Below are 113,693 nucleotides of genomic sequence, written 5' to 3' on the forward strand. Positions count from 1 at the left end.
GGCGGGGGGCCGGGTGTGGCTCGCCGTCCCCCCCGCCCCCGCCTCTCGGATGGCCGGGACCGCGGTGGGCGCGACGGGGCCGGGGCTCCTTCCCTCAGGTAGTAGAAGGAGGTTCCGGTCCCTTCACCACCGCACTGGCTCGCACACCGCCGCGGTCCTCGCCGCGCCCGCGCCGCCGGCCGGTCACCCCTCATCCGGGCCGTCCGACGGTCGCGGGCCGTCCGTGATTGTCCTGATATGCGTGGGTTTCCGGTCCGCGGCGGCGCCTGGGCGCGACAGGACTGATGTCGGCGCCGCCGCGGACCGGAAGTCGGGGGGTCAGGCCTGGGCGCCGGAGAGGCGCTCCACGCCCCGCAGCAGGGCCGAGTGGTCCAGGCCGCCGTCGCCCTGGGCCCGCAGGCTCGCGACGAGTTGGGCGACCACGGCACCGACCGGGAGCGCGGCGCCGACCGAGCGGGCCGCATCCGTGACGATGCCCATGTCCTTGTGGTGCAGGTCGATCCGGAAGCCCGGCCTGAAGTCGCGGCCGAGGAAGTTGTCCTTCTTCCGCGCCAGCACGGTCGACCCGGCGAGGCCGCCGCCGAGGACGTCCAGCGCGGCCCGCAGGTCCACGCCGGACTTCTCCAGGAAGACCACGGCCTCGGCGCACGCCTGGATGTTGACGGCGACGATCAGCTGGTTGGCGGCCTTCACCGTCTGGCCCGAGCCGTGCGGACCGCACAGCACGATGGTCTTCCCCAGTGCCTCGAAGACCGGCTTCGCCTCGTCGAAGTCCGCCTGTTCGCCGCCGACCATGATGGACAGCACGGCCTCCACGGCGCCGGCCTCACCGCCGGAGACGGGCGCGTCCAGCACGCGGACGCCCTTGTCCCGGGCGGCCTTCGCGAGGCCGACGGAGGTCTGCGGGGTGATCGAGGACATGTCGATCAGCAGGGCGCCGGGGCGGGCGTTGTCCAGGATGCCGTCGGGGCCGTACGAGACGGCCTCGACCTGCGGTGACGCGGGGACCATCGTGATGATCACGTCGGCCTCGCGGACGGCCTCGGCGACGGAGTGGGCCGCGGTGCCGCCGGCCGCGGTCAGGCGGTCCAGCTTGTCCCGCTCCAGGGTGAAGCCGGTGACGTCGTAACCCGCCTTGATCAGGTTCTCGGACATCGGGGAGCCCATGATGCCGAGGCCTATCCAGGCGATCTTGGGGAGGTTGCTCATGCGGTGCCTCTCAGTACAGGGGGGCGGCGACAGGGGTCAGCGGGGCAGCCAGTCGAAGGCCTCGGCGCTCGGACGGTCACCCGGCTTGTACTCGAGGCCCACCCAGCCGTCGTAGCCGGCCTTCTTCAGCCGGCCGAGGAGGTCCTCCAGCGGCAGCGAACCCGTTCCGGGCGCACCGCGGCCGGGGTTGTCGGCGATCTGGACGTGGCCGGTCCGCGCGGCGAACTCCTCGATCACGGCCGGCAGATCCTCGCCGTTCATGGACAGGTGGTAGAGGTCCATCAGGAAGCGCGCGTTGTCCAGGCCCGTCGCCCGGTTCACCTTGTCGACGATCCCGACCGCGGCCGGGGCCGACACCAGCGGATACCGCGGCGACTCGGGCTTGTTGAGCGCCTCGATCAGCAGGATCGCGCCGATCCGGTCGGCCGCCCGGGCCGCGAGGACCAGGTTCTCGAGCGCCAGCGCGTCCTGCTCGGCGGCGTCGACGCCGTCGACGCGGTTGCCGTAGAGGGCGTTGAGCGCCGTCGCGCCGAGTGAGTGGGCGAAGTCGGCGGCCACGTCGATGTTGGCGCGGAACCGCTCCGACTCCTCGCCGGGGACCGACAGGGCGCCGCGGTCGGGGCCGGGCAGTCGGCCGGCGTAGAGGTTCAGACCGGTGAGCCGGACGCCGGCGTCCTCGATCGCCTTCCGCAGAGCGTCCAGCTCGGACCGCTGGGGCGTGGGGGTCTCGACCCAGGGCCACCACAGCTCCACGGCGGTGAAGCCGGCTGCGGCGGCGGCCGCGGGGCGCTGAAGCAGCGGGAGTTCCGTGAAGAGGATCGACAGGTTGACGTTGAAGCGCTGGTCTGCGAATCCCATGCGGGTCGGCGCCCCTTCCGTGTCGCGATGGTTCTGTGTTCCGTAGGGGTTGTATTCCGTATTGCGGAAGTTGAATTCTGCTTAATGGAAGACTGCATGTGCCGGTGCAGGGCTGTCAAGTACTCTGAGGTGGTGGCCCGGTCCAACGACGAGGTCGCCGCGCTGCTCCAGGAGTACGCCGACCTCATCTCGATCACCGGCGGAGACGCGTTCAGGGCACGCGTCTACGAGAAGGCGGCGCGCGCGGTCGGCGGCCACCACGCCGACGTCTCCACCCTTGACCTCAAGGGCCTGCAGGAGATCCCGAACGTCGGGAAGTCGATCGCCCGGAAGGTCCTCGAGTACTTCGACACCCGCAGCGTCTCGGCGGTGGAGGAGCTGCGGGCGAAGATCCCCGCCGGGGTACGGCGGCTGACGGCCATCCCCACGTTCGGCCCCAAGAAGGCCCTGACGGTCTACGAGGAACTCGGCATCTCCTCGGTCGAGGAACTCGCCGAGGCGATCCAGCAGGAGCGGCTGCGCGACCTCAAGGGCTTCGGACCGAAGACCGAGGAGAACATCCTGCACGGCATCGAGCTGCTGCGGTCCTCCGGCGGGCGCGTCCAGCTCGACGTCGCCATGGGCCTGGCCGAGGACGTCGTCGGCGCGCTCACCGAGGTGCCGGGCTGCCGGCGGTGCGCCTACGCCGGCTCGCTGCGGCGGGTGCGCGAGACCATCGGCGACATCGACATCCTCGCCGCCTCCACGAAGCCGGCGCCGCTCATGCAGGCGTTCACCCGGCTGCCGTACGTCACCGAGGTGATCGGTACGGGCGAGAAGAAGACGTCCGTGCGCACCACCAAGGGCCTGAACGTCGATCTGCGTGTGGTCCCGCCCGACTCCTGGGGGGCGGCGCTGCAGTACTTCACCGGCTCCAAGGCGCACAACATCCGCACCCGTGAGCGCGCCGTCCACCACAAGCTGAAGCTCTCCGAGTACGGCCTCTTCGACGTCGAGACCGGCGAGAAGATCGTCTCCGAGACCGAGGAGGAGGTGTACGCCCGCCTCGGACTGCCCTGGATCCCGCCGACCCTGCGCGAGGACCGCGGCGAGATCGAGGCGGGGCTGCGCGAAGAACTGCCCGCCCTGGTCGCCGAGTCCGACCTCCGCGGCGACCTGCACACCCACACCGACCTCACGGACGGACTCGCCCCGCTGGAGGAGATGGCCGAGGCGGCCGCCGCGCGGGGCTACGCCTACTACGCGATCACCGACCACGCGCCCGACATGGCGATGCAGCGGATGACCGACGAGCGGATGCTGGCCCAGCGGGCCCGGGTGCGCGAACTCGACGGCACCTACCCGACCCGGGGCCGGCGGGGCGGACTGCGTCTGCTGCACGGCACCGAGCTGAACATCGGCCCCGACGGCGAGGTGGACTGGCCGGACGACTTCCTGGCCGGGTTCGACCTGTGCGTGGCGTCCGTGCACTCGCACTTCAACCAGGCCCGCGACGCCCTGACCCGCCGTCTCGTCCGGGCCTGCGAGAACCCGTACGTGAACATCATCGGCCACCCCACCACCCGCATCCTCGGCAAGCGCCCCGGCATCGACGCCGACCTCGACGCGGTCTTCGCCGCCTGCGCCCGCACCGGCACCGCCCTGGAGATCAACGCCCACCCGGACCGTCTCGACCTGCGCGACGAGGACATCCTGCGGGCCTGCCGCCACGGGGTGAAGTTCGCCGTGAACAGCGACGCCCACGCCGTCCCCCACCTGGCCAACATGCGCTACGGCATCGGCACGGCCCAGCGCGGCTGGCTCACCCCGGCCGACGTGATCAACACCTGGCCCGAACGCCGCCTGCGAACGTTTCTGCGCAAGGGGCGAAGCTGACGCTCTTCATCGCCGCGGGCGTGTTCGTCGGCTCGCGGGTGTTCCGGGTGGGCGCTCGCTGCCGCGTGAGGAGGGCGGTCGGGGCGGTGCGACCGGCAGCTGACTGGAGTGCCGGCCGGAGACCCTGCGGCGCAGGGGGCGGGCTGCTTGTCTCCGTCGGTGGGCGTGTTCGTGGTGGCGCGGGTGTTCCGCGTTGGCGCTCGCCGGCGTGAGGGGGCTGGAGGAGGTGCGTGCCGGTCGGCCTGTGGGGGCCGGCAGGTTCGCGCTGAGCGCTCCGCTGGAAGTGCCGCGCTGTGCCGTCGGTCGTCCGCGGCGCCGTCGTGGCCGTTCGCGCCCGCGCGGCGGAGCCGCACATCGACCGCAGCCCCGCGCCCCTTCCGGGGCGCTACCGAACCGCTGCGGACTTCACCATGTCCGCTTGGCGGTGTGATCGGTGGTCGGTAGCGGTGTCGGCCTCGGGGTCTGCTGGCTACGGGCAGGTCGTGGGCGGGAGGGGTGCCCGCAGGCACGTACCGGGCGTTAGGTTGAGCGCGTGCGATTGAGAGTGGAGTTCACGACCGAGCCCTTCGATCTCGACGAGGCGCCCGCGCACGCGCTGGTCGCCCGTGAGGTCATCGAGGGAGCCGAGCTGGACGCAGTGGACGTCGGCCCCTTCGGCAACACGGCGGAGGGCGGTGCCGACGCCGTCCTGACGGCCCTGGACGCCCTGCTGCGCAAGACCCTGGAGGCCGGCGCCACCCGGATCACGCTGCAGGTCAACGTCATCGGGGAGGGCGGCGCGTGACCGGCACCGGGGACGAGCCGTTCATCACGGCCGTGAAACCGCTGGTCGACGCCATGGGCGGGGAGATGCTCCCGCCGGACGAGGCCGGCCCCGACGACGTCGTACTCGCCTGGGAGGGCGCCGACGTCGTCGCCGTACGCCTGCCGCAGCTCGCGGACTCCCTCGACCACATCCTGGCCGCCATGGAGCGCAAACAGGGCAAGCCCCTGGCCGAGCTGGACCGCAAGGCCAAGCAGGAGGTCGTACGGATACTCGAGGCGCGCGGCGCCTTCTCCGTACGCCACGGCGTGGAGACCGTCGCCGGCGCGCTCGGCGTCAGCCGGTTCACGGTCTACAACTACCTCAACCGTGAGAAGGAGAGCTGAGCGGGGCTGCGTGCGCCTGGTTTCGTCACCCAGAATTTTCAACAAAGTGTTGACGTGGCGTCGCGTGGGGGCGTTAGCTAACGGCACCCGCTGAAGCACGACGGCCGTTCGCGGCCACGGAGGCTCCCGTGACGTCGACATCCACGCCCCCGGGTCTGGCCCGGTTCAACGCCCTGGAGGAGCGGGCGGCGCACGCCGCGCTCCACGAGGCGTGCGCCTCCACGGCATGGGTACGGCGGCTGCTCACCACCCGCCCCTACGCCACCGCCGAGGACCTCTACGCCGCCAGCGACGCCGCCATGACCGAGCTGAGCACGGCGGACCTTCAGGAAGCGATGGCCGGGCACCCGCCGATCGGCCGCCCCAAGGAGGGCGATCCGGCCTCGGCCCGGGAGCAGCGCGGCATGGCCGGCGCCTCCGAGCAGCTCAAGGCGGAGATGCTCGAACTGAACCTGGCCTACCAGGACCGGTTCGGCCATGTCTTCCTCATCTGCGCCACCGGCCGAAGCGCCGAGGAGATGCGCGACGCGCTCAAGGACCGGATCGGGAACGCGCCGGAACAGGAACGCGAGATCGTCCGCACCGAGCTGGGGAAGATCAACCGCATCCGCCTCGCCCGGCTCGTCGAAGAGGAAGCCTGAACCATGAGCACCAGCACCACCGCCTCCGTGTCCACGCACATCCTGGACACCAGCGTCGGCCGTCCCGCCCGGGGTGTCGCCGTCCATGTCTCGGTCCGTAGGGGCCGGGGCGCGGACTGGCAGGCACTCGGCGGTTCCGCGACCGACGCCGACGGCCGGTGCAAGGACCTTCCGGACCTGCCGGAGGGGACGACCCACGTACGGCTCGACTTCGCGGTCGAGGCGTATTTCGAGAACAAGCAAGCCGATGCGCAGCAGGACGCCCCCGCGAATCGGGACAGCGGTACCGGTGCGTTCTTCCCGGAGGTGGCGATCACGTTCGCCGTCGTGCCGGGCGAGCACTACCACGTACCGCTGCTGCTCAACCCGTTCGGCTACTCCGTATACCGAGGGAGCTAGCTACAGATGCCCACCATTCTGGGACAGAACCAGTACGGCAAGGCCGAGAACCGAGTCGTCAAGATCACGCGGGACGGCGCCACCCACCACATCAAGGACCTCAACGTCTCGGTGTCGCTCTCCGGCGCCATGGACGAGGTCCACCACTCCGGCTCCAACGCCAACGTCCTGCCGACCGACACCACCAAGAACACGGTGTACGCGTTCGCCAAGGAGCACGGCATCGAGTCCGCCGAGCAGTTCGGCATCCACCTCGCCCGGCACTTCGTCACCTCGCAGGAGCCGATCCACCGGGCCCGCGTCCGCATCGAGGAGTACGCCTGGGAGCGGATCGAGGTGCCGGGGGAGGCCAAGCACTCCTTCGTGCGCAAGGGCCAGGAGACCCGGCTCGCGCAGGTCACCTACGACGGCTCGTCGTGGGAGGTCGTCTCCGGCCTCAAGGACCTCACCGTCCTGAACTCCACCGACTCCGAGTTCTGGGGCTACGTCAAGGACAAGTACACCACCCTGCCGGAGGCGTACGACCGCATCCTGGCCACCGAGGTCTCCGGCCGCTGGCGGTTCAACTGGACCGACGACGCCCGGCCGGCGCCCGACTGGGACGAGTCCTACGAGCAGGCCAGGAAACACATGCTGCGGGCCTTCGCCGAGACGTACTCCCTCTCGCTCCAGCAGACCCTGTACGCCATGGGCACGCGGATCATCGACCACCGCGACGAGATCGACGAGGTGCGTTTCTCGCTCCCGAACAAGCACCACTTCCTGGTGGACCTGGAGCCGTTCGGGCTGAAGAACGACAACGAGGTCTACTTCGCCGCCGACCGGCCCTACGGCCTGATAGAGGCCACCGTCCTGCGGGAAGGCAGCGAGGCGAAGATCCCGCCGGACCTCACCAATCTCTGAAGGACGAACCATGGCAGCAGCCCAGCGCACCGTCATCGAGAACTGTTCGATCGCGACGGTCGACGCCGACGACACCGAGTACGCCTCCGGCCACCTCGTCATCGCCGGCAACCGCATCGAGTCGCTCGGCGCGGGCCGGGCGCCCGAGGGCCTGGAGAACGTCGTACGCCGTATCGACGCCTCCGGTCATCTGGTGACGCCCGGACTGGTCAACACCCACCACCACTTCTACCAGTGGATCACCCGGGGCCTGGCCACCGACCACAACCTCTTCAACTGGCTGGTCGCCCTCTACCCGACCTGGGCGCGCATCGACGAGCCGATGGTGTACGCGGCCGCCCAGGGATCCCTGGCGATGATGGCCCGCGGCGGTGTCACCACCGCCATGGACCACCACTACGTCTACCCGCACGGCTCCGGCGACCTCTCCGGCGCCATCGTCCGCGCGGCCCGCGAGACGGGCGTCCGCTTCACCCTCGCCCGTGGCTCCATGGACCGCAGCGAGAAGGACGGCGGCCTGCCTCCGGACTTCGCGGTCGAGACGCTCGAGGGCGCTCTCGCCGCGACCGAGCAGACCGTCAAGGAGCATCACGACTCCTCCTTCGACGCCATGACCCAGGTGGCCGTGGCACCGTGTTCCCCCTTCTCCGTCTCCACGGAACTCCTGCGGGAGGGTGCCGGGTTGGCGCGCAGGCTGGGCGTGCGGTTGCACACCCACGGGTCGGAGACGGTCGAGGAGGAGAAGTTCTGCCACGAGTTGTTCGGCATGGGCCCGACCGACTACTTCGAGTCCACCGGCTGGCTCGGTCGGGACGTGTGGATGGCGCACTGCGTCCACATGAACGACTCCGACATCGCCGCCTTCGCCCGGACGGGGACCGGCGTCGCCCACTGCCCCTCGTCGAACGCCCGTCTCGCCGCCGGGATCGCCCGCGTCCCCGACATGCTCGCGGCCGGCGTCCCGGTCGGCCTCGGCGTCGACGGCACCGCCTCCAACGAGTCCGGCGAACTGCACACCGAACTGCGCAACGCCCTGCTCGTCAACCGTCTCGGCGCACACCGGGAGACGGCGCTGAACGCCCGCCAGGCACTGCGCCTGGGCACCTACGGTGGCGCCCAAGTGCTGGGCCGCGCAAGGGAGATCGGCTCACTGGAGCCGGGCAAGCTGGCCGACCTGGTGCTGTGGAGGCTGGACACCCTCGCCCACGCCTCCATCGCCGATCCGGTCACCGCACTGGTCTTCGGCGCGGCGGCGCCGATCACCGCGTCCTTCGTGAACGGCCGTCAGATCGTCGAGGAGGGGCGTCTGTTGCACGTCGACGAGGACGCGATCGCCCGCTCCACCCGGGCCGAGGCGCAGCGGCTGGCGCGGATCACCGCGCAGGGCTGACCGGTTCGAGGTCTCCGGTTCGAAATTATCCGCTTCGGGACCTCCGCTTCGGGACCTCCGCTACGAGACCTACAGCTCGAGATCTCCGGTCGAGGGGGACGGCCCTCGACCGGTGGCCGTGGACCCCGACCGGGCCCATGGCGGCCGTCTCCGGGGCGCGCATGGACGTGCGCGCCCCGGAACGGTTTCCCTCGCGCATGCAGGGCGGCGGCCGCGACACGCAGGAGGTGGTCCCCCCGATGGTGCACGCTGTCTCCCATGAATGAGTCCGGCCGTGTGGAGGCCTTCAGCGACGGTGTGTTCGCCATCGCCATCACCCTGCTCGTCCTGGAGATCAAGGTCCCCGAGATCGGCGAACACGGAGGCCTGTGGCAGGCGTTGGGCGCGCAGTGGCCCTCGTACGCCGCCTATGTGGTGAGCTTCCTGGTCATCGGCATCATGTGGATCAACCACCATCAGCTGTTCAGCTACGTCGCCCATGTCGACCGCACGCTGATGTTCCTGAACCTGCTGGTGCTGATGGTGGTGGCCGCGGTGCCCTGGCCGACCGCGGTCCTCGCGGAGTATCTGCGAGAGGACGCGGCCTCGCACGTCGCCGCGGCCGTCTACAGCCTGGTCATGGTGGCGATGGCGCTCACCTTCCAGGCCCTGTGGTGGCATCTCACCCGCACCGGGCACCTCTTCGACTCCCGCGTCGACGTCCCGGCCGCCCGGGCGACCCGCGCCCGCTTCGCCCTCGGCACCCTCGCCTACCCCGTCACGGTGGGCCTGGCCTTCGTCTCGGCCCCCCTGACCCTGGCCGCCCACGGCCTGATCGCCCTGTACTACGGCTTCAACCAGGTCCCGGTCCCGACCCGGGAGGACTGATTCAGGTCCGGCGGATCGCCTGACAGGGGGTGGCCCGGGGGAGATGGCCGGTGAAGAACGAGCGGGGCGGGACGCCCATGAGGGTGCGGAAGTCGGACGTCATGTGGGACTGGTCGTAGTAGCCGGTGACGGCGGCGAGTTCGGCCCAGGACAGCTCGGCGGCGTGGGCCAGCACGGCACGGACGCGGTCGATGCGGGCGTAGTGCTTGGGGGAGAGCCCGACACCCTCGGCGAACAGGTTCCTCAACTGCCGCTCGCTGACGGCGAGTTCGCGCGCCACTTCCCGCACGGGACCGGGCAGGTGCCCCGTGCGGACCGACATCGCGTCGACCCCCGCCCGCACCAGCCGGGTCCGGGAGCCGTCCGCGGCCCCGGCCAGCCGCTCGGGAAGCACAGCCGTGAGCCGGTCCACCGCCTCCTCGGGCTCCAGCCACCGCAGCTCGCGCGCCAGCCGGCGCGCCGTCTCACCGGGCAGCACGTCCAGGGACATGGCCCGGCCGACCAGGTCGACCGCCGGAACGCCCAGGAGGGGACGGGCGGTTCCCGGTGCGAGCCTCACCTCCATGCAGGCGGTGAGCGGCTTGCCGCGGTGGTAGGTGGCCCGCACGCGCGGTCCGACGACCAGGGCGCTGTGCCGGCCGCTCTCCTCCAGCCGGAGAACCACCTTGGTGTCGGCGTCCGGGAGATGGACGAACGGCTCCTCGGCGACCGAGCCGACGGCCAGCGAGTCGATGCGGGCGATCCAGGGCCGCAGCACGTCGGGCAGCGGCAGGGCGTGCCGGGACACGGGGTTCGTCACCCCTCCACGGTAAGCGCGGCGGACGGGCGCCAGGGCCCGTGGACCGTGCCGGAATTTCCTAGAGCGCGGGCCGCCGCCGGCCCACCGTTGAGGTCATGATTCTTGTGACGGGTGCCACCGGCACCATCGGCCGTGAGGTCGTACGACAACTCGTGGCGGGCGGCGAGAAGGTGCGCGCCCTCACCCGGGACCCGGAGGGGGCGCGACTGCCCTCGGGTGTGGAGGCGGTGCGGGGCCATCATCGCGACCGGTCCTCGGTGGAGGCGGCGATGGCGGGTGCCGATGCCGCCTTCCTGGTCGGCGTGTTCGGCCCCGACGACGCCGAACACGACCGCGGCCTCGTCGAGGCGGCAGGGGCGGCGGGTGTGGGCCGGATCGTGAAGCTCTCCGGGATCGGCACCGGCGACCCCGCCGTCGGTCCGGTGGGCTCCTGGCACATGGCCGGTGAGCAGGCGCTGCGGGACAGCGGGGTGGAGTGGACGATCCTGCGGCCCTCGGCGTTCGCCTCGAACACCCTGGGCTGGGCGGAGGCCGTCCGCGCGGGCACGCCGGTGCCGAACACGAGCGGCACGGGTGGTCAAGGCGTGGTCGATCCGTGCGACGTCTCCACGGCCGCCGTGACGGCGCTGGTGGAGGCAGGGCACGCGGGGCGGACGTACACCCTGACCGGCCCCGAGGTGCTCAGTGTGCCGGACCAGGCCGCCGTACTCGCCAAGTTGCTGGGCCACCCCGTCGAGGTCCGCGACCTGTCCACCGCCGAGGCCCGCGCGTACCTCCTGGGGCTGGGCTTCACCGACACCTTCATCGACGCCTCGGAGATCAGCAGGGAGTACGTCCGCAACGGCGGCAACGAGATCGTCACCGACGATGTACGGCAGGTGCTGGGCCGGCCGGCGCGCACCTATCGGGAGTGGGCGCAGGAGCACAAGTCGGCGTTCTTGCAGCGGGGTTGAGGCCGGGTAGCACTCGCCGGAGTCGGCCGACGCACAGGCCCCCGGCGGTGAGCGGGAGCGGGGCGGCCAGTGGGGGAGTACGCATCGGCATAGGGTCGGGGCATGCAGGAGATCGCGAGCCGGCTGACCGTGTCCGCCACGTCCTCGGCCCCCGCCCTGGTGCTGCGCCCCTGGCAGATGGCCGACGTACCGGCGTTGGTCGACCTGATCGGTGACGAGGCGCTGCGGCGCTGGACGCGCTGGGACGTCGAGGACGAGGCCGGTGCCGGCCGCTGGGTCCGGGCGCAGCGGCGGGGTTGGGAGGCCGGTGACCGCTTCGCCTTCGCCGTCGTGGAAGCGGCCGAAAGCGAAACGGCCGAAAGCGAAACGGGCGGATGTGAAGCAGACGTATGCGAAGCCGTCGGGGGCTGCGCCGCCGCCGTCGGGCACGTGGTGCTCAAGCGGCCCGTCCCCGGTGGCGCCTCCGCCGAGGTCGGTTACTGGACCGCCGCTCGTGCCCGTGGTCGCGGGGTGGCGCCGCGGGCGGTGCGGGTGCTGACCGACTGGGCGTTCGCGTCGTTCGCCGGGGACGGGCTGCTCCGTCTCGAACTCCGGCATCAGGTCGACAACGCCGCCTCCTGTCGGGTCGCCGAGAAGTGCCGGTACGGACTGGGCGCGGTGCTGCCCGCCGCACCGCCCGCCTTCCCGCTCGACGGACATGTGCATGTGCGGACGCGGGAGGCCTGAGCCGGGTCAGAAGCCGAACGGGCTGGGGTCCGTCGCCAACTCCTCGAAGAGCTTCCGCGGCTCGGGGACCAGCCGGCGCTGTTCGAGGTCCATCATTCCGCCGACCGCCGTGATCTCGGCCGCCACCGTGCCGTCCGCCTTGCGGATGGTCTGCTCGATGCGGAACGTCTTGCCCTCGGACCAGGCGAACGCGCATGTCACCTGGACCTCGTCGCCGGCGATCAGCTCCCGTCGGTAGCGGATGGTCGTCTCCAGGGCCACCGGGCCGACGCCTCTGCCGATCAGCTCCGCCTGGCTGATCCCGGCCGCCCGCAGTAACGACCAGCGGGCGTGTTCCGCGTAGTTGAGATAGACGGCCTGGTTGAGGTGGCCCTGCACGTCGGTCTCGTACCCGCGCACGGTCACCGGGACGGAAAACGGTTCGCTCACTGCTTCCTCTCCTCGTACGGCTCGCACAGTTGGACGATGTGACCGACCGATCTTGGCATGCCTTCCTACGCGCGGCGAGGCGACGCCAGCAGATAACGGGCGCCCGCGTGTGGGTCGTTGTGCTCGCTCACCTGCCAGCCGGCCCGCTCCAGCGTCCCCGCGCAGGCCCGCAGCGACCCGGGGTCCGGCTCGTGCACGGCCACCGCCTCCGGCTGCGGGGTCGCCCGCACCCGGTATCCCGGTGCGTCCCCCGTCGCGGGCCGGTGACCCGCCGCCTCCAGGGCGAGCGCCGCGGCCTGCACCAGATGCGACCGCTCCCAGCCGCACGGCCGGTGCGTCGCCCCGTCCCGGTTGGTCATCCGGCGCAGCTCCAGCAGCCCCTGCCAGGCGCTGTGCACCTCCCGCGTGCGGCCGGGCCCGTCCGCCGCCGATTCCTCGCCGCCGACCCGCGCCGCGAACACCCCGGTGGCGGGCGCCTCGGCCTCGACAGGCGCCCGGGGTTCCTCGGACTCCCGTATCCGATGCCCGGCCGGGGTCAGGAAGTGGTCGTGCGGCGGCCGCGGGTGCCGGAAGGCGAGCCCGCGCTTCACCAGGGCCGCGAGCTGCGTCTGCGTCCCCCTCAGCCGCCCGGTGACGGGATCGGCGGCGTCGATGACACGCCGCTGCGCGGCGGTGGGCGGTCGTGTCACGGCGTGCTCCCTCCCGGCGCGGAACGTCCTCGGCGGCCGCGCACCCGGCCCCACCTGGTGCGATCGGCCCATTCGAAGAGTACGACGGCGGTCTGACAACGGCGTGCCCCCCGGGTCCCGCTACTGCGCCGGCCGGATGTTCCACCCGGCGATCACCGGCCGCCCGTGCTCCGTCCCCAGCCGGCACAGTGTCCCGGTCGCCAGCTGGAACAGCGCCCCGCCCGACGGCGGCAGACCGAGCCGCCGGGCGGTCAGGACCCGCAGGAAGTGCCCGTGCGCCACGAGCACCACGGCGCCCTCGGTGTCCGCGAGGGCCGCGTCCACCTTGGCCAGCACCCGGTCCGCGCGCGCCCCGACCTGCTCGGGGGTCTCCCCGGGGTGCTCCGGCGGCCCGGGCGCGACCCCGTCCGTGAACAGGAACCACCCGGGCCGCTCGCGCTGGATGTCGGGGGTCGTGACGCCCTCGTAGGCGCCGTAGTCCCACTCCCGCAGATCCGGGTCCACCCGCGCGTCCCGCAGCCCGATCAGCTCGGCCGTGTCGCGGGCCCGCCGCAGAGGGCTGACGAACGCGGCCCCGATGCGGTGCGAGCGGATCAGCGGCACCAGTCGCCGCGCCTCCTCCCGCCCCCGCTCGGTCAGCGGAACGTCGCTCGACCCGGTGTGCCGCCCGGACCGCGACCACTCGGTCTCACCGTGCCGGACGAGGAAGACGTCACCCATGCGACCAGGCTAGGAGCCCGGCGCCGCGGGCGCCCGGTGAGCCACGGCCGGTACCGTCGGTGTCCGCCCGGTGGGCTACTGCCGGTACCCGCTCAGGAACCGTCCGATCCGCCCGATGGCCGCCTCCAGATCCTCCGCGTGGGGGAGAGTGAGGATACGGAAGTGGTCGGGGGCCGGCCAGTTGAAGCCCGTGCCCTGGACCACCTGGATCTTCTCCCGCAGCAGCAGGTCCAGGACGAACTTCTCGTCGTCGTGGATCTTGTGCACCTTCGGATCGATGCGCGGGAACGCGTACAGGGCCCCCTTGGGCTTCACGCAGGACACGCCGGGGATCTCGTTGAGCTTCTCCCAGGCGACGTTGCGCTGTTCGTACAGCCGCCCGCCCGCGGTGGTCAGCTCGCGGATGGACTGGCGGCCGCCGAGCGCGGCCTGGATGGCGTACTGGGCGGGCGCGTTGGCGCACAGCCGCATGGAGGCCAGCATGGTCAGGCCCTCCAGGTAGTCGCGGGCGTGCTGCTTCGGGCCGGTGACCACCAGCCAGCCCGAGCGGAAGCCGGCCACCCGGTAGGTCTTCGACAGCCCGCAGAAGGTGAGCACGACCAGGTCGGGGGCAAGGGCCGCGGCGGAGTGGTGCACGGCGTCGTCGTAGAGGATCTGGTCGTAGATCTCGTCGGCGAAGACCATCAGACCGTGGCGGCGGGCCAGGTCGAGGATGCCCTCGATGATCTCCTTCGGATAGACCGCGCCGGTGGGGTTGTTGGGGTTGATGATCACGACGGCCTTGGTGCGGCCCGTGATCTTCGACTCCATGTCCGCCAGGTCCGGGTACCAGTCGGCCTGTTCGTCGCAGAGGTAGTGAACGGCCTTGCCCCCGGCGAGCGTTGTCACCGCCGTCCACAGCGGGAAGTCCGGGGCGGGGATCAGGATCTCGTCGCCGTCCTCGACCAGCGCCTGTACGGCCATGGAGACCAGCTCGGAGACGCCGTTGCCGAGGAAGACGTCGTCGACGCCGACCTCCAGGCCGAGGGTCTGGTAGCGCTGGGCGACCGCGCGGCGGGCGGAGAGGATCCCGCGGGAGTCGGTGTAGCCATGGGCCTGGGGGAGCATCCGGATCATGTCCTGGAGGATCTCCTCCGGCGCCTCGAAGCCGAAGAGCGCGGGGTTGCCGGTGTTCAGGCGCAGCACGCTGTGGCCCGCCTCCTCCAGCGCGTTGGCGTGCTCGATCACCGGTCCGCGGATCTCGTAGCAGACCTCGCTGAGCTTGTTCGACTGCCGGAACTCCATGCTCGCTCGCCCCTCCGCTTTCGTGTGTTGCTTGGTTTTACCAAGTTTGAGCTTGGAAAGTCCAACAACGTGTCTAGACTGCGTCGCATGTCACCTCGCCGAAGCTACGACCAGTACTGTTCCGCAGCCCGTGCCCTGGACCTGGTGGGCGACCGCTGGACCCTGCTGATCGTCCGGGAGCTGCTGGCCGGACCCCGCCGCTACACGGACCTGCACGCGGATCTGCCGGGCGTGAGCACGGACGTCCTCGCCTCCCGGCTGAAGGACATGGAGCGGGACGGACTGACGAGCAGGCGCCGGCTGCCCCCGCCCGGAGCGGCGTACGTCTACGAACTCACCGAACGGGGAAGGGAGTTGCTGCCCGTACTGCAGGCCCTGAGCCTGTGGGGGCAGGAGGAGCTCGGCGACCGGCGGCCCACCGACGCCCTGCGCGCCCACTGGTTCGCGCTGCCCCTGCTGCGTGCCCTGGAGGGGGAGGGGCTGGTCGAAGTACGGCTGGAGGAAGGCGACTTCCATCTGTACGTCGGCGCCGAGGACGGCCCGGTGTACGGCGACGGGCCCGCTCCCGGCGATCCGGACGCGCGGCTCGTGCTCGACGCGGAGACCTGCGCGGCCCTGGCGCGCGGGGAGGTGAGCCTCACCGACGCGGTACGGGACGGGCGGGTCACCGTGACCGGCGACGGCACCCTCGCGAAGGCCCTGAGGGAGGCATGACGAAGGGGTCCACCGTGGCGGCACGGTGGGCCCCTTGACGTACCGTCAGGCTTCCGGCGGCACCCTCGAGGGCCGGCCCGAGCCCCGCGTCAGCGTGTACCCGCCGATCCCCGCGAGGGCGGCCAGGATCGCGCCCACCCCGGTCCACACCCACCGGTCGGACCACCAGCCGGACGACCAGCCGTCCTCGGGCTCGATGCCGGACAGCACCGCCGGCTTCGACGAACCGCCGTCGTCCGCCTCGGACGTGGACGACGCCGCGATCCCCGGCACCAGAGGCTTCGCCAGCGAGCCGTCGACCGCCGCCGAGCCGCCGATGTCCTTCGAGTCGACCTGGAGGGAGGCCTCGATCGGCTGGCCTAGGTCGGCCGTGGTCAGGTTCACCACCGTCAGCCGGACGTAGTACGTGCCGGGCAGCGGGTCGTTAGCCCACGGCTCCGACCAGGCGCGGACCGTGCGCAGCACGCAGGCCAGGTCGACCGACGTGGCGCCCTGCGCCGCCGTGCGCGTCTGCGCGCCGTACTGGCAGGCCTGGCGACGGCGCAGTCCGTCGTACACGTCGATCTGCCAGGTCTGGGCCGCGTGCGTCTCGGGCAGTTTCACCGTCGCCTTGACGGTGGGCCGCTGACCGGCGTCCGCGGGGAAGGACCAGTACAGGTAGTCGCCGGTGGAGGCGCTCGCGGTGGCCCGCTGTCCCTGGTCGATCTCGGCCGCCGTACGGAACGACGTGCCCGCCGTGGTCGGCGCGTCGCCGTCCGAGGAGGAGGACGGCGAGGGCGACGGCGAGGAGTCGGCCGCCGCGGGGCCCGCAGCGAGACCCAGGGCCAGCAGGGTGGCGCTCAACACTCGTGCGATCCGCATCAGTTGGTCCTCCAGACCGCTACCCGCCAGCGCGACAGCCAGCCCCAGATCAGACCGGCCAGGAACCCGACCAGCACCAGCACCCCGAGCAGCCACCAGCCGCGGCCCAGCCCGAAGGAGGCCACGTCGCTCGCGTGCGAGGGGCCGTCGACGACGTCGACGGTCAGCTCCAGCGGCAGACCGGGAGTGGTCTTCACACCCGAGGCGGCCGAGAAGGAGTTCGTGACCTGCAGGCACACCGTCTCGGCGGCCGGTTTGTCGCTGTCGTCGTCCCGTTCGGGCTTGGGATAGCGCAGCCCGGTGGAGATGACGTCCGTGCGCCCGTCGCCCGCGGCCTCGCCGCGCACGATCTCGCGGCCGTGCACCGTGACGGCCCGCAGCAGCGCCCCGTAGGCGGGATTGACGGCGCGGTCGGCCGCCACGCTCACCGAGGCGCGCAGCTCCTGACCCGCCTGCACGTCCACCCGGTACCAGCGCTCCTGCCCGAACTCCTCGCGGTCCGTGTAGAGACCGGACTTCAGGGTCGGCGCGTCCGTGCACCGCCCGGTGCCCTCGGTGGCCACCGGCGTCACCACCGGGTCGGCCGCGCGGTCCACCAACTGGTTGACCTTGTCGGTGAGTTCGTCGGTGTGCTCGACCGAGGTGTACGTGCCGCCGGTCGCCTCCGCGATACAACTGAGCTGCTTGTTCAGCTTGGTGCTGGGAACCAGGCCGAGCGTGTCGATGGTCGTGCCGATGCCCTTGGCGGCGATCTCGCGCGCCACCTCGCACGGGTCCAGCGGGGCGCAGGTGTCCTCGCCGTCGGTGATCAGCACGATCCGCTTGGAGCCCGCACCGCTGCCGAGGTCGTCGGCCGCCTTCAGCAGAGCCGGACCGATCGGCGTCCAGCCGGTCGGCGAGAGGGTCGCCACGGCCGTCTTGGCCTCGGTGCGGTCGAGCGTGCTGACCGGGTAGAGCTGCGCGGTGTCCTTGCAGCCCGTCTGCCGGTCGTTGCCCGGGTAGTTGGCGCCGAGCGTACCGATGCCGAGCTGGACCTCCTCGGGCGTGGCGTCGAGCACCTCGTTGAACGCCTGCTTCGCCGCCGCCATCCGGGTCCCGCCGTCGATGTCCCGGGTCCGCATGGAGCCACTGACGTCGAGCACGAGGTCGACCTTGGGCGGGGCCTCGCCCGTGGGTTCGCCGGCACGGGCAGCGGCCGGGAAGACGAGCCCGGCCGCCAGGGTGGCGAGCAGAGCGCACACTCCTGCCGCCAGCCGTTGTGTTCTGATCATCGGCGGATCCTATTGATCAGTCGGGCCGTGATCCAAAACGAGCGGGATGGTATGTGACATAGCACCGAGAAAGCGCTGAGAATCACAGTGCTATGTCACATATCACCGCTCAGCGCAGCGGATTGGGCAGCCCGGTCCACTGATCACCCGCCACCCCCGGCGACATCCGCATCAGCGTCAGCGCCTTCGTGGGCAGTGGTTCCGCGACCAGCGCGGCCAGTTCGGGCGTGCGCGGCAGGTCCCGTACGGCCGTCTCCAGCGCGGCCCCCAGCGCCGGCGCCGAACCCGCCGTACCGGCGAGGGCGCCCGCCACCAGCGAGCCGAACAGCTTGCGGCGCAGTGCCGTCACGTCGTCCGTGACGATCCGTCCCGTCAACTCCGGGACGGGGATGCCGTTCCGGGTCAGCCGGGCCGGGCTGACCCGGATGTCGGCGAGGTCGCGGTAGACCAGCCGCAGCGGGGCACCCGTGCGGGACAGGACCACCAGGAGGTTCTGGCCGTGCGCCTCGAGCGCCACACCCAGCTCCAGCAGGCGCAGGCCGACGGTGAGGGTGAGACGCGTGAAGTCGGCGAGCCAGGAGGGGGATTCGGGCAGCGTGGTGGTGGCCAGTGCCCCCACCGGCACCACCCGTTCGCCGCTGTCCGTCGCCGCGTACGTCTGCGGCGACTCCCGCAGCACGGCGGCGAGGTCCGGCGAGTCGGCCGTGGCCGCGCCCAGCGTGCGGGTGACGTGCAGCAGACCGTCGGAGCGCGCGGCCAGCGACTGGGCGAACGACGACAGCGTGGCCGAAAGCCCCACCGAGTGGACCGAGATGTCCCGCACCGAGGACGTCAGCCGGGCGCTCAGCGCGGTCTTGACGTGCGGCCCGCCCGGCAGGGCGAGCGTGCGCAGCGACATCAGCGGGTGCGCGGCGCGCCACCCTTCGCAGCTCCGCTTCAGCACATGCGCCGCCTGCCACGGGTGCAACGGCAGCAACAGCCGCCCTCCGTCCCGCAGTTCGTCCGGCCATTCCCCGCTCACCAGGCACTCGCGCGCCGCCACCGGAACCGTCCCAAGCTCCACGACGGGCCGGTGCTCGGGCCCGTACGCGAGCTGCTCGGCCACCGAGAAGCCGGGCCGGGAACGGCAGTTGGGATGGTACGGATGCCCGTCGACCACTCGCTGCTCCCACTCCCAGTCGGCGACGGGCCACTCGTCGACGCGCGCTCCTTGTCCGGCCCGTGACAGCGCCAACGAGGCCACGCTGTGCCCCAGTTCGGCCGCGAAGTCGGCACCGTGCGGCACCGCGAGGCCGGTCATCAGCCGCGCCGGATGGTCGTACGTCACACCGTCGAGCCGTACGGAGTTCACGTACGCGGCGGTCGCGTACGGGTCCGCGGCCGGGCCGTGCAGCCGGCGACCGTCGGCCAGGCGCAGGGTGAGCCCGTCCGGGCTCCGCTCCCGGCCCGTGATCCACGGCAGCGGCTCATGGGCGAGGGCCCGCCACAGCCGGGTCAGCACGGCCGCCCGGGCGCCCGACAGCTCGGCGTCGTACCGTGGCAGCAGACCGGGGCGCACGCCGGCCAGCTCGTCGGCGACCTCGGACTCCGCGGGGTGGGGACGGTGCACGGGCGGGCTCCTCGGGGCGAGTACGGCGTCACGGGCAGGGGGCGACGGCATCCATACTGATCATCTTCGACCGAACGGACCCCAGGGAACGAATGGATCGCGTGGACCTCATGCCCCCGCCCGCCGGTGACGACGCCGACCGCGCCGACGCGTACGCCGCCGCACCGCTCCTCAACTGTCTGCTGCGCGAGGTCGCCGAGCCACTGGGACGGACGGCCGCCCACCGCACGTACCGGCTGCCCGGCACAGGCCGCCGGCTGCGTGTCCGGGGCGAGCGGCGGCCCGCGGAACCCGAGGTCCACGCGGGCGGGGAGTGGCACCGCATCGGCCACACCGAGCTGGTCAAGCTGGTCTCCGAGGAGCTGCGCCACCACACCGGCCTGTCCAACCACGAACTCCCCGCCGAGATGATCGACAGCCGGGACGCGGTGGCCGCGCTGCTCGCCGCCCGCTCGCGGGCCGCGGTGCCCGAGGACCCCTACCGGCGCTCCGAGCAGTCGCTGATCACCGGCCACCCCTACCACCCGGCGCCCAAGGCGCGCGGCGGCGGTCCGGTGGCGGCCTGGCTGCCGTACGCCCCCGAGGCGCACGCGCAGTTCCCGCTCGCGCTGCTCGGCGTCCGCGAGGACACGGTCGTCGAGGAGGGCGACACCGCCGCCCTGGACGCGCTGGGTGAGGCACCGCCCGGCTACCGGCTGCTGCCCGCGCACCCCTGGCAGCTGGAGCTGGTGACTCTCGCGGACGCCTTCGCGGACGGGCGGCTGATCCGGCTGGGCACGACCGCCTTCGACACCTGGCCGACGGCCGCGATCAGGACGCTGTACGCCCCCGGCGAGGACCTGTTCCTGAAGTTCAGCCTGGACGTGCGCATCACCAACGACATCCGTCGGCTCTGGCGTCACGACCTGCGAAAACTCCGCCGCACGGACGAGGCGGCCGGCCGCGCCCTCGCCGGGACGGCGGGGGCCTGGCTGAGCGACCGGGGCTACCGCACGGCCGGCTTCGCCTTCGAGGAACTCGCGGTGCTGATCCGGGACGGGGTCGGCGCGCACCTGCCGTCCGGCGCGACCCCGCTGCTCGCCGCGGGCCTGGTGGAGGGCTTCGACGGCGACCCGCTGCGCGGTGCCGCGGATCCGGCGGCCTGGTGGGAGGCGTATCTGCGGGCCGTCGTACCGCCCGCGCTGGACGCCTTCGCCGGCCACGGCGTCGTCCTCGAGGCGCATCTGCAGAACACGCTGGTCGCGGTCGACGCCGACGGCATGCCCGTGCGGGCGCTGTTCCGGGACGCGGAGGGCGTGAAGCTGCTGCCCGACGTCCCCCGCGCGGCCGGCTGGGAGCGGCTGGTGTACTGCCTGGTCGTCAACCACCTCACCGAGGTCGCCGCCGCCCTGGCCGAACACCACCCCGGCCTCGACCCCTGGCCCGCCGCACGCCGTGAACTCGCCCGCCACGACCTGCCCGAGGCCGCCGCCCTGCTGACCTCCCCGACCCTCCCCGGCAAGACCAACCTCCTGCTGCGCTGGACGGGCGCCGACGGCGCGGACGCCCGCTATCTGCCGCTGCCGAATCCGCTGGCCGGGTGAGCGCCGGCATTACCCTGGCGGGTGTGCTGCGCGATGTGACTGCTGTTCGATACGTGACCCCGCTGCGGTCCGGCGGCTCCGTGCCCGGAGTCTTCGAGGCCGACGACCTGGGCACCTACGTCGTGAAGTTCACCGGCTCCGCGCAGGGCCGCAAGGCGCTGGTCGCCGAGGTGATCGTGGGTGAGCTGGCGCGGGCGCTCGGCCTGCGCTTTCCCGAACTGGTGCTGGTGCGCTTCGACCCCGCGATCGCCTCCGACGAACCGCACCAGGAGGTACGGGACCTGCACCGGGCCAGCGCCGGCGTCAACCTCGGCATGGACTATCTGCCGGGTGCCCGGGACTTCACGCCCGAGGTCGCGAAGCACTTCCCCGTGGACCCCCTGGAGGCGGGCCGGATCGTCTGGCTCGACGCCTTCACCGTCAACGTCGACCGGACCGTCCACAGCTCCAACCTGATGGTCTGGCCGACGCTCGGCACCGTACCCGCGCACCTGTGGCTGATCGACCACGGCGCCGCCCTCGTCTTCCACCACCGCTGGGACGCCACCGACCCCGCGAAGGCGTACGACTTCCGTCACCACGCCCTCGGCCACTACGGCCCCGACGTCCGCGCCGCCGACGCCGAACTCGCGCCGAAGGTGACCGAGGACCTGCTGCGCCGCGTCGTCGGGGAAGTCCCCGACGACTGGCTCACCGACCACGCCACACCCGACGAGGCGCGCGAGGCGTACGTGACGTACCTCCACGCGCGCGTGCGCGCCTCCGGGCAGTGGCTGCCCACCGACTTCCCGAGCCGGGAGGAACTCGCCGCCGAGGAGGCCCTGCGCACGGCCAGGAACCAGCGCGGACGCCCGGCGTGGCTGAGGCAGGTTCCCGACCTGCACGGCAAGCCCGCCGCCGAACAGGACTGGTCGGTGCACCTCGGGTGAGGTCTCAGCCGCGCAACTGCTCGTACGCGGGCAGGGTCAGGAAGTCGGCGTAGTCGGCGTCCAGGGAGACCTGGAGCAGCAGGTCGTGGGCCTGCTGCCAGTGGCCGGCCGCGAAGGCCTCCTCGCCGATCTCCGCACGGATGGCGTCGAGTTCCTCGGCGGCGACCTTGCGGGCCAGTTCCGGGGTGGCCTTCTCGCCGTTCTCGAACTCGACGCCCGCGTTGATCCACTGCCAGATCTGCGAGCGGGAGATCTCGGCGGTGGCCGCGTCCTCCATGAGGTTGAAGATGGCGACCGCGCCCAGGCCCCGCAGCCACGCCTCGATGTAACGGATGCCCACCTGGACGGCGTTGACGAGACCGGCGTAGGTCGGCTTCGCGTCCAGCGAGTCGATCGCGATCAGATCGGCCGCCTCGACGTGGACGTCCTCACGCAGCCGGTCCTTCTGGTTCGGCCGGTCGCCGAGGACCTTGTCGAAGGACTCCATCGCGATCGGGACCAGGTCGGGGTGGGCGACCCAGGAGCCGTCGAACCCGTCGCCGGCCTCACGGTCCTTGTCGGCGCGGACCTTCTCGAAGGCGACCTTGTTGACCTCGGCGTCCCGGCGGGAGGGGATGAACGCCGCCATGCCGCCGATCGCGTGCGCGCCGCGCTTGTGGCAGGTGCTGACGAGGAGTTCGGTGTACGCCCGCATGAACGGGGCCGTCATCGTGACCGCGTTGCGGTCCGGGAGGACGAACTTGGCGCCGCCGTCACGGAAGTTCTTGACGATGGAGAACAGGTAGTCCCAGCGGCCGGCGTTCAACCCCGAGGCGTGGTCGCGCAGTTCGTAGAGGATCTCCTCCATCTCGTAGGCCGCGGTGATCGTCTCGATCAGCACGGTCGCGCGGATGGTGCCCTGCGGGACGCCGACGTGGTCCTGCGCGAAGACGAACACGTCGTTCCACAGGCGCGCCTCGAGGTGCGACTCGGTCTTCGGGAGGTAGAAGTACGGGCCCTTGCCGAGGTCGAGCAGGCGCTGGGCGTTGTGGAAGAAGTAGAGACCGAAGTCGACGAGGGCGCCGGGAACCGGGGAGCCGTCGGCGTCGACCAGGTGCCGCTCGCCGAGGTGCCAGCCGCGCGGACGCATGACGACCGTCGCCAGTTCCTCGTTCGGGCGCAGGGCGTACGACTTGCCGCTCGCCGGGTCGGTGAAGTCGATGTTCCGGGTGTACGCGTCGATCAGGTTGATCTGCCCGGTGACCACGTTCTCCCAGGTCGGCGCCGAGGCGTCCTCGAAGTCCGCGAGCCAGACCCTGGCGCCGGAGTTGAGGGCGTTGATGGTCATCTTGCGGTCGGTGGGGCCGGTGATCTCGACCCGGCGGTCCTGCAGCGCGGGCGGGCAGGAGGCCACCTGCCAGGAGTCGTCGGCGCGGATCGCGGCGGTCTCCGGGAGGAAATCGAGGGTGGAGGTGCGGGCGATCTCGGCGCGGCGCTCGGCGCGGCGGGCGAGGAGTTCGTCACGGCGCGGCGTGAACCGCCGGTGCAGCTCGGCCACGAAGGCGAGGGCCGCCTCGGTGAGGACCTCCTCCTGCCGGGGCAGGGGCTCGGCGTCGACGATGGCCAGCGGGGACGGCGCTGGTGCGGACATGAGCTGTCACTTCCTTCAGCGGTGGCACCGGGTGCCAGTCGAACCGGGTACGGCGAGCGGCGCCCTCGCAAGGGGAGGACGCTTCTGAACAGTGGATAGTAGTTTCCTTATCGTGGAAGTTCAATGGTTTGTTGATGTCGAGATTCTCCGGGTCGAGGCAAGGTGGCGCTCAGTGCCATCCCGTTCACTGAAGGTGTGCGAGGTCGGCCTCGGTGTCGATGTCGTACGGCCGTGCCACGTCCCCGCACTCGACGAGCGTGATCGCCTCCTGGTGCTCCTTCAGATAGGCGCGTGCCCCCCGGTCGCCGGTCGCAGTCGCCGCGATCCCCGCCCAGTGCGCGGCGCCGAAGAGGACCGGGTGCCCGCGTACGCCGTCGTAGGCGGCGGAGACGAGCGAGTCCTCGCCCGCGAAGCCCGCGAGCACCCGCCGCACGGCCTGCGGCCCGATGCCGGGCTGGTCGACGAGCGAGACGAGCGCGCCCCGCGCCCCCGTGCCGGCGAGCGAGTCCAGCCCGGCCCGCAACGACGACCCCATGCCGTCGGCCCAGCCGGGGTTCTCGACGAGCACGCACCCCTCCAGTCGCGCCCGCTCGCGCACCTCTTCCGCGGCGGCCCCGAGCACCACATGGACCCCCTCGCACCCGGCCGCTCGCAGCACGCCCACCGCATGTTCCACCAGCGGCCGCCCGCGGTGCTCCAGCAGCGCCTTGGGCCGCCCGCCGAGGCGCCGGCCGCCCCCCGCGGCGAGCAGCAGTCCGGCCACGTTCCCCTGTCCGTCCCTCATGCCTCCTGCATACCTGACATCGGGGCGAGTGCCTGGTTTCCGGGGGCTGAATTTCGGTCCGCACGGTGGCGCGCCGGGCATCGGGTGGCGTTTACTGACCCGCGTCCCCCGGCGCCCGACCAACGCCACAGGGGGTGCGCGGCGGGATCACCACATGACGGCGCACGAGGGCGTGCGAGGGGGGAGAGCTGTGTTGCGGAGCTTGGGGCAGAGGCCAGTGACCGGCAGTGACGAGGACCCGAGAGTGGCGGGACTGCGGACCGCGGTCTCCCGGTTGCGCCGTGAACTGGCCGCGCATCCGGCGGAGTTCCCCGACCGTGCCATCGCCGAGGACGAACTCGCCGCCCTTGCCGCCATGGTCACCTACGGCACTCCCGAAGTCCCCCGCCTGCGCAGCTCGTTGCTGCTGATAGCGGGCGCGATCGGCTCGGTGAGCGCCCTGTCCCGGGGCCTGAGGGAGGTCCGCAACGCGGTGGAGCTGTTCGGGGAACCCAGGTCCTGACCCACTCACCGGTCGGTGCGGCCGCCCGGTCGGTGCCGGCGGGGCGTCACGCCGGGTTCTGGCTGGCCAGTGTCTGTGAGAGTTCGCCGGCCACCTGCTGGAGCACCGGCACGATCCGCTCGGTCGCCGACTCCGTGACCCGCCCCGCGGGCCCGGAGATCGAAATGGCGGCGGCGGTGGGGGAGTCGGGCACGGAGACCGCGAGGCAGCGCACCCCGACCTCCTGCTCGTTGTCGTCGATCGCGTACCCCTGCCGGCGGACGTCCTCCAGTGCCGCCAGGAATCCCTCCGGCGTGGTGATCGTCCTGTCCGTCGCGGCCGGCATGCCGGTACGGGCCAGCAGGGCGCGCACCTCGTCGTCCGGGGTGTTGGCCAGCAGGGCCTTGCCCACCCCCGTCGAGTGCGGCAGCACCCGGCGGCCGACCTCCGTGAACATGCGCATCGAGTGCTTGGACGGCACCTGGGCGACGTACACGATCTCGTCGCCGTCCAGCAGTGCCATGTTCGCCGTCTCGCCGGTCTCCTCCACCAGTCGGGCCAGATAGGGCCGCGCCCAGGTGCCGAGCAGACGGGACGCGGACTCGCCGAGGCGGATCAGGCGGGGGCCGAGCGCATACCGGCGATTCGGCTGCTGCCGGACGTAACCGCAGGCCACGAGGGTGCGCATCAGACGGTGGATGGTGGGCAGCGGCAGCCCGCTGCTCGCGGAGAGCTCGCTCAGGCCGACCTCGCCGCCCGCGTCGGCCATCCGCTCGAGCAGATCGAAGGCGCGCTCGAGGGACTGGACACCCCCGCCGTTGGACCTGGCGGAGTCGGTGGTGCTGGCGCTGGACGTCGGCACGGCGCGTTCCTTTCGGGACTGGCGGGAGGCAGAAGCCTACCCGTCGGTCGGTTGACTCCCCGCTGGTGCATAGCTACGTTCTGCCTGATGGAAGCCTAATTCCGCTTTGTGGAAACGTCCAGAGTGGCCGCCGGGAAAGCCCCGCCCGTCAGTGTGCCCTTGACGGCGCGGGGGCGGGAGTGAAGACTCCTTCAACAGAAAGTTGAATTCCGTTACGCGGAAGTTAACGGCGGCTGAGAGGGGTCCGGGTGTCCGACGCTGAACTGGTGCTGCGCTCGACGCGCGTCATCACCCCGGAGGGAACACGGGCCGCCTCGGTCGCGGTCGCCGGGGGCAGGATCACGGCCGTACGGGCGTACGACGCTGCCGTGCCGGAGGGGGCCCGCCTGGAGGACCTGGGCGACGACGCCCTGCTGCCCGGCCTCGTCGACACGCACGTGCACGTCAACGACCCCGGCCGCACCGAGTGGGAGGGCTTCTGGACCGCCACGCGCGCGGCGGCGGCAGGCGGCATCACCACTCTCGTCGACATGCCGCTCAACTCCCTCCCGCCGACCACGACGGTCGACCACCTCCGCACCAAGCAGGCGGTCGCCGCCGACAAGGCGCACATCGACGTCGGCTTCTGGGGCGGTGCCCTGCCGGACAACGTCAAGGACCTCCGCCCGCTGCACGAGGCCGGCGTCTTCGGCTTCAAGGCGTTCCTGTCCCCGTCCGGCGTGGACGAGTTCCCGCACCTCGACCAGGACCGGCTCGCCCGGTCCCTGGCCGAGATCTCCTCCTTCGGCGGCCTGCTGATCGTGCACGCCGAGGACCCGCACCACCTGGAAGCCGCACCACAGCAGGGCGGCCCCCGCTACGCCGACTTCCTGGCCTCCCGCCCGCGCCACGCCGAGGACACGGCGATCGCGCAGCTCATCGCCCAGGCGAAACGCCTCCACGCGCGCGTGCACGTACTGCACCTGTCGTCGAGCGACGCGCTGCCGCTGATCGCCGAGGCGAAGGCGGAGGGCGTCCGCGTCACCGTCGAGACCTGCCCGCACTATCTGACCCTCACCGCGGAGGAAGTCCCGGACGGCGCCAGCGAGTTCAAGTGCTGCCCGCCCATCCGCGAGTCCGCCAACCAGGAGCTGCTGTGGCAGGCGCTGGCCGACGGGACGATCGACTGCGTGGTCACCGACCACTCCCCGTCGACGGCCGACCTCAAGACGGACGACTTCGCGACCGCCTGGGGCGGCATCTCCGGCCTGCAGCTGAGCCTGTCCGCGGTCTGGACGGCGGCCCGGGCGCGTGGCCGTTCGTTGGAGGACGTGGTCCGCTGGATGTCCACGCGGACCTCGGAACTGGTCGGCCTGGACGGGCGCAAGGGCGCCATCGCCCCCGGTCACGACGCCGACTTCGCCGTCCTCGCCCCCGACGAGACCTTCACCGTCGACCCGGCGGCCCTCCAGCACCGCAACCGTGTGACGGCGTACGCGGGCAGGACCCTGTACGGCGTCGTGCGGTCGACCTGGCTGCGCGGCGAACGCATCGTGGCGAACGGCGAGTTCACCGCGCCGAAGGGCCGCCTGCTCACCCGCACCCCCTGACCTCCTCCGCACCCGCAGCGGCCGACTCCCGAAAGGCACACACCCCGTGACGGCGATCCCCAGCTTCACCGGCGACGCGAACCCCTACGGCGGCGGCGACCCGTACGCGGACTACCGCACCGCCGACTTCCCCTTCACCCAGTACGCCAACCTCGCCGACCGGCAGCTCGGCGCCGGTGTCATCACCGCCAACGACGAGTTCTTCGCCCAGCGGGAGAACCTCCTGGTGCCCGGGCCGGCCGAGTTCGACCCCGAGCACTTCGGGCACAAGGGCAAGATCATGGACGGCTGGGAGACCCGGCGCCGCCGCGGCGCGAGCGCCGGGCACCCGTGGCCGACGGCCGAGGACCACGACTGGGCCCTGGTCCGCCTCGGCGCGCCCGGGGTGATCCGGGGCATCGTCGTCGACACGGCCCACTTCCGCGGCAACTACCCGCAGGCGGTGTCGGTGGAGGGCACCTCCGTGCCCGGTTCACCCTCCCCGGAGGAGCTCCTCGGCGACGACGTGAAGTGGACGGCCCTCGTCCCGCGCACCCCGGTCGGCGGCCACGCGGCGAACGGCTTCGCCGTCCTGGTCGAGCAGCGCTTCACGCACCTGCGGGTCAACCAGCACCCCGACGGAGGCATCGCCCGCCTGCGGGTGTACGGCGAGGTCGTGCCCGATCCGACGTGGCTGGCGGCCCTCGGCACCTTCGACGTCGTCGCCCTGGAGAACGGCGGCCGGGTCGAGGACGCCTCGAACCTCTTCTACTCGCCGGCCACCAACACCATCCAGCCCGGCCGCTCCCGCAAGATGGACGACGGCTGGGAGACCCGCCGACGCCGTGACCGGGGCAACGACTGGATCCGCTACCGGCTGGCCGCGCAGGCCCACATCCGCGCCCTGGAGATCGACACGGCGTATCTGAAGGGCAACAGCGCCGGCTGGGCGTCGGTGTCCGTCAAGGACGGCGAGCGCGGCGACTGGACGGAGATCCTCCCGCGCACCCGCCTCCAGCCCGACACCAACCACCGCTTCGTCCTCCCGGCCCCGGCGACCGGCACGCACGCGCGCGTGGACATCTACCCCGACGGGGGCATCTCCCGGCTGCGGCTGTTCGGTTCCCTGACAGCCCAGGGAGCGTCGGACCTGTCGGCACGGCACCAGGAACTGGGCGGCTGACACGCGCCGGGGGCGCGCCGGGCGACCGCGCGCCGGGATGACGCGTGCGCAGCGCGTCCGGGCGACCCGCGCGCCGTATGCCCGGGTGCCCCGCGCGCCGCATGCCCGGGTGCCCCGCGCGCCGCATGCCCGGGTGAGCCGTGCGCAGCACGCCCGGGCGACCGCGGCCCGTACGCGCGTGGGGCGCGCCGGATCACCGTTGTGCCCCACGCGTGGGGCACGTCGCGTGCCCGGCCGCGCGCCCGGGCGACCGCGGCCCGTACGCGCGTGGGGCGCGCCGGATCAGCGTTGCGCCTCACTCGTGGTTCACGCCGCGTGCCCTCCGTCCACGGCGAACTCCGCCCCGGTGACGTACTCCGCCCCCGCCAGATACGCGACCATCGACGCCACCTCCTCCGCCGTGCCGAACCGCCCCACGGCCGTCATCTCCGCCTGACCCGCCGCGTAGGGTCCGTCCGCCGGGTTCATGTCGGTGTCGGTCGGTCCGGGATGCACGATGTTCGCCGTGATCCCGCGCCCGCCCAGCTCCCGCGCGAGCGCCTTCGTCAGGCCGACGAGGGCCGACTTGCTGGTCGCGTAGAGCGTCCCGCCGGGCCCCGGCACCCGCTGCGCCATGCACGTCCCGATCGTGATGATCCGCCCGCCCGACGGCATCCACGCGGCCGCGGCCTGCGAGGTCAGGAACACCCCGCGCACGTTCACGGCCAGCACCCGGTCGACGTCCGTGAGCGAGAGGCCCTCCAAGGGCCCGAGCACCCCCACGCCCGCGTTGTTCACGAGCACGTCCAGCCCGCCCAGCGCCTCGGCCGCACGCTCCACCGCCCCGGACGCCTCGCCCGCGTCCCCGGCGTCCGCGCGCAGGGCCGTGGCCCGCCGCCCCAGCGCCTCGGCGCGCCGTACGACGTCCTCGGCCGCCTCCTTGCCGTTCACATAGGTGAGCGCCACGTCCGCGCCCTCCCGCGCGAGCCGAACCGCCGTCGCCGCGCCGATTCCGCGGCTGCCGCCGGTGACCAGCGCCACCTTGCCGTGCAGCGTCCCGTAAGTCGTTGTCAGCGTTGTCATGGGTCCATCCCAGCGGCCGTGGCGCGCCCGCGCTGGCGGCCGTCGGACACCGACCTCGGGCCACCCGGACCGGCCGGAACTCTTCCCGGCACTTCTGGCGTTCTTTCCACGTGACCCTTCAGCAAGAGATCGTCGGCAACGCCATGCAGATGGCGGTCATCAACCTGCAGCCCGGCCAGACCGTCTACTGCGAGGCCGGAAAGTTCCTGTTCAAGACGGTGAACGTGACCATGGAGACCCGTCTGTCGGGCCCGTCGAACAGCGGCGGCCAGCAGCAGGGCGGAGGCGGCGGCATGGGCGGCATGCTGCGCCAGGCCATGGGCACCGCCATGCAGGTCGGCCAGCGCATGCTCGCGGGCGAGTCGATGGCCTTCCAGTACTTCAGCGCGCAGGCCGGCGAGGGCACGGTCGGCTTCGCGGGCGTGCTCCCCGGCGAGATGCGCGCCCTGGAACTCGACGGCACACGCGCGTGGTTCGCCGAGAAGGACGCCTTCGTGGCCGCGGAGTCCACCGTCGACTTCGGCATCGCCTTCCAGGGCGGCCGCACCGGCATGAGCGGCGGCGAGGGCTTCATCCTGGAGAAGTTCACCGGCCGCGGCACGGTGATCATCGCCGGTGCCGGCAACTTCATCGACCTCAACCCGGCCGACTTCGGCGGCCGCATCGAGGTCGACACCGGCTGCGTCGTCGCCTTCGAGGAGGGCATCCAGTACGGCGTCCAGCGCGTCGGAGGCCTCAACCGCCAGGGCATGATGAACGCCGTCTTCGGCGGCGAGGGCCTTTCACTGGCCACCCTGGAGGGCAACGGCCGCGTCATCCTCCAGTCCCTGACCATCGAGAGCCTGGCCAACGCCCTGAGGAAGGCCCAGGGCGGCGACAAGCAGGGTCCGACGGGCGGCCTCTTCTCGACGAACGCCGGCTGAGCCGCCGTACACCCGCGCGTGAGCGATGAGTTGCGGGGCGCCGCGGGGTCTGAGGTGATGACAACAGACCCCGCGGAAGGAAGCAGGCACCCGACATGGGCAAGCTCGTCTCCACCATCTTCGTCACCCTCGACGGCGTCTACCAGGGCCCGGGCGGCCCGCAGGAGGACACCCGGGGCGGCTTCGAGCACGGCGGCTGGAGCTTCGTCTACGGCGACGAAGGCTTCGGAGAGTTCATCGGCGAGGTCTTCGAACGCCCCTCGGCGTTCCTCCTCGGCCGCCGTACGTACGACATCTTCGCCGGGTACTGGCCGAAGGTGACCGATCCGGCCAACCGCGTCGCAGCCCAGCTGAACGCCCTGCCGAAGTACGTCCCCTCGGCCACCCTCACCGACCCCTCGTGGTCCGGCACCACCGTGCTCGGCGGCGACCTCGTCAAGGAGGTCACCGCGCTCAAGGAGCGCACCGACGGCGAGATCCAGGTGCACGGCAGCGGCGCCCTCGTGCGCTCCCTGCTCTCACTCGACGTGCTCGACACCGTCCACCTGGCGACGTTCCCGGTGGTCCTCGGCTCCGGCCTGCGCCTCTTCCCGGAGGGCTCCGTGCCGACGCGGTTCCGCCGCACCGGCGGACGTGTCACCCCCGCCGGGGTCTCCATCCAGACGTACGACGCGGCCGGCCGCCCCGAGTACGGCTCCTACGAGCTTCCGGAGAACGCCTGACCGCACGCCGTGTGGGGACCGTGTGGCGACACGCGGCCCCACGTTAACGCGCGGAAAACTCATCGGACGCCACGGCAAAATCCGCGGAGTTGTCATTGACATGCCACTGTCTACGCGCGTCATCATGAGGGCATGAGGATCCCCCCACGCGCCACTCGCATCGGTGCCGCAGCCGCTCTCGTGTCCGCCCTCCTCGTCGGCGGCGCCGTCACCGCCACGCCGGCGGCCGCCGCCGTCGGCAGCATCTGCTACGGCGACCTGCCCTCCCAGGCGTACGACACGCTCGACCTGATCGCCTCCGGCGGCCCCTTCCCGTACTCGCAGGACGGCGTCGTCTTCCGCAATCAGGAGCACGTCCTGCCCAGCCGGCCGTCCGGGTACTACCACGAGTACACGGTCAGGACGCCCGGCTCCTCCACGCGCGGGGCCCGCCGTATCGTGACCGGTGAGGAGTACCAGGAGGACTACTACACCTCCGACCACTACGCCACGTTCGACCTGATCGACTTCGGCTGCTGAGTCAGCCGGACTTCCGGCTCTCCGCCGCGGCGAACAGCGCGAACGCCAGGACCAGCAGGGCGACGCTCGCATAGACCCCGTAGCCGTCGAGGAAGCCGAGCCGCCGCACGAGGCCCGCATGCCAGTGGGTGAACTCGTCCACCAGGCCCAGCACACCCTGCACCAGCGCGAGAAAACCGAGAACCTCCAGTAGCCGTTTCATGGCACGACCCTCGCCCCGCGGTCCCCCCACACACATCGGCCGCGGGGCGAGGCATGTCCGACCGAAGTACCCCCTCGCGGGCCCGCGTGCGCCAAAAGCCTGCGGCGGCGCGACTTTGGTCGGCGATCGCCCGTACGGAGGGGTGCGCGGCGTCCCGGCTGCGTAGATTTGCCGACCGTGAGCGATGACAAACCGGCGCGGATCGTGGGGCGCGGATGGCTGTTTCCGTCCGCCGTCCTCCATGAACTCGACCCCGACGCCGGGCGGAGGGGGCGCTCAGGGCGGCCCCGGCGCACCGCCCGCGACTGGGTCGTCGACTTCACCTGCTTCCTGCTCGCGGTCGTCATCGGTCTGGCGGCCTCGGACACCCTCTCCCACGACCAGCACACCCCGCACTCCCTGGCCGTCCTCGACCAGCTGCTCGGCGCCCTCGCCTGCGGCGCGGTCTGGGTGCGCCGCCGCTGGCCGCTCGGGCTGGCCGTCGCCATGATCCCCGTCGGCCTGCTGTCGAACACGGCGGGCGGCGCGGCCATGATCGCCCTGTTCACCCTCGCCGTGCACCGGCCCTTGCGGTACGTCGGCTGGATAGGCGGCATCCAGCTGGCGCTGCTCCCGCTGTTCTTCTGGATGCGCCCCGACCCCGACCTGCCGTACGCCGGAGCGGTCGCCTTCACCGAGCTGCTCACCCTCACGGTGATCGGCTGGGGCATGTTCGTACGGTCCAAACGGCAGCTCATGGTCAGCCTGCGGGACCGGGCCCGGCGTGCGGAGACGGAGGCCCGACTGCGCGCCGAGCAGGCGCAGCGGCTGGCCCGGGAGGCCATCGCCCGGGAGATGCACGACGTCCTCGCGCACCGGCTGACGCTGCTGAGCGTCCACGCGGGCGCCCTGGAGTTCCGCCCCGACGCGCCCCGCGAGGAGATCGCGCGGGCGGCCGGCGTCATCCGGGAGAGCGCCCACGAGGCACTGCAGGACCTGCGGGAGATCATCGGCGTGCTGCGCGCCGGCGAGTCCGACGAGGCGGGACGTCCCCAGCCGACGCTGGCCGCGCTCGACGCGCTGGTCGCCGAGTCCCGTGAGGCCGGCATGAAGGTCACCCTGGCCGGCAAGGTCGCCGACCCGGCCGCCGTGCCCGCCTCCGTCGGCCGCACCGCCTACCGCATCGCCCAGGAGGGTCTCACCAACGCCCGCAAGCACGCCCCCGGCACGGAGGTCACCGTCGAGGTCGAGGGCGCCCCCGGAGACGGCCTGGTCGTGACCGTGGGCAACCCCGCCCCCGAGGGGGACGTCCCGTCCGTCCCCGGCTCCGGGCAGGGCCTGATCGGACTGACGGAGCGGGCCACGCTGGCCGGGGGCCGGCTGGAGCACGGGGGGCGGGAGGACGGCGGGTTCCAGGTGCGGGCATGGCTGCCCTGGGCATGACTTCACGCGATGAGCCGGTGGCGGATCTGGTTACGTAAGCCCCATGACTGCGATCAGACTGCTGCTCGTCGACGACGACCCCCTGGTACGGGCCGGCCTGTCCCTGATGATGGGCGGTGCCGACGACATCGAGATCGTCGGCGAGGCCGCCGACGGAAGCGAGGTCGAGGCGCTCGTCGACCGCACCCGCCCGGACGTCGTCCTCATGGACATCCGGATGCCGTCGGTCGACGGGCTCACGGCCACCGAACGGCTGCGGGCCCGCAAGGACGCCCCGCAGATCGTGGTCCTCACCACCTTCCATGCCGACGAGCAGGTGCTGCGCGCCCTGCGCGCGGGTGCCGCCGGGTTCGTCCTCAAGGACACCCCGCCCGCCGAGATCGTCGACGCGGTGCGCCGGGTCGCGACCGGCGACCCGGTGCTGTCGCCGACCGTCACCCGCCAGCTGGTCGAACACGCCGTGGGCAACGCCGCCGACATGCGCCGCACGCGCGCCCGCGCGCGCATCGCGCTCCTCAACGACCGCGAACGCGAGGTCGCTGTCGCGGTCGGCCGCGGCCTCGCCAACGCCGAGATCGCCGCGGAGCTGTTCATGAGCGTCGCCACCGTGAAGACCCATGTCTCCCGCATCCTGGCCAAGCTCGACCTCAACAACCGGGTCCAGATCGCCCTGTTGGCCTACGACGCGGGGCTCCTGGAGGAAACCGGCGGCGACGGGCACTGACGGCGGTCGCCGTGCGTTGTCCGGGTACCGGAAGAAAACCGGACGGGGGAGGGCAGGGAAGAGCATGGCGCAGTTGATCGACCTGGGGGAGTTCGGTGACGCCTTCCGCGCCGACCCGCACCCCGTCTACGCGCGCCTGCGCGAGCGCGGCCCCGTGCACCGCGTCCGGCTGCCGGGCGTGGACGCCCATCACGAGACCTGGCTCGTCGTCGGGTACGAGGAGGCACGCGCCGCGCTCGCCGACCCGCGGCTGTCGAAGGACGGCAGCAAGATCGGCATGCTGTTCCTGGACGAGGAGCTGATCGGCAAGTACCTGCTGGGCACCGACCCGCCCCAGCACACCCGGCTGCGCTCCCTGGTCTCCCGCGCCTTCACCATGCGCCGCGTGGAGCAATTGCGGCCCAGGATCCAGGAGATCACCGACGACCTGCTCGACGCGATGCTCCCGCGTGGGCGCGCCGACCTGGTCGAGTCGCTGTCCTACCCGCTGCCCATCACCGTGATCTGTGAGCTGCTGGGCGTGCCCGAGATGGACCGCTCGGAGTTCCGGAAGATCTCCACCGAGGCGGTCGCGCCGACCGACTCCGCCAGTGAGCACGCCGCGTTCGTCCGGCTCGCCGAGTACCTCACCGAGCTGATCGAGGACAAGCGCTGCGCCGGCCCGAGCGGCGACCTGCTCAGCGACCTGATCCGCACCACCGCCGAGGACGGCGACCGGCTCTCGGCGGGCGAACTGCGCGGCATGGCCTTCGTGTTGCTCATCGCCGGGCACGAGACGACGGTCAACCTCATCACCAACGCCGTCCACGCCCTGCTCACCCACCCGGACCAACTCGCCGCCCTGCGTGCCGACATGGACCTGGTGGACGGTGTCGTGGAAGAGACGCTGCGCTGGGAGGGACCGGTGGAGAACGCGACCTTCCGGTTCGCCGCCGAGACCCTGGAGATCGCCGGCACGAAGATCGTGCGGGGCGACGCGGTCATGGTCGGCCTCACCGCCGCAGACCGGGATGCCGGCCGCTATCCCGACCCCGACCGCTTCGACCCGCGCCGCGACACCCGCGGCCACCTCGCCTTCGGCCACGGCGTCCACTACTGCCTAGGCGCCCCCCTGGCCCGCCTGGAGGCCCGTACGGCGATACGCACCCTGCTGGAGCGCGCCCCGGCCCTGGCCGCGGACGGCCCGCCCGGCGACTGGCTGCCGGGGACGCTGATGCGGGGGGTGCGCAGCCTGCCGGTGCGCTGGTGACGCCTCCGCCGCCACTCACCGGAGGGCGCTTGCCGCAGGCGCTCGGCCGAGGGTGGTCGTCGGCGGGGTTCGCCGGCAGGCGCTTGAGCTCAGGGTGCTCGCCGGCAGGCGTTCACATGAGGGTGTTCGTCGGCGGGTGCTCACCGGAGGGCGCTTGCCGGAGCGCTCGGCCGAGGGTGGTCGTCGGCGGGGTTCGCCGGCAGGCGCTTGAGCTCAGGGTGCTCGCCGGCAGGCGTTCACATGAGGGTGTTCGTCGGCGGGTGCTCACTGGCGAGGCTCAGCCGAGGGTTCTTGCCGGAGGCGCTCGGCCGAGGGTGGTCGTCGGCGGGGTTCGCCGGCAGGCGCTTGAGCCCAGGGTGCTCACCGGCAGGCGTTCACGCGAGGGCGTTCCCCTCAGGGCGCTCAGCAGAAGGCGTTCACCCAGGGCCGTTCACCCGAGGCCGCTCGCCGAAAGGCGCACGCCGAGGCCGTTTGCCGGCGGGCGCTCACCCGAGGGGGCTCTCCCCCGAGGCCGTTCACCGGAAGGTGCCCGTCCCAGCCCGCTCGCCGGAACGCGTTCACCGGAAGGCCGACTCCACCCGGCCCGGGATCTCCGCCAGCGCCACCGGCCTGCGCTCTCGTCGGGAGATCTCGCAGGCCTCGGCGATCCGCAGGGCCTGCAGGGCCTCGCGGCCGTCACAGGGGTTGGCCCGGTGGCCCAGGACCACCTCGACGAAGGCGGACAGCTCAGCCTCGTAGGCGGGCCCGAAGCGCTCCAGGAACCCCGACCACGGCTTGTCCGCGGCCGGCGGCCCGGTCGGCTCGGTGGACGCGATCGGCGTACGGTCGTCCAGCCCGACCACGATCTGGTCCAGTTCCCCGGCCAGCTCCATCCGTACGTCGTACCCGGCGCCGTTCATCCGCGTCGCCGTGGCGGTGGCGAGGGTGCCGTCGTCCAGGGTCAGCAGCGCCGCGCCGGTGTCGATGTCGCCCGCCTCCCGGAACATCGCGGGCCCGGCGTCTGACCCGGCCGCGTACACGTCGACCACCTCGTGCCCGGTCACCCAGCGCAGGACGTCGAAGTCGTGGATCAGCGTGTCCCGGTACAGCCCGCCGGACAGCGGCAGCCACGAGGGCGGCGGCGGGGCCTGGTCGGACGTCAGTGCCCGTACGGTGTGCAGCCGCCCGAGCCGGCCCGAGCGCACCGCGTCCCGGGCGCCCGTGTAGCCCGTGTCGAAGCGGCGCTGGAACCCCATCTGCAGAATGGTTCCGGCGGATTCCACCTCGGCGATCGCGCTTAAGGTGCCGGGCAGATCCAGGGCGATGGGCTTCTCGCAGAACACCGGGAGCCCGGAGCGTGCTGCCCGACCGATCAGTTCGGCGTGGGCCGCCGTGGCCGTGGTGATCACCACGGCGTCGACGCCCCACCGGAAGATCTCGTCCACTCCCGGCGCCGCCGTCTCCCCGAGCCGGTTCGCGAGCTCCTGGGCCCGCGCCGGATCCACGTCCGTGAGGATCAGCGAGCCCACCTCCCGGTGGCGGCTGAGCGTGTTCGCATGAATCGTGCCGATGCGGCCCGTCCCGATGACCCCGATGCGCATGAGAACAAAAGTGGGGCTCCGAGCCGGGTGCTGTCAATGCATATGTCCGGACAATCGAACTACACAACTTCCCGTCAACAACGCCTGGAGCTACGCTCGGCCCGTGCCGAAACCAGAAACGGACCCGACCGTGTCGCTCGAGCTCAGTGTGGACCGCAGCTCTCCCGTGCCGCTGTACTTCCAGCTGTCGCAGCAGCTGGAGGCGGCGATCGAGCACGGCTCGCTCACCCCCGGCAGCCTGCTGGGCAACGAGATCGAGCTGGCCGCACGGCTCGGCCTGTCCCGGCCCACCGTCCGTCAGGCCATCCAGTCGCTCGTCGACAAGGGCCTCCTGGTGCGCCGCCGCGGCGTCGGCACCCAGGTCGTGCACAGCCAGGTCAAGCGCCCCCTGGAGCTCTCCAGCCTGTACGACGACCTGGAGGCGGCCGGCCAGCGCCCCGCGACGAAGGTCCTGGTCAACACGGTCGTCCCGGCCACCGCCGAGGTCGCCGCCGCACTCGGTGTCGCCGAGGACAGCGACGTGCACCGCGTCGAACGCCTCCGTCTCGCGCACGGCGAACCGATGGCGCACCTGTGCAACTTCATCCCGCCGGGCCTGCTCGACCTGGACACGGCCCAGCTGGAGTCCACCGGCCTGTACCGCATGATGCGCGCCGTGGGCATCACCCTGCACAGCGCCCGCCAGACCATCGGCGCCCGCGGAGCGACGTCCGCCGAGGCCGACCGCCTCGGTGAACAGGAGGGGGCACCGCTGCTCACCATGCAGCGCGTCACGTTCGACGACACGGGCAGAGCGGTCGAGTACGGCACGCACACCTACCGCCCGTCCCGCTACTCCTTCGAGTTCCAGCTGCTCGTACGGTCCTGAGGGGCCCGGGGGAGGGTCCGGGTATGTCGCAATGCGAGGGCAACCGGATCACTCCGTAGCGCGCGGGCCGCACCTATGTGCGGCTCCCCGTTCGGCGCCCACCGTGGGCGTGCGGCACAATCGGGCCTTGATGAGCACCTACGGCAACTTCACCGCCCCCATAGGTTCCCGCCGCGCCCCCGCACTGCGCACCGTCGGCACCCGGGAACGCCGGTCGCACCTGACCGCTCCCCGGGTCCCCACCGTCGGCATCGACATCGGCGGCACCAAGGTGATGGCCGGCGTCGTGGACGCCGACGGCAACATCCTGGAGAAGCTCCGCACGGAGACGCCGGACAAGTCCAAGAGCCCCAAGGTCGTCGAGGACACCATCGTCGAGCTGGTCCTGGACCTCTCCGACCGCCACGACGTGCACGCCGTCGGCATCGGCGCGGCCGGCTGGGTGGACGCCGACCGCAACCGCGTCCTGTTCGCCCCGCACCTGTCCTGGCGCAACGAGCCACTGCGCGACCGCCTCGCGGGCCGGCTCGCCGTGCCCGTCCTGGTGGACAACGACGCCAACTCCGCCGCCTGGGCCGAATGGCGCTTCGGTGCCGGCCGGGGCGAGGACCACCTGGTCATGATCACCCTGGGTACCGGCATCGGCGGCGCCATACTGGAGGACGGCCAGGTCAAGCGCGGCAAGTACGGCGTCGCCGGCGAGTTCGGCCATATGCAGGTCGTGCCGGGCGGTCACCGATGCCCGTGCGGCAACCGCGGTTGCTGGGAGCAGTACAGCTCCGGCAACGCCCTGGTGCGGGAGGCCAAGGAGCTGGCCGCCGCGGACTCCCCGGTGGCGTACGGGATCATCGAGCACGTCAAGGGTCAGATCGGCGACATCACCGGCCCGATGATCACGGAGCTGGCCCGCGAGGGCGACGCGATGTGCGTCGAGCTGCTGCAGGACATCGGTCAGTGGCTCGGCGTCGGCATCGCCAACCTCGCCGCGGCCCTCGACCCGTCCTGCTTCGTGATCGGCGGCGGCGTCAGCGCGGCCGACGACCTGCTCATCGCCCCCGCGCGCGACGCCTTCAAGCGGCAGCTCACCGGCCGCGGCTACCGCCCCGAGGCCCGGATCGTGCGCGCCCAGCTCGGCCCCGAGGCCGGCATGGTGGGCGCCGCCGACCTCGCCCGGCTGGTCGCCCGCCGCTTCCGCCGCGCCAACCGGCGCCGGGTCGAGCGGTACGAGCGTTACGCGCGCTACACCCAGGCCCGACGCTCCACCCGGGACACCGCATGACCGCATCCCTGGCGCAGCAGGGCGCGACCCCGGGCGAGCCGTCCCGGTCGGCCGAGGCGCGCGGTCACAAGATCCGTCGACGGGCGCTGACGCTGCTCATCATCGGGCTGCTCATCGGCGTCCCGGCCGGCTATCTGGTGATCTCCGCGGCCCAGAGCCGCGACAGCGGCAAGGACAAGGAGGCCAAGTACGCGGCGACCGGCCTCACCAGGGACTGGCCGTCGAAGGTGCAGCGCCGCCTCTACCAGGTGCCGATGCCGCACCCCTCGGGCATGGTCGCCTCCTACGAGACCAACAACTGGAAGACCAGCCGGCTCTACGTCCAGTTCCAGACGCCCCTGCGCAACCTCGACGTCTTCCTCCACGACATGGGCGTCACCCGCGCCGATCTGAAGAAGGACGACATCACGATCAGCGCCCGCGACCAGAAGATCACCGGCTGGAACTTCACCCGCCCCGGCCCCTGGTACGGCCTCACCCACAAGCAGAAGAGCCCCAAGCCCACGCAGGACGTCGTGGTGAACCTGGCCAACGCGCGCAACCCGTTCTTCTACGTCGTCTCCCGCACCGTTCCGTAGCGAGGGCGGCCCCGGCGGGGTCGCCGGGGCCGATTGTCAGAGCCCGCCCGTAGAGTCGAAGACGTCTGATCCGACACACGGGCGGGAGGTGACAGGTCGTATGCGTGCGACGGCTGCGGTGGCCGAGCGGGAGCGGGGGGACGCGGGGGCGTCGGTCCCCGTCCGGCTCGCGGCGGTCTTCCTGCCCGCGCCCCTGCCCCGGGACGGCCGCGTCGCCTTCTGGGACCCCGACGGCGGCCTCCTGCCCGCCGAGGACACCGAGCTCACGGTCGTACGACGGCACGGCGCGGGCGTACGACGCCGGACCACCCCCGCCCTGACCCTGCCGGTCGGCGAGGCCCTGCCCCTCCTCGTCCGCGCCCGGCGCGACCCGGCCGCCCACCCCGCCACCGCCTGCTGGGGCGCGGCCGCCCTGCACGCCCTGCGGCTGACCGCGCGCGGCCGTCTGCTGCCCGGACTGACGGCCACCGGCCACGACGCCTGGCGGGCCGGGCCGCTGGACCCGGACGACATCGCGCATCTCCGCGCGGTCGCCGCCGCGCTGCCCTCCGAGGGACACGCGGTCCCGCTGCCCGGCCCCGGCCCGCTGCGGCTGCCCGAGCCGGAGGCGCTGATGCGTTCCTTCCTGGACGCGGTCGCCGACACCCTGCCCCGCACCCCCGCCGCACCGCATGTCTCCGGCAGGCCCTTCGCGGACCGCCGGCCCCAGCGCCTGCCCGCCGCCCAGGAGTGGGCGGCGGAGGTCGCCGCCGGCATGGACGCGGGCGTGCGCATCTCGCTCCGCCTCGATCTGTCGGCGTACGAACTGTTCGACGACGACGAGGGCGTGCGCAGGGCGGGCGCCGCGATCGTCCAGGTGCACAGCCTCGCCGACCCCACCATGGTCGTCGACGCGGCGGCCCTGTGGGCGGGCGAGGCGGACGTGGTGTTCGGCCCCCGCGCCCGCGTGGACGCGGCCCTCGCCGTGCGCCGTGCGGCCCGGATCTGGCCGCCGCTCGACCGCCTGGCCGAGCAGGACGTGCCCGACGTCCTGGCGCTGTACGACGACGAGCTGGGCGATCTGCTCGGCGTGGCCGCCACCCGGCTCGCGGCCGCCGGGGTCGCCGTGCACTGGCCCCGCGACCTCGCCCAGGACCTGTCCGCGGCAGCGGTCGTACGGTCCGCGCCGGGCTCGGCGACCGACGGCACCGGCTTTTTCGAGAGCGAGGAACTGCTGCAGTTCCGCTGGCAGTTGGCGCTCGGCGGCGATCCCCTCAGCGAGGCGGAGATGGACGCCCTCGCCGAGGCCCACCGCCCGGTCGTACGGCTGCGGGACCGCTGGGTCCTGGTCGACCCCGCCCTCGTCCGCAAGGCCCGCAAACGCGAACTGGGCCTGCTGGACCCCGTCGACGCGCTCTCCGTGGCCCTGACCGGCAGCGCGGAGGTGGAGGGCGAGACGGTCGAGGCGGTGCCGGTCGGCGCGCTCGCCGCCCTCCGTGAGCGGCTGACGGCAGGAGTGCGCCCCGCCGAACCACCCCCGGATCTGCGGGCCACCCTCCGCGACTACCAACTGCGCGGCCTGGCCTGGCTGGACCTCATGACCTCCCTCGGCCTCGGCGGCTGCCTCGCGGACGACATGGGGCTGGGCAAGACGATCACCGTCATCGCCCTGCACCTCAAGCGGGCCCGCACCGAGCCCACCCTGGTGATCTGCCCGGCCTCCCTGCTGGGCAACTGGCAGCGGGAGATCACCCGGTTCGCGCCCGGCGTCCCCGTCCGCCGCTTCCACGGCCCGGACCGCACGCTCGACGACCTCGAGGACGGCTTCGTGCTGACGACGTACGGCACGATGCGCACGACCGCGCCGCAGTTGGCCGAACAGCCCTGGGGGATGGTCGTCGCCGACGAGGCACAACACGTCAAGAATCCCTATTCGGCCACCGCGAAGGCACTGCGCACCATCCCCTCCCCGGCACGCGTGGCCCTGACCGGCACACCGGTGGAGAACAACCTCTCCGAACTGTGGGCCCTGCTCGACTGGACCACTCCCGGGCTCCTGGGCCCCCTGAAGTCCTTCCGCGCCCGCCACGCGCGCGCCGTGGAGAACGGCGAGGACGAGGAGGCGGTGCGGCGGCTGGCCCGCCTGGTGCGCCCCTTCCTCCTGCGCCGCAAGAAGTCCGACCCCGGGATCGTCCCCGAGCTGCCGCCGAAGACCGAGACCGACCATCCCGTGCCGCTGACCCGCGAACAGGCGGCGCTGTACGAGGCGGTGGTGCGGGAGTCGATGCTGGCCATCGAGACCGCGGAGGGGATCGCACGCCGGGGCCTGGTGCTGAAGCTGCTGGGCGCGCTGAAGCAGATCTGCGATCATCCGGCGCTGTACCTGAAGGAGGAGCCAGGGGCCGACGGCCGTCTGCTCGCCCGCTCCGGCAAACTCGCGCTGCTGGACGAGCTGTTGGACACGGTGCTGGCGGAGGACGGATCGGCGCTGGTCTTCACGCAGTACGTGGGGATGGCCCGTCTGATCGCCGCCCACCTCTCCGCCCGCGCCGTTCCGGTGGAGCTTCTCCACGGCGGCACGCCGGTTCCCGACCGCGAGCACATGGTGGACCGCTTCCAGTCCGGCGCGACCCCGGTCCTGGTGCTGTCCCTCAAGGCGGCCGGCACCGGACTGAACCTCACCCGCGCCGGCCATGTCGTCCACTTCGACCGCTGGTGGAACCCGGCCGTCGAGGAACAGGCCACCGACCGTGCCTACCGCATCGGCCAGACCCAGCCCGTCCAGGTCCACCGCCTCATCACCGAGGGCACGGTCGAGGACCGCATCGCCGAGATGCTCGAAGCCAAGCGTGCCCTCGCCGACGCCATCCTCGGCTCCGGCGAGTCGGCCCTCACCGAACTGACCGACCGCGAACTGTCCGATCTCGTGTCCCTCCGGAGGCCCACATGACCCCGGGCCCGGCGGACGAGGCCCGCCGAGCCCTGCGGGAAGCCCTGGAGCGGCAACGACGGGCGGCGGGGGAAGGCGCAGGCGAGCCGTCGGCAGAGGAGCAGTCGCCGGTGAAGCAGCGCGCGGTGAAGCAGCCGGCGGTGGAGCGGCCTTCGGTCGGGGACGCAGGGTCCGGGGACCCAGCGGCCGGTGATGCTACGGCGACTGACGAGAGCGCGGCGACCGAGAAAAGCGCGGCGACCGACAGCGCGGCGACCGAGGAATCCGTGGGAACCGAGGAGGCGCCCGCGTGCCCTCGGCGTGATGAACCCCGGCCCGGCGACGGCGCACGTGCGGCACTGCGCGAGGCGGTCGCCGCCAGGCGGGGCAGGGGCGAGGACACCGATGACGCGGGGCGGCCCGGCACGTCCGAGGCGAACGACGCGGACTTGTCGAAGGGGGAGACCGAGCCCGCGATCGTGCGGCCACAGGGCGACGACGAGAGCCCATCGACCAGCGAGGAGGAGGAGAGGAACCCTTCGGCAACGGATCCTCCGGCTGTGCGGCCCGCCACCGTGGCGCGGGAGGCTCTGCGAGCCGCTCGGAGTGAGGCGCGGCGGGTCGAGGCGGAGGCCGGGCGCTCGGGTGGTCGTCCGGCCTGGGGACCACGTCGCGCGGAGCGGGCCGGGGACGGACGCGGTGCCGGCACGGTCCGTCGCAGCGGTAGCGGTGGCGGTGGCGTAACGGCGCGTGACGTGAAGGAGCTGCTGGCCGGGGCCTTCCGGATGCCTTCGCCGGACGAGGCGGACGGCCCGGGCCACGACGACGTCCGTGCTGCTCACAGTTCAGGCGTGGCTCGGCCGACCCCGCCCCCGTCACCCGTCCCGAGCGACCCTTCCCACACCACGGACTCCTCCCGCCCCCGGTCCTCCGAAACCCCCGCACCACCCCAGCACGCGCCCTCCATGGCCGCCCCCGCCCGCGACGGAGAACTGCGCCGCACCTTCCCCGCGCTGCCGGCCCCGGTAGCGGCGGCCTCCGGTGCGTCCGACCCCTCGGCCGGGCCCCGGTTCGCGGCGACCTGGTGGGGAAATGCCTGGGTGACCGCGTTGGAGGAAGGCGCGCTGGACGCCAAGCGGCTGGCGCGGGGTCGGAGTTACGCCGAGCAGGGGCATGTGGACGCCATCACGGTCACCCCGGGGCTCGTGCTGGCGTACGTGCAGGGCAGCCGGCCCCGCCCGTATCGCGTGCAGGTGAGGCTGCGGACCCTGGACGACGCCGACTGGGACCGGTTCCTGGACGCCGCCGTCGAGCGGCCCGGGCACATCGCCGCGCTGCTCGACAAGGAGCTGCCGCAGTCCCTCGCCGACTGCGGCGTGCCGTTGCTGCCCGGACCGCGCGACCTCGACCCGCACTGCAGCTGCCCCGACCGCGGCCACCCCTGCAAGCACGCCGCCGCCCTCTGCTACCAGACGGCCCGTCTGCTCGACGCCGACCCCTTCGTCCTGCTCCTGCTGCGCGGCCGCGGCGAACGCGAGCTGCTCGACACGCTCTCCCGGCTGAACGCCGCCCGTGCGGCCCGCGCCGCCCAGGGCCAGCAACCGGCACCACTTCCCGGCGTGCGCGCCACGGAAGCCCTCGCGGAACGCCGCCTTCCGCCGCTCCCGCAGCCGTTGCCCGGACCGCCCCACCCCGAGCAACCCCCGGTCTACCCCGCCGCGCCCGGCGGCCCGGACCCCTTCGCGCTGGACCAGCTGGCCACCGACGCCGCGGCCCGCGCCCACGCCCTGCTGACCTCCGGACGGGACCCGGTGGCGGAGCTGACGCTGTGGCAGGACGCGGTCCGGCTCGCCGCCGCCCGCCCCGGTTCCGGACTCACCGGCGCCACCCGCGCTCTGTACGCCTCGCTGGCCTCGGCCACCGGCCGTACCCCGGCCGACCTGGCCCGCGCGGTCGCCGCCTGGCGCCAGGGCGGCCTGGAAGGGCTCGCCGTCCTGGAGGAGCCCTGGGACCCGCCCGCCGGACGCTTCGACCGGGCCCGCCCCCTCCTCCTCGCCGCGGACCTCCCCGCCTTCCGCCCCTGGCGCAACCACCTCACCCACCCCCGCGGCCACGTCCAGCTCCGCCTCGGCCGCGACGGCCTCTGGTACGCCTACGAGTCGGAGCCGGGCCGGGACGACTGGTGGCCCCGCGGCACCCCCGATCTCGACCCGGTGGGCGCCCTCACGGGCCTCGGCACGCCGGGTGATCCGTGATCGTGGTGCCGTGAGCCACCGTCCCGTGAAGGCGGTGTGAGGGTTCGCCGGTGATCCACTGGAGCAGGGGGTGAGGTCCGGGGGCCCAGGGGCCGGGGGGCCGGAAACGGCGGTTAGCGTGGAGCGGTGAGTGAGACGAAGTCCCCCGCCCTCCAGTACCGCTTCGACGGCCCGGACGACGCCCCTGTCCTCATCCTCGGACCCTCGCTCGGTACCACCTGGCACATGTGGGACCGGCAGGTGCCCGAGCTGATGAAGCAATGGCGTGTCTTCCGGTTCGACCTGCCGGGGCACGGCGGCGCGCCCGCGTACCCGGCGGGCTCGGTCGCCGAGCTCGTCTCGCGGGTGCTGGCCACGCTAGATGGGCTCGGCGTGCAGCGCTTCGGCTACGCCGGCTGCGCGTTCGGCGGGGCGGTCGGCCTGGAGCTGGCGCTGCGCCACCCGGAGCGGCTCGCCTCGCTCGCGCTGATCGCCGCCTCGCCACGCTTCGGCACGGCGGACGAGTTCCGCCAGCGCGGGGTGATCGTACGGACGAACGGGCTCGACCCCATCGCCCGTACCTCCCCGGACCGCTGGTTCACCGGCGGGTTCGCGGCCACGCAGCCCGCGATCACCGACTGGGCCGTGCAGATGGTGCGCACCACGGACCCCGGCTGCTACATAGCCGCCTGCGAGGCGCTGGCCGCCTTCGACGTCCGGTCCGAGCTGGGCAGCGTGGGCGTGCCGACGCTCGTCCTCGTGGGCTCCGAGGATCAGGTCACCGGGCCCGCCGAGGCCCGTACCCTGGTCGCCGGGATCCCCGACGCCCGGCTGGCCGTCGTGCCCGCCGCCTCCCACCTGGTGCCGGTCGAGCAGCCCGCCGCCGTCACCGACCTGCTGGTCCGGCACTTCTCCACCGCCTGGCAGCCGGGCTACGTCGAGTCCTCCACCGGCCAGATCGCCATCCCGGCCGCGCCCGTCAAGCCGGTCCTCACCGCGCCGGTGCAGCCCGTGCAGTCCGTTCCCATCGCCGAGATCGCGCCGGCGGCCGTAGCGCCGCAGCCGAACGGACGACCGGACCCGTACGACGCCGGGATCAAGGTCCGCCGCGAGGTGCTCGGCGACGCGCACGTGGACCGGACACTGGCGCAGGCTGACGAGTTCTCGGGCGATTTCCAGGAGTTCGTCACCCGCTACGCCTGGGGCGAGATCTGGGACCGGCCCGGCCTCGACCGACGGACCCGAAGCTGCGTCACCCTCACCGCGCTGGTCGCCGGCGGTCACCTGGACCAGCTCGCCTCCCACACCCGTGCGGCCCTGCGCAACGGCCTCACGCCGGGCGAGATCAAGGAGGTGCTGCTGCAGGCGGCCGTCTACTGCGGTGTGCCGGCGGCCGGCAGCGCCTTCAAGGTCGCCCAGCAGGTGATCAAGGAGGAGACGACCCCGACGGAGTGACCGCCGACCGGGCGGCTCTCGTCCCGGGGCGGGCCGTCCGGGTGGCGCGCGACAGGGCAGGATGGAGCCATGAAGCTCACGAAGATGTCCCACGCGTGCGTGCGTCTCGAGAAGGACGGGCGGACGCTCGTCCTCGACCCGGGCGGATTCAGCGAGCAGGACGCCGCCGTCGGCGCGGACGCGATCCTCGTCACGCACGAGCACGCCGACCACTTCGACGAGGGCCGGCTGCGGGCGGCCCTGGAGGCCGACCCGGCCGCCGAGATCTGGACCCTGAAGTCGGTCGCCGAGCAGATCTCCGCCGCCTTCCCGGGCCGGGTGCACACCGTCGGCCACGGCGATGCCTTCACCGCCGCCGGCTTCGACGTCCAGGTCCACGGCGAGCTGCACGCCGTGATCCACCCGGACATCCCGCGCATCACCAACGTCGGCTACCTCATCGACGGCGGCACGGTCTTCCACCCCGGCGACGCCCTCACCGTCCCCGGCCGGCCGGTCGAGACACTGATGCTGCCCGTCATGGCCCCCTGGAACAAGATCTCCGAGGTCATCGACTACGTCCGCGAGGTGAAGCCGCGGCGCGCCTACGACATCCACGACGCCCTGCTCACCGACCTCGCCCGCCCGGTCTACGACCGTCAGATCGGCGGCCTCGGCGGCTCCGAGCACCTGCGGCTGACCCCGGGCGACTCGGCGGAGGTCTGAGCCGGACGGGCGGGAGGCCGCGTTGTCGTACCCGCCCGGTAGGTTGTGGGACATGCGCATCGCGACCTGGAACGTGAACTCGATCACCGCCCGCCTGCCGCGGCTCCTGGCCTGGCTGGAGAGCAGCAACACGGACGTGCTCTGCCTCCAGGAGGCCAAGCTGGCCGAGGAGCAGTTCCCCTTCGAGCAGCTGCGCGAGCTGGGGTACGAGGCGGCGGTGCACGCGACCGGCCGGTGGAACGGCGTGGCGGTGCTCTCCCGCGTCGGCCTGGAGGACGTCGTCAAGGGCCTGCCCGGCGACCCTGGCTACGACGGCGGCGTGGAGCCCCGTGCCGTCTCCGCGACCTGCGGCCCGGTCCGCGTCTGGTCGGTGTACGTGCCCAACGGCCGTGAGGTGGACCACCCGCACTACGCCTACAAGCTCCAGTGGTTCGAGGCGCTGAAGACGGCCGTCGCCGGAGACGCGGCCGGCAGCCGCCCCTTCGCGGTCCTCGGTGACTACAACGTCGCGCCGACGGACGACGACGTCTACGACGTGGCCGCCTTCGAGGGCCTCACCCATGTCACCCCGGCCGAGCGCGCGGCCCTCGCCGCCCTGCGCGAGGCGGGCCTGTCGGACGTGGTCCCGCGCCCCCTGAAGTACGACCACCCGTTCACGTACTGGGACTACCGTCAGCTCTGCTTCCCCAAGAACCGCGGCATGCGCATCGACCTGGTGTACGCCAACGAGCCCTTCGCGAAGGCGGTCACCGACGCGTACGTGGACCGGGAGGAGCGCAAGGGCAAGGGCGCCTCGGACCACGCCCCGGTGGTGGTCGACCTGGACGTACCGCTGGCGCCCTGAGCCCCGCGGGCTCACGGCATCAGCGTCCGCAGGTCCACCGAGTCGGCCAGCGCCGCGAGCCCCGCGTCTCCCGGGTGCAGGTGGTCCCCGCTGTCGTACGCCGGCAGCATCCGCGCGGGCTGCCGCGGGTCCCGCAGGGCCGCGTCGAAGTCCAGCACGGCGTCGAAGGCCCCGCTGTCCCGGATCCAGGTGTTCACCGCGACCCGCTCGGCGTCGACGGCGGGCGGGCAGTGGATCTCGCCCGCGCAGGGCAGGATGGTGGCCGCCAGCATCCGCAGCCCCCGCGCATGCGCCCGGTCGGCGATCTCCCGCAGCCCCGCGACGACCTGCCCGGCCGACGCCAGTCGGCGCACGTCGTTGACGCCCTCGAAGACGATCACCGTGCGGGCCGAGGTCTGCGCGAAGGCGTCCCGGTCCAACCGGTCGAGGGCGCTCACCCCCGAGGCGTCCGTGGACACGCCGTCACCGGGATACCCGTCGGCGACCACACGGTTGGCGGAGATCCCCTGGTTGAGCACTCCGTAGTGCGGAACCACGTACTGCGCCAGCAGCCGGCGGGTCAGCACATTGGGCCACCGCCGGTTCGCGTTCGTCGTGGACCGGTCGCCGTCGGTGATCGAGTCCCCGATCACCACCACCGACCCCGGCCCGCCCCGCACGTCCACTCCGGTCAGCAGCGGCCAATCGGAGAGCACGCCCGTGTAGGCCGCTGCCGAGGCGTCGGCCGAGTGATCGCCCGGCACGCTGACGTACGACTGCTGAACGGCGAGCCGGTGCACGGGCGCCGCCGTCACCGTGTCCGGCAGATGGAAGCTCACCAGCAGATTCGTGTCCGCGGGCACGGTGAAGCCGAGCGGGTCGCTGAACGCCTGTGCCCCCGCCGGGATCTCGATGCCCGCCGCCCCGCCGAAGGCCACCGGCACGGGTACCTCCCGCGCCGCCGCCCCCTCGGCCTGCACGGCGACCGTCGCGCCCCCGATCCGCACCGGCGCCTGCGCGAAGGTGTTGTCGAAGCGCAGCCGTACCCGCGGCCCGCCCACCGAGGTGTGCACCACCAGCCGCACCGTCCGGTCGCTCCACGGCCCCACGGCCTGATAGCCGGACGGGGCCGCCGCCCAGGTCCCGGTCCAGCCGGCCCCCGACGCCCGCACCGCCAGCGCGAACACATGCACCCCGGCCGTCCGGGGCAGCCGTACCGAGACGACCCGTCGTTCCCTGACCAGCGGCACTGTCACGACGTACAGCCGGGTCCGCCCGGCGACCGGGCCCGCGGGTGTGTTCCGGTGCGGCAGCGCCACGGCCTTGGTGGCGAGCGGGCCGGTGCGCCAGTCGGGCACCGTCAGCCGGTAAGAGGAGCGGGTGCCGTCCGCGTACGCAACCTCGCCCGCGCCGCCCACGGTGGCACCGCCCGTGGCCGCCACCAGGAAGGCGAGGGCGTCACCGCGTCCGCCCAGGCGCACGTGCTGTCCGTCGGCCAGGACGTTGTCCGGCTCGCCCGGCTGCCGGAGCGGCCAGGTCAGCCGGGCGCCCTGCACGGTGAGCGTGCGGCCGGGCGTCCAGCCCGCGGCCGTCAGGTCCCGGGCCGACAGGGAGGCGCCGAGACCGTCGAAGTCCGCCGTGTCCGGGCGGGCGTCGTCGCTGACCGCGGCGTTGTCGAAGAGCCGCTCCAACGGCTGCGGCTGCGCCCGGCCGGACGCGCCCGCGCATGCCGTCGGGGCCGGCACCAGGGCCGCGAACAGGGCGATGACGATCGCGCATCCTGGTGCGGGTCGACGCAACTCCGGTTCCTCCCGCTCACCAAGGGGACGAAAGACGCAGGTGAAGCTAGAGAGACGGCGGACAACCGTCAACGAGCCATGCGCGGACCGCCGTGAAATCACCCCGAAGTGAGCACCCGCGCGCCTGTGGTGCGTACGAGGGTGCGAATGACACGCTGGGTGTATGAAGATCCCTTTTCTGGGCGACCGGCACGAGAAATACGGCGACCTCGATCCCGAGGGCATCGCCGAACTCCTCGCCGAGTGCGAGCTGCTGCGCTCCCTGGCTGCCGAGGAGGGTGTCCGACTCGACGACACCGTCGACTCGTTGGAGGCCCTCGACCAGCTGCTGCCGCGCTGGCGGGACGAGGAGGAGAACGAGCCCTGGCTGGGCAACGACGCGGGCCTCTATCTGGGCACCGTCATCGTGCGGGGCGTGCCCGGTGCCGCCTGGGAGATCCGGTCGGACGGCCAGCCGGTGGTCCGGCTGGAGTCCGGCCGCGAGTTCGACGTCGTGGAGTCGGGGCACGAGTGGGCCGCGAGCGGGGCCCCCGAGCTGTCGCAGGTGTATGCAGAAGTCGCGGAGACGTGATCCTTTGGCCCGTGAATCGACGTAAATACGGCTAATGCCCGATAAGTGCGTGTCGGGTTATCGCCTCCACTCCCGTCCGGTTAGTTTGCGGCAACCACGACACAGCCGGGAGTGAGTGAGCAAGGGGGAGATCACACCGTATCCGCCCGGCGGCAGCCGGAGATCACTGCTCGCGCAGCGGGATCGACACGTACGACGGGTCGTTCGCCGGCGAGGAGAAGGTCAGCTGCGCGCCGGACGGGTTGTGTTCGATGTACAGAGGATCCACCGTGTCGACGACCAGCGCGAGACGGTGCCCCGCCGGGACGTCGTAGGCCGTGGAGAACAGCTCCAGGTCGACGCCGAACGGCCTTCCGGGGGTCCGTCCGTGGAAGGTGTAGGGCGCGTTGCTGACCAGCTTGCCCAGGCCGAGCGGCCCCACGTCGTAGAGGTAGGCGACGAGGGTGCCGCTCTCGTTCGTCGGGGTGAGGGTGGTGTGCAACCTGGCCGTGCCGCGCACGTGTTGGGCCGTGGGATATCGCTCCGACCGCCACACGGCGGCCCAGCGGCGGGGGAGCAGCGGGATGGCCGCGACCGGCGGGAGCTGTGCGACCTGGTCGAGGATGCTGGAGAGGAACACGATCCCGCCGTCCGCCCCGGAGTCGACGTTGGTGTGGATCGTGGTCGTGCCGGCCAGCGCGATCTTCCGCTCGGTCGCGGCGACCGACTTCCAGTCCGGATAGCCCTCGTAGCCGCCGGTGGAACGGGACTTGAGCTGGACCGGCTGCTCCCGGTCGATGCCGTTGTCCGCGCCCTTGAGGTAGTGGTCGAACCAGCGCGCGGTGTCGCTCCACACGTCGTTGGGCAGGCCGAACAGACCGGTCAGCTCGGGGGTCGCGTGATCGCCGGGGCGGAACTCCAGTCTCTTCGGACCGGTCAGCCTCTCGTAGAAGTCCGCGTACTCATTGGCCGGAAAGACCGTGTCGCCCCAGGAGTTGGCGAGCATGACCGCCGCGCCGTTGTTGTTCAGCTGGTCCACATAAGTGACGGGGGAACGTTTCTTCCCCCAGTCGACGAGCTCCTGCTCCTTCGACAGGTTGGAGGCGTAGAAGTCGTCGAAGACCTGGCGCACTTCGGGATCCTGACGGCCGGTGACCACGCTCACCCCGTCCAGCAGGGCCGCGGCCTGCACGTGCTGGGTGCGGCCGGAGTAGATCGAGCCGATCAGGTCGGCCCAGCCGCTGAGCGAGGCGACCGCCTTGATCCGCTTGTCGTGCGCGGCCGCGAGCAGGCTGATGCCGGCGCCGTAGGAGACGCCCGCCATGCCGATGTGCCGCGGATCCGCAGGGGTGTTGGCGAGCGCCCAGTCGATGACCTTGGAGGCGTCGGCGGTGTCGGGCGGGCCGGCCACCTCCACCTCGCCGCCGGACTGCCAGAAGCCGCGGACGTTGTAACCGACCACCACGTAACCGGAGTCGGCGAGCTTCTGGGCCTGGGCGAGGTACTCGACCTGTGGGAAGCCCCAGCTCGTGGGGAGGACGAGCAGCGGGTAGCGGCGGGTGCCGTCGGCGCCCGGGGGCAGGACGACGTTCGCCTTGAGGACGGTGCCGCCGTCGCCGGTGATGTCGACGAAGCGGACGGCGCTCGCGGCCTGGGCGGTGGGGGCGACCCCGAGGACGCAGCCGGCGATCAGGGTCGCGGAGACGGCGCCCACGGCGGTCGTACGCAGGGCGTTGCGACTGTGTCCCACGGATCACTCCTCACTCGGACAGTGCAAAGTGACCAGACGGTAACCGCGGCACCTTACTTGGGGTAACCCGCCAGTAAGTTACGTGCCAGTAACGATTGTTGTGGTGTGAATCAGTTCAGGACGCGCGGTGGGAGTTGCGTGGAGCCGCCGGAGTGGGCAGCGGGGTCCTGGCCTCCCTGGTCACGTCCGCGACCAGTTCGACCACGTCCGGGCCGTACGCCTGCGAGTTGACCACCTTCAGCAGCAGCACGAAGGAGTCGTCGCCGTACTTGCGGGCCAGTCGCTCGTGGTTGCGGGCGAGATAGCGGGTGGCGGCCTGGTTGGTGATCGCGGTCTGGCCGCAGAAGAGGAACACCGGGCGCGCCCGGGGGCTCTGGTCCACGGTGAGCCGGGCCAGCAGGGCGTACTCCTCCCGGCCCGTCTCCACCCGGTAACGCTCGGTGCCGACCTGGAAGGCGCCGCGGTCGGGCCCCGGCTCGGGGTCCACGTTCACCCGAACGCCCGGGAGCAGGGAGGCCAGATGCGCCGTCATACGGCGGTTCGAGGCCGGCCCGCCCACGCAGAACTCGGTGCGCTCACCGAAACCCTGACGCGCCGTGTCGTGCGGGAGCACCTGCGCGTGGGCGTGGCAGTCCTTGATCAGGGCGGAGAGTTCCAGCAGCGCGAAGACGTCGTAGCGCATCACGGTCAACTCGGGCCCGCCGACGCCTCGGTTGACCACCAGCAGCGATTCCGAGTTGTCCGGCAGCCCGAAGAACGCCTGCTTGCGGCGGAGTTTGCGCCGCCACAGATACGTACGGGCCAGCCAGCCGAGCGCGGCGGAGATGCCGGCCGCGACCACGCCCAGGACGATGTTGCGCACGTCGTCGTTCATGGGCGCGCATGGTAGCGGTCCGACGTGGCGGGTACGTACCGGTGTTCGATGTGTGGCGTTCGCGTGACAGCAGCCGGAAGGGGTCTGTCGAGGCCCCGTGTGATGTGGTTACGCTGCGCGGACGGTCTTGGACTGGAGGTAGTGATGCGTCGCCCTGTCGCGCGGAAACTGTCGGTCCTGGTGGTCTCGGCCGCCGTGGTGTCGGTGGGAGCGGCGGCCCCGCCGACCACTCCAACGAGCGGAACACCGGCGAAGGTTCCGGTCCAGGTCGGCTATGGCGGCGCGGTCGCCAGCGTCGACGCCGACGCCACCGCCGCCGGAATCGAAGTGCTGAGGAAAGGCGGCAACGCGGTCGACGCGGCCGTCGCGACGGCCGCCGCGCTGGGCGTCACCGAGCCCTACTCCTCCGGCATCGGAGGCGGCGGCTACTTCGTCTACTACAACGCCAAGTCCCGTACGGTGCACACCATCGACGGCCGTGAGACGGCGCCGCTCACCGCCGGCTCCGACCTGTTCCTGGAGAACGGCAAGCCGCTCGCCTTCGCCGACGCCGTCAGCAGCGGCCTGAGCGTCGGCACGCCGGGCACGCCCGCGACCTGGCAGTCGGCCCTGGACAAGTGGGGCAGCAGAAAGCTCGGCACGGTGCTGAAGCCGGCCGAGAGAATCGCCCGCGACGGCTTCACCGTCGACGACACCTTCCGTACGCAGACCGCGTCGAACGAGACGCGGTTCCGCTATTTCCCGGACACGGCGAAGCTCTTCCTGCCGGGCGGGCAGTTGCCCGTGGTCGGCTCCACCTTCAAGAACCCCGAACTCGCCCGTACCTACCAGGAGTTGGGCCGCAAGGGGGTCGGTGCGATCTACCACGGCGATCTCGGGCAGGACATCGTCGACACGGTGAACCGTCCGCCGGTGGACCCGGCTTCGGGCTGGACCGCGCGACCGGGCAAGCTCTCCGACAAGGACCTCGCCGGCTACCGCGCCAAGCTCCAGGCGCCGACCGAGACGGGCTACCGCGGGCTGAAGGTCTACTCGATCGCCCCCTCCTCCTCCGGCGGCACGACGGTCGGTGAGGCGCTCAACATCCTTGAGAACACGGACCTTTCGAAGGCGAGCGAGGTCCAGTACCTGCACCACTTCATCGAGGCCAGCCGGATCGCGTTCGCCGACCGGGGGCGCTGGGTCGGCGACCCGGCGTTCGAGGACGTACCGACGCGGGGACTGCTGTCACAGCGGTTCGCCGACTCGCGGGCCTGCCTCATCAAGGACGACGCGGTGCTGACCAGCCCGGTGGCGCCGGGCGACCCGCGGCATCCGGCCGCGTGCGGCGCCGGCGGTACGGCGGCTCCGACGACGTACGAGGGCGAGAACACCACGCATCTGACGGTGGCCGACAAGTGGGGCAACGTCGTGTCCTACACCCTCACCATCGAGCAGACGGGCGGCAGCGCGATCACGGTGCCCGGGCGCGGGTTCCTGCTCAACAACGAGCTGACCGACTTCTCCTTCGCGCCGGCCAACCCGGCCGTGCACGACCCGAACCTGCCGGGGCCGGGCAAGCGGCCGCGCTCCTCCATCTCGCCGACGATCGTGCTCGACCGGCACGACCTCCCCGTGGTGGCGGTGGGTTCGCCCGGCGGGGCCACCATCATCACGACCGTCCTGCAGGTGCTGACCGAGTTCCTGGACCGGCATCTGCCGCTCGTCGACGCGATCGCCGCACCGCGCGCCAGCCAGCGCAACGCCGCCAAGACCGAACTCGAACCCGCCCTCTTCAACAGCGACGTGCGGAGCAGGCTGGAGGCCATCGGTCACTCCTTCTCGCTGAACCCGGAGATCGGGGCCGCGACCGGGGTGCAGCGGCTGCCTGGCGGCAAGTGGCTGGCCGCCGCCGAGACCGTGCGCCGGGGAGGTGGGTCGGCCCGGGTGGTCGACCCCTCGGCGCCGTAACCGCCCGCCCCTCACCGCCCCTTGTCCGTGAGGAACTCCAGGCGTCCGTCCTTGACGTCGACCGTGACCCGGCTGCCCTCCGCGATCGTGCCGTCGAGGAGCAGCCGGGACAGGTGGTTGTCGACCTCGCGCTGGATGGTGCGGCGCAGCGGACGCGCGCCGTACTCCGGCTCGAAGCCGCGCTCCGCCAGCCAGTCGACCGCCCGGGCCGTGAACTCGATCGTGACGCCCTGGGCGTGCATCAGGCGGCGGGTCTTCTCCAGCAACAGGTCGGTGATCTGCCTGAGTTGATCTCCCGTCAGCCGACGGAAGACGACGATCTCGTCGATGCGGTTGAGGAACTCCGGGCGGAAGTGGTCGCGCAAGGGGCGCAGGATCTGCTCCCGACGGGCCTCCTCGTCCGCGTCGCTGCCCCCGGGGCCGAAGCCGATGCCGGCGCCGCGTCGGCCGATCGCGTCCGAACCGAGGTTGCTGGTCATGACGATCACCGTGTTGGTGAAGTCGACCGTACGGCCCTGGGAGTCGGTCAGCCGTCCGTCGTCCAGCACCTGCAGCAGGATGTTGAAGACGTCCGGATGGGCCTTCTCCACCTCGTCCAGGAGCAGCAGCGAGTACGGGTGCCTGCGTACGACCTCGGTGAGCTGGCCCGCCTCCTCGTGGCCGACGTATCCGGGCGGGGCGCCGACCAGACGGCTGACGGTGTGGCGCTCCTGGTACTCGCTCATGTCGAGCCGGACCATGCGCTCCTCGCTGCCGAACAGCGCCTCGGCGAGGGCGCGGGCCAGTTCGGTCTTGCCGACGCCGGTCGGGCCGAGGAAGAGGAAGCTGCCGATAGGGCGGTCGGGGCTGGCCAGCCCGGCGCGGGAGCGCAGGACCGCCTCGGCGACCACGCTCACGGCCTCGTCCTGGCCGACGACCCGCTGGTGCAGATGCTCCTCCAGGCCGAGCAGCCGTTCCTTCTCCTCCTGGGTGAGGCTGCTGACCGGGATGCCGGTCTGCCGGGACACCACCTCGGCGATGGCCTCCGCGCTCACCTCCAGCTGACCCTCGTCGGCCTCCCCACCTCCGCTCGCGTCGGCGATCCGCTGCTTCAACCCGCCGATGCGATCACGCAGTTGGGTCGCCTGCTCGTACTGCTCGTCTGCGACGGCCTGGTCCTTGTCCCGGGTCAGCTGCTCGACCTCGCGCTCCAGGGTTCGTACGTCCGTGCCCTTGGTGCGGGCGCGCAGCCGCACCCGGGCGCCCGCCTGGTCGATGAGGTCGATGGCCTTGTCGGGCAGCCGCCGGTCGGTGAGATAGCGGTCGGACATCTCCACGGCGGCGACCAGGGCCTCGTCGCTGTAGCGGACCTGGTGGTGGGCCTCGTAGCGGTCGCGCAGTCCGCGCAGGATCTCGATGGTGTCGGGGACGGACGGCTCGGGGACCAGGATCGGCTGGAAGCGGCGGGCCAGCGCCGCGTCCTTCTCGATCCGCCGGAACTCCTCCAGCGTGGTCGCGCCGACGATGTGCAGCTCCCCGCGGGCCAGCGCCGGTTTGAGGATGTTCCCGGCGTCCATCGCCCCGCCCTCGCCACCGCCGCCTGCACCGACGACGGTGTGCAACTCGTCGATGAAGACGATCAGTTGGTCGGAGTGGGCGCGGATCTCGCCGACGATGTTGTTGAGGCGTTCCTCGAAGTCGCCGCGGTAGCGGGTGCCCGCGACCACACCGGTCAGGTCGAGGGCGACGACCCGGCGCCCGGTCAGCACGTCGGGCACGTCGCCGTCGGCGATCCGCTGGGCGAGCCCCTCCACGATGGCGGTCTTGCCGACACCGGCGTCCCCGATCAGCACCGGGTTGTTCTTGCCGCGCCGGGACAGCACCTCGATGGTCTGCTCGATCTCGTCGTCCCGGCCGATCACCGGGTCGATACGGCCCTGCCGGGCCAGGTCGGTCAGATCGCGGCCGTACTTGTCGAGGGTCGGCGTACCGGTGGAGCGCGGCCGTTCGCCAAGGGACTGCGCCGACTCGGGGGCCTCCGGCGGCAGGTTGGCCGGGGCGAACCGGGCGGAGTTGAGGATGTGCCCGGCGGCCGAGTCCGGGTTCGCGGCCAGGGCGCTGAGCACGTGCTCGGGGCCGATGTAGCCGGTTCCGCTCGCGCGGGCCAGTTCGTGCGCGTCCAGCAGGGCGCGCTTGACGGCCGGGGTGAGTGACAGGGAGGTGGGCGCGGGCGCCTCGTCGGGGGAGCGCTGGGCGGGGCCGGAGCGTTCGTCGATCTCCGACGCCAGCGAGTCGGGGTCCGCGCCGGCCCGGCTGAGCAGGCTGCGGGTCGGCTCGGTCGACAGGGCCGCGCGCAGCAGGTGCTGGGTGTCGAGGTCCCGGCTGCCGTGCTCGGCGGCGTACTGGGCTGCGCCACGGACCAGTTCCCTGGCGGGCTGACTGAGCAGCCGGCCGATGTCTATCTGCCGGGGGCCCTGCCGGGGTCCGCCGAAGAAACGGGCGAAGAACTCGCTGAACGGGTCGTAGCCCTCTGGTCCGCTGAAGCCGCTGGTCATGGCGTTCCCATCCGGCGTCCCTGCGCGGGCCTGGGACGCCCTCGCTGATCGACGCGCCGGGGCCGGGTAACCAGGGCCGCAGCCGGTTACACCTCCGGCGCGCGTCCGTAGAACACCTTCGCACGGATGGGGGGCGGTGGCACCTTCGTCGCCGGCGAAGTACCGCTCGCCCTTTGCGGTTCCGCTCGCCCTGTACCGACGACACGCCGCTCAGGGGCTGCCCAGCCGGTGCACCAGGCGTCTCCGATGATCAGGCGGGGAGGCTAACGGCGCTCGGTCAGGATGCGCGGGCCCGCGTCCATGATCGCCACCGTGTGCTCGACATGGGCCGCGCGGGAGCCGTCGTTCGTGCGCAGGGTCCAGCCGTCCGGCGCCGTGTGCCAGTCGTCCTTGCCGCCGCCGATCAGCATCGGCTCGATGGCGATGGCCATGCCGTGGCGCAGCGGGAAGCCGCGGCCGGGACGGCCCTCGTTCGGCACCCCCGGGTCCTCGTGCATACGACGGCCGATGCCGTGACCGCCGAAGCCGTCCGGGATGCCGTAGCCGGCCGACCTGCACACCCTGCCGATCGCGTGGGCGATGTCGCCGATCCGGTTGCCGACGACCGCCACCTCGACGGCGGCCGCCAGCGCGCGCTCGGCCGTCTCGATCAGCCGCAGGTCCTCGGGGCGAGGGGTGCCCACCGTGAAGCTGATCGCGGAGTCGCCGACCCAGCCGCCCAGTTCGGCACCGCAGTCGAGGGAGACGAGGTCGCCGTCGCGCAGCCGGTAGCCGGTCGGGATGCCGTGCACGATCGCGTCGTTCACCGAGGCGCAGATGACGGCCGGGAAGGGGACGGGGGCGAAGGAGGGGCGGTAGCCGAGGAAGGGGGAGGACGCGCCCGCCTCCCTGAGCACCCCGCGGGCCACCTCGTCCAGCTCCAGCAGGGAAACACCCACCTCGGCGGCTTCCCGTGCGGCCGTCAGGGCGCGCCCGACCACCTGTCCCGCTTCGTACATGGCCTCGATAGCTGTGTCCGTCTTCAGTTCCACCATGCCAATTAATATACCGGCTTATTCGACCGGGTTGAAATGCCGGGATTAGAATGACGGCATGGTGCGCACCCCTCTCACCCCCGAAGAGCGCGAACGCGGCGAGCGGCTCGGCCGGATGCTCCGCGAGGCCCGTGGCGGGCGGAGCATGACGGAGGTCGCGGCCGAGGCCGGGATCTCCGCGGAGACGCTCCGCAAGATCGAGACCGGGCGGGCACCGACCCCGGCCTTCTTCACGGTCGCCGCGCTCGCGCGGGCGCTCGGGCTGTCGATGGACGAACTGGTCGAGCGGTGCGCGCCGGTGCCCGTCTGACGCCTCTCGGTCAAGATCCCGCAATGAGGCGTCCGCGCGCCCGCTGAAAACTTCCCGTAGCAACCCCGTAACACGACTGGTGTTGCCTACGGAAGCGGAGTGCTCCGGTCAGGCGGGAGTTGGGCGATGGCTGTGGATCAACTCCCTGGGCAGCTACGGGAGTTCGCGAACTACCTCAACGGCCTGCTGGCACGCCTCAATCAGGCCGGCGGCTGGTGCGCGGTGTTCTGGCAGCGCGACCCGGACGGCATGCGGGCCTGTCTCGACGGACGTGAAGTGCCACCGTGGGACGTGGTGGAGGCGCTGCTGCAGGATCTCGTCACCGAACGGGGTCCGGCCGCGGTGGCGCCGGAACTGGGGCGGGCCCGCGCGCTGCACGCCGCCGCGCTCACCGCGTACGACGCGCGTCCCGGCGGGCGGGACGCCCTCGGCGACCGGCTGGACGTCATGCTCCGCGAACAGCGCTATGCCGCCGAACGCCAGGCGCAACTGGGCCGTCTGCTGGCCTCCGCGACCACCCGCGAGGAGGCCGACGCCTTCCGCCTCGACCTCGCCTGGGCCCGCGACGACCATGAGCGCGCCACCGCCCGCTGCGCGGAACTCCGGTCCCGGATGGCCGAGTTGGACCGGCAGCTGACGGGCGGCCGGGACACCGCGATGCGCCGGGGACGGCTCGCGGGCGCGATGTACCGCGTGGACGGTGACCGCACACGTCAGGGCGCGCACGCCGGACGCCCCGGTGAAGAGGGAAGCGCCGGCGCCTTCGCGGACGAGGGGCGCGGAGGCGGGTGGGGCGCACAGGACGCCGGTTTCCGGCAGCAGCGCACCGCGCACGATCCCAGGGCCGCCGGCGGCCCGGAGAGCGGCTACGGTCCCGGAACCCCGAGCGCGCGGGAGCACCTGGACCCGCACACCGACGCCGGGTACGCCCCCCGCCCCACGGGCGCGACACGCCCCGTACAGCCCGCTCCGTCCCCAGCGCGACGACCCACTACCGCCACCCAGCACCCGGCCTCGACCTTCGACCGCTCGGCCACGCAGAGCCAGGCCTCTGCCTTCGAGCCGTCCGCGGTACAGCAGCCCGGTGCCGCCGTGCAGGCTCAAACGGCGGGCTTCGAACCATCGGCCTCGCGGCGGCCCGCTCCCGCGTTCGATTCGTCTCCTCTGCGGGATGCTGGTCCCGCCGTGCAGCAGCCGGCCTCGGTCTTCGATCGCCCGGCCGCGCAGCCATCCGCCTCCGCGTTCGACCCGTCCGCCTCCGCCCGACAGGCCCCCGCCGTACAACAGGCGGCCCCCGCCTTCGAGCATCCGGCGTCGTCCGCCCACCCGGCCCCGGACTTCGGCCACACGGCCTCGTCCACCCACTCGGCCCCCGACTTCGGACACCCCGGCCAGTCGACCCGGCCGGGTGCCGCCGCCGAGCCTCCCGTCCGATCGACCCGTCAGGCCTCCACCCCCCAGCCGTCCGCCCCGTCGGATTCCGCCCCCGCGCAGGAACCGCCCTCGCGCAAGCAACGCAAGCGGCGTCGGGGCAGTGCTCGGTTTGCCGGGATGGGGGAGGAGAGCGCGGGGGTCGTCGTGCCGCCCGGTGGTGTGGAGGTGCCGGCCGCCGCGGACGGTGTCGGTGGCCGTACGCCTCGTGGGGCGCGGTTCGCCGGGGGCGTGGAGGAGACGGACGAGGGAGCGGCGGAGGCGGCTGTCGAGGCCGTCGACGCGGCGGCGGCCCGTGACGTCGGTGACGCCGTGGAACGGCTGGTGCGACTGCGGGCCGAGGGGCGCAGCGGCGAGGCGCACGCGCTGCTCGTCGAGATCGCCCACTGGCCGGCCGCCCGGATCCCGCTGCTCGCCGCCGAGCTGCAGCGCGCCGGGCTGGGCGCCGACTGGGCGACGCTGCTGTGGGAGACCGCCTCCCTGCCCGCCGAGCAGCTGGTCGGCGCCGCCGACGCCCTCACGGCGGCCGGCCGTGGCGGAGACGGCGAGCAGATCCTGCGGCAGGGCGTGGCCCGGCCGGCCGGCGAGATCGGACGGGCCGTGCTGGAGCTGGCCGCCGAGGGGCGCCGCCGTGAGGTCCGTGCGCTGCTCGACGCCTACGTCCGCGTCCGCACCCCCGAGGAGGCCGCCCGCAGCGCCGAGCCCGACCCGGCGATCCTCGTGCCGCTGCTGCTGGAAGCGGCGCGGGGCGTCTCGGACGAGCGACACTGGGATCTGGTGCACGCCCTCCGGGTCGCCGGCCTCGCCACCTGACCAACCCCGACGCCACCCCACCCCCCGCCTACGACCTCTCCCACCAGTCGCGGCACTCACCCACCGGAGTGTGAAACGTGATCGACCCCGCGGGTTGACGACGATGGTCTTGGCAAGGCCGTCCCGGAGGCTTACGTTCGTCCCTCTACGGCCTGTTCTACGGGCGTAGAGGCTCTGCGACCCGCCGAAGGAGCAGCTCATGGCCAACGTCGTACGCGCCGCTCTGGTCCAGGCCACCTGGACCGGCGACACCGAGTCCATGGTGGCGAAACACGAGGAGCACGCCCGCGAGGCGGCCCGCCAGGGTGCGAAGATCATCGGTTTCCAGGAGGTCTTCAACGCCCCCTACTTCTGTCAGGTCCAGGAACCCGAGCACTATCGCTGGGCCGAGCCGGTGCCCGACGGGCCGACCGTGAGCCGGATGCGCGAGCTCGCCCGCGAGACCGGCATGGTGGTCGTCGTACCGGTCTTCGAGGTCGAGCAGTCCGGTTTCTACTACAACACCGCGGCCGTGATCGACGCCGACGGCACGGTCCTCGGCAAGTACCGCAAGCACCACATCCCCCAGGTCAAGGGCTTCTGGGAGAAGTACTACTTCAAGCCGGGCAACGTCGGCTGGCCCGTCTTCGACACCGCGGTCGGAAAGGTCGGCGTATACATCTGCTACGACCGCCACTTCCCGGAGGGCTGGCGGCAACTCGGCCTCAACGGCGCCCAGTTGGTCTACAACCCGTCGGCCACCCACCGCGGGCTGTCCTCCCACCTCTGGCGTCTGGAGCAGCCCGCCGCGGCCGTCGCCAACGAGTACTTCGTCGCCGCGATCAACCGCGTCGGCCAGGAGGAGTACGGCGACAACGACTTCTACGGGACGAGTTACTTCGTCGACCCGCGTGGACAGTTCGTGGGTGACGTGGCAAGTGACAGCAAGGAGGAACTCGTGGTCCGTGACCTGGACTTCGACCTGATCGAAGAGGTCAGGCAGCAGTGGGCGTTCTACCGGGACCGCCGGCCGGACGCGTACGAGGGGCTGGTGCAGCCGTGAGCGACCTGTACGCCCGCCACCGGTCCGTCCTGCCCGACTGGCTCGCCCTCTACTACGAGAACCCGCTCGAGATCACCCACGGCGAGGGCCGCCATGTCTGGGACTCGGACGGCAACAGGTACCTCGACTTCTTCGGCGGCATCCTCACCACGATGACGGCGCACGCGCTGCCCGAGGTGACGAAGGCGGTCAGCGAGCAGGCCGGACGGATCCTCCACTCGTCCACGCTGTACCTCAACCGCCCGATGGTCGAACTCGCCGAGCCCATCGCCCAGTTGAGCGGCATCCCGGACGCCCGCGTCTTCTTCACCACCTCCGGCACCGAGGCCAACGACACCGCCCTGCTGCTCGCCACGACCTACCGGCGCAGCAACACGATCCTGGCGATGCGCAACAGCTACCACGGCCGCTCCTTCAGCGCGGTCGGCATCACCGGCAACCGCGGCTGGTCGCCGACCTCGCTGTCCCCGCTGCAGACCCTGTACGTCCACGGCGGCGTCCGCACCCGCGGCCCGTACGCCGCCCTCGACGACGCCGACTTCATCGCGGCCTGCGTCGACGACCTGAAGGACCTGCTCGGCCACACCCGCCCGCCCGCCGCGCTGATCGCCGAACCGATCCAGGGGGTCGGCGGCTTCACCTCGGGTCCGGACGGCCTGTACGCGGCCTTCCGCGAGGTGCTCGCCGAGCGCGGCATCCTGTGGATCGCCGACGAGGTGCAGACCGGCTGGGGCCGTACCGGCGACCACTTCTGGGGCTGGCAGGCGCACGGACAGAGCGGGCCGCCGGACATCCTCACCTTCGCCAAGGGCATCGGCAACGGCAGCTCCATCGGCGGAGTCGTCGCCCGCGCCGACATCATGAACTGCCTTGACGCCAACAGCATCTCGACGTTCGGCGGCACCCAGATCACCATGGCGGCCGGTCTCGCCAACCTCACCTACCTGCTGGAACACGACCTCCAGGGCAACGCCCGGCGCGTCGGCGGGCTGCTCATCGAGCGGCTGCGGACGGTCGCCGCACAGGTTCCGCACGTACGCGAGGTGCGGGGCCGCGGGCTGATGCTCGGCGTCGAGCTGGTGAAACCGGGGACGGACCAGGCCGATCCGGACGCGGCGGCCGCCGTGCTGGAGGCGACCCGCGCCGACGGCCTGCTGATCGGCAAGGGCGGCGGCCACAACACCAGCGCCCTGCGCATCGCCCCGCCCCTGTCCCTCACGGTCGCCGAGGCCGAGGAGGGCGCCGCGATCCTCGAACGCGCTCTGAGGAGCCTCACGTAGCACTGCGCTGAGCAAGGGAACAACGCGATGACCACCACCTTCGGGACCCTGGAGCCGGCGCTGTCCGTGCGGCAGATCCTCATGCTCGAACGGGTTCTCGCCGGGGAGCCCGAGGTGGTGGCCGGGGCGGCCCAGCTCGACCGGCCGGTGCGCTGGGTGCACGTCGCCGAGGCACCCGACGTGGGCGTCATGCTCAGCGGCGGCGAGATGGTCCTCACCACCGGCGTCCTGCTCGCCGGCGACGAGGAGAAGCAGGCCGAGTACATCCGGTCGCTGCACCGCGCCGAGGCGGCGGCCGTGGTCCTCGGGCTCGGACGCGCCTTCCCGGCAGCGCCGGACGTCATGCGCCGGGCCGCCGAGCGGTGCGGGCTGCCGATGGTGGTCCTCCACCGCCCCTTCCCCTTCGCGGAGTTGACCGAGGAGGTGCAGGCCCGGCTGGTACGGCGGAAGTTCGCCGCCGTCAGCCTGTCGGAGTCCGTACGGACGGCCCTGACCGGGCTCATCACCGCGGGCGCCCCGCTGCAACGGCTCCTCGACGAGGTCGCCCAGCACAGCGCCTGTCCCGTGGTCGTCACCAACCTCGCCCACCGCGTCCTCGCCACGGCGGGGGAGCGGCCCGCCGTGGACGACGTGCTGCGCGACTGGGAGCGCATCGCCCGGCAGGCCGGCGGCAGCGAGGGCGACGGCTGGATCCGCGCCGAGCTGGGCGGGCGCGGGGAGCGGTGGGGACGGATCGTGCTGTGCGGGTACCGGGGCGACACCGCCACCGGACGACTCCTCGCCGACCGGGCCGCCGAGGCCCTCGTCCTGCACCGCATGCTCGGCGGCACCGCGGCCCACACCTGGGAGGAGCAGTCGGCGCAGAGCCTGCTGACCGACCTGGTGAGCGGGGTCGTACCGGCGAGGCAGCTGTTGCCGCGTGCGCGGGCCGCCGGGCTCCCCGTCAACCGGCGGACGTTCGTGCCGCTGGTCGTACGGCACGCGGATGTGGCCGGGCTCGACCGGGTGCTGCGGATGGTGGGGCTGCCGGGGCTCGTCGCCGAACTGGCCGACGGGGTCACCGCCGTGCTGCTCAGCCTCGCCCGGGACCAGGACGCCGCGGTGCTCACCGCGAACTTCGCGGCCCGGGTGCGCTCGGAGGCGGCGCGGACGGTGGTGGCCGCCGCCGATCCCCGTATCGCCTGGGACGACGTGCCGGCGGGCCTGCGCGAGGCACAGCACGTCGCCGACGCCGTGGCGGACTCCTCGGCGGTCCTCGACCTCCCGGACGTCGTACGCCTGAAGGACGTCCATCTGCGCGGCCTGGTCCGGCTGCTCAGGGACGATCCGCATGTGCAGTCCTTCGCCGAGCGGGAGCTGGACGGGCTGCTGTGCTCGGCCGACGACGATCTGCTGCCGGTGCTGCGCACCTATCTCGCCACCGGCCGCAACAAGTCCCGCACCGCCCAGCTCCACCATGTCTCCCGGCCCGCGCTCTACCGCCGGCTGGAGGCGATACAGACCCGGCTCGGCGTCGACCTCGACGACTTCGAACAGGCGGCCTCCGTACACATCGCGCTCCTCGCGCATGACGCGCAACAGGGCTGAAACATGCGACGACCTGGGAAAACGGCGGTGAAACATGGGCCCACGACAGAGTGACACCGTGGCACGCCGCACCCCCGCAGACGTGACACCGTGCAACTCAAAGCGCCTTTTCGGACTTCCTAGTCTTCTCGCACACCGAGCGACCGGAGGTCCCGATGAGCAGAGTGATCCGTGCCGCCCTCTTCCAGACCGCGTGGACGGGCGACAAGGAGTCGATGATCGCGGTGCACGAACAGGCGGCCCGGGACGCGGCCGCGCAGGGCGCTCAAGTCCTGTGCTTCCAGGAGCTGTTCTACGGACCCTACTTCTGCCAGGTCCAGGACAAGGCGTTCTACGAGTACGCGGAGGCGATCCCCGACGGCCCGATCGTCAAGCGTTTCCAGGCGCTCGCGAAGGAGCTGGGGATCGTCCTGATCCTGCCGATGTACGAGGAGGAGCAGCCCGGCGTCCTCTACAACACCGCGGCCGTGATCGACGCGGACGGCTCGTACCTCGGCAAGTACCGCAAGCACCACATCCCCCAGGTCCCCGGATTCTGGGAGAAATTCTACTTCCGTCCGGGCAACGCCGGCTGGCCGGTCTTCGACACCGCCGTCGGCCGGATCGGCGTCTACATCTGCTACGACCGCCACTTCCCGGAGGGCTGGCGGGCGCTGGGCCTGGAAGGCGCGGAGATCGTCTTCAACCCGTCGGCCACCTCGCGCGGACTGTCCGCCTACCTCTGGCAGCTGGAGCAGCCGGCCGCGGCCGTCGCCAACGAGTACTTCGTCGGTGCGATCAACCGGGTCGGGGTGGAGGAACTCGGCGACAACGACTTCTACGGGACCTCGTACTTCGTGGACCCCGAGGCCCAGTTCGTCGGCGAGGTGGCCTCCGACAAGGAGACCGAACTCGTCGTCCGCGACCTGGACATGGCCAAGCTGCGCGAGGTGCGCGACCGCTGGCAGTTCTACCGCGACCGCCGTCCCGACGCCTACCCGCCGCTGACCGCACCCTGACCGAACCGTTCACCCAGGCAGGAGAGGGACCATGAGCAGCCGTACCGTCATCCGCGGTGGCCTCGTCATCACCGCGTCCGACGAGATCCACGCCGACGTGCTGATCGAGGACGGCCGCATCGCCGCCCTCGCCGCCTCGGGCACGCCCGCGGCCGAGGCGTTCAGCGCCGAGCGGGTCATCGACGCCACCGGGAAGTACGTGATCCCCGGTGGCGTCGACGCCCACACCCACATGGAGCTCCCCTTCGGCGGCACCTTCGCCTCCGACACCTTCGAGACCGGCACCCGGGCCGCCGCCTGGGGCGGTACCACCACCATCGTCGACTTCGCCGTGCAGAGCGTCGGCCACTCCCTGCGCGAGGGCCTGGACGCCTGGCACGCCAAGGCCGAGGGCAACTGCGCGATCGACTACGGCTTCCACATGATCGTCTCCGATGTGAACCAGGAGACGCTCAAGGAGATGGACCTGCTGGTCGAGGAGGGCGTGACCTCCTTCAAGCAGTTCATGGCCTACCCGGGTGTCTTCTACTCGGACGACGGCCAGATCCTGCGCGCGATGCAGCGCTCCGCCGAGAACGGCGGCCTGATCATGATGCACGCCGAGAACGGCATCGCGATCGACGTGCTCGTCGAGCAGGCGCTGGAGCGCGGGGAGACCGACCCGCGCTACCACGGTGAGGTGCGCAAGGCCCTGCTGGAGGCCGAGGCCACCCACCGCGCGATCAAGCTCGCCCAGGTCGCGGGCGCCCCGCTGTACGTCGTGCACGTCTCGGCGATGGAGGCGGTGGCCGAGTTGGCGCGGGCGCGGGACGAGGGGCTGCCGGTCTTCGGCGAGACCTGCCCGCAGTACCTGTTCCTGTCCACCGACAACCTCGCCGAACCCGACTTCGAGGGCTCGAAGTACGTGTGCAGCACGCCGCTTCGCCCCAAGGAGCACCAGGCGAAGCTCTGGCAGGGCCTCAGGACGAACGACCTCCAGGTCGTCTCCACCGACCACTGCCCCTTCTGCTTCGTGGGCCAGAAGGAGCTGGGCCGCGGGGACTTCTCGAAGATCCCCAACGGTCTGCCGGGCGTCGAGAACCGTATGGACCTGCTCCACCAGGCCGTCGTCGACGGGCACATCAGCCGCCGCCGCTGGATCGAGATGGCCTGCGCCGCCCCCGCCCGGATGTTCGGCCTCTACCCGAAGAAGGGCACCATCGCCCCGGGCGCCGACGCCGACGTCGTGATCTACGACCCCAGCGCCGAGCAGGTGATGTCCGTCGAGACGCACCACATGAACGTCGACTACTCGGCCTACGAGGGCAAGCATGTCACCGGCCGGGTCGAGACGGTGCTCTCGCGCGGCGAAGTCGTCATCAACGAGCGGGAGTACACCGGACGCGCAGGACACGGCGTCTACACCCCGCGCTCCACCTGTCAGTACCTCAACTAGGAGTGGCGCCCATGGACTTCGGACTCGTCCTGCAGACCGACCCGCCGGCCTCGAAGGTCGTCAGCCTGATGAAGCGGGCCGAGCGCAACGGCTTCCGGTACGGCTGGACCTTCGACTCCGCCGTGCTGTGGCAGGAGCCGTTCGTGATCTACAGTCAGATCCTGGCGAACACACAGAAGTTGACCGTGGGTCCGATGGTCACCAACCCCGGTACCCGTACCTGGGAGGTCACCGCCTCCACCTTCGCCACCCTCAACGACATGTTCGGCAACCGCACCGTCTGCGGCATCGGCCGCGGCGACTCCGCGATGCGTGTCGCCGGCCGCAAGCCCAACACGCTGGCCCGGATCAGCGAGGCGATGAAGGTCATCCGGGCCCTCGGCCGGGGCGAGGAGGCCGACCTCGGCGGCACGGTGATCAGGTTCCCGTGGATCAAGCCGGGCGCCGAACTTCCCGTCTGGATGGCCGCTTACGGGCCGAAGGCCCTGAAGATGACCGGCGAGGAGGCCGACGGGTTCATCCTGCAGCTGGCGGACCTGTATCTGACGGAGTACATGGTCAAAGCCGTCAAGGACGCGGCCGTGGCCGCCGGACGTGACCCGTCCGAGGTCAAGATCTGCGTCGCCGCGCCCGCCTACGTCACCGCGGACGACTCGCCCGAGGCCCTCGCCCACGCCCGGGAGCAGTGCCGCTGGTTCGGCGGCATGGTCGGCAACCACGTCGCCGACCTGGTCACCAAGTACGGCGAGCACTCCGCCGCCGTGCCCGACGAACTCACCGACTACATCAAGGCCCGCGAGGGGTACGACTACTCCCACCACGGCCGCGCGGACAACCCCGACACCCAGTTCGTCCCCGACGAGATCGTCGACCGGTTCTGCGTCATCGGCCCGGTCGAGAAGCACATCGAGAAACTGCGGGCGCTGCGCGAGCTGGGCGTCGACCAGTTCGCCGTGTACGACATGCACGACGCCCAGGAGACCGTGATCGACGCGTACGGCGCGGAAGTCATCCCGGCCCTGAACGCCTGACCACGCCCTCCCCTCTCCCCAACCCCTCTCCCCACCCCCCACTCCAGTCCTCCCCTCCCCACCTCCCCGGGGAGGGGACCCGGAGACCCGCACGGCCTTTCCGGATCCGCCCTTCATCGATTGGCCTGCCCATGACCGAGACCGCTCCCACGGCCATACCGCCGACCGCTCAAGTCACCCTCGCCGACGGGCGCGTGGAGATCGCGCCGGGGTCCCCGCCGCCCATCGGGCCGTACGCCAACGAGGACCTGCTTCCGGTTCCGATCGAGAAGCGCACCTGGACCACGTACAACTTCTCCGCGCTGTGGGTCGGCATGGCTCACAACACCGCCTCCTGGACCCTCGCCTCCGGTCTGATCGCCGTCGGCATGGACTGGAAGCAGGCGGTGTTCACCATCGCCCTGGCCAATGTGATCGTGCTGATCCCGATGCTGCTCACCGGGCACGCGGGACCGAAGTACGGCATCCCCTTCCCCGTCTTCGCACGTGCCTCGTTCGGCGTGCGGGGCGCCAACCTCCCGGCCGTCGTACGGGCCTTGGTGGCGTGCGGCTGGTTCGGCATCCAGACCTGGATCGGCGGCGAGGCGATCTACTTCCTCGCCGGGAAGCTGATCGGCGACGGCTGGGCGAACGCCTCCCACGTGGGCGGATACGCCTGGACGATGTGGCTGTCGTTCGCCCTCTTCTGGGTGATGCAGGTCGCCATCATCTACCGGGGCATGGAGACGATCCGCCGCTTCGAGAACTGGGCGGCGCCGTTCGTGATCGTCGGCGCGCTGGTGATGCTGATCTGGATGAGCAACAAGGCGGGCGGGTTCGGCCCGCTGCTGGACCAGCCGTCCAAGCTGGGCTGGGGCGGCGGCTTCTGGAAGCTGTTCTGGCCGTCCCTGATGGGCATGATCGGCTTCTGGTCCACGCTGTCGCTGAACATCCCGGACTTCACCCGGTACGGCAAGTCGCAGAAGGCACAGACCTGGGGACAGGCCCTCGGTCTTCCCACGACGATGACGCTTTTCGCGCTGCTGTCCGTGCTGGTCACCTCCGGTTCGCAGGCCGTGTACGGCCAGACGATCTGGGACCCGGTCCAGCTCGCCGCCAAGACCGACAACGTCCTCGGCCTGCTGTACGCGCTGGTGACCGTGCTGGTGGCGACCCTGTCGGTGAACATCGCGGCCAACCTGGTCTCTCCGGCCTTCGACTTCTCCAACATCGCGCCCAGGAAGATCAGTTTCCGTACCGGCGCCCTCGCGACCTGCGTCCTCGGGGTGCTGATCTTCCCGTGGAAGCTGTACTCCGACCCGCAGGGATACATCTTCACCTGGCTCGGCCTGGTCGGCGGCCTGCTCGGCACGGTGGCCGGCATCCTCATCGCCGACTACTGGATCCTGCGCCGCGGCAAGCTGGACCTCGTCGACCTGTACCGCTCCGGCGGCCGTTACTGGTACGAGGGCGGCTGGAACTGGCGGGCGGTCGTGGCCTTCGCGGCGGGCGGCGTCCTCGCGATCGGCGGCGCGAGCTTCAAACCGCTGATCGACGGACGGCCCATCCCCGCGCTGCGGTCCCTCGCGGACTACGGCTGGGCGGTCGGCCTCGGCACCTCGATGGTGGTGTACCTGGCGCTGATGCTGCTGCGCGGAAGGGACCGCCTGGAAGGCTGAGTGAGCCTCCGAGGGGCAGCCGGTCTACCGGCTGCCCTTCAGCGCCGTCACCGCGTCCCGCGCCGCCTTGATGGCACCCTTGTTGATCACGTCGGTGCTGGGCGCCTTCTTGGTCTCGAAATCACTGCCGTTGTAGGTGGTGACGACCAGCACATTGGACGCACGGGCGATGACGACACCCTCGCGCGTCTGCTGCTTGTCCTGGGTGGTGAGGTTCACCACGGAGTAGGCCGAGTCGCCGAGTCCGGGGACGGCGCCTCCGCCGCTCTTCTCCGTCAGCCGTTGCTGGTACTCCTTCTGCGCCGCCGCGTCCGAGTCCATGACTTCGAAGGAGACGTCGAGCCAGCGGTAGTCGTACCCCTTGAGCGCGTTCCAGGAGCAGGTGCGGCGCAGCTTGGCGTCCGTCGACTGGATCTCCTTGCCGGCCGTCTTGGCGCCCGGCACCAGGGACTTGATCGTCGCGACGGAGACGCTGCCGCACGGGGCCGGTGCGGCGGCGTACGACGCGGCCTCGGCCGTCGACGACGGCGCGGTGGGCGACTGCGTGCTGGTCTTCTGTCCCTCGTCGTGCTGGTCGGCCGGTGTCGCGGGGCTCGACGTCAGCGCCCAGCCGACCGCGGCGAGCACGACGACGGGGGACAGGCGCGCGGTCAGAGCGAGCGGCAGGGGAAGTTCACGCACGGACACACTTCTCTGTGGGGGAGGCGGTGCGGTGGGGTCCGCACTGCGGACGGGGCGCCAGTCTCACATGAGTCCCTGTGAGACGGAAGTGCGAACTCGTACCGTACCTGTGCGATCACCCTCGGCGCGTGCTGCCGGCTTCGGCCAGTGCGCTCTCGATGCGGTCCACGGCCGTGAAGGCGCCGTACGCGACGAGGTGCACCAGGCAGTGGTCGGTGTGCTCGGGACGGCGCCAGGCGGCCACGTCCTCGTCGGTACCCCGCCGCCCCGCGCCCCGAGGGCGGCTTCGCGGTGCCGGCCCGGCTGCCGGTGGGGGAGGCGGGATGATCAGGGTCGCCCTGGTCGACGACCAGGCGCTGATGCGGGCCGGGTTCCGGGCGCTGCTCGACGCCGAGGACGGCATCGAGGTGGTCGGGGAGGCGGCGGACGGGGAACGGGGCCTGGCGCTGGTGCGCGCGCGGGTGCCGGACGTGGCGCTGATCGACGTCCAGATGCCGGTGATGACGGGCATCGAGGCCACCCGGCGCATCGCCGCCGACCCCGCCCTGGCCGGCGTACGCGTCGTCATCCTCACCAACTACGGCCTGGACGAGTACGTCTTCGAGGCCCTGCGCGCCGGTGCGAGCGGCTTCCTGCTCAAGGACACCGAACCGGCCGACCTCCTCCAGGCCATCGAGGTCGTGGCGCGCGGCGAGGCCCTGCTCTCCCCGTCCGTCACCCGCACCCTCATCGGCGAGTTCGTCGCCCGTCCCCCGGACCGTGCGACGGCGCCCGCCCTCGACTGTCTCACCCCCCCCGGGAACGCGAGGGGACGGCGCTCGCCGCCCGGGGCCTGACCAACGAGGAGATCGCCGCCCACATGGTCATCAGCCCGCTGACGGCCAATACCCACATCAGCCGGGCGATGACCAAGCTCGGCGCCCGGGACCGGGCCCAACTCGTCGTGTTCGCCTACGAGTCGGGGCTGGTGGTGGCGCGCGGCGGATAACCCGTTGCGGCAGCCGCGGGCCGATCAGCAGGCTGGGGCGATGACCGAGACGACACGCCCCCACGCCCCGGCCCTCCACGAGGACATCCTCGCCTACTACGCCCGCGGCAAGGAGGACGGCCGCCTCAGGGACGGCGGCGCCCCGTCCGGCCGGCTGGAGTTCTGGCGCACGCAGGACGTCCTGCGGCGGATCCTGCCCGCGGCCCCCGCGCGCCTGCTGGACGTCGGCGGGGGCAGCGGGGTGCACGCGGAGTGGCTGGTGCGGGACGGCTACGAGGTCGAACTCGTCGATCCCGTACCGCTGCACGTGGAGCAGGCCTCCCGGCTGCCCGGGGTCACCGCCCGGTCCGGGGACGCGCGGTCGCTGCCGGACGAGGACGCCACGTACGACGCGGTGCTGCTGCTCGGCCCGCTCTACCACCTGACCGAACGCGCCGACAGGGTAAGGGCGTTGGCCGAGGCGCGGCGAGTGGTCAGGCCGGGCGGACCGGTCGTCGCGGCCACCATCAACCGGTACGCGGGACTGCACGACCTGCTCCGGGAGGAGCGCTACTTCGAGCCCCTCCAGCGGGCCCGCACCGACGCGGCGAGCACCGACGGCCGGCACCGCTCCGGAGGCGGTCTGTTCACCGAGGCCTACTTCGCCCAACCAGCCGAGGTACCGGGCGAGTTCGGCGACGCCGGCCTCGCCCCGGAGGGCCAGTACGGGCTGGAGGGCGTCGCCTGGCTCATGGGCGGGATCGAGGACTGGCTGGACGACCCGGAGCGCCGCGAGGTGGTCCTGGCGGCGACGCGGCGCATCGAGTCGGAGCCGACCCTGCTGGGCGCGAGCGGTCACCTGCTCACGGTCGGGCGTCGCCGGCCATGAGCAGGTGTCCGTGCGGGGTCAGGCCGCCGTGCCGCCCGCGTAGTCGCTGTTGAACGTCGTCTCGACGGTCGTGGCCACGGACTGCGCCACCCCGGTGCCGGTGAGGATGATCCCCAACTCGCGGTTGCTGGAGAGGGAGTTGCTGCTGATGTTCATGGAGCCCGCCTCCACCTCCTGGGTGGACAGCCCGTAGTCGGCGACCATGGCCTTGGCGTGGATGTAGAAGCCGTTGGGGTCGGAGTAGCCGACGACGGTGCCGCCCGCCGCCTTGATCTCGGAGACCTCGCTCGCGTAGTCGCCCGGCGTCTCCAGGACGACCCGCACCTTCACCCCCGCCTTCGCCCGCGCGGCGATGGCGTCGACCACCGTGCTGTCGCTGAACTCCAGTTCCTCGACGTCGAGCGTCTTCGTCGCCGCGTTGATCACCGACAGCAGCCGGCTGCGCGAGTCGGTCGGCGACCAGAGCAGGTGATCGCCGTCGGTCGGGATGATCGAGGTCCCCGCGTAGTCCGCGTTGAAGACCTTCTCGATCGCGGCGACGTCCCGGGTGTCGTCGGTGAAGACGCCGTAGTCACGGCCAGTCGCGTAGTACTGGGAGGTCAGGTTGCCGGTCAGGACCAGTGACTTGGTGCCGTCCACCGTGATCGTCTTCTGGTGGGTGTAGACGAAGCCGGAGGGCGACCACACCACTCCCACACCCGCGTTGGTCAGCGCCGTGTACGCGGAGTTGTTCGCGGTCTTGTGCTGGCGGTCCAGGATCACCCGCACCGTGACGCCCTTGTTCTTCAGGGCTATGAGGTCGCCCACGGCCGTGGAGTCCTCGAGTTCGTACATCGTCATGTCGAGGGACGTGGTGGCCGAGTCGATGAAGTCGTAGATCGTCGGCTCACTGGCGGAGAGCGAGAAGGCGAAGGCGGAGTAGCTCGCGGCGTTCGCGGGGACGGCGGTGGCGATCACGGCGGCGCCGGCCGCCAGGGCCACACCCGCACGCCCGAAGACCTTCCACAACATGTCTGACTCCTGGTCGAGTTGATGCCCACGTGGGGGGTGGCAGGCGTGAGCATGACACCACGCGCGTAGAACGCGTGGGTGTGGGGCGGCTCATGAAGTGCCCGGGGGATCGCAAAATCTTCGTAGGCGCCTCGGACGGGTAGGGGCAGTCCCACAGCGAACCGAGAGGTGAGACATGCGCTTCCGCACCCGGCCGACCCTTCAGGGCACCTTCGGGATGGTCTCCTCCACCCACTGGCTGGCCTCGCAGTCGGCGATGGCCGTACTGGAGGACGGCGGCAACGCCTATGACGCCGCCGTCGCGGGCGCGTTCGTGCTGCACGTCGTCGAGCCGCACCTCAACGGCCCCGCGGGCGAGGTCCCGATCCTGCTCGCGCCGTCCGGCGGCGAGGTACGGGTGCTGTGCGGACAGGGCGTGGCCCCGGCCGGGGCGAGTGTCGCGCACTACCGGGGGCTCGGTCTGGACCTCGTACCCGGCACCGGCCCCCTCGCCGCCGCCGTGCCCGGCGCCTTCGACGCCTGGATGCTCCTGCTCCGCGACCACGGCACCAAGCCCCTCGCGGACGTCCTCGGGTACGCCGTCGGGTACGCCGAGCACGGGCACGCGCCCGTGGAGAACGTCGGCGCGACCGTCGAGACGGTACGGAAGCTGTTCGAGACGGAATGGACCTCGTCGGCGGAGCTCTACCTGCCCGGCGGAAAGGCTCCCCGCCCCGGTCGGCTGCTGCGCAACCCCGCTCTCGCCGCCACCTGGAAGCGTCTGATCGCCGAGACCGCCGGCGCCGGGGACCGGGTCGCGCAGATCGAGGCGGCGCGCGAGGTGTGGCGCTCCGGCTTCATCGCCGAGGCGCTGGTACGGCAGTCCGGGCGCCCCGCCCTCGACACCAGCGGCGAGCGCCACACCGGCACCCTGACGGCGGCCGACCTCTCCGGCTGGTCGGCGACCTACGAGGCCCCGGTGACGTACGACTGGAACGGCTGGACCGTGTGCAAGGCCGGCCCCTGGAGCCAGGGACCGGCACTGCTCCAGCAGTTGGCGCTGCTGCCGCCCGAGCTGCCCGCGTACGGCTCCGCCGACTACGTCCACCTGCTGGTCGAGGGCTGCAAGCTCGCCATGGCCGACCGTGAGGCCTGGTACGGGGACGCCGCCGAGGTGCCACTGGAAGACCTCCTGTCGGCCGGCTACAACGCGGCCCGTCGCGCCCTCGTCGGCGACAAGGCCTCCTGCGAACTGCGCCCCGGCAGCCCCGGAGGCCGCATCCCGCGGCTCAGCGCACACGCGCACACGGTCATCGCCGACGAGCCCGGCTTCAGCCCGATGGGTGCCGGTGAACCTACCGTCGCCGAACCGCCGACGTCCCCGGTGCCTGGGGAGCCGGAGACCGGTGCCGACGGCGCCGCCCGCGGCGACACCTGCCACATAGACGTCGTCGACCGCTGGGGCAACATGGTCGCCGCCACCCCGAGCGGCGGCTGGCTCCAGTCCAACCCGGTCGTGCCCGAACTGGGCTTCCCGCTCGGCACCCGGCTCCAGATGACCTGGCTGGAGGACGGTCTGCCCAACTCCCTCACCCCGGGCCGCCGTCCCCGCACCACCCTCACGCCCTCCCTCGCCCTGCGCGACGGTGTCCCGGTGCTGGCCTTCGGCACCCCCGGCGGCGACCAGCAGGACCAGTGGCAGCTGCACTTCTTCCTGGCCCTCGCCCTGCTCCCGCCCGTCCGCGGCGGCCTCGACCTCCAGGGCGCGATCGACGCCCCGAACTGGCACAACGACAGCTTCCCCGGCTCCTTCCATCCGCGCGGTCGGCGGCCGGGCAGCGTCACGGTCGAGTCCCGCGTCGGTGCGGACGTCGTCGAGGAGCTACGGCGGCGCGGTCACCGGGTGACCGTCGGCGACCCCTGGTCGGAGGGCCGCCTGTGCGCGGTGGCCCGGGACCCGGAGACGGGCGTGCTGTCGGCGGCCGCCAACCCGCGCGGGATGCAGGGATACGCGGCCGGCCGCTAGGAGCCGCGGCTCGCGCACCCCGAGTTCATCCCGATTCCACCGGGTATCCACCCGGCGGGCGGGCGTTGTCAGTGACGCATGGTCTCATGGAGGCATGATCGTAGACACGGAAACCATCGACGAGTTTCTCGCCCGACGCTCGGCCGACGTGGAGGAGGCGGTCCGCACGGCCGCCGCGGCCGAGATCATGCCCCGCTTCCGCCGCCTGGCCGCCCACGAGATCGACCAGAAGGCGGGACCGCACGACCTGGTCACCGACGCCGACCGCCTCGCCGAGCGCTACCTCACCGACACCCTCGGCGCCCTGCTGCCCGGCTCCGTCGTGGTCGGCGAGGAGGCGGTGCACGCCAACCCGGCGACCTACGAGGCGATCCAGGGCGACGCCCCGGTGTGGATCGTCGACCCGGTCGACGGCACGCGCCAGTTCGTGCGCGGCGAGACCGGGTTCTGCACGCTGGTCGCGCTCGCGCGCCGCGGAGTGGTCCTCGCCTCCTGGACGTACGCGCCGGCCCGCGGCCACCTTGCCGTCGCCGTCAGGGGCCGGGGCGCCTTCCTCGACGGCGAGCGCCTGTACGCCGGCTCGCCCGCCCCCGGCCGGGACCTCGAAGTGGCCACCTCCCACCCGGACTACACGACGGACGAGCAGAAGCACGCCCTGCTCGGCCTGTGGACCGACGGCGTCGCCCCCCGCGCCTGCGGCTCGGCGGGCCTCGAGTACCTCGCCGTCGCCCGCGGAGAGCTCGACGCGACGGCCTTCTCCTGGGAGGCCGCCTGGGACCACGCGGCGGGCATCCTCCTCGCCGAGGAGGCGGGCGGCGCCCACCTGACACTCTCCGGGGAGCCGTTCCGCATAACCGGCGGCAACACCCTCCCCTTCACCACGGCCCGGGACGAGGCGACGGCCCGCAAGGTGGTGGGACTTCTGCGGCAGGGACCCGCGTGACCGGCCTCGGCGGCAGCGGGCACCGGCATCCCCCGCCCGCACCCCCAGGTGTCGTACCCCCGGCATATCCTGACCCCCAGGCCATCGGTTGACGAAGGGGTCCGAAGGTGCCGTCGATGCTCGATGCATGTGTGGTGGGTGCGGGGCCGAACGGACTGACGGCCGCCGTGGAGCTGGCCCGCCGCGGCTTCTCCGTGGCCGTCTTCGAGGCCCGCGACGCCGTCGGCGGTGGCTCCCGCACCGAAGAGCTCACCCTGCCCGGCTTCCTGCACGACCCCTGTTCCGCGGCCCACCCGCTCGGCATCAACTCCCCGGCCTTCCGCGCCCTGCCCCTGGAGCGGTACGGCCTTCAGTGGCTGCACGCCGACCTGGCCATGGCGCACCCCTTCACCGACGGCACCGCCGCCGTGCTGGCACGCTCGGTCGCCGAGACGGCCGCCTCCTTCGGCCCACGCGACGCGGGGGCGTACCGCAGACTGGTCGCGCCGTTCCTGCCCCGGTGGGACACCCTGATCCGCGACTTCATGTCCCTGCCGCTGACCGCGCTGCCCCGCGACCCGCTCACCCTCGCCCGCTTCGGCCTCGTGGGCCTGCCGCCGTCGACCTGGCTGGCGCGCCGCTTCCACGACGACCGGGCCAGGACCCTCTTCGCCGGACTGGTCGCCCATGTGATGGCCCCGCTCAGCGGCTTCGCGACGAGTGCCATCGGCCTGGTCTTCGCCCTCGCCGCGCACGCGCGCGGATGGCCGGTCGCCCGGGGCGGCTCCCAGTCCATCGCGGACGCGCTCACCGCGTACCTCAAGGACCTGGGCGGCCTGGTGCACACCGACTACGAGGTCAAGCGCCTCGACGACCTGCCGCCCGCGCGCGCGTACGTCTTCGACACCTCGCCCACCGCGCTGGCCCGCATCGCCGGTTTCGGCCGCTACTACGCGGACTACAAGTACGGCCCGGGCGTCTTCAAGGTCGACTACGCGCTCGACGGACCGGTGCCGTGGACCGCGGAGGAGGCCCGCGCCGCGACCACCGTGCAGATCGGCGCCGACAGCGCGGAGATCGGCAGAGCCCTGCGTGCGGCCTCCCGGGAGGGCCGGGCACCCGACCGACCGTTCATGATCACGGTGCAGCCGGGCGTCGTCGACCCCACCCGCGCCCCCGAGGGCAAGCAGGTCTTCTGGGCCTACGCCCATGTGCCGAGCGGCTGGACGGGAGACCTCACGGACGTCATGGAACGCCAACTGGAGCGTTTCGCGCCCGGGTTCCGCGACCGCGTCCTCGCCCGCGCCACCGCCGGCCCGCCCGAACTCGCCGCCCGCAACGCCAACTACGTCGGCGGCGACATCGGCTCCGGCGCGGTGACCGGCCTCCAGGTCCTGCTGCGCCCCAAGCTCTCCCTCTCCCCGTACACCACCCCCCACCCGGCGGTCTTCATCTGCTCCTCCGCCACCCCACCGGGCCCGGGTGTCCACGGCATGTCGGGCCACAACGCGGCGAAGGCGGTGTGGCGCAGGCTGCGTGAGCAGCGGTAGCCGCGACAGCTGGGTCAGCCACTGCTTCGCAGCCGAAGCGGTGCCCGACCGGCGACCCGTGGCAGCCGGTGCGGTCCGCGGTCGCGCCGCGAGCCAGGGCCCCCTTCCTCCCGGCCCCTCCCTCGCGTGGCCCGGAAATTCCGCGCGCCCCGTCCCGGCCCTCCTGGTATAGAGGCACCATGACCAGCATCACTCTCGTCAGGGGCGACATCACCCGGCAGTCCGTCGACGCCATCGTCAACGCGGCGAACTCCTCGCTGCTCGGTGGAGGGGGTGTCGACGGTGCCATCCACCGCGGGGGTGGCCCGGAGATCCTGGAGGAGTGCCGAAAGCTGCGCGCCTCGCACTACGGCAAGGGCCTGCCCACCGGCCAGGCGGTCGCGACGACCGCCGGGAAGCTGGACGCGCGGTGGGTGATCCACACCGTCGGGCCGGTCTGGGCGGCCGGCGAGGACCGCTCCGAGTTGCTGGCCTCCTGCTACCGGGAGTCCCTCCGGGTCGCCGACGAACTGGGCGCCCGTACGGTCGCCTTCCCCGCCATCTCCACCGGTGTCTACGGCTGGCCGATCGACGACGGGGCCCGCATCGCCGTGGAGACGGTGCGGGCCGCGGACACGTCGGTCGAGGAGGTCAGATTCGTCCTCTTCGACGAGCGGGCCCACGAGGCGTTCGCCGCGCGAGCCCGCTGAACTCCCGTCCGCTCAGCCGTCGATGCGGTGCGTGCTCCAGAACGACGTCAGGTCCGTGCTCGTCGCGGACTGGGCCGCCGCCTTGAACTCGGCCGTGGTCGAGACGCCGTACCAGTGCGAACTCGCGTAGTCCTTCAGCACCTTGGTCATCGCCGTGTCGCCGATCAGGCGCCGCAGGTCGTGCAGGGCGCACTTGCCGTAGCCGTAGACGACGGTGGAGTAGCGGGAGGAGTGGGCGTCCCAGTACGCCATGGAGTTGGTGATCTTCTCCGCGGAGGAGGCCCAGGAGACGCTGCTCCAGCAGTTGCTGCCGCTCTTGCCGAGGGCCAGGTCGGTGGCGTAGTCGGTGAACGCCTCGTCCAGCCAGGGACTGTTGTACTCGTCGTCGCCGACGATGCCGTACCACCACTGGTGGCCGATCTCATGGGTGAGCGCGGTGGTGCTGACGAGGTCCAGGACGAAGCCGGGGTATTCCATGCCGCCGAACCAGTAGTTGTTGTCGATGACCGCGTCCAACTCGCCGTACGGGTAGGCCCCGAAGCGCGCGGCATGGGCGTCGACGGCGGTCTTCGCGGTGCTCAGCATCGACTGCGCGTCGGAGGAGCTGATGCCCGAGACGGAGTAGACGTTGATCGCCGTGCCGGCCGCCGAGGTACCCGAGATCTTGCTGAACGGCCCCGCCGCCCAGGCGAAGTCGCGCACCTTGGACGCGGTCGCGGTGGTGACCGTACGCCCGCTGGAACCGGGGGTGTCGACGGACGTGCCGGTCGCCGGGACCAGCAGGCTGCTCGGGTGGTCGAGCGTGACACGGAAGTCGGCGGCCAGGGAGTAGAAGGACTCGCCGTTGTTGGTGTACGGGTCCAGGTGCCACCCCGCCCCGTCTTTCACCGCGAGCACGGGCAGCGCGTTGCCGATGTTGTTGAAGGCCCCGTCGTGCCCGAACCGGTCGGCGCCGCTCGGCACGGTGATGCCGAGGTCGAAGCCGATCGTGGCGCTCTGCCCCTGCGCGAGCGGCGCCGGCAGGGAGATCTGCAGCGCGGTGCAGCCGACGGACAGGGCGCCCGCCGTACCACCGGTGAGGTTCGTGACCGTGATGGGCATCGCCGAGCAGGTGCCGTGGTAGTTGTCCCACAGCCGCAGATACACCTCCCCGAGCGCGGTCGAGGAGGCGTTGGTGAAGGTCGCGCTCTCGTGGCCGGTCCACACGGTGCCGCTGCTGTTGCTGCTCAGACTGACCGTGTACGAGGGTGAGGCGGGAGTCCGTGCCGAGTCCGCCGGCGGGGTGGTGCCCGCGGAGGTGTCGAGGGCGATGTCGTCCAGGACGAAGCTGGTCTGCAGGCTGGAGTCCTCGGTGCCGGTGAAGGCGAGGTTCACGGTCTGGCCGGCGAAGGCCGACACGTCGAAGGACTTCTGGACGTAGCCGGTGTTCTTGTCGAGGTTCGAGTACGTCGCCAGCGTGGTGGAGCCGATCTTCGCCGTCAGTTTGTCGTAGGCGGTGGAGGAGGTCGTCTCGGCGGTGTCGATGTGCAGCCAGAAGGACAGGGTCGCCTTGTCGCACCCCGACGGGACGGTGACGCTCTGGGAGAGCGTGTCGGTGTGCGTGGATCCGACGCCGTCGAGCCAGGCGAACGAGCTTCCGCCGTGCGCGCTTTCACCGGAGCGGCTGGTGATGACGCTCGTCGACGACTGACTCCAGGGCGAAGTGCCGCTCTCGAAGCCGCCGTTGGCCACCACCTGGGCCGGGGTGCAGGCCACCGCCGCCGATGATGCGGCGGCGGGAAGGGCGGGGAGCGATACGACGGCCAGCGCGGCGACGGCCAGCAGGCGCGCGGCGACGGATCTGTGGGGGGTCGATCTCACGCGGAACTCCTTTGCGGCGACCGGGATCCCGGTCTGCTCGGCGATCGCCGGCCGGCCTGGGTGCGCCGGGGCGGTCGGGGCTGCGTGCACTTGTTGGCCTGAGCATGCCATATGCGGGTGCTGTGAGGGAGCTGTGCGTGAGAAGGGTGACGACGGCCTACGGTGGCCGGCCGCTCCGGTCAGTCGCCGTGTCCGACGGGGGCGCTCTCTCCCTGGGCGACCTCGATGCCGTCGTGCAGGTCCGTGGCCGCCTCCAGGGCCGCCGTCGCCGACAGGGCGACACAGACGAGGAGGAGTCCGGCCAGGGCGCGGGGGAGTGCGCGGGCGGCGGGCTTCGGCGCGCTCAGCAGCGCGCTGACCCGGCGCGGGACCGGCCCCGCGGTGGCCGTGAGGGACAGCCGCGGCCGGGGGCTCGCGGCGCGGGCGGCGAGCGCCGCGCGGCCGACGGCGCGGGCGGTGAGGGCGCGGTCACCCGTCACCCGCGCGGCGGACTCGTCGGCCCAGCGCTCCAGGGCGTACGAGAGCGGGGCGCGCAGACCGCGCAGTGCCGGGTGCAGCGCCACGGCGAACTCGGTGGCCACGAGGAAGAGATGGTGGCGGCCGGACAGATGCGCGCGCTCGTGGGCGAAGAGCACTTCGCGCTCGCGTGCGCTGAGGGCGCGCAGCATGCCCGTGGTCACCACGATGCGGCCGGGGCGGCCGGGCAGCGCGTACGCGTCGGGCCGCTCGTCCTCCCGCACCGACAGATCGCCCGCGCTCGCCTCGCTCCCGAAGTGCCGGTGCGCGGCGCGCAGTTCACGCACGTGCCGGACGGCCCGGCGCAGCACCGAGGCGCCGAGTGCCGTCAGCGCGCAGGCGGCCAGGACCGCGGCGGGCACGGTGGCCGGGGAGCCGTCGCCCAGCAGATGCGGGGAGAGATGGCCGAGAGCCGCGACGAAGGGGAGGCGCAGGGCGCCGTTCAGGGCCAGCAGGACGAGAGCGGCCGTGCTCGACAGGGCGAGGACCAGCGCCAGAGCGGTCAGCGCCCAGGCCGCCGTCCGGGGCGGCAGCTGCTCCGCACCGCGCCGGGCCAGCGGGACCGCCAGCAGCGGCATCAGGAGCGGGAGCCACACGGCAATGATCACGCGATTCCTCCAGGGCCGCCGGTCCGTCACCGGCCAGCCTACGCGGCACGACCCCGCGGCCGGTCACTGACCACCACGGGTACCCCCACCGGCTCACGGCGTCTCGTCGGCCGTCCCCTGGTCGGTGGTCTCCAGCAGGGTCCGCAGCACACGCTCGTCCTCCGGGCTCAGGTCGGAGACGAAACGCGCGAGTACGGTGCCGCGGTCCTCGTCCTTGTCGAGTTCGGCGTGCATCCGGCGCGCGGTCAGCCCGGGGGAGTCCTGGGCGGGCGCGTAGGTGTAGCCGCGACCGACCCGCTCCCGGGTGACCGCGCCCTTGGCGTGCAACCGGGTGAGGATGGTGGTGACGGTGGTGCGGGCCAGGCCGCCGCCGAGTTCCAGCTGCACGGCGCCGGGTGTGAGCGGTCCGTCGGCGGCCCACAGGGCGGCCAGGACACTCGCCTCCAGCTCGCCCGCCGGCCGCCGGTCCGTGCGCCCGTCGGCCGGGCCGCCGGCCGACTCGTCGATCTGCCCCTGCGGCATGGGAACGCTCCTCGGCTCTGATTCGTCTACAGTTCGGTAGACGGTCTACATGACTGTAGTCGCTCGGTGCGGGTTCCGGCCCGCTCCGTCCACGTCCCAGTATGAGAGGGGTCGCCCGCATGGCAGCTGCCGAGTTCGCCGTCGCCCAGGCGGTGAACGTCCTGGATGCCGGATCCCTGCTGTCCGCCTTCGGCACGCTCGGCATCGCCGCCGTGCTGTTCGCCGAGACCGGCCTGCTGGTCGGCTTCTTCCTGCCCGGCGACTCGCTGCTGTTCACGGCGGGACTGCTGTGCGCGGGCGGCACCCACCGGTCCGTGCATCTCTCGCTGCCGCAGGTGCTGGTCGCCGCGGTCGTCGGGGCACTGGCCGGGGCGCAGGTCGGGTACTGGATCGGGCGGCGCGGAGGCCGTGCGCTGCTGGCCCGCAGCCGGGCGAGAAAGCTGCACGAGGGCGCGGCGCGCGCCGAGGAACTGCTCGCGCGCTACGGCCACGCCAAGGCGGTCGTCCTGGCCCGCTTCGTGCCGGTGGTGCGCACGGTGCTCAACCCGCTGGCCGGGGCCCTGGACGTGCCGGTAGGGCTCTTCACGCTCTGGCAGGTCGTCGGCGGACTGCTGTGGACGATCGGCCTCGTCCTCGGGGGTTACGCGCTGGGCTCCTCCATCCCGAACGTCGACCACTACCTCCTGCCGCTGGTCGCCGTCGTGGTCCTCGCGTCCCTGACCCCGCTCGCCATCGAGGCCCGCCGCGCGCGTGCCCGCCGCACCTCCCCGGGGGCCCCGTCATGACCGCTCTCGCCTTCGGCGGCGCCTCGGTCGACGGCGGCCTCTACACCTGGATCACGAAGCTCGCCCGCCACACGTCGCATCCCCTCGACACCGCGATCGCCGTCTGGTCGGACTACGGGCTCGCCCTGTTCGCCGTGCTGATGCTCGTCGCCTGGTGGCGGGCCCGCGGGGCCGGGGAGGCGCGGATGGTCCGCGCCCTGGCGACACCGCTGATCGTGATGGTCGTGTACGCCGTGGACGTGCTGGTGAAGTCGGCGTTCGCCGAGACCAGACCCTGCCGCACGCTGCACGTGGTCACGGTCGAGGCGTGCCCCGCGGCGCGGGACTGGTCCTTCCCCAGCAACCACGCGGTGATCGCCGGGGCCGCGGCCGTGGCGATCGCCCTGACCGACCACCGTCTCACTCTTCTCGCGGCCCCGGCGGCAGTCCTGATGGCCGTCTCCCGCGTCTGGATCGGCGCCCACTATCCCCACGACGTGGCCGTGGGCCTGGCCTTCGGAGCGCTCCTGGCCTGGCTCCTGATGCAGCTCGCCGACCGGGGCGCGCCACTGGTCGGACGGGTGGCCGGGACTCGGTTCGGGGGGTTGGTGACGGGGGTGTGAGGCGCAGTGCGCGCGATGGCGTGCCGGGTCGTCCTGGGCGAGCGGCGGGAAGTGACGTGGTGGTCGGCGGGGCGGTGACCGGTCGGCGGTTGGCGGGGGCGCCGTGACTGGGGCGGCCCGGGCTCCGCGGAGGGCGCGGTCCGTACGGGATGCGAGGCCCGGGCGGGGAGGGCTGCCGTTGCTCGCGGTCGTCTGCGCCGTGCTGTTCGCCGCCCTCGCCGTCGCGATGGGGGTACGGCACGGCTCGCCGCTCCCCGGTGACGGCGCGGCGCACGCCTGGGCGCTCCGGTACCGGCCGCCGGTCGGTCAGGCCCTGGCCCGGGGGATCACGGCGACCGGGACGGGACCGTGGCCGTACCTGATCGTCATGGCGGCCGGGCTGGTCGCCGGCCGGGACACCGGTGAGCGGGTGAGAGCGGTCGTGTACGGCCTGGCCGTGCTGGTCGCCGGGCAACTGGTGCGCAGCGGGCTGATGGAGCTGTTCGCGCGGGCCCGTCCGAACACCGCGGACTGGGCAGCCCACGCGTCCGGCTTCGCCTTCCCCTCCGGCCACACGACGACCTCCGCGCTCACGGCCGGGTTCGTGTGCTGGGCGGTCACCCGGCACATCCGACCCGGGCTCGCGCGTACGACGTGCGTGATCGCGGTGTGCTGGGCGGTGGCCGTCGGGTTGAGCCGCGTCTACCTGGGCGTGCACTGGGCCAGCGACGTACTGGGCGGCTGGCTGCTGGCCGGCGCCTGGCTGGGGCTGTGCTGGTGGGGGCTCGGACGGTGGGCATCAGGTCCGGCGCCGGCCGTGCGGATCACGGGTGGGGGCGGATCGGGGCGCGCCGTGCCGGTTGCGCGGCCGGACGGGCGCGAGGGACGGTGCGACGGCGACGGAGACGGCACCGGCAGGGGGCGCGCTCCCCGACCACCGACAGCCTCTGACAGACCCCCCGACTCCGCACCGCCGCCCGACTCCGCACCGCCCTCGGGTCCCTGACGGACATCCGTCCCTCATGTCTCTCCGCGCCCGGCCGCGCCTGTCCCGAACCCCTGACGGAGGACCATGCCCCCCAAGATCCTGGTCGTCGAGGACGATCACGGCCTGCGTGACGTGCTGGTGCGCGGGCTGCGGGACGAAGGGTTCGCGACCCTGCCCGCCGCCGACGGAGCGACCGCGTTGCGACTGGCCGGGGCCGAGGTCGCCGCGGCCGTGCTGGACGTCGGGCTCCCGGACGCGGACGGGCGGGACATCTGCCAGGCGCTGCGCGCCAACGGATTCTCCTTCCCGGTCGTCTTCCTCACCGCACGCCACGGCCTGACCGACCGCCTGTCCGGCTTCTCCGCGGGCGGCGACGACTGTCTCCCCAAGCCCTTCCACCTCGCCGAACTGGCCGCCCGCCTGCGCGCCGCCCTCAGACGCGCCGTGCCCACGCCCCACGCCACGGCCGGGGACCTGGTACTGGACGCCGTACGGCACTGCCTGACCGTCCGCGGCACGGCGGCCGATCTCACGCCGACGGAGTTCCGGCTGCTGGCCACGTTCATGGCAAGGCCCGGGGAGAACGTCAGCCGCCGGGACCTCGTCCGGGCCGCCTGGCCGGAAGGTGCCCAGGTCAGCGACAACACCCTCGACCAGTACCTGACCCGGCTGCGCCGCAAGCTGCGCACGGCCGGCAGCGACCTGACCGTCGCCACCACTCGCGGCATCGGCCACCGCCTGTCATGACCCCCGTGTCACTGACGACGGACCCGGCGTACCGCCGCCGGCGCGCCGCCCGGCCCGTTCCGCGGGGGGCGAGGTCCCGCACGATCCCGAAGTCGCTCCTGGTCTACAGAGCCTTCGTGCGCACCAGCCCGGCGAGCACCAGCAGCCCCGGCACCAGCGGGAGCCACACCGTGAGCAACCGGTAGCCGAGCACCGCCGACAGGCTCGCGTCCGCCGGAGCCCCGGCCGCCGTCAGCGTCCAGGCGAGCGCGGCGTCCAGCGATCCGAGCCCACCGGGCGTCGGCAGCAGTACGGCGGCACTGCTCGCGGCGAGATAAGCGAGCGCGACCCGTCCCGCCGGCAGCGGCAGTTCCAGGGCCCGTACGACGGCGAACACGATCCCCGTGTGGAGCATGGCGAAGGCCAGCGAACCGCCCCACAGGGCCGCCGCGCGCGGAGGGCGTTCATGGACCCCCCGCACATCGGCCACCGTGCACGCCAGCCACCGCCGCACCCGGGTCAGCCGAGCCAACGCCACGGCCGCGCAGCCGGCGGCGGCCGTCCCCACGAGGGCGAGCAGCAGTGCCGTCCCGTGCACCGACGGCAGCCGCAGCACCCCGGGACAGGCCAGGGCGAGCACCGCGATCAGCGCGCACCGCACGACCGCGCCCGCGGTGCCGCGGACCGCGAGGGCCGTCGCGGCCCGCCCCGGCGTCAGCCCGCAGCGCATCAGAAACCGCAGATTGACGGCACCGGCCCCCACCCCGGCGGGCAGGACGTGGTTGGCCGCCCCCGCCGCGAACTGCACGGCCACCAGCCGACGCGCGGGCAACGCCTCCCGCACCGCGCCCTGTACCGTGACCGCCGCGCACACCCAGGTCAGCACGGTGAGCACCGCGGCCAGCAGCAGCCACCCCCGGTCGGCCACGACCAACCGGTCGGCCCCGGCGTCCAGTACGGGCCAGTGCCGTACGGCGATCACCACGGCCCCCGCCAGCAGGCCGCCGGCCACCAGGGTCTGCCAGGCCACCCGTCGCCCGGCGTCCAGGACGGCACCGGTCTGCGTGCTCATGCGCCCTGCCGTTCCCGCAGGGCGCCGGGCGCCAGGTAGGCGTAGCCGTCCGACAGCCGGTGCAGTCGCCAGCCGTGGGCGTAGGACGGCAGGTGCCCGGGGCTCGCGGCGAGGAGGGCGACCGGGACGCGGCGGGCGGTGCGCGTGAGGACACCGGTCGTGGTGCCGGTGTCGTGACCGGCGGTGTACGCGGAGGCGCAGCCGGCCTGGAAGGCGATGGGGACGGCGTCGCCGCCGGTGAGCAGACAGGGCGGAGAGACGCCCAGGTGACGCAGTTCCGTGGCGCTGCGGGCCCAGGCGCGGTGCGCGGTCGTCGTACGGGACACCGCTTCGTCCACCACCGCCAGCTGCACGGCCACATGACCGGCCAGCCCGACCGCCACCAGGGTCACGACCACCGGTCGCCACCGCCCCGCTGGCGCCGTGACCAGGAACCACAGGGCGTCGGCGACCGGGATCGCGAGCAGGGCGTACGCGGGCAGCAGGAAGCGGGGTGCCGCGTACCCGATGAGGAAGAGATACGGCACGGCCGCGGTGACCGCGCAGGCGAGGGGCAGCGCGGTGACGGTCGTACGACGGGCTCGTACCGCGATGACCAGCGCGGCCGCGGCGAGCAGCGGCAGGACGAACCACCAGGCGATCACCGGCGCGCTCGGGACGGCGCCGGTGCACGGCCGGCACAGGGCGCGTCCGCCGAGGCTGCGGAGCTGGTCGGTCACGGCATTGTGCAGGCCCAGGCCGCCCTCGATGCGGGAGCCGGTGCTCAGCCGGGCGCCCAGGCCGCCGTACCTGACGTGCGCCTCGACGACCCATTCGAGCGCGCCCGCGGCCATGCCGCCGAGCAGGGCGAGCAGGAGGCGCGGGCGGCGGTCGCGGAGGGCCAGGGCGAGGAGGGGGAGGCTCGTCCAGACGGCGTCGGTGGGCCGCATCCACGCCATCAGCGCGGCTGCCGCGGCCAGGCCCCACAGGGGTGCCCGCCGGGTGGGGTCCCGGCGGGCCCGCAGGAAGTAGCCCACGGCGGCCAGGGCGCCCACGGCCACCCAGTAGTTGGGCATGGCCTGGGGGCCGTAGAAGAGGGTGATCCACAGGGTGGCGAAGAGGGCGCCGCCGGCCGCGAGGACGCGGGGCGGGAACAGGCCGAGCCAGGTCCGCAGCGCCCCGTACAGGCCGGCGCCCGCCAGTACGGCCAGGTACACCCGCAGCAGCGGGGTCGACGACGACCAGAGGGCGACCGGGGCCACCAGCAGGGTGATGCCTCGGGCGCGCGGGGCGCTGAAGAAGGCCGCCGGGGCGTGGCCGCTGACCTGGCTGACGTACACCGTCTCGTCCCAGCCGAGGCCCAGCCCGGGGCGCACGAGCACGAGCTGGAGCAGGGTGAAGGCGCCCGCCACGGCCATGAGCCATCGCTCGCCCGTCCGGGGCGCCGGAGGTGACCCCGGGGGTAGGGCGGCACCGGGGGTCCGGGGCCGTGAAGGTGCGGCTGCGGCGTCGGAGGCCCTTGGCATCGTCCATCCCTCCGGCCCTACGCGTTGTAGGGTCGCAGGTCACCCTACAGGCTGTAGGTCGGGGTGATGCCGGAGGCGGGTAAGGGGGAGGTTCGAGTCGGTGACCGCCGGACCCTACGCGCCGTAAGGTGGTGGCCATGGCAGGCACGACTCCTCGCGGCAGAGCCGAGCGACGCAGCCCCGGCGAGCTGGAGAGCGAGGTCCTCGCCGCGCTGTGGGCGACCGACCGGGCTCTGACGCCGGCCGAGATCCAGGCCGAGCTGGACGGTGACCTCGCCTACAACACCGTGCACACCATCCTGCGGCGCCTGCACGACAAGGGCCTCGTCCTGCGGGACGCCGACGGGCGGCGCGGCGCGTACCGCCCGGCGAAGAACGCGGCCCAGATGACCGCCGAGGCCATGCACCAGGCGCTGGACCGGGGGCCCGACCCGATAGCCGCGCTGCAGCACTTCGTCACCGGCCTGCGCCCGGAGGAGGAGACGGCCCTGCGCGAGCTGCTGGGTGAGGGCGGTGTCTGACGGGGGCACGGCGGCTCGGCAGGGGACGGGAAGGACGAGATGAGGATCGACGTCTACACCCCGGTGCTGCTGTCCCTGCTGCTCGCCGTCGTCAGCCGCCCGGTCGCCCGGTCGCTGGCGCCCGCGCAGGCGGCCCGCGCCCTGACCGCGGCCGCCGTCCTCACCGCGGGCGCGACCACCTGGGCACTTGTGCTGCTGACCGTCACGCTGGTCGGGCAGGCTCCGCCGGTAGTCGCCGACGCCCGCGAGGACGGCCGGGTGCTGCCGGAACCGGTCCCCGGGACGGTCGCCGTCCTCGCGCTGGCCCTGCTCACGGTCGCCGTCTGCCGTGTGCTGCGCGCGGTCCGGGCCGAGCGGGCGACCCGGCGCACGCTGCGGCGTCTGTGCGAGGGGCATCCGCCGGGCACCGAACTGATCGTCGCCGCCTCACCACGGCCGCAGGCCTTCGCCGTCCCCGACACCCCGGGCCGGATCCTGGTCACCTCGGCGATGCTGGCCGCCCTGCGGCCCGCCGAACGCCGGGTCCTGCTCGCCCACGAGCGCGCCCATCTCGCTCACCGGCACGCCCTGCTGGTCCGTGCGGCCGGCCTCGCCGCGGCGGCGAACCCGCTGCTCGTGCCGGTCCGGACAAGCGTCGCCTACCTGGTGGAACGCTGGGCCGACGAACAGGCCGCCGGCGCGGTGGGCGACCGCGGCACCACGGCCCGCGCGCTGGCCCGCGCCGCCCTCGTCACGCACAGCCAGGGCTGCGCCCTGCACTTCACCGACCGCACCGTCCCCCGTCGCATCGCCGCCCTCCACACGACCCCGCCCCCGCACCTGCGCATGATCGCCGCGGCGATCCTCGCCCTGGGCGCCCTGCCGCCCCTGTGCGCGGCGGACGCCACCGGAGACCTGCTGCGCTTGCTGGGCGAGGTGCTGAGCTGAGCGGGGGTTGTGCGGGCGCCTTGGGTGGGAGGGGGGTGGGCGGTGGGCCGGGCGAGGGGCGACAGGATGCTGATGAGCCCCCGGCCCGCGACCTCGTAAGCCGCGCCGAGCCCCCGCCCCGCAACCCCGTCGAGCTGGCCGAGGTCCCCCGCGCGTCCCACCGCGTGAAGCCGCCTCCGTGTCCTCGGCGCGCGTCCCACCGCGTGAAGCCGCCTCCGTGTCCTCGGCGCGCGTCCCACCGCGTGAAGCCGCCTCCGTGTCCTCGGCGCGTGTCCCACCGCGTGAAGCCGCCTCCGTGTCCTCGGCGCGCGCCCCACCGCGTGAAGCCGCCTCCGTGTCCTCGGCGCGTGTCCCACCGCGTGAAGCCGCCCTGGTGTCCTCGGCGCGCGTCCCACCGCGTCAAGCCGCCCCCGCATCCTCCGCGCGCACCCCGGCCCGCAATCCCCACCCCACCAGCACCGTCCCGCACGCCAACACCACCGCCAGGGTCGCGTAGCCGTGCGTCAGGGTGGTGGACGCGGCGACCCCGGCCACCAGCAACGGGCCGCCCGCGTCGCCCAGTTCGCGGCCCAGTTCGGCCGCGCCCATGGTCTGGCCGAGGCATTCCTTCGGGGTCGAGGAGGCCAGAGTCGCGAAGCCCAGGGGAGTGATCAGGCCCGTGCCGACGCCGATCAGGGCGGCGGCGAGCAGCACCCCGGTGAGGCCCGGCAGCATCGCGCAGGCCAACCCCGCCGCTGTGAGCAGCAGCCCGGCGGTGAGGCCGGTCCGCGCGGTCAGCCGTCCGGCGTCCAGGGCCCGTCCGGTACGGGGCTGTACGACCGCCGCGCACGCGGCCAGCACCGACACCGCCGCCCCCGTCGCCACCGTGCCGAGCCCCGCCGCCCGGCCGGACACCGGCAGGAACCCCACCCCGACCGACAGCGCGGCCGTGGCCCCGGCGAGCGCGGCCGTCGGCACCAGGAACGCCGGGTCCGCCAGCCGACGCGCCAGGTCCAGCACCGTCTGCCGGGCCCGGGGGAGCGGCGGTACTACGGGTACGGCGGCCAGCGCCCACACCCCGACGGCCGCGCCGAGCACCGTCAGCACCGTGAACAGCAGCCGCAGCCCGCCCGCCCACACCAGCACCCCGCCGAGCAGCGGACCCAGCGTGTAGCCGATCGCCTTGTAGAAGCCGTAGCCGCCGAACGCCCGCCCCTGCTTCGCCGCCGGGTTCAGCCGGGACACCAGCGTGGACGCGGCCGGCGAGAACGCGGACGCCGCCGCCCCCTGCCCCAGCCGCGCGGTCCACAACCACCCCGGGCTGTCCGCGAGCACGTACAGCGCGGACGCGACGGCGAACGCCACCAGCCCGCCGAGCAGCACCGGCCGCGCCCCGACCCGGTCGGCCAGCGTGCCGAACACCGGCTTGAGCAGGACCTCGGCGCCGTCGTAGAGGGCGAGCAGCCCGCCGAGGACGAGCAGCGAGGTGACCGCGTCCTTGCCCGCGCCCCCGAGGTTCGCGGCGATGCCGTGCGCCCCGAAGGCGGTGGTGAACCCGGCGGCGTACAGCGGCCACATCCGCCGACGCGAGGGGTCACCCCCCGGCGTCACTGATCCCCCGCCGCAGACGCCCGACGTGGTGCACGGCCCGGTCGAGGAGCTCGGCGGCACGGCGGTCGTGCAGCGCGTACACCACCGACCGTCCGCGGCGCTCGCCCACGACCAGCCCCAGGTTCCGCAGCAACCGCAACTGGTGCGAGCACGCGGACTGCTCCATGCCCACCTCCGCGGCCAACTCCGTCGCGGGCAGCGGCCCTTCACGCAGCCGTGCGAGGATCAGCAGCCGGGAGGGGGCCGACAGGGCCTGCAGCGTGGTGGCCACCTCGGCCACCTCGGCGATGTCGCCGGCGTCCAGGCGCGCGCGCCCGGTGACGTCCCGCGCGGCGTCCGCTCCCTGACCCATGCGGGCATCCTACCCAGCGCCCCCGCGCCGCTGAACGATGTTCAACAACCGACTGGTCACCGCCCCGGGATCCGCACCGGCCCAGGGCAGCCCAGGTCGATGTCGGATTCTCGCCAGCCCTGCCCGCGCCCACCGCCGATGCTGGAGGCATGCAGAACGGGATGCACACCGACCGAGAGCGCTGCGTGCGCGCCGTCCAGTCCAAGGACGCCCGCTTCGACGGCTGGTTCTTCACGGCGGTCCTGACGACCCGCATCTACTGCCGGCCCAGCTGCCCCGTCGTCCCGCCCAAGCCCGAGAACATGACCTTCTACCCCAGCGCGGCCGCCTGTCAGCAGGCCGGCTTCCGCGCCTGCAAGCGCTGCCGCCCCGACACCAGCCCGGGCTCCCCGGAGTGGAACCAGCGCGCCGACCTCGTGGGCCGCGCGATGCGGCTGATCGCCGACGGCGTCGTGGACCGCGAGGGCGTCCCCGGGCTCGCCGCACGTCTCGGCTACAGCACCCGCCAGATCGAACGCCAGCTGCTCGCCGAACTCGGCGCCGGTCCGCTGTCCCTCGCCCGCGCCCAACGTGCCCAGACCGCGCGCCTGTTGATCGAGACGACCCCGCTGCCGATGGCGGAGATCGCCTTCGCCGCCGGCTTCTCCTCGATCCGCACGTTCAACGACACGGTCCGCGAGGTCTTCGCCCTGTCCCCGAGCGAGCTGCGCGCCCGCCTGCCCAGGAACACAACCCCGGCCGCCACCCCCGGCACCCTCGTCCTCCGCCTCCCCTTCCGTGCCCCCCTCAACCCCGACAACCTCTTCGGCCACCTCGCCGCGACCGCCGTACCCGGCGTCGAGGAGTGGCGCGACGGTGCCTACCGCCGCACGCTCCGCCTCCCGTACGGCCACGGCGTCGCGTCGCTGGCCCCCGAGCCCGACCACATCGCCTGCCGCCTCACCCTCAGCGACCTGCGCGACCTGACCGTGGCGATCAGCCGCTGCCGCCGCATGCTGGACCTGGACGCCGATCCGGTGGCCGTCGACGACCAGCTCCGCACGGATCCCGTCCTGGCCCCGCTGGTCGACAAGGCACCGGGCCGGCGTGTGCCGCGCACGGTCGACGAGGCCGAGTTCGCCGTACGGGCCGTCCTCGGCCAGCAGGTCTCCACGGCCGCCGCCCGCACCCACGCGGCCCGCCTGGTCACCGCGCACGGCGACCCGGTGGACGACCCGGAGGGCGGCCTCACCCACCTCTTCCCGACCCCCGAGGCCCTGGCAGCCCTGGACCCCGAGACCCTGGCGATGCCCCGCACCCGGCGCACCACCTTCACCACCCTGGTCACCCAACTGGCATGCGGTGCCATCCACTTGGGCCCGGAGAGCGACTGGCCCGAGACCCGCGCCCGTCTCCTCGCCCTCCCCGGCTTCGGCCCCTGGACGGTGGACGTCATCGCCATGCGCGCCCTCGGCGACCCGGACGCCTTCCTCCCCACCGACCTCGGAATCCGCCGTGCGGCCAAGGAGTTGGGCCTGCCTTCCACCCCGGGAGCGCTGACCACCCGCGCGGCGGCCTGGCGGCCGTGGCGGGCGTACGCGGTGCAGTACCTGTGGGCGACGGACAGCCACCCGATCAACTTCCTCCCCGTGTAAGGACGTTCATGAAGCAGCACACCGTCATCACCAGCCCCTACGGCCCCCTCACCCTCGTCGCCGAGAACGGCGTCCTGTGCGGCCTCTACATGACCGACCAGCGCCACCGTCCGGCCGAGGAGACGTTCGGCGACCGCGACGACAGCCCTTTCGGCGAGGCGGAGGAACAGCTGACGGCCTACTTCGACGGCGAGTTGAAGGAGTTCACCCTCGAACTCCGCCTGAACGGGACCCCGTTCCAGCGCACGGTGTGGGACCAGCTCCGCCGGATCCCGTACGGCGAGACCCGCTCCTACGGCCAACTCGCCGCCGCCCTCGGCAATCCGGCCGCCTCCCGAGCGGTCGGCCTGGCCAACGGAAAGAACCCGGTCGGCATCATCGTCCCCTGCCACCGCGTGGTCGGCGCCGACGGCAGCCTCACAGGCTACGGCGGCGGCCTGCCCCGCAAACAACGCCTCCTGGACTTCGAACGGGGAACGGCCCTGTTCTAGCGGGTAATGTTCCGTCGGTGCTGGCCGAACAACGACACCAACTGATCCTGCGGGCGCTGCGATCCGGTGGCACCGTCACCGTGACGGACCTCTCCGATCGGCTCGGAGCCAGCGCCGCGACCGTCCGCCGCGACCTCCTCAAGCTGGAAGGGGACGGATTGCTCACCCGGGTGCACGGGGGAGCGGTCGTCGAGGACGAACCGGCGCCCTTCGCCGAGGCCGCCGAGGCACGGGTGCCGGGGAAGGACGCGATCGCCGCCCGGGCCGCCACGATGATCGAGGACGGTCAGTCGGTGATCCTCGACTCCGGCACCACCGTCCACCGGCTCGCCCGCCGGCTCCACGGACGCCGGATCACGGTCGTCACCAACAACCTCGCCGTGTACGAGGAACTCCTCCCGGACGACAACGTCGACCTGATGCTGCTCGGCGGCATGGTCATCCGTGCGTCCCGCATGCTGGACGGCTTCATGGCCGAGGACAACCTCCGCCAGGTGCACGCCGACTGGCTCTTCATGGGCGCCTGCGGGGTCCGGGCCGGCGGGCAGGTCATGGACACCACGGTCGCCGAGGTGCCCGCACGGCGCGCCATGATCGCCGCCGCCGACAAGGTGGCGCTCCTCGCCGACGGCTCCAAGTTCCCCGGCACCGGCATGGTGAAGATCTGCGACCCCGAGGAACTGGACGTCGTCGTCACCGACACCCCGACCGACGCCACGACCCGGGCGGCGCTGGAGGAGGCGGGCGTACGAGTGGTGCGGGCGCCGGAGTCCGAAGACGCCTAGCCGTCGTGGTCGGTGCTCAGTCGGTGCAGCAGCTCCGGCAGTGCGGTGCCGATCGGTTCCCGTACGACCTCGTCGGCGATCTCGTCGTAGGGTGTCGGCTCGGCGTTGACGATGACGAGCCGCGCACCGTGGTCGGCGGCGACGCCCGCGAGCCCGGCGGCGGGCTGCACCTGCAGGCTGGTGCCGACGGCGATGAACACCTGGCACGCCTTGCTGATGGCGACGGCCTCACCGAGCACCACCGGATCGAGCCGCTCACCGAACATGACGGTCGCGGACTTCAGGACGCCACCGCACTCCAGGCACGGCGGATCGTCCTCACCGGCCTCGACCCGGGCGAGCGCGTCCTCCATGGAGCCACGCGCGTGGCAGCGGGTGCACACCACCTGCCGTGCGGTGCCGTGCAGTTCGAGCACCAGCGTCAGGTTCGCGCGCCGCATCTGCCACGATGCCGGAGTCGCAAGGCTTGGGCGGATGTGACCCCGGCTGACGCCGCTCGAGCACCCGAGCGGGGCGAGCGGCACCGACAGGTACGGGCAGCCCGTCGTCGGCGGCGGCCTCGATCCGACCGGTGGCCATGACCTGTATGGCGCATCGCGGTCCTCCTCCCGAGTGACCCTGGTGGCGCGAGCCCCTGGATCGCTGGTGTCTGTATGAAGGAAGAGCAGGCAGAGAGCGAGAGACCATGGAGCGGAAGCACGAGCGCCTGGCGACACCCTGGGCCGCCGGGGTGGCCGGGGTGGTGTTCGCGATCCTGATGGCCGCGACGATCGTCCTGGTGCGCATCGCTCTGCCCGCCGGTGGGAAGGACGCAACCGTCGATGCCGGACAGCGGGGCGCCGTTCGGGCGGCGCTGGAGCTGCTCCCGTTCGCCGGGATCGCGTTCCTGTGGTTCATGGGCGCCCTGCGCGAGCAGGCCGGCGAGGGCGAGGACCGGTTCGTCTCCACCGTGTTCCTGGGCAGTGGCCTGGTCTTCGTCGGCACCCTGTTCGGCGCTGCCGCGTCGGCCGGAAGCGTGCTCGACGAGAGTCAGCAGCATCCTCCTTTCGGCCGGGACTTCGCCTACGCCCTGCTGACCACGTACGCCATGCGGATGGCGGCGGTGTTCGTCATCACGACCTCGTCCATCGGCCGGCGACTCGGCGCCTTCCCGCGCCCGCTCGTCGTCCTCGGCTATCTGGCGGGCCTGACGCTGCTCGTGGTGGGAGCGAACGTTCCCTGGTCCGAACTGGTCTTCCCGGCCTGGGCGCTGGTCCTCAGCCTGAACATCCTGTGGGGCCGGCGTCCCGTCGGGCCACGGCCCGCCACCCCGACCTGAGCCGGCCCCACCGCTCACTCGACCGGTCGCCTCCCCCTCGCCGCATCAAGGCCGGCCACCGAGGGTGGTTGCAGGGGGCCCATTGGAGAGGACCGATCCCGTGCCAAGGATTGCCGTCGATCTGAACCGCTGTCAGGGGTACGCGCAGTGCGCGTTCCTCGCCCCCGGGGTCTTCGCCATGCACGGCGAGGAGGCGTTGCTGTACGACCCGGAGGTCGACGAGGCACAGCGCGACAGGCTGGCCCAGGCCGCCGCGGCCTGCCCCGTCCGGGCCATTCTCATCGATGCGGTGGACGTACCGGCCGAGGCGGTGTCCGGTGCTCGGTGACGGATCCCTGGAACGGCTCAAACGCGAGGGCCGCATCGTCGTCGTAGGCGCCTCGCTGGCGGGCCTGCGCGCTGCCGAAACCCTGCGGGCCGAGGGCTTCGCGGGCTCCCTGACAATGATCGGCGACGAGCCCCACGAGCCGTACGACCGCCCCCCGCTCTCCAAGCAGGTGCTGCTGGGCAGGGCGAGCGCCGACCGCACCGCACTGCCCAGGCTCCGGTCCGTCGACGCGACCTGGCGGCTCGGCGCCCCGGCCACCGGCCTGGACATGGCCGCCCGGCGGGTGCGGCTGGCCGACGGCGACGAGGTGCCGTACGACCGGCTGCTGATCGCCACCGGGGTCCGGGCGCGACCGTGGCCGCGCGAGGCCGAGGCCGACCTCGACGGCGTCTTCGTGCTGCGGACCAGCGACGACAGCGCCGCGCTCGCGCGGCGGCTCGAGGCGGGACCCAAGCGGGTCCTGGTCATCGGGGCCGGGTTCACCGGCTCGGAGATCGCCTCCGCCTGCCGCGAACGCGGCCTTCCCGTCACCGTCGCCGAGCGCGGCGCGGCGCCCCTGGTCGGCGCACTCGGTGGCGTGGTCGGCGCGGTCGCCGCCGAGATGCAACGCGAGCACGGTGTGGACCTGCGGTGCGGGGTCATGGTGACCGCTTTGGAGGGCGACGCCTCGGGACGGGTGCGCGCCGCGCATCTGTCCGACGGCTCCACCGTGGAGACCGACGTGGTGATCGTCTCGCTCGGCGCCACCCGCAACACCGAATGGCTCGCCGGATCCGGACTCGGCGCCGGTCCCCGGGGCGTCGCCTGCGACGCCGGCTGCCGCGCCTTCGACATCCGCGGGATCGTCACCGACGACATCTATGCGGCGGGCGATGTCGCCCGCTGCCCGCATCCCCTGTTCGGCTATCAGTTCCTCTCCCTGGAACACTGGGGCAACGCCGTCTCACAAGCCCGGATCGCGGCCCACAACATGCTCAGCGAGAGCACCGACCGCCTTCCCCACATGGAGGTGCCGGCCTTCTGGTCCTCGCAGTTCGGGGTCAACATCAAGTCGGTCGGGATCCCGTCGATGGGGACGGAGATCCTCATCTCCCAGGGCTCACTCGCGGATCACCGGTTCCTCGGCGTCTACGGGTACCAGGGGCGAGTCATCGGCGCCGTCGCCTTCGACCATGCCCGGTGGCTGCCGTTCTACCAGGAGCTGATCGAGACCACCGCGCCGTTCCCGCCGCCGTTCGCCACGGTCGACCGGCGCCCGGACGGACAACGGCCGCTCGCCACGGACTTCCCCGACCCCTCGGTTCCCACCCACGGCCCCACCGTGACCATCAGCGGATACTCGCCGGCCGACCGACGGATGACGTTCACCCCCGCGCACTGACCGCACGGCCACGAGGACGCGCCATGACGCAATCCCTGCTGCACCAGATCCTTGACCACGCCAACCGCGCCGATCCCTATCCGATCTACGAAGAGCTGCGGAAGACGCCGGTCCACCACGAAGCCGACGGGCCGTACGTGATCAGCACCTACTACGAGATCCGCAACCTTCTGCACGACCCCCGGATCAGCTCCGACGCGCGCAATCTCGCCTCGAACGCCGCTGACCCGCTGGCCGAGGCGCCCCAGGAGGAGAGCGCCCTGCCGCCGGGCTTCCTGCGGCTCGACCCGCCGGAGCACGACCGGCTGCGACGCATGACGAACCGGCCCTTCGGCCCGCCGCACTCGCCGCAGCGGGTCGACGGGATGCGCCCAGAACTCGGCGACATCGTCTCCGGCCTCATTGACGGCATCGGCGACCCGAGCCGGATCGACCTGGTGGAACAGTTCTCGTACCCCTTCCCGGTGACCGTGATCTGCAGGCTGCTCGGCGTGCCGCGCGAGGACGAGGCGCGCTTCCACACCTGGGCGGACACCCTCGCGGCGAGCCTGGATCCCGAGCCGGACGCCGATCCCGCAGAGCGGGGCAAGGGTGCGCACGACGCCCGCATGCAGTTGGGCATGTACCTGGCCGGTCTGATCGAGGAGCGCCGCAAGAACCCCGGGGAGGACATGCTCTCCCAGCTTGCGACGGCCAAGGGCGAGGACGGTCCGATGACCACGATGGAACTGCTCAGCACCGCGGCGCTGCTACTGATCGCGGGGCACGAGACCACCGTCAACCTCATCACCAACGGCATGCTGACCCTGCTGCGCCACCCCGACGTCCTGGAGCGCCTGCGCCGGGATCCGCGGCTGGCCGTGCCCCTCGTCGAAGAGCTGCTGCGCTTCGAACCCCCGGTGCAACTGCTGCCCCAGCGCACCACCCTCGCGGACATCGAGGTCCGCGGGGTCACCATCCCCAAGGGCGCCTCCCTCTGGCTGGTCCTGGCGTCGGGCAACCGCGACCCCCAGCGCTTCGAGGACCCGGACCGGTTCGACCCGGACCGCCCGGACATCCAGCACCTCGGCCTGGGCAGCGGCATCCACAGTTGCTTCGGCGCACCGCTCGCCCGGCTGGAGGCCCAGCTCGCCCTGTCGGAGCTGGCGCGGAGGCTGGAAAACCCACGCCTGCTGGAGGACCCGCCCCCGTACCGGCAGAACGCCGTGCTGCGTGGGCCGCGGCATCTGCACATCGCCTGCGACGGGATCCGCCCCTAGACCGTGCTCAGTCGGTGCAGCAGCTCCGGCAGTGCGGTGCCGATCGGTTCCCGTACGACCTCGTCTGCGATCTCGTCGTAGGGCGTCGGCTCGGCGTTGACGATGACGAGCCGCGCACCGTGGTCGGCGGCGACGCCCGCGAGCCCGGCGGCGGGCTGCACCTGCAGGCTGGTGCCGACGGCGATGAACACCTGGCACGCCTTGCTGATGGCGACGGCCTCACCGAGCACCACCGGATCGAGCCGCTCACCGAACATGACGGTCGCGGACTTCAGGACGCCACCGCACTCCAGGCACGGCGGATCGTCCTCACCGGCCTCGACCCGGGCGAGCGCGTCCTCCATGGAGCCACGCGCGTGGCAGCGGGTGCACACCACCTGCCGTGCGGTGCCGTGCAGTTCGAGCACCTTGCGGGCCGTCATCCCGGCGAGCTGGTGCAGCCCGTCCACGTTCTGCGTGATCACCCGCACCGGCACGCCCGACTTCTCCAGCTCGGCCACGGCCCGGTGCGCGGCGTTCGGCTCGGCGTGCAGCGTCCGGTTCGCGCGCCGCATCTGCCACGAGCGCCGCCGGATCTCGGGGTCCCCCATGTAGTACGCGTACGTCACGAGCTTCTCGGCCCCGGGATCCCTGCGCCACAGCCCGTTCGCGGGGCGAACGCTTATCCGTGCGCTCGGCGGCCGTTCTCCAGCTCGGCCGTTCCGGACCCCTCGTCCAGCACGTCCAGGGCGACCAGGACGCGGTCGCCGAGGGTGCCCAGGAGGTAGTCGCCGAGGTCCTCGCGGGCGACCAGGCGCCAGGACAGGAGTTCCTCCTCCTGCAGGCGGATCGCCTTGAGGTCGTCCTCGGTCAGGACTCCGCCGTCGTACAGGTAGGCGACCAGCGGCGGGAAGCCGGGCCGGTAGACCCAGTCCACCGCGAGCAGCGGCCCGAGCTCGCGGTCCAGGCCGATCTCCTCCAGCGTCTCGCGGTGGGCGCCCTGGCGCGGGGTCTCGCCGCCGTCCGACTCGATGGTGCCGCCCGGCAGGGCCCAGCCCTCACGGTAGTTGGGCTCCACCAGCAGCACCCGGCCCTCCGTGTCACGGAAGAGCGCGGCGGCGCCGGAGAGGATACGGGGCAGGCCCGCGATGTACGCGGCGAATTCTTCGGAGCTGGTCACACAGGAAGGGTAACCAGCCGCAGGGGTCAGCTCTCCGCCTCCGCCAGGTGCAGCGTCCGCTCGGCCAGCTCGCTGATGCGCACTCCGTCGAAGCCGAACACCGCGCTGCGGACCGTGTCCTCCAGCGGGTCCTTCCACTGGGACGGGATCTCCTCCGCCCCGGTGAGGACGCCCGCCACCGAGCCCGCCGTCGCGCCGTTGGAGTCGGTGTCCAGGCCGCCGCGGACGGTGAGGGTGATGGTCCGGGTGAAGTCGCCGTCGCCGTACAGCAGGCCCGCCGTGAGCACGGCCGCGTTGGGGATGGTGTGGATCCAGCCGAGGCCGGTGGTCTCCTCGCCGATCGTGGCGAGCGTGTCCTCCCAGGTCATCCGGGTGTCGTGGAGCGAGACGACCCGGCGCACGGTGCGCGCCAGCCGGCTGGAGGCCGGGATGACGGCCAGCGCCTGGTCCACCGCGTGCCGGACCGTCGGCGCCGTGAACGCCGCCGCGATCAGCGCCGCCGCCCACATCGCCCCGTACACGCCGTTGCCGGTGTGCGAGAGCACCGCGTCCCGGCGGGCCAGCGAGGCGGCGCGGCGCGGGACGCCCGGGCAGGTCCAGCCGTAGATGTCGGCCCGGATCAGGGCGCCGATCCACTCCTGGTACGGGTTGTCGAAGGTGGCCGTCAGCGGCGGTTTCAGCCCGTTCGCGAGGTTGCGGTACGCCGCCCGTTCCGCCGTGAACGTCTGCAGGTACGGCAGTCTCAGCAGCCACAGGTCGCCGACCTGCTCGGTGCTGAACCCGAAACCGTGGGTCTCCAGCAGGTCGAGGCCGAGGATGGCGTAGTCGACGTCGTCGTCCCGGCAGCTGCCGTGGATCCGGCCGCGCACGCACTGGCGCCACTCGGGGCGCAGCTCGAAGCCGTCGCTCTCGACGGCCGGCTCGGGAAGGTAGTCGGTCAGGGGCAGGGCGGCGGCCTGCCGCAGATAGCGGTCGATGCGGTCCCGCGTCCACAGGTCGCCCTGCTCGACCGGTTTGCCGAGCATGTTGCCCGCGATCCGGCCCAGCCAGCCCCCGAGGACGCGGTCGGCGAGCTCTGGCTCAGTGCCCACTGGGGTCATAGCTCCGGTTTACCCAATTCCGGGGGAGCGTGTGCGGTTTCGGCCGTCCGCACAGGCGCCTGACACGGCGCTCGTACGTTGCTCCCACGCCGTTCCCGGGGGCCGGTCGGTGCATGACGGCGGGGGTGTGCGCCGGTTAAGGTCACAGCGGCGCGACTGGCCTTGACATGGCTCGGGGCCCGGAGAGCAAGGGGAAACAGGTGACACAGCGCGTGCTCATCGCCGCGGACAAGTTCAAGGGCTCGCTGACGGCCGTGCAGGTCGCCGAACGGGTGACGGCCGGGCTGCGCCGGGCCGTGCCGGGCCTGGAGGTGGAGGCGCTGCCCGTGGCCGACGGCGGCGACGGGACCGTGGACGCGGCGGTCGCGGCCGGTTTCGAGCGCCGTGAGGTGCGGGTCGCCGGGCCGCTCGGGCAGGAGGTCACGGCCGCGTTCGCGCTCCGGGCCGGCACGGCGGTCGTGGAGATGGCGGAGGCGAGCGGACTCCAGCGGCTGCCCAGAGGCGTCTTCGCGCCGCTCACGGCCTCCACGTACGGCTCCGGCGAGCTGCTGCGGGCCGCGCTGGACGCGGGCGCGCGCACGATCGTGTTCGGCGTCGGCGGCAGCGCGACGACCGACGGCGGCGCGGGCATGCTCTCCGCCCTCGGCGCGCGGTTCCTGGACGCGGACGGGGAGCCGGTGCCGCCGGGCGGCGGCGGACTCGCCGAGCTGGCGTCCGCCGACCTGTCGGACCTGGACCCGCGGCTGGCGGACGTGGAGCTGATCCTGGCCAGCGACGTCGACAACCCGCTGACCGGTCCCACGGGCGCCCCGGCCGTCTACGGCCCGCAGAAGGGCGCCTCCCCGGACGACGTGGAGATCCTCGACTCGGCCCTCGCGCACTACGCGAAGGTGCTGGAGGAGACGGCCGGCGTGCACGCGGCCGAGAACGCCGCGTCCCCGGGCGCGGGCGCCGCCGGCGGCATCGGCTACGGCGCCCTGTTGCTCGGCGCCCGCTTCCGCCCCGGCATCGAGGTCATGCTGGAGGTGCTGGGCTTCGCCCCGGCGCTGGAATGGGCCACGCTGGTGATCACCGGCGAGGGCTCCCTCGACGAACAGACCCTGCACGGCAAGGCCCCCGCCGGTGTCGCGGCGGCGGCCCGGGCGGCGGACAAGGAGGTCGTCGCGGTGTGCGGCCGCCTCGCCCTGCCGCCGGAGGCGCTGGGACGGGCGGGGATCCGACGGGTGTACCCCCTGACGGACGCCGAGCCCGACGTCGCCAAGTGCATCGCGGACGCCGGACCGATCCTGGAGCGGGTGGCGGAACAGATCGGGCGGGACTTCCTGAGCTGACGTTCGGCCCAGCCGGCCCGTCCGGCGTTTGAGGACGAGGCCCGTCCGGGGCCGAAGCGGAGGGCTGGGGGCGGCAGCCCCCGGACCAGCACATCGACGCCGCGCACGGAACAGCGAGGGCCCCGAACCATACCGGTCCGGGGCCCAGCCAACGCGGTGCTACGGCAGCTGTGCCGCCCGGGCCTCGCGTCGGTTGTCGCGGAAGTTGTTCACCCGGCGTGCCGTGGCGAACAGCGGGATGACCGCGCCCGTGACCAGCTGCAGCGCGCAGCCCGTCTGGAGCAGCAGCTGTCCGCTCGGCGCGTCGAACGCCCAGGCCGCGAGCAGTCCCATCGACACGACGATCCAGGACAGCATCGCCACCGCGAGACGGCCCCGCGGCTTCGGGTACTCCACCCGGCTCACCATCAGCCAGGCCGTGCCCAGGATCGCCAGCAGCGTCGCCACGAAGGGCAGCTCCAGCAGCACGATCGACACAACCGTCAGCGCGCCGAACGGCGAGGGCATGCCCTGGAACATCCCGTTGGGCACCGTCACGCACGAGAAGCGCGCCAGACGCAGCACGACGGCCAGGAGCACCACGATTGCCCCGACCGCGGCCACTCTCTGGTGTGCGTCGTCCGCGACCATGCCGTAGACGAGGACGAAGTACGCCGGCGCCAGACCGAAGCTGATCAGGTCGGAGAGGTTGTCCAGTTCCGCGCCCATGGGGGAGGAGCGCAGCTTGCGCGCGACCAGGCCGTCGAACAGGTCGAAGACCGCCGCGCACAGCATCAGGATCACCGCCGTGGCCGCGCTGTGGCGGGCCATGCCGGTCTCCTGGTCGCCGGTGAGGTGAGGGATGAGGATCCCGGTGGTGGTGAAGTACACCGCCATGAACCCGCACGTGGCGTTGCCGAGGGTGAGGGTGTCCGCTATTGAGAGGCGGAGAGAGAGGGGCATCTCCTCCTCTTCGTCCACCTCGTCGGCCTCGGGCACCCAGCCCGCCTGGGTATCAGGATCAATCACGGTCAATGCGAGTCACCCCAGCCACGGTCTTCTGACCGACCTCGACCGCGACCTCCACGCCCTCGGGCAGGTAGATGTCGACGCGCGAACCGAAGCGGATCAGCCCGATGCGGTCGCCCTGCTCGACCTTCGTGCCCTGCGGGATGTACGGCACGATGCGGCGGGCCACCGCGCCGGCGATCTGGATCATCTCGATGTCGCCGAGTTCGGTGTCGAAATGCCAGACTACGCGCTCGTTGTTCTCGCTCTCCTTGTTGAACGCCGGAACGAACCCGCCGGGGATGTGCTCGACCGACGTCACCGTGCCGGAGAGCGGAGCGCGGTTGACGTGGACGTTGAGCGGGCTCATGAAGATCGCGACGCGGGTCCGGCCGTCCTTCCACGGCATGATGCTCTGCACCACACCGTCGGCGGGCGAGATGACCCGGCCCGGGGCGATCTCGCGCTCGGGGTCGCGGAAGAACCACAGCATGCCGGCCGCGAGCGCGGTGGCGGGCACGGCCACGGCCTTGGCGACGCCGGAGCGGCGGGCGCGGACCAGGCTGAGGGCTGCGGTGGCGACGGTCGGGAGAAGCCACGGCGATGCTCCGCGCGCAAGACGTACGCCTGCCAGGCTGTCGCGTGGTGCAGAGGTTTGGCTGTGGGGCATGGATGACCTTCGTAGCGGATGATGCCGCGCTGTAACGGGGGACGGCGGCTTTCCCGGGATCGTACCGGTCGCGGACCACAACTGGGCAAGCCAGGAAGACGAGTCGGCGACCGAAGACTGCCTACGGGGTGTGATCTTCTTCTCCAAGAAAACACCCCGTATCCGGACATCTAACCCTGGAACCGATACTCTTCGAGCAGCCTGCGACCGATGATCATTTTCTGGATTTCAGCGGTACCTTCACCGATCAGCAGCATCGGCGCCTCGCGGTAGAGACGCTCGATCTCGTACTCCTTGGAGAAGCCGTAACCGCCGTGGATCCGGAAGGCGTCCTCCACGACCTCCTTGCAGTACTCCGAGGCCAGGTACTTCGCCATTCCGGCCTCGAGGTCGTTTCGTTCGCCGGAGTCCTTTTTGCGTGCGGCGTTCACCATCATCGCATGGGCGGCCTCGACCTTGGTAGCCATCTCGGCCAGCTTGAACTGGATGGCCTGGTGCTGGGCGATCGGCTTGCCGAACGTGTGCCGCTGCTGGGCGTACTGGACGCCGAGCTCGAAGGCACGCTGAGCGACGCCGCAGCCACGCGCCGCCACGTTCACCCGGCCAACCTCGACGCCGTCCATCATTTGGTAAAAACCTCGGCCGGTCTCGCCGCCGAGCACCCGGTCGGCGGGAATCCGCAGGCCGTCCATGATGAGCTCGGTGGTGTCGACGCCCTTGTAGCCCATCTTGTCGATCTTCCCGGGGATGGTGAGGCCCGGACGGACCTCCCCGAAGCCGGGCTCCTTCTCGACCAGGAAGGTCGTCATCGACTTGTGGGGCGCGGCGGCGACCTCTTCAGGGGAGTGTCCTTCATCACTTCGGACGAGTACGGCGACCAGATTTGACGTTCCGCCGTTCGTGAGCCACATCTTCTGGCCGTTGAGGACGTATGCGTCGCCGTCCTTGACCGCCTTGGAGGTGATGGCGGACACGTCCGAACCGAGACCCGGCTCCGACATCGAGAAGGCGCCGCGGATGTCGCCGGCCGCCATGCGCGGCAGGAAGTGGTCCTTCTGCTCCTGCGTGCCGTGCTGCTTGAGCATGTACGCCACGATGAAGTGCGTGTTGATGATGCCGGACACCGACATCCAGCCACGGGCGATCTCCTCGACGCAGAGCGCGTACGTCAGGAGCGACTCGCCCAGACCCCCGTACTCCTCGGGGATCATCAGGCCGAACAGACCCAACTCCTTGAGACCGTCGACGATCGCTTGCGGGTACTCGTCGCGGTGCTCCAGCTCGGTGGCGACCGGGATGATCTCCTTGTCCACGAAGTCGCGGACGGTGGAGAGGATCTCCTGCTGGATGTCCGTCAGATCGGCGGTCTGGGCGAGGCGGGCCATTACTTCTCCTGCTGCTTCAGCTCGGGGCGGCCGGGCTGCTCGCCGCCGCGCTCCTTGATGTACGTCTCGGTCGGCACCATCACCTTGCGGCGGAACACGCAGACCAGCGTGCCGTCCTGCTTGTAGCCCTTGGTCTCGACGTAGACGATCCCGCGGTCGTTCTTCGACTTCGACGGCCACTTGTCGAGCACGGTCGTCTGGCCGTAGATCGTGTCGCCGTGGAAGGTCGGCGCCACGTGCCTGAGCGACTCGATCTCCAGGTTGGCGATCGCCTTGCCGGAGATGTCCGGCACGGACATGCCGAGCAGCAGGGAGTAGATGTAGTTCCCGACGACGACGTTCTTGCCGAAGTCCGTCGTCTTCTCCGCATAGTTGGTGTCCATGTGGAGCGGGTGGTGGTTCATGGTGAGGAGACAGAACAGATGGTCGTCGTACTCCGTGACCGTCTTGCCCGGCCAGTGCTTGTACGTCGCCCCGACCTCGAACTCCTCGTAGGTGCGTCCGAACTGCATCGCGCTCAGCCCTCCGGGATCTCGAACTTCGACGTGCGCTGCATGCCCGCCGCACGGCCCTTGCCCGAGATGACCAGCGCCATCTTCCGGCTGGCCTCGTCGATCATCTCGTCGCCGAGCATCGCCGAGCCCTTCTTGCCGCCCGCCTCGGAGGTGTAGTAGTCGTACGCGTCCAGGATCAGCTCGGCGTGGTCGTAGTCCTCCTGGGAGGGCGAGAAGATCTCGTTGGACGCCTCGACCTGGCCCGGGTGCAGCACCCACTTGCCGTCGAAGCCGAGCGCGGCGGCGCGCTGCGCGACCTCGCGATAGCCGTCGATGTTGCGGATCTGCAGGTAGGGGCCGTCGATCGCCTGGAGGTTGTTGGCGCGGGCCGCCATCAGGATCTTCATCAGGATGTAGTGGTAGGCGTCCGCCGGGTAGCCGGGCGGCTGCTCACCCACGACCAGCGACTTCATGTTGATGGAGGCCATGAAGTCGGCCGGGCCGAAGATGATCGTCTCGACGCGCTGGGAGGCCGTCGCGATCTCGTTGACGTTGTTGAGGCCCTGCGCGTTCTCGATCTGCGCCTCGATGCCGATCTTGCCGACCTCGAAGCCCATCGTCTTCTCGATCTGCGTCAGCAGGAGGTCGAGGGCGACGATCTGCTGGGCGTCCTGCACCTTCGGCAGCATGATGCAGTCGAGGTTCTGGCCGGCGCCCTCGACGACCGTGACCACGTCGCGGTACGTCCACTCGGTCGTCCAGTCGTTGACGCGCACGACCCTCGTCTTGCCGGTCCAGTCACCCTCGTTGAGGAACTTCACGATGGTGTGCCGCGCCTCGGGCTTGGCGAGCGGCGCGCACGCGTCCTCCAGGTCGAGGAAGACCTGGTCGGCGGGGAGACCCTGGGCCTTCTCCAGGAAGCGGGGATTGCTGCCCGGCACGGCCAGGCAGGAGCGCCGCGGGCGGAGACGGTTGACGGTCATGCGGGGACCTCCAGGGGGTCGAGCTTGTTCGCTTTCCGGATCTCGTCGACGATGCGGCCGATGATGCCGGTGATGTCGAAGTCCTTAGGGGTGAAGACGGCGGCCACGCCGGCGGCCCTGAGCTGCTCGGCATCTCCATTGGGGATGATCCCACCGGCGATGACGGGTATATCTGTGGCACCGGCCACACGGAGCCGCTCCAGGACGTCCGGCACGAGCTGGGCGTGCGAGCCGGACAGGATCGACAGGCCGACCGCGTGCACGTCCTCGGCGAGGGCCGCGTCCACGATCTGCTCGGGCGTCAGCCGGATGCCCTGGTAGACCACCTCGAACCCGGCGTCGCGGGCCCGCACGGCGATCTGCTCGGCGCCGTTGGAGTGCCCGTCCAGACCTGGCTTGCCGACCAGGAAGCGCAGTTTGCCGACGCCCAGGTCGCGGGCGGTGGCGTCCACCCTGCGACGCACCTCACTCATGGCCGAGCCCTCCGCGGCGGTGACCGCGACCGGCGCGGAGGACACACCGGTGGGCGCCCGGAACTCGCCGAACACCTCGCGCAGGGCCCCGGCCCACTCGCCGGTCGTGACCCCGGCTCGTGCGCACTCCAGGGTGGCCTCCATGAGGTTGTCCGTACCGCGCGCGGCCTCCTTCAGCCTCTCCAGCGCCTTGCACGGGCGGGGGTGGTTGAAGGGCGGCTGGTACCGGGTGTCCCGCCAGTTCTGCAGCGACTTGACCACGCGGGCCTCGACGGCCGGGTCGACGGTCTGGATGGCCGTGTCGAGGTCGGCGGTCAGCGGATTGGGTTCTGTCGTCTCGAAGATGTTGACGCCGACGATCTTCTCCTGACCGGACTCGATACGCGCCCGCCGCTCGGCGTGCGAGGAGACGAGCTGCGACTTGAGGTAGCCGGACTCGACGGCGGCCATCGCGCCGCCCATCTCCTGGATCCGCTCGATCTCGGCGAGGGAGTCCTCGACCAGCCGGCCGACCTTCTCCTCGATCACTTTCGAGCCCTCGAAGATGTCCTCGTACTCCAGCAGGTCGCTCTCGTGGGCGAGCACCTGCTGGATGCGCAGCGACCACTGCTGGTCCCAGGGGCGGGGCAGGCCGAGGGCCTCGTTCCAGGCCGGCAGCTGCACGGCACGCGCGCGTGCGTCCTTCGAGAGGGTCACCGCCAGCATCTCCAGCACGATCCGCTGGACGTTGTTCTCCGGCTGCGCCTCGGTCAGGCCGAGGGAGTTGACCTGGACGCCGTACCGGAAGCGGCGCTGTTTGGGGTTCTCGATGCCGTACCGCTCGAGCGTGATCTTCTCCCAGATCCGCCCGAACGCCCGCATCTTGCACATCTCCTCGATGAAGCGGACACCCGCGTTCACGAAGAAGGAGATACGGGCCACGACGTCCCCGAACTTCTCCTCGGGGACCTGCCCTGAGTCGCGTACGGCATCGAGAACCGCGATCGCGGTGGACATCGCGTACGCGATCTCCTGGAGCGGTGTGGCGCCCGCCTCCTGCAGGTGGTAGCTGCAGATGTTGATCGGGTTCCACTTCGGTATGTGGGAGACCGTGTACGCGATCATGTCCGTCGTCAGCCGGAGTGAGGGCCCCGGCGGGAAGACATGGGTCCCCCGCGACAGGTATTCCTTGACGATGTCGTTCTGGGTCGTGCCCTGGAGCTTGGTGATGTCGGCACCCTGCTCCTCCGCGACGACCTGGTAGAGCGCCAGCAGCCACATGGCGGTGGCGTTGATCGTCATCGAGGTGTTCATCTGCTCCAGGGGGATGTCCTGGAACAGCCGGCGCATGTCACCGAGGTGCGCGATCGGTACGCCGACCCGGCCCACCTCGCCGCGGGCGAGGATGTGGTCGGAGTCGTAACCGGTCTGCGTCGGCAGGTCGAAGGCCACGGAAAGGCCCGTCTGCCCCTTGGCGAGGTTGCGCCGGTACAGCTCGTTGGACGCCTCGGCGGTGGAATGCCCGGCGTATGTGCGCATGAGCCACGGCCGGTCCTTCTCCCGCCTGCCTTCGGCGTTCTGACGCTCAGTCATCTATGACCCCGGGTGTCTCAGACGTTGCGGAAGCGGTTGATGGCGTCGACGTGCTGGGCGCGCATCTCCTCGTCGCGCACGCCGAGGCCCTCCTCGGGGGCCAGGCACAGCACGCCGACCTTGCCCTGGTGGAGGTTGCGGTGCACGTCGTAGGCGGCCTGCCCGGTGTCCTGAAGGGAGTAGACCTTGGAGAGCGTCGGGTGGATCTTGCCCTTCGCGATGAGCCGGTTGGCCTCCCAGGCCTCGCGGTAGTTGGCGAAGTGCGAGCCGATGATCCGCTTCAGCGACATCCACAGATAGCGGTTGTCGTACTCGTGCATGTAGCCCGAGGTGGAGGCGCAGGTGGTGATGGTGCCGCCCTTGCGGGTGACGAAGACGCTCGCGCCGAAGGTCTCGCGGCCGGGGTGCTCGAAGACGATGTCGATGTCCTCGCCGCCGGTCAGCTCGCGGATGCGCTTGCCGAAGCGCTTCCACTCCTTCGGGTCCTGGGTCTGCTCGTCCTTCCAGAACCGGTAGCCCTCGGCGTTGCGGTCGATGACGTTCTCGGCGCCCATCGAGCGGCAGATGGCCGCCTTCTCGGGGCTGGAGACGACACAGATCGGGTTGGCGCCGCCGGCCAGCGCGAACTGGGTGGCGTACGAGCCCAGGCCGCCGCTCGCGCCCCAGATCAGGACGTTGTCGCCCTGCTTCATGCCGGCGCCGTTGCGGGAGACCAGCTGGCGGTAGGCGGTGGAGTTGACCAGGCCCGGAGCGGCGGCCTCCTCCCAGGACAGGTGGCCCGGCTTGGGCATCAGCTGGTTGGACTTGACCAGGGCGATCTCGGCGAGGCCGCCGAAGTTGGTCTCGAAGCCCCAGATGCGCTGCTCGGGGTCGAGCATGGTGTCGTTGTGGCCGTCGCTGGACTCCAGCTCGACCGACAGACAGTGCGCGACGACCTCGTCACCGGGCCGCCAGGCGTTGACGCCGGGGCCGGTGCGCAGGACGACGCCGGCGAGGTCGGAACCGATGATGTGGTACGGCAGGTCGTGGCGCTTGGTGAGCTCGCTGACCTTGCCGTAGCGCTCCAGGAACCCGAAGGTCGACAGGGGCTCGAAGATCGAGGTCCACACGGAGTTGTAGTTGACCGAGGAGGCCATCACGGCCACCAGGGCCTCGCCCGGGCCGAGTTCCGGCAGGGGAACCTCGTCCAGGTGGAGCGACTTGCGCGGGTCCTTGTCGCGGGTCTGCATGCCCGCGAACATCTCCGTCTCGTCCTTGTGCACGGTGATCGCGCGGTACGACTCGGGGAGCGGCAGGGCGGCGAAGTCGGCGGGCGTCGAGTCCGGCGACTGGATCGCGTCCAGGATGTCCTTCACGGTCACGGTGTTGCCTCCGGCGATGGGCGTCCTGAGGGAGGGACGCTGAGGGTTACGTCGGTGTGCTGCTGAGGGTTTCGGGAAGTGCCGTCGGTTCGGCGGTGGTGCTTCGGCAGCGCTTTGTGGCGCGGGAGGTTGCCTGTGACGCAGGCGCCGGGCGCGCAGGCGGTGGGCCTGTCGGGGACAGCCCGGACACCATCAACGTATGACACCGCGTGTCAGGTGACAAGGCACTGAGTGCCATGAATGTGCTCTCAGATGAAATCTTTACGTAACAAATGAGCGATGATCGATCGAACGGCCCTTGAAATGTGCCTGAAAACGGGTCCTGACATGCCAAAACGGCCACCCCGAAGGGTGGCCGTCGTCACAGTCGTCCGGGGCGCTCAGCGCTCCTTCAGCGCCTGTTCGATGGTCCGCATGACCTCGTCCAGCGGGGCGTCGGTGCGCGCCACGGTGACCAGGACCTCGCCCTGGGCGGAGACCGACGCGGGGGAGGGGGCCGGCTTGGGTGCCGTCGAGCGGCCCGCTCCGATGCCCGTCCCGAACGTCTTGCGCACGATCGCGAAGGCGTGGTCCAGCTGCGCCTCCACGTCGCCCTGGCCGCCGGCCCGCAGCCAGCGCCGCAGCACGTGGTTGTGGGCGGTGACCACGGCGGACGCGGCGACCTCCGCGAGCAGCGGGTCGTCATTGGCGTCGTCGTCGTGCGCGTGCTCGTCGAAGTGGCCGAGGAGATAGCGGGTGAAGAGGCGCTCGTAGCGGGCCACGGACGCGATCTCCGCCTCGCGCAGGGTGGGCACCTCACGCGTGAGCTTGTAGCGGGCGACCGAGATCTCCGGCCGGGCCGCGTACATCCGCATGACTTCCTTGATCCCGCGGCACACCGTGTCGAGCGGGTGCTCGTGCGCCGGGGCCGCGTTGAGCACGGCCTCGGCGCGGATCAGCGTGTCGTCGTGGTCGGGGAAGATCGCCTCTTCCTTGGAGCGGAAGTGGCGGAAGAAGGTGCGGCGGGCGACCCCGGCCGCGGCGGCGATCTCGTCGACCGTGGTCGCCTCGTACCCCTTGGTCGCGAACAACTCCATGGCCGCGGCCGCCAGTTCTCGGCGCATCTTGAGCCGCTGGGCGGCGGCGCGGCTGCCTGCGGCACTTTCCGGCGCGTCGGGCGTGGCTGGTGTACGTGAGGACCTGGCGGGCTGGGACATGACCCGAACGTACTGCATGTCCGCAGCGTGCCGCGCAGGTACCGGGGTTCCCCCGCCCCGGGTGGACGGGGGGACGCCGGTTCGGGCGGGCGGGGGCCGACCGCCGGGGTCGAGCAGTCCGCCCCAGTCCGCTTCCGCTGTGAACCAGTCGCCGACGCCCTCAGCGGCGGGCATATTCACGGAAGCCGCGGCCGGTCTTGCGGCCGAGGCAGCCCGCGGCCACCAGGTGCTCCAGCAGCGGGGCCGGGGCCAGGCCCGGGTCGCGGAACTCGCGGTGCAGGACCTTCTCGATCGCGAGGGACACATCGAGCCCGACGACGTCCAGCAGCTCGAAGGGGCCCATCGGGTAGCCGCCGCCCAGCTTCATCGCCGCGTCGATGTCGTCCAGGGAGGCGTAGTGCTCCTGGACCATCTTGATCGCGTTGTTGAGGTACGGGAACAGCAGGGCGTTCACGATGAAGCCCGCGCGGTCGCCGCAGTCGACCGCGTGCTTCCTGATCCGGACGCAGACCTCGCGGACCGTGGAGTGGACGTCCTCGGCCGTCAGCACCGTGCGGACGACCTCGACCAGCTTCATCGCGGGCGCCGGGTTGAAGAAGTGCATGCCGATCACGTCCTGTGGACGCGAGGTGGCGCGGGCGCAGGCGACGACCGGCAGCGAGGAGGTCGTGGTGGCCAGCACCGCGCCCGGCTTGCAGATCTTGTCCAGCGTCTGGAACAGCTGCCGCTTGATCTCCAGGTCCTCGGCGACCGCCTCCACGGCCAGGTCGACGTCCGCGAAGGACTCGTACGAGCCAGCCGGGGTGATCCGCTCCAGCGTCTGCGCGGCGGCCTCGGCGGACAGCCGGCCCTTGTCGACCGAGCGCGCGAGCGACTTGCCGATCCGCGCCTTGGCGGCCTGCGCCTTCTCCTGGCTGCGGGCGGCCAGGACGACGTCGTAGCCCGCCTTGGCGAAGACCTCCGCGATGCCGGACGCCATGGTGCCGGAGCCCGCGACACCGACCGCGCGGACCGGGCGGCCGGGCACCCCCAGGTCGCCGGCCAGGGGCGTCAGCGCGTCGGGCACGACCGTCGCGCTGCCGGGGGCCTCGTAGGTGTAGAAGCCGCGCCCCGACTTGCGGCCGGTCAGGCCCGCCTCGCTGAGCTGCTTGAGGATCGGGGCCGGGGCGTGCAGCCGGTCGTGGGACTCGGCGTACATGGCCTCCAGCACCGTACGGGCGGTGTCGACGCCGATCAGGTCCAGCAGTGCGAGGGGGCCCATCGGCAGCCCGCAGCCCAGGCGCATCGCGGCGTCGATGTCCTCGCGGGAGGCGTACTTGGCCTCGTACATCGCCGCGGCCTGGTTGAGGTAGCCGAACAGCAGACCGTCGGCGACGAATCCGGGCCGGTCGCCGACCGCGACGGGCTCCTTGCCGAGGTCCAGGGCGAGGTTGGTGACGGCCGTGACGGCGGTGGGCGCGGTCAGGACCGAGGAGACGACCTCGACCAGCCTCATCGCCGGCGCCGGGTTGAAGAAGTGCAGGCCGAGCACGCGCTCGGGACGGGCCGAGTCGGCGGCCAGCCGGGTCACCGACAGGGCGTTGGTGCCGGTCGCCAGGATCGTCTCCGGGCGCACGATCCCGTCCAGCTCACGGAAGATCTGGTGCTTGATCTCGTACGACTCCGGGGCCACCTCGATGACCAGGTCGGCGTCGGCCGCGGCGCGCAGATCGGTGGTGGTGCTGACGCGGGCCAGCACATCGGCGCGCTCCTGCTCGGTCAGCCGGCCGCGCTCCACGGAACGGGCGGTGGCGGCCTCCAGCGCGGTGACCGCCTTGGCGACGGCGGCCTCGCTGATGTCGATGCCGACGACCTCGCGGCCGGCCTTGGCGAGGACCTCGGTGATACCGGTGCCCATGGTGCCGAGACCGACGACGGCAATGGTCTTCAGCGGGGACAGGGAAGGGTCGGACAGGGGAGTGGCCATCGCGGGACTCCAGGAATGAGGGTGACGACTGGGAGCGCGCCCGGGTGCGCCGAGTCGGGCCGGCCGAGGCGGGCCCGGGCGCACCGGGTGCGTGGAGAAGTGCGGGTGTTGCCGGGCTGCGAGCGCACACGCCCGGTGCCGTCGCCGTGGGCGTGCACACGCCTGGAGCGAACGGTGGTGTCCGACCGGCCCTGTCCCGGGGCCGGGTCGTGCTGCGGTACTTGAGGTACCGAACCGACTGCTCTGACGGCGGCTGCGTCACCAGGCCGTCGTCAGTGAATGCGAGTGGGTGACTCGCTCGTCTGAGCTTAACCGGTGGGTAACGAGCGCGCCAGCCCCCGTGTTTGTGACGTACGTCCCGACACACCGGAGCTGCCCATTAATCTCTGAGCCATGGACGAAGAGTTGCGATCACTCACGGAGCGTTCACGACGGGAGTCCGGAGGGTCCCCGGTGCACGACCGGCTCATGGCGACCGACGACCTCGATGAGCTGGCCGGAGTCCTCACCGAGCCGGGCCGGCCGCTGTGGGCCAGGGAACTGGCCGCGTTCCGCCTCGGCCTCGCGGGCGACCGCCGTGCCTTCGAATCCCTCGTCCTGCTGCTGAACCACCGCGATCCTGAGCGCTGCGCCTCCGCCGCGTACGCCCTCGCCCGCCTCGGCGACCCGCGCACCGCCCGCGCGGCCGCCGCCCTCGCCACCAACGAACTCCGCGTCGCCTACGCCCTGCACCCGGTCCGCCTCCTGACCCGGCTGCGCGCCCCCGAGTCCGTACCGGCCCTGATCACCACCCTGCAACGACGCCTGCACCCCCACGACCCCTACCGCCGCGTGGCCCTCGCCTGCGTGGAGGGCCTC

Annotated in this window: 103 protein-coding genes and 3 pseudogenes (1 of these 106 only partly in view); 62 read left to right on the forward strand and 44 right to left on the reverse strand. The window is 72.1% G+C overall.

What is annotated here, in order from left to right; all coding sequences use genetic code 11:
• Positions 1–318: 318 nt before the first annotated feature.
• Entirely contained in the window at positions 319–1,209 is an 891-nt protein-coding gene (locus ABZ453_RS20590; RefSeq protein ID WP_359016370.1) for a 2-hydroxy-3-oxopropionate reductase, read from the reverse strand.
• A gap of 36 nt (positions 1,210–1,245) precedes the next feature.
• On the reverse strand, positions 1,246–2,067 hold the full coding sequence (locus ABZ453_RS20595) for a TIM barrel protein (protein ID WP_359016371.1): 822 nt from the start codon (positions 2,065–2,067) through the stop codon (positions 1,246–1,248).
• A 132-nt stretch (positions 2,068–2,199) separates the two neighbouring features.
• Between ABZ453_RS20595 and polX the strand changes: the two genes are divergently transcribed.
• The 8 genes from polX (at position 2,200) to ABZ453_RS20635 (ending at position 9,291) form a co-directional block, all read left to right on the forward strand.
• Positions 2,200–3,942: a DNA polymerase/3'-5' exonuclease PolX gene (gene polX / locus ABZ453_RS20600; RefSeq protein ID WP_359016372.1), complete on the forward strand. Its 1,743-nt coding sequence runs from the start codon at positions 2,200–2,202 to the stop codon at positions 3,940–3,942.
• 532 nt (positions 3,943–4,474) lie between these two features.
• Positions 4,475–4,726, forward strand: coding sequence for a hypothetical protein (locus ABZ453_RS20605; protein WP_133041743.1), 252 nt, complete (start codon positions 4,475–4,477; stop codon positions 4,724–4,726).
• Positions 4,723–5,091, forward strand: a complete 369-nt coding sequence (locus ABZ453_RS20610; protein ID WP_356761048.1) for a helix-turn-helix domain-containing protein — start codon at positions 4,723–4,725, stop codon at positions 5,089–5,091. Before ABZ453_RS20605 ends, ABZ453_RS20610 begins: the two co-directional genes overlap by 4 nt.
• Before the next feature lie 128 nt (positions 5,092–5,219).
• Positions 5,220–5,732: a 2-oxo-4-hydroxy-4-carboxy-5-ureidoimidazoline decarboxylase gene (gene uraD, locus ABZ453_RS20615; protein WP_359016373.1), complete on the forward strand. Its 513-nt coding sequence runs from the start codon at positions 5,220–5,222 to the stop codon at positions 5,730–5,732.
• 3 nt (positions 5,733–5,735) lie between these two features.
• The gene (gene uraH, locus ABZ453_RS20620) at positions 5,736–6,131 is read left to right on the forward strand and encodes a hydroxyisourate hydrolase (RefSeq protein ID WP_359016374.1); all 396 of its coding nucleotides are present in this window, start codon (positions 5,736–5,738) and stop codon (positions 6,129–6,131) included.
• Positions 6,132–6,137: 6 nt separating this feature from the next.
• The gene (gene pucL, locus ABZ453_RS20625) at positions 6,138–7,034 is read left to right on the forward strand and encodes a factor-independent urate hydroxylase (RefSeq protein ID WP_359016375.1); all 897 of its coding nucleotides are present in this window, start codon (positions 6,138–6,140) and stop codon (positions 7,032–7,034) included.
• 10 nt (positions 7,035–7,044) lie between these two features.
• Positions 7,045–8,424 (forward strand): 8-oxoguanine deaminase, encoded by a 1,380-nt coding sequence (locus ABZ453_RS20630; RefSeq protein WP_359016376.1) that lies wholly within the window; start codon positions 7,045–7,047, stop codon positions 8,422–8,424.
• Positions 8,425–8,682: 258 nt separating this feature from the next.
• Positions 8,683–9,291: a TMEM175 family protein gene (locus tag ABZ453_RS20635; RefSeq protein ID WP_359016377.1), complete on the forward strand. Its 609-nt coding sequence runs from the start codon at positions 8,683–8,685 to the stop codon at positions 9,289–9,291.
• Position 9,292: 1 nt separating this feature from the next.
• Here ABZ453_RS20635 and ABZ453_RS20640 read toward each other — a convergent pair whose 3' ends face one another.
• Positions 9,293–10,090, reverse strand: coding sequence for a helix-turn-helix domain-containing protein (locus ABZ453_RS20640; RefSeq protein ID WP_359016378.1), 798 nt, complete (start codon positions 10,088–10,090; stop codon positions 9,293–9,295).
• Positions 10,091–10,185: 95 nt separating this feature from the next.
• On the opposite strand from ABZ453_RS20640, the gene ABZ453_RS20645 reads away from it, so the two are divergent.
• Together ABZ453_RS20645 and ABZ453_RS20650 are read left to right on the forward strand one after the other, a co-directional pair.
• Positions 10,186–11,043: an NAD(P)H-binding protein gene (locus ABZ453_RS20645; protein ID WP_359016379.1), complete on the forward strand. Its 858-nt coding sequence runs from the start codon at positions 10,186–10,188 to the stop codon at positions 11,041–11,043.
• Positions 11,044–11,145: 102 nt separating this feature from the next.
• On the forward strand, positions 11,146–11,769 hold the full coding sequence (locus ABZ453_RS20650) for a GNAT family N-acetyltransferase (RefSeq protein ID WP_359016380.1): 624 nt from the start codon (positions 11,146–11,148) through the stop codon (positions 11,767–11,769).
• 6 nt (positions 11,770–11,775) lie between these two features.
• Here ABZ453_RS20650 and ABZ453_RS20655 read toward each other — a convergent pair whose 3' ends face one another.
• The 4 genes from ABZ453_RS20655 to ABZ453_RS20670 form a co-directional block, all read right to left on the reverse strand.
• On the reverse strand, positions 11,776–12,198 hold the full coding sequence (locus ABZ453_RS20655) for an acyl-CoA thioesterase (protein ID WP_359016381.1): 423 nt from the start codon (positions 12,196–12,198) through the stop codon (positions 11,776–11,778).
• Positions 12,199–12,263: 65 nt separating this feature from the next.
• Complete coding sequence (locus ABZ453_RS20660) at positions 12,264–12,887, reverse strand: hypothetical protein (protein WP_359016382.1); 624 nt, start codon at positions 12,885–12,887, stop codon at positions 12,264–12,266.
• A 120-nt stretch (positions 12,888–13,007) separates the two neighbouring features.
• Entirely contained in the window at positions 13,008–13,607 is a 600-nt protein-coding gene (locus ABZ453_RS20665) for a histidine phosphatase family protein (protein ID WP_359016383.1), read from the reverse strand.
• Between the two features lie 75 nt (positions 13,608–13,682).
• Positions 13,683–14,891, reverse strand: a complete 1,209-nt coding sequence (locus ABZ453_RS20670; RefSeq protein ID WP_359016384.1) for a pyridoxal phosphate-dependent aminotransferase — start codon at positions 14,889–14,891, stop codon at positions 13,683–13,685.
• Between the two features lie 87 nt (positions 14,892–14,978).
• Here ABZ453_RS20670 and ABZ453_RS20675 point away from each other — a divergent pair, with 87 nt between their 5' ends.
• Entirely contained in the window at positions 14,979–15,605 is a 627-nt protein-coding gene (locus ABZ453_RS20675; protein ID WP_359016385.1) for a winged helix-turn-helix transcriptional regulator, read from the forward strand.
• A gap of 45 nt (positions 15,606–15,650) precedes the next feature.
• Here ABZ453_RS20675 and ABZ453_RS20680 read toward each other — a convergent pair whose 3' ends face one another.
• The 3 genes from ABZ453_RS20680 to ABZ453_RS20690 all read right to left on the reverse strand — a co-directional run bounded on the left by ABZ453_RS20680 (position 15,651) and on the right by ABZ453_RS20690 (position 19,346).
• The gene (locus ABZ453_RS20680) at positions 15,651–16,466 is read right to left on the reverse strand and encodes a hypothetical protein (RefSeq protein ID WP_359016386.1); all 816 of its coding nucleotides are present in this window, start codon (positions 16,464–16,466) and stop codon (positions 15,651–15,653) included.
• Positions 16,466–17,737 carry a VWA domain-containing protein gene (locus ABZ453_RS20685; RefSeq protein WP_359016387.1) on the reverse strand — a complete coding sequence of 424 codons (1,272 nt, stop codon included), beginning with the start codon at positions 17,735–17,737 and terminating at the stop codon, positions 16,466–16,468. Before ABZ453_RS20685 ends, ABZ453_RS20680 begins: the two co-directional genes overlap by 1 nt.
• A 109-nt stretch (positions 17,738–17,846) precedes the next feature.
• Positions 17,847–19,346 (reverse strand): IucA/IucC family protein, encoded by a 1,500-nt coding sequence (locus ABZ453_RS20690; protein WP_359016388.1) that lies wholly within the window; start codon positions 19,344–19,346, stop codon positions 17,847–17,849.
• Between the two features lie 92 nt (positions 19,347–19,438).
• On the opposite strand from ABZ453_RS20690, the gene ABZ453_RS20695 reads away from it, so the two are divergent.
• Complete coding sequence (locus ABZ453_RS20695) at positions 19,439–20,929, forward strand: IucA/IucC family protein (protein WP_359016389.1); 1,491 nt, start codon at positions 19,439–19,441, stop codon at positions 20,927–20,929.
• A gap of 23 nt (positions 20,930–20,952) precedes the next feature.
• Entirely contained in the window at positions 20,953–21,858 is a 906-nt protein-coding gene (locus ABZ453_RS20700) for a HipA family kinase (protein WP_359016542.1), read from the forward strand.
• 4 nt (positions 21,859–21,862) lie between these two features.
• On the opposite strand, the gene aceB is transcribed toward ABZ453_RS20700, so the two are convergent.
• Both aceB and ABZ453_RS20710 read right to left on the reverse strand, forming a co-directional pair.
• Entirely contained in the window at positions 21,863–23,488 is a 1,626-nt protein-coding gene (gene aceB / locus ABZ453_RS20705) for a malate synthase A (protein WP_359016390.1), read from the reverse strand.
• A 184-nt stretch (positions 23,489–23,672) separates the two neighbouring features.
• Positions 23,673–24,272 (reverse strand): nucleotidyltransferase family protein, encoded by a 600-nt coding sequence (locus tag ABZ453_RS20710; protein ID WP_359016391.1) that lies wholly within the window; start codon positions 24,270–24,272, stop codon positions 23,673–23,675.
• A 217-nt stretch (positions 24,273–24,489) separates the two neighbouring features.
• Here ABZ453_RS20710 and ABZ453_RS20715 point away from each other — a divergent pair, with 217 nt between their 5' ends.
• Positions 24,490–24,774 carry a DUF5955 family protein gene (locus ABZ453_RS20715; RefSeq protein ID WP_359016392.1) on the forward strand — a complete coding sequence of 95 codons (285 nt, stop codon included), beginning with the start codon at positions 24,490–24,492 and terminating at the stop codon, positions 24,772–24,774.
• A gap of 46 nt (positions 24,775–24,820) precedes the next feature.
• On the opposite strand, the gene ABZ453_RS20720 is transcribed toward ABZ453_RS20715, so the two are convergent.
• Entirely contained in the window at positions 24,821–25,615 is a 795-nt protein-coding gene (locus ABZ453_RS20720) for an IclR family transcriptional regulator (protein WP_359016393.1), read from the reverse strand.
• 248 nt (positions 25,616–25,863) lie between these two features.
• Here ABZ453_RS20720 and allB point away from each other — a divergent pair, with 248 nt between their 5' ends.
• Together allB and alc are read left to right on the forward strand one after the other, a co-directional pair.
• Positions 25,864–27,204 (forward strand): allantoinase AllB, encoded by a 1,341-nt coding sequence (gene allB, locus ABZ453_RS20725; RefSeq protein ID WP_359016394.1) that lies wholly within the window; start codon positions 25,864–25,866, stop codon positions 27,202–27,204.
• Between the two features lie 46 nt (positions 27,205–27,250).
• The gene (gene alc / locus ABZ453_RS20730) at positions 27,251–28,366 is read left to right on the forward strand and encodes an allantoicase (protein ID WP_359016395.1); all 1,116 of its coding nucleotides are present in this window, start codon (positions 27,251–27,253) and stop codon (positions 28,364–28,366) included.
• A gap of 306 nt (positions 28,367–28,672) precedes the next feature.
• Here the strand turns inward: alc and ABZ453_RS20735 are convergent, their stop codons facing one another.
• Positions 28,673–29,428, reverse strand: coding sequence for an SDR family oxidoreductase (locus ABZ453_RS20735; protein ID WP_359016396.1), 756 nt, complete (start codon positions 29,426–29,428; stop codon positions 28,673–28,675).
• Between the two features lie 110 nt (positions 29,429–29,538).
• Here ABZ453_RS20735 and ABZ453_RS20740 point away from each other — a divergent pair, with 110 nt between their 5' ends.
• The 3 genes from ABZ453_RS20740 (at position 29,539) to ABZ453_RS20750 (ending at position 31,592) form a co-directional block, all read left to right on the forward strand.
• A complete protein-coding gene (locus ABZ453_RS20740) occupies positions 29,539–30,351 on the forward strand; it encodes an AIM24 family protein (protein WP_359016397.1) in 813 nt (270 codons plus the stop codon).
• Positions 30,352–30,446: 95 nt separating this feature from the next.
• Entirely contained in the window at positions 30,447–31,073 is a 627-nt protein-coding gene (locus ABZ453_RS20745) for a dihydrofolate reductase family protein (RefSeq protein WP_359016398.1), read from the forward strand.
• Between the two features lie 132 nt (positions 31,074–31,205).
• A complete protein-coding gene (locus tag ABZ453_RS20750; protein ID WP_359016399.1) occupies positions 31,206–31,592 on the forward strand; it encodes a ribonuclease domain-containing protein in 387 nt (128 codons plus the stop codon).
• 1 nt (position 31,593) lies between these two features.
• Here the strand turns inward: ABZ453_RS20750 and ABZ453_RS20755 are convergent, their stop codons facing one another.
• The gene (locus ABZ453_RS20755) at positions 31,594–31,794 is read right to left on the reverse strand and encodes a hypothetical protein (protein ID WP_208778655.1); all 201 of its coding nucleotides are present in this window, start codon (positions 31,792–31,794) and stop codon (positions 31,594–31,596) included.
• Positions 31,795–31,962: 168 nt separating this feature from the next.
• Here ABZ453_RS20755 and ABZ453_RS20760 point away from each other — a divergent pair, with 168 nt between their 5' ends.
• From ABZ453_RS20760 to ABZ453_RS20770, 3 genes are all read left to right on the forward strand, one after another.
• Positions 31,963–33,216 carry a histidine kinase gene (locus tag ABZ453_RS20760; protein ID WP_359016400.1) on the forward strand — a complete coding sequence of 418 codons (1,254 nt, stop codon included), beginning with the start codon at positions 31,963–31,965 and terminating at the stop codon, positions 33,214–33,216.
• A gap of 43 nt (positions 33,217–33,259) precedes the next feature.
• Positions 33,260–33,940 (forward strand): response regulator transcription factor, encoded by a 681-nt coding sequence (locus tag ABZ453_RS20765; protein WP_359016401.1) that lies wholly within the window; start codon positions 33,260–33,262, stop codon positions 33,938–33,940.
• 64 nt (positions 33,941–34,004) lie between these two features.
• Complete coding sequence (locus tag ABZ453_RS20770) at positions 34,005–35,189, forward strand: cytochrome P450 (RefSeq protein WP_359016402.1); 1,185 nt, start codon at positions 34,005–34,007, stop codon at positions 35,187–35,189.
• Positions 35,190–35,746: 557 nt separating this feature from the next.
• On the opposite strand, the gene ABZ453_RS20775 is transcribed toward ABZ453_RS20770, so the two are convergent.
• Complete coding sequence (locus tag ABZ453_RS20775; protein WP_359016403.1) at positions 35,747–36,769, reverse strand: Gfo/Idh/MocA family oxidoreductase; 1,023 nt, start codon at positions 36,767–36,769, stop codon at positions 35,747–35,749.
• Positions 36,770–36,899: 130 nt separating this feature from the next.
• On the opposite strand from ABZ453_RS20775, the gene ABZ453_RS20780 reads away from it, so the two are divergent.
• The 8 genes from ABZ453_RS20780 (at position 36,900) to ABZ453_RS20815 (ending at position 47,640) form a co-directional block, all read left to right on the forward strand.
• Positions 36,900–37,637 (forward strand): GntR family transcriptional regulator, encoded by a 738-nt coding sequence (locus tag ABZ453_RS20780; RefSeq protein WP_208778690.1) that lies wholly within the window; start codon positions 36,900–36,902, stop codon positions 37,635–37,637.
• A gap of 130 nt (positions 37,638–37,767) precedes the next feature.
• Positions 37,768–38,916, forward strand: a complete 1,149-nt coding sequence (locus tag ABZ453_RS20785; protein WP_208778689.1) for an ROK family glucokinase — start codon at positions 37,768–37,770, stop codon at positions 38,914–38,916.
• Entirely contained in the window at positions 38,913–39,494 is a 582-nt protein-coding gene (locus ABZ453_RS20790; protein WP_359016404.1) for a sugar kinase, read from the forward strand. Before ABZ453_RS20785 ends, ABZ453_RS20790 begins: the two co-directional genes overlap by 4 nt.
• Before the next feature lie 100 nt (positions 39,495–39,594).
• A complete protein-coding gene (locus ABZ453_RS20795; protein WP_359016405.1) occupies positions 39,595–42,423 on the forward strand; it encodes a DEAD/DEAH box helicase in 2,829 nt (942 codons plus the stop codon).
• The gene (locus tag ABZ453_RS20800; RefSeq protein ID WP_359016406.1) at positions 42,420–44,657 is read left to right on the forward strand and encodes an SWIM zinc finger family protein; all 2,238 of its coding nucleotides are present in this window, start codon (positions 42,420–42,422) and stop codon (positions 44,655–44,657) included. Before ABZ453_RS20795 ends, ABZ453_RS20800 begins: the two co-directional genes overlap by 4 nt.
• Positions 44,658–44,783: 126 nt before the next feature.
• Positions 44,784–46,091 (forward strand): alpha/beta fold hydrolase, encoded by a 1,308-nt coding sequence (locus ABZ453_RS20805; protein WP_359016407.1) that lies wholly within the window; start codon positions 44,784–44,786, stop codon positions 46,089–46,091.
• A gap of 69 nt (positions 46,092–46,160) precedes the next feature.
• Complete coding sequence (locus ABZ453_RS20810) at positions 46,161–46,796, forward strand: MBL fold metallo-hydrolase (protein ID WP_359016408.1); 636 nt, start codon at positions 46,161–46,163, stop codon at positions 46,794–46,796.
• 52 nt (positions 46,797–46,848) lie between these two features.
• Positions 46,849–47,640, forward strand: a complete 792-nt coding sequence (locus tag ABZ453_RS20815; RefSeq protein WP_356760950.1) for an exodeoxyribonuclease III — start codon at positions 46,849–46,851, stop codon at positions 47,638–47,640.
• An 11-nt stretch (positions 47,641–47,651) separates the two neighbouring features.
• Here ABZ453_RS20815 and ABZ453_RS20820 read toward each other — a convergent pair whose 3' ends face one another.
• On the reverse strand, positions 47,652–49,418 hold the full coding sequence (locus ABZ453_RS20820) for an SGNH/GDSL hydrolase family protein (protein ID WP_359016409.1): 1,767 nt from the start codon (positions 49,416–49,418) through the stop codon (positions 47,652–47,654).
• Between the two features lie 163 nt (positions 49,419–49,581).
• Here ABZ453_RS20820 and ABZ453_RS20825 point away from each other — a divergent pair, with 163 nt between their 5' ends.
• Positions 49,582–49,989, forward strand: a complete 408-nt coding sequence (locus ABZ453_RS20825; RefSeq protein WP_133041783.1) for a DUF6278 family protein — start codon at positions 49,582–49,584, stop codon at positions 49,987–49,989.
• 163 nt (positions 49,990–50,152) lie between these two features.
• Here ABZ453_RS20825 and ABZ453_RS20830 read toward each other — a convergent pair whose 3' ends face one another.
• Entirely contained in the window at positions 50,153–51,718 is a 1,566-nt protein-coding gene (locus ABZ453_RS20830; RefSeq protein WP_359016410.1) for a CocE/NonD family hydrolase, read from the reverse strand.
• Between the two features lie 115 nt (positions 51,719–51,833).
• Entirely contained in the window at positions 51,834–52,592 is a 759-nt protein-coding gene (locus ABZ453_RS20835) for a hypothetical protein (protein ID WP_359016411.1), read from the reverse strand.
• Between the two features lie 144 nt (positions 52,593–52,736).
• On the opposite strand from ABZ453_RS20835, the gene ggt reads away from it, so the two are divergent.
• The gene (gene ggt / locus ABZ453_RS20840; protein ID WP_359016412.1) at positions 52,737–54,542 is read left to right on the forward strand and encodes a gamma-glutamyltransferase; all 1,806 of its coding nucleotides are present in this window, start codon (positions 52,737–52,739) and stop codon (positions 54,540–54,542) included.
• An 11-nt stretch (positions 54,543–54,553) separates the two neighbouring features.
• Here the strand turns inward: ggt and ABZ453_RS20845 are convergent, their stop codons facing one another.
• Both ABZ453_RS20845 and map read right to left on the reverse strand, forming a co-directional pair.
• Complete coding sequence (locus ABZ453_RS20845; RefSeq protein WP_359016413.1) at positions 54,554–57,076, reverse strand: ATP-dependent Clp protease ATP-binding subunit; 2,523 nt, start codon at positions 57,074–57,076, stop codon at positions 54,554–54,556.
• 263 nt (positions 57,077–57,339) lie between these two features.
• Positions 57,340–58,110, reverse strand: coding sequence for a type I methionyl aminopeptidase (gene map, locus ABZ453_RS20850; RefSeq protein WP_359016414.1), 771 nt, complete (start codon positions 58,108–58,110; stop codon positions 57,340–57,342).
• Between the two features lie 58 nt (positions 58,111–58,168).
• Here map and ABZ453_RS20855 point away from each other — a divergent pair, with 58 nt between their 5' ends.
• The 9 genes from ABZ453_RS20855 (at position 58,169) to ABZ453_RS20895 (ending at position 69,695) form a co-directional block, all read left to right on the forward strand.
• Entirely contained in the window at positions 58,169–58,420 is a 252-nt protein-coding gene (locus tag ABZ453_RS20855; protein ID WP_359016415.1) for a helix-turn-helix transcriptional regulator, read from the forward strand.
• A 126-nt stretch (positions 58,421–58,546) separates the two neighbouring features.
• Positions 58,547–60,664 (forward strand): hypothetical protein, encoded by a 2,118-nt coding sequence (locus ABZ453_RS20860; protein WP_359016416.1) that lies wholly within the window; start codon positions 58,547–58,549, stop codon positions 60,662–60,664.
• 199 nt (positions 60,665–60,863) lie between these two features.
• Positions 60,864–61,706, forward strand: a complete 843-nt coding sequence (locus ABZ453_RS20865) for a nitrilase-related carbon-nitrogen hydrolase (RefSeq protein ID WP_359016417.1) — start codon at positions 60,864–60,866, stop codon at positions 61,704–61,706.
• Positions 61,703–62,986 carry an aspartate aminotransferase family protein gene (locus ABZ453_RS20870; RefSeq protein ID WP_359016418.1) on the forward strand — a complete coding sequence of 428 codons (1,284 nt, stop codon included), beginning with the start codon at positions 61,703–61,705 and terminating at the stop codon, positions 62,984–62,986. The genes ABZ453_RS20865 and ABZ453_RS20870 overlap by 4 nt, the downstream gene beginning before the upstream one ends.
• A 27-nt stretch (positions 62,987–63,013) precedes the next feature.
• Positions 63,014–64,573, forward strand: a complete 1,560-nt coding sequence (locus tag ABZ453_RS20875) for a PucR family transcriptional regulator (RefSeq protein WP_359016419.1) — start codon at positions 63,014–63,016, stop codon at positions 64,571–64,573.
• Between the two features lie 155 nt (positions 64,574–64,728).
• The gene (locus ABZ453_RS20880; RefSeq protein ID WP_208785300.1) at positions 64,729–65,571 is read left to right on the forward strand and encodes a nitrilase-related carbon-nitrogen hydrolase; all 843 of its coding nucleotides are present in this window, start codon (positions 64,729–64,731) and stop codon (positions 65,569–65,571) included.
• A gap of 31 nt (positions 65,572–65,602) precedes the next feature.
• A complete protein-coding gene (hydA, locus tag ABZ453_RS20885) occupies positions 65,603–67,006 on the forward strand; it encodes a dihydropyrimidinase (RefSeq protein ID WP_359016420.1) in 1,404 nt (467 codons plus the stop codon).
• Positions 67,007–67,017: 11 nt separating this feature from the next.
• Complete coding sequence (locus ABZ453_RS20890; RefSeq protein ID WP_359016421.1) at positions 67,018–68,037, forward strand: TIGR03842 family LLM class F420-dependent oxidoreductase; 1,020 nt, start codon at positions 67,018–67,020, stop codon at positions 68,035–68,037.
• A gap of 131 nt (positions 68,038–68,168) precedes the next feature.
• Positions 68,169–69,695: an NCS1 family nucleobase:cation symporter-1 gene (locus tag ABZ453_RS20895; protein ID WP_359016422.1), complete on the forward strand. Its 1,527-nt coding sequence runs from the start codon at positions 68,169–68,171 to the stop codon at positions 69,693–69,695.
• A 24-nt stretch (positions 69,696–69,719) separates the two neighbouring features.
• Here the strand turns inward: ABZ453_RS20895 and ABZ453_RS20900 are convergent, their stop codons facing one another.
• Positions 69,720–70,376: a hypothetical protein gene (locus tag ABZ453_RS20900; RefSeq protein ID WP_359016423.1), complete on the reverse strand. Its 657-nt coding sequence runs from the start codon at positions 70,374–70,376 to the stop codon at positions 69,720–69,722.
• 115 nt (positions 70,377–70,491) lie between these two features.
• The gene (locus ABZ453_RS20905; protein ID WP_359016554.1) at positions 70,492–70,620 is read right to left on the reverse strand and encodes a hypothetical protein; all 129 of its coding nucleotides are present in this window, start codon (positions 70,618–70,620) and stop codon (positions 70,492–70,494) included.
• A gap of 79 nt (positions 70,621–70,699) precedes the next feature.
• Between ABZ453_RS20905 and ABZ453_RS20910 the strand changes: the two are divergent.
• Together ABZ453_RS20910 and ABZ453_RS20915 are read left to right on the forward strand one after the other, a co-directional pair.
• A pseudogene (locus ABZ453_RS20910) lies at positions 70,700–71,364 on the forward strand (response regulator transcription factor).
• Between the two features lie 40 nt (positions 71,365–71,404).
• Positions 71,405–72,232, forward strand: coding sequence for a class I SAM-dependent methyltransferase (locus tag ABZ453_RS20915; protein WP_359016424.1), 828 nt, complete (start codon positions 71,405–71,407; stop codon positions 72,230–72,232).
• Positions 72,233–72,250: 18 nt separating this feature from the next.
• Here ABZ453_RS20915 and ABZ453_RS20920 read toward each other — a convergent pair whose 3' ends face one another.
• Positions 72,251–73,243 carry a phospholipase D-like domain-containing protein gene (locus ABZ453_RS20920; RefSeq protein WP_359016425.1) on the reverse strand — a complete coding sequence of 331 codons (993 nt, stop codon included), beginning with the start codon at positions 73,241–73,243 and terminating at the stop codon, positions 72,251–72,253.
• A gap of 175 nt (positions 73,244–73,418) precedes the next feature.
• Between ABZ453_RS20920 and ABZ453_RS20925 the strand changes: the two genes are divergently transcribed.
• The 4 genes from ABZ453_RS20925 (at position 73,419) to ABZ453_RS20940 (ending at position 78,409) form a co-directional block, all read left to right on the forward strand.
• Positions 73,419–75,248, forward strand: coding sequence for a gamma-glutamyltransferase (locus tag ABZ453_RS20925; protein ID WP_359016426.1), 1,830 nt, complete (start codon positions 73,419–73,421; stop codon positions 75,246–75,248).
• Positions 75,249–75,342: 94 nt separating this feature from the next.
• The gene (locus tag ABZ453_RS20930) at positions 75,343–76,191 is read left to right on the forward strand and encodes an inositol monophosphatase family protein (protein ID WP_359016427.1); all 849 of its coding nucleotides are present in this window, start codon (positions 75,343–75,345) and stop codon (positions 76,189–76,191) included.
• A 116-nt stretch (positions 76,192–76,307) separates the two neighbouring features.
• Entirely contained in the window at positions 76,308–77,720 is a 1,413-nt protein-coding gene (locus ABZ453_RS20935) for an NAD(P)/FAD-dependent oxidoreductase (protein WP_359016428.1), read from the forward strand.
• 179 nt (positions 77,721–77,899) lie between these two features.
• A complete protein-coding gene (locus tag ABZ453_RS20940; RefSeq protein ID WP_359016429.1) occupies positions 77,900–78,409 on the forward strand; it encodes an O-acetyl-ADP-ribose deacetylase in 510 nt (169 codons plus the stop codon).
• A 12-nt stretch (positions 78,410–78,421) separates the two neighbouring features.
• Here ABZ453_RS20940 and ABZ453_RS20945 read toward each other — a convergent pair whose 3' ends face one another.
• The 3 genes from ABZ453_RS20945 to ABZ453_RS20955 form a co-directional block, all read right to left on the reverse strand.
• Entirely contained in the window at positions 78,422–80,269 is a 1,848-nt protein-coding gene (locus ABZ453_RS20945; RefSeq protein ID WP_359016430.1) for a M1 family aminopeptidase, read from the reverse strand.
• Between the two features lie 179 nt (positions 80,270–80,448).
• Positions 80,449–81,393, reverse strand: coding sequence for a M56 family metallopeptidase (locus tag ABZ453_RS20950; protein WP_359016431.1), 945 nt, complete (start codon positions 81,391–81,393; stop codon positions 80,449–80,451).
• Between the two features lie 93 nt (positions 81,394–81,486).
• Positions 81,487–81,915: a BlaI/MecI/CopY family transcriptional regulator gene (locus ABZ453_RS20955; RefSeq protein WP_359016432.1), complete on the reverse strand. Its 429-nt coding sequence runs from the start codon at positions 81,913–81,915 to the stop codon at positions 81,487–81,489.
• Between the two features lie 119 nt (positions 81,916–82,034).
• Here ABZ453_RS20955 and ABZ453_RS20960 point away from each other — a divergent pair, with 119 nt between their 5' ends.
• The 4 genes from ABZ453_RS20960 (at position 82,035) to ABZ453_RS20975 (ending at position 85,016) form a co-directional block, all read left to right on the forward strand.
• Entirely contained in the window at positions 82,035–82,700 is a 666-nt protein-coding gene (locus ABZ453_RS20960; RefSeq protein WP_359016433.1) for a DedA family protein, read from the forward strand.
• Complete coding sequence (locus ABZ453_RS20965) at positions 82,697–83,302, forward strand: phosphatase PAP2 family protein (RefSeq protein WP_359016434.1); 606 nt, start codon at positions 82,697–82,699, stop codon at positions 83,300–83,302. The genes ABZ453_RS20960 and ABZ453_RS20965 overlap by 4 nt, the downstream gene beginning before the upstream one ends.
• Positions 83,303–83,480: 178 nt before the next feature.
• Entirely contained in the window at positions 83,481–84,287 is an 807-nt protein-coding gene (locus ABZ453_RS20970; protein WP_359016435.1) for a phosphatase PAP2 family protein, read from the forward strand.
• 66 nt (positions 84,288–84,353) lie between these two features.
• On the forward strand, positions 84,354–85,016 hold the full coding sequence (locus ABZ453_RS20975) for a response regulator transcription factor (protein WP_359016436.1): 663 nt from the start codon (positions 84,354–84,356) through the stop codon (positions 85,014–85,016).
• 103 nt (positions 85,017–85,119) lie between these two features.
• On the opposite strand, the gene ABZ453_RS20980 is transcribed toward ABZ453_RS20975, so the two are convergent.
• Both ABZ453_RS20980 and ABZ453_RS20985 read right to left on the reverse strand, forming a co-directional pair.
• On the reverse strand, positions 85,120–86,067 hold the full coding sequence (locus ABZ453_RS20980; protein ID WP_359016437.1) for a lysylphosphatidylglycerol synthase domain-containing protein: 948 nt from the start codon (positions 86,065–86,067) through the stop codon (positions 85,120–85,122).
• On the reverse strand, positions 86,064–87,572 hold the full coding sequence (locus ABZ453_RS20985; RefSeq protein ID WP_359016438.1) for a hypothetical protein: 1,509 nt from the start codon (positions 87,570–87,572) through the stop codon (positions 86,064–86,066). The genes ABZ453_RS20980 and ABZ453_RS20985 overlap by 4 nt, the downstream gene beginning before the upstream one ends.
• Positions 87,573–87,709: 137 nt before the next feature.
• On the opposite strand from ABZ453_RS20985, the gene ABZ453_RS20990 reads away from it, so the two are divergent.
• Both ABZ453_RS20990 and ABZ453_RS20995 read left to right on the forward strand, forming a co-directional pair.
• Complete coding sequence (locus ABZ453_RS20990; RefSeq protein ID WP_359016439.1) at positions 87,710–88,093, forward strand: BlaI/MecI/CopY family transcriptional regulator; 384 nt, start codon at positions 87,710–87,712, stop codon at positions 88,091–88,093.
• A gap of 39 nt (positions 88,094–88,132) precedes the next feature.
• On the forward strand, positions 88,133–89,020 hold the full coding sequence (locus ABZ453_RS20995; RefSeq protein WP_359016440.1) for a M48 family metalloprotease: 888 nt from the start codon (positions 88,133–88,135) through the stop codon (positions 89,018–89,020).
• Between the two features lie 399 nt (positions 89,021–89,419).
• Here ABZ453_RS20995 and ABZ453_RS21000 read toward each other — a convergent pair whose 3' ends face one another.
• Both ABZ453_RS21000 and ABZ453_RS21005 read right to left on the reverse strand, forming a co-directional pair.
• Positions 89,420–90,577, reverse strand: coding sequence for an MFS transporter (locus tag ABZ453_RS21000; RefSeq protein ID WP_359016441.1), 1,158 nt, complete (start codon positions 90,575–90,577; stop codon positions 89,420–89,422).
• Between the two features lie 16 nt (positions 90,578–90,593).
• On the reverse strand, positions 90,594–90,962 hold the full coding sequence (locus tag ABZ453_RS21005) for a metalloregulator ArsR/SmtB family transcription factor (protein ID WP_359016442.1): 369 nt from the start codon (positions 90,960–90,962) through the stop codon (positions 90,594–90,596).
• 149 nt (positions 90,963–91,111) lie between these two features.
• On the opposite strand from ABZ453_RS21005, the gene ABZ453_RS21010 reads away from it, so the two are divergent.
• From ABZ453_RS21010 to ABZ453_RS21020, 3 genes are read left to right on the forward strand one after another with little or no spacing between them, the layout of a single operon-like run.
• Positions 91,112–92,596, forward strand: coding sequence for an AlkA N-terminal domain-containing protein (locus ABZ453_RS21010; protein WP_359016443.1), 1,485 nt, complete (start codon positions 91,112–91,114; stop codon positions 92,594–92,596).
• Positions 92,597–92,604: 8 nt separating this feature from the next.
• Positions 92,605–93,087 (forward strand): methylated-DNA--[protein]-cysteine S-methyltransferase, encoded by a 483-nt coding sequence (locus ABZ453_RS21015; protein WP_359016444.1) that lies wholly within the window; start codon positions 92,605–92,607, stop codon positions 93,085–93,087.
• A 17-nt stretch (positions 93,088–93,104) separates the two neighbouring features.
• Entirely contained in the window at positions 93,105–93,872 is a 768-nt protein-coding gene (locus ABZ453_RS21020; RefSeq protein WP_359016445.1) for a DeoR/GlpR family DNA-binding transcription regulator, read from the forward strand.
• Here the strand turns inward: ABZ453_RS21020 and ABZ453_RS21025 are convergent.
• A pseudogene (locus ABZ453_RS21025) lies at positions 93,869–94,288 on the reverse strand (Sir2 family NAD-dependent protein deacetylase); the annotation flags it as partial. The gene ABZ453_RS21020 and the pseudogene ABZ453_RS21025 overlap by 4 nt on opposite strands.
• A gap of 269 nt (positions 94,289–94,557) precedes the next feature.
• Here ABZ453_RS21025 and ABZ453_RS21030 point away from each other — a divergent pair.
• The 4 genes from ABZ453_RS21030 (at position 94,558) to ABZ453_RS21045 (ending at position 98,158) form a co-directional block, all read left to right on the forward strand.
• Positions 94,558–95,190, forward strand: a complete 633-nt coding sequence (locus tag ABZ453_RS21030) for a hypothetical protein (protein ID WP_359016446.1) — start codon at positions 94,558–94,560, stop codon at positions 95,188–95,190.
• Between the two features lie 100 nt (positions 95,191–95,290).
• Positions 95,291–95,518 carry a ferredoxin gene (locus ABZ453_RS21035; protein ID WP_359016447.1) on the forward strand — a complete coding sequence of 76 codons (228 nt, stop codon included), beginning with the start codon at positions 95,291–95,293 and terminating at the stop codon, positions 95,516–95,518.
• Positions 95,508–96,899 (forward strand): FAD-dependent oxidoreductase, encoded by a 1,392-nt coding sequence (locus tag ABZ453_RS21040; RefSeq protein WP_359016448.1) that lies wholly within the window; start codon positions 95,508–95,510, stop codon positions 96,897–96,899. The genes ABZ453_RS21035 and ABZ453_RS21040 overlap by 11 nt, the downstream gene beginning before the upstream one ends.
• A gap of 23 nt (positions 96,900–96,922) precedes the next feature.
• Positions 96,923–98,158: a cytochrome P450 gene (locus ABZ453_RS21045; RefSeq protein ID WP_359016449.1), complete on the forward strand. Its 1,236-nt coding sequence runs from the start codon at positions 96,923–96,925 to the stop codon at positions 98,156–98,158.
• Here the strand turns inward: ABZ453_RS21045 and ABZ453_RS21050 are convergent.
• From ABZ453_RS21050 to ABZ453_RS21060, 3 genes and pseudogenes are all read right to left on the reverse strand, one after another.
• Positions 98,155–98,805 (reverse strand): annotated as a pseudogene (locus tag ABZ453_RS21050) (Sir2 family NAD-dependent protein deacetylase); the annotation flags it as partial. The gene ABZ453_RS21045 and the pseudogene ABZ453_RS21050 overlap by 4 nt on opposite strands.
• A gap of 14 nt (positions 98,806–98,819) precedes the next feature.
• Entirely contained in the window at positions 98,820–99,317 is a 498-nt protein-coding gene (locus ABZ453_RS21055) for an NUDIX hydrolase (protein ID WP_359016450.1), read from the reverse strand.
• Between the two features lie 26 nt (positions 99,318–99,343).
• Positions 99,344–100,417 (reverse strand): ADP-ribosylglycohydrolase family protein, encoded by a 1,074-nt coding sequence (locus ABZ453_RS21060; RefSeq protein WP_359016451.1) that lies wholly within the window; start codon positions 100,415–100,417, stop codon positions 99,344–99,346.
• 212 nt (positions 100,418–100,629) lie between these two features.
• Here ABZ453_RS21060 and ABZ453_RS21065 point away from each other — a divergent pair, with 212 nt between their 5' ends.
• A complete protein-coding gene (locus ABZ453_RS21065) occupies positions 100,630–101,748 on the forward strand; it encodes a glycerate kinase (RefSeq protein ID WP_359016545.1) in 1,119 nt (372 codons plus the stop codon).
• Positions 101,749–101,907: 159 nt separating this feature from the next.
• On the opposite strand, the gene pssA is transcribed toward ABZ453_RS21065, so the two are convergent.
• The 9 genes from pssA to ABZ453_RS21110 form a co-directional block, all read right to left on the reverse strand.
• Entirely contained in the window at positions 101,908–102,726 is an 819-nt protein-coding gene (gene pssA, locus ABZ453_RS21070; RefSeq protein WP_030936949.1) for a CDP-diacylglycerol--serine O-phosphatidyltransferase, read from the reverse strand.
• A 22-nt stretch (positions 102,727–102,748) separates the two neighbouring features.
• Complete coding sequence (locus ABZ453_RS21075; RefSeq protein WP_133042136.1) at positions 102,749–103,405, reverse strand: phosphatidylserine decarboxylase; 657 nt, start codon at positions 103,403–103,405, stop codon at positions 102,749–102,751.
• A 170-nt stretch (positions 103,406–103,575) separates the two neighbouring features.
• Positions 103,576–104,790, reverse strand: a complete 1,215-nt coding sequence (locus ABZ453_RS21080; RefSeq protein WP_359016453.1) for an acyl-CoA dehydrogenase family protein — start codon at positions 104,788–104,790, stop codon at positions 103,576–103,578.
• Positions 104,790–105,302 carry a MaoC family dehydratase gene (locus tag ABZ453_RS21085; RefSeq protein WP_351803702.1) on the reverse strand — a complete coding sequence of 171 codons (513 nt, stop codon included), beginning with the start codon at positions 105,300–105,302 and terminating at the stop codon, positions 104,790–104,792. Before ABZ453_RS21085 ends, ABZ453_RS21080 begins: the two co-directional genes overlap by 1 nt.
• A 5-nt stretch (positions 105,303–105,307) precedes the next feature.
• The gene (locus tag ABZ453_RS21090; protein ID WP_359016456.1) at positions 105,308–106,267 is read right to left on the reverse strand and encodes a CoA ester lyase; all 960 of its coding nucleotides are present in this window, start codon (positions 106,265–106,267) and stop codon (positions 105,308–105,310) included.
• The gene (locus ABZ453_RS21095) at positions 106,264–108,312 is read right to left on the reverse strand and encodes a protein meaA (RefSeq protein ID WP_359016458.1); all 2,049 of its coding nucleotides are present in this window, start codon (positions 108,310–108,312) and stop codon (positions 106,264–106,266) included. The genes ABZ453_RS21090 and ABZ453_RS21095 overlap by 4 nt, the downstream gene beginning before the upstream one ends.
• 17 nt (positions 108,313–108,329) lie before the next feature.
• Positions 108,330–109,667 (reverse strand): crotonyl-CoA carboxylase/reductase, encoded by a 1,338-nt coding sequence (ccrA, locus tag ABZ453_RS21100; RefSeq protein ID WP_359016548.1) that lies wholly within the window; start codon positions 109,665–109,667, stop codon positions 108,330–108,332.
• Positions 109,668–110,053: 386 nt separating this feature from the next.
• Positions 110,054–110,869: a TetR family transcriptional regulator gene (locus ABZ453_RS21105; protein ID WP_359016460.1), complete on the reverse strand. Its 816-nt coding sequence runs from the start codon at positions 110,867–110,869 to the stop codon at positions 110,054–110,056.
• A 160-nt stretch (positions 110,870–111,029) separates the two neighbouring features.
• Positions 111,030–112,835 (reverse strand): 3-hydroxybutyryl-CoA dehydrogenase, encoded by a 1,806-nt coding sequence (locus ABZ453_RS21110; protein ID WP_359016462.1) that lies wholly within the window; start codon positions 112,833–112,835, stop codon positions 111,030–111,032.
• A gap of 393 nt (positions 112,836–113,228) precedes the next feature.
• On the opposite strand from ABZ453_RS21110, the gene ABZ453_RS21115 reads away from it, so the two are divergent.
• Positions 113,229–113,693: the 5' portion of an adenylosuccinate lyase gene (locus ABZ453_RS21115; RefSeq protein WP_359016464.1), read on the forward strand. 111 nt of this gene lie beyond the right edge of the window; the window shows 465 of its 576 coding nt (coding positions 1–465); its start codon is at positions 113,229–113,231; its stop codon lies beyond the right edge, outside the window.

The organism is Streptomyces sp. NPDC005799 (genome assembly GCF_040630525.1).
In the GTDB taxonomy this organism is placed as follows: domain Bacteria; phylum Actinomycetota; class Actinomycetes; order Streptomycetales; family Streptomycetaceae; genus Streptomyces; species Streptomyces griseorubiginosus_B.

Coding starts and splice junctions, on each gene's coding strand:
- ABZ453_RS20985 (WP_359016438.1), bottom strand. CDS start 87,572: ATGCCAAGGGCCTCCGACGCCGCAGCCGCACCTTCACGGCCCCGGACC.
- ABZ453_RS21085 (WP_351803702.1), bottom strand. CDS start 105,302: ATGCAGTTCGGACGCACCTACGAGGAGTTCGAGGTCGGGGCGACGTAC.
- ABZ453_RS20665 (WP_359016383.1), bottom strand. CDS start 13,607: ATGGGTGACGTCTTCCTCGTCCGGCACGGTGAGACCGAGTGGTCGCGG.
- ABZ453_RS20770 (WP_359016402.1), top strand. CDS start 34,005: ATGGCGCAGTTGATCGACCTGGGGGAGTTCGGTGACGCCTTCCGCGCC.
- ABZ453_RS20875 (WP_359016419.1), top strand. CDS start 63,014: ATGACCACCACCTTCGGGACCCTGGAGCCGGCGCTGTCCGTGCGGCAG.
- ABZ453_RS20775 (WP_359016403.1), bottom strand. CDS start 36,769: ATGCGCATCGGGGTCATCGGGACGGGCCGCATCGGCACGATTCATGCG.
- ABZ453_RS21090 (WP_359016456.1), bottom strand. CDS start 106,267: ATGACCGTCAACCGTCTCCGCCCGCGGCGCTCCTGCCTGGCCGTGCCG.
- ABZ453_RS20895 (WP_359016422.1), top strand. CDS start 68,169: ATGACCGAGACCGCTCCCACGGCCATACCGCCGACCGCTCAAGTCACC.
- ABZ453_RS20795 (WP_359016405.1), top strand. CDS start 39,595: ATGCGTGCGACGGCTGCGGTGGCCGAGCGGGAGCGGGGGGACGCGGGG.
- ABZ453_RS20645 (WP_359016379.1), top strand. CDS start 10,186: ATGATTCTTGTGACGGGTGCCACCGGCACCATCGGCCGTGAGGTCGTA.
- ABZ453_RS20940 (WP_359016429.1), top strand. CDS start 77,900: ATGACCAGCATCACTCTCGTCAGGGGCGACATCACCCGGCAGTCCGTC.
- ABZ453_RS20750 (WP_359016399.1), top strand. CDS start 31,206: ATGAGGATCCCCCCACGCGCCACTCGCATCGGTGCCGCAGCCGCTCTC.
- ABZ453_RS21000 (WP_359016441.1), bottom strand. CDS start 90,577: ATGTGGCCGCTGTACGCCGCCGGGTTCACCACCGCCTTCGGGGCGCAC.
- ABZ453_RS20680 (WP_359016386.1), bottom strand. CDS start 16,466: ATGCGGATCGCACGAGTGTTGAGCGCCACCCTGCTGGCCCTGGGTCTC.
- ABZ453_RS20955 (WP_359016432.1), bottom strand. CDS start 81,915: ATGCCGCAGGGGCAGATCGACGAGTCGGCCGGCGGCCCGGCCGACGGG.
- ABZ453_RS20915 (WP_359016424.1), top strand. CDS start 71,405: ATGACCGAGACGACACGCCCCCACGCCCCGGCCCTCCACGAGGACATC.
- ABZ453_RS20765 (WP_359016401.1), top strand. CDS start 33,260: ATGACTGCGATCAGACTGCTGCTCGTCGACGACGACCCCCTGGTACGG.
- ABZ453_RS20790 (WP_359016404.1), top strand. CDS start 38,913: ATGACCGCATCCCTGGCGCAGCAGGGCGCGACCCCGGGCGAGCCGTCC.
- ABZ453_RS21060 (WP_359016451.1), bottom strand. CDS start 100,417: ATGACCCCAGTGGGCACTGAGCCAGAGCTCGCCGACCGCGTCCTCGGG.
- ABZ453_RS20865 (WP_359016417.1), top strand. CDS start 60,864: ATGGCCAACGTCGTACGCGCCGCTCTGGTCCAGGCCACCTGGACCGGC.
- ABZ453_RS20845 (WP_359016413.1), bottom strand. CDS start 57,076: ATGACCAGCGGCTTCAGCGGACCAGAGGGCTACGACCCGTTCAGCGAG.
- ABZ453_RS20675 (WP_359016385.1), top strand. CDS start 14,979: ATGTCACCTCGCCGAAGCTACGACCAGTACTGTTCCGCAGCCCGTGCC.
- ABZ453_RS20920 (WP_359016425.1), bottom strand. CDS start 73,243: ATGTTGTGGAAGGTCTTCGGGCGTGCGGGTGTGGCCCTGGCGGCCGGC.
- ABZ453_RS20925 (WP_359016426.1), top strand. CDS start 73,419: ATGCGCTTCCGCACCCGGCCGACCCTTCAGGGCACCTTCGGGATGGTC.
- ABZ453_RS20975 (WP_359016436.1), top strand. CDS start 84,354: ATGCCCCCCAAGATCCTGGTCGTCGAGGACGATCACGGCCTGCGTGAC.
- ABZ453_RS21010 (WP_359016443.1), top strand. CDS start 91,112: ATGCAGAACGGGATGCACACCGACCGAGAGCGCTGCGTGCGCGCCGTC.
- ABZ453_RS20815 (WP_356760950.1), top strand. CDS start 46,849: ATGCGCATCGCGACCTGGAACGTGAACTCGATCACCGCCCGCCTGCCG.
- ABZ453_RS20935 (WP_359016428.1), top strand. CDS start 76,308: ATGCTCGATGCATGTGTGGTGGGTGCGGGGCCGAACGGACTGACGGCC.
- ABZ453_RS20630 (WP_359016376.1), top strand. CDS start 7,045: ATGGCAGCAGCCCAGCGCACCGTCATCGAGAACTGTTCGATCGCGACG.
- ABZ453_RS20980 (WP_359016437.1), bottom strand. CDS start 86,067: ATGAGCACGCAGACCGGTGCCGTCCTGGACGCCGGGCGACGGGTGGCC.
- ABZ453_RS20880 (WP_208785300.1), top strand. CDS start 64,729: ATGAGCAGAGTGATCCGTGCCGCCCTCTTCCAGACCGCGTGGACGGGC.
- ABZ453_RS20960 (WP_359016433.1), top strand. CDS start 82,035: ATGGCAGCTGCCGAGTTCGCCGTCGCCCAGGCGGTGAACGTCCTGGAT.
- ABZ453_RS20855 (WP_359016415.1), top strand. CDS start 58,169: ATGGTGCGCACCCCTCTCACCCCCGAAGAGCGCGAACGCGGCGAGCGG.
- ABZ453_RS20685 (WP_359016387.1), bottom strand. CDS start 17,737: ATGATCAGAACACAACGGCTGGCGGCAGGAGTGTGCGCTCTGCTCGCC.
- ABZ453_RS20860 (WP_359016416.1), top strand. CDS start 58,547: ATGGCTGTGGATCAACTCCCTGGGCAGCTACGGGAGTTCGCGAACTAC.
- map (WP_359016414.1), bottom strand. CDS start 58,110: ATGGTGGAACTGAAGACGGACACAGCTATCGAGGCCATGTACGAAGCG.
- ABZ453_RS21080 (WP_359016453.1), bottom strand. CDS start 104,790: ATGGCCCGCCTCGCCCAGACCGCCGATCTGACGGACATCCAGCAGGAG.
- ABZ453_RS21105 (WP_359016460.1), bottom strand. CDS start 110,869: ATGTCCCAGCCCGCCAGGTCCTCACGTACACCAGCCACGCCCGACGCG.
- ABZ453_RS21005 (WP_359016442.1), bottom strand. CDS start 90,962: ATGGGTCAGGGAGCGGACGCCGCGCGGGACGTCACCGGGCGCGCGCGC.
- ABZ453_RS20595 (WP_359016371.1), bottom strand. CDS start 2,067: ATGGGATTCGCAGACCAGCGCTTCAACGTCAACCTGTCGATCCTCTTC.
- ABZ453_RS20670 (WP_359016384.1), bottom strand. CDS start 14,891: ATGGAGTTCCGGCAGTCGAACAAGCTCAGCGAGGTCTGCTACGAGATC.
- uraH (WP_359016374.1), top strand. CDS start 5,736: ATGAGCACCAGCACCACCGCCTCCGTGTCCACGCACATCCTGGACACC.
- pucL (WP_359016375.1), top strand. CDS start 6,138: ATGCCCACCATTCTGGGACAGAACCAGTACGGCAAGGCCGAGAACCGA.
- ABZ453_RS20710 (WP_359016391.1), bottom strand. CDS start 24,272: ATGAGGGACGGACAGGGGAACGTGGCCGGACTGCTGCTCGCCGCGGGG.
- ABZ453_RS20800 (WP_359016406.1), top strand. CDS start 42,420: ATGACCCCGGGCCCGGCGGACGAGGCCCGCCGAGCCCTGCGGGAAGCC.
- ABZ453_RS21045 (WP_359016449.1), top strand. CDS start 96,923: ATGACGCAATCCCTGCTGCACCAGATCCTTGACCACGCCAACCGCGCC.
- ABZ453_RS20990 (WP_359016439.1), top strand. CDS start 87,710: ATGGCAGGCACGACTCCTCGCGGCAGAGCCGAGCGACGCAGCCCCGGC.
- ABZ453_RS21030 (WP_359016446.1), top strand. CDS start 94,558: ATGGAGCGGAAGCACGAGCGCCTGGCGACACCCTGGGCCGCCGGGGTG.
- ABZ453_RS21095 (WP_359016458.1), bottom strand. CDS start 108,312: ATGACTGAGCGTCAGAACGCCGAAGGCAGGCGGGAGAAGGACCGGCCG.
- ABZ453_RS20590 (WP_359016370.1), bottom strand. CDS start 1,209: ATGAGCAACCTCCCCAAGATCGCCTGGATAGGCCTCGGCATCATGGGC.
- ABZ453_RS20735 (WP_359016396.1), bottom strand. CDS start 29,428: ATGACAACGCTGACAACGACTTACGGGACGCTGCACGGCAAGGTGGCG.
- ABZ453_RS20755 (WP_208778655.1), bottom strand. CDS start 31,794: ATGAAACGGCTACTGGAGGTTCTCGGTTTTCTCGCGCTGGTGCAGGGT.
- ABZ453_RS21075 (WP_133042136.1), bottom strand. CDS start 103,405: ATGCCCCACAGCCAAACCTCTGCACCACGCGACAGCCTGGCAGGCGTA.
- ABZ453_RS20650 (WP_359016380.1), top strand. CDS start 11,146: ATGCAGGAGATCGCGAGCCGGCTGACCGTGTCCGCCACGTCCTCGGCC.
- ABZ453_RS20995 (WP_359016440.1), top strand. CDS start 88,133: ATGAGGATCGACGTCTACACCCCGGTGCTGCTGTCCCTGCTGCTCGCC.
- hydA (WP_359016420.1), top strand. CDS start 65,603: ATGAGCAGCCGTACCGTCATCCGCGGTGGCCTCGTCATCACCGCGTCC.
- ABZ453_RS20745 (WP_359016398.1), top strand. CDS start 30,447: ATGGGCAAGCTCGTCTCCACCATCTTCGTCACCCTCGACGGCGTCTAC.
- ABZ453_RS20810 (WP_359016408.1), top strand. CDS start 46,161: ATGAAGCTCACGAAGATGTCCCACGCGTGCGTGCGTCTCGAGAAGGAC.
- ABZ453_RS20695 (WP_359016389.1), top strand. CDS start 19,439: ATGGATCGCGTGGACCTCATGCCCCCGCCCGCCGGTGACGACGCCGAC.
- aceB (WP_359016390.1), bottom strand. CDS start 23,488: ATGTCCGCACCAGCGCCGTCCCCGCTGGCCATCGTCGACGCCGAGCCC.
- ABZ453_RS20965 (WP_359016434.1), top strand. CDS start 82,697: ATGACCGCTCTCGCCTTCGGCGGCGCCTCGGTCGACGGCGGCCTCTAC.
- ABZ453_RS21015 (WP_359016444.1), top strand. CDS start 92,605: ATGAAGCAGCACACCGTCATCACCAGCCCCTACGGCCCCCTCACCCTC.
- ABZ453_RS20785 (WP_208778689.1), top strand. CDS start 37,768: ATGAGCACCTACGGCAACTTCACCGCCCCCATAGGTTCCCGCCGCGCC.
- ABZ453_RS20825 (WP_133041783.1), top strand. CDS start 49,582: ATGAAGATCCCTTTTCTGGGCGACCGGCACGAGAAATACGGCGACCTC.
- ggt (WP_359016412.1), top strand. CDS start 52,737: ATGCGTCGCCCTGTCGCGCGGAAACTGTCGGTCCTGGTGGTCTCGGCC.
- ABZ453_RS21110 (WP_359016462.1), bottom strand. CDS start 112,835: ATGGCCACTCCCCTGTCCGACCCTTCCCTGTCCCCGCTGAAGACCATT.
- ABZ453_RS20930 (WP_359016427.1), top strand. CDS start 75,343: ATGATCGTAGACACGGAAACCATCGACGAGTTTCTCGCCCGACGCTCG.
- ABZ453_RS20890 (WP_359016421.1), top strand. CDS start 67,018: ATGGACTTCGGACTCGTCCTGCAGACCGACCCGCCGGCCTCGAAGGTC.
- ABZ453_RS20835 (WP_359016411.1), bottom strand. CDS start 52,592: ATGAACGACGACGTGCGCAACATCGTCCTGGGCGTGGTCGCGGCCGGC.
- ABZ453_RS20635 (WP_359016377.1), top strand. CDS start 8,683: ATGAATGAGTCCGGCCGTGTGGAGGCCTTCAGCGACGGTGTGTTCGCC.